General features: G+C 70.5%; 122 protein-coding genes, 1 tRNA gene and 1 riboswitch (1 of these 124 only partly in view). Of the genes, 61 read left to right on the top strand and 62 right to left on the bottom strand.

The window, feature by feature from the left end; all coding sequences use genetic code 11:
* Positions 1-17 carry the end of an ArsR/SmtB family transcription factor gene (locus FK268_RS15420; RefSeq protein ID WP_146435562.1) on the top strand. Its footprint begins 982 nt before the window's first position, so only the last 17 of its 999 coding nucleotides appear in the window; its start codon lies off the left edge, out of view; it ends in the stop codon at positions 15-17.
* Positions 18-34: 17 nt separating this feature from the next.
* Here FK268_RS15420 and FK268_RS15415 read toward each other — a convergent pair whose 3' ends face one another.
* Positions 35-241 carry a hypothetical protein gene (locus FK268_RS15415; protein ID WP_146435560.1) on the bottom strand — a complete coding sequence of 69 codons (207 nt, stop codon included), beginning with the start codon at positions 239-241 and terminating at the stop codon, positions 35-37.
* Positions 242-417: 176 nt separating this feature from the next.
* On the opposite strand from FK268_RS15415, the gene FK268_RS15410 reads away from it, so the two are divergent.
* The 3 genes from FK268_RS15410 to FK268_RS15400 all read left to right on the top strand — a co-directional run bounded on the left by FK268_RS15410 (position 418) and on the right by FK268_RS15400 (position 2686).
* A complete protein-coding gene (locus FK268_RS15410) occupies positions 418-1056 on the top strand; it encodes an HAD-IA family hydrolase (RefSeq protein WP_146435558.1) in 639 nt (212 codons plus the stop codon).
* 65 nt (positions 1057-1121) lie between these two features.
* A complete protein-coding gene (locus tag FK268_RS15405; protein ID WP_231707099.1) occupies positions 1122-1700 on the top strand; it encodes an RNA polymerase sigma factor in 579 nt (192 codons plus the stop codon).
* A complete protein-coding gene (locus FK268_RS15400) occupies positions 1697-2686 on the top strand; it encodes a DUF4349 domain-containing protein (protein ID WP_146435556.1) in 990 nt (329 codons plus the stop codon). Before FK268_RS15405 ends, FK268_RS15400 begins: the two co-directional genes overlap by 4 nt.
* Before the next feature lie 10 nt (positions 2687-2696).
* On the opposite strand, the gene FK268_RS15395 is transcribed toward FK268_RS15400, so the two are convergent.
* From FK268_RS15395 to FK268_RS15385, 3 genes are read right to left on the bottom strand one after another with little or no spacing between them, the layout of a single operon-like run.
* Positions 2697-3098 (bottom strand): PaaI family thioesterase, encoded by a 402-nt coding sequence (locus FK268_RS15395; protein WP_146435554.1) that lies wholly within the window; start codon positions 3096-3098, stop codon positions 2697-2699.
* A gap of 24 nt (positions 3099-3122) precedes the next feature.
* A complete protein-coding gene (locus tag FK268_RS15390) occupies positions 3123-4094 on the bottom strand; it encodes a DUF5995 family protein (protein WP_146435552.1) in 972 nt (323 codons plus the stop codon).
* Positions 4095-4099: 5 nt separating this feature from the next.
* Entirely contained in the window at positions 4100-5293 is a 1194-nt protein-coding gene (locus FK268_RS15385; RefSeq protein WP_146435550.1) for an NAD(P)/FAD-dependent oxidoreductase, read from the bottom strand.
* Between the two features lie 105 nt (positions 5294-5398).
* Here FK268_RS15385 and FK268_RS15380 point away from each other — a divergent pair, with 105 nt between their 5' ends.
* Positions 5399-5752 carry a Fe-S protein gene (locus FK268_RS15380; RefSeq protein ID WP_146435549.1) on the top strand — a complete coding sequence of 118 codons (354 nt, stop codon included), beginning with the start codon at positions 5399-5401 and terminating at the stop codon, positions 5750-5752.
* Here the strand turns inward: FK268_RS15380 and FK268_RS15375 are convergent.
* Positions 5742-6149 (bottom strand): MerR family transcriptional regulator, encoded by a 408-nt coding sequence (locus FK268_RS15375; RefSeq protein WP_158636127.1) that lies wholly within the window; start codon positions 6147-6149, stop codon positions 5742-5744. The genes FK268_RS15380 and FK268_RS15375 overlap by 11 nt on opposite strands.
* Before the next feature lie 9 nt (positions 6150-6158).
* Between FK268_RS15375 and FK268_RS15370 the strand changes: the two genes are divergently transcribed.
* The gene (locus FK268_RS15370; protein ID WP_146435545.1) at positions 6159-6788 is read left to right on the top strand and encodes an NAD(P)H-dependent oxidoreductase; all 630 of its coding nucleotides are present in this window, start codon (positions 6159-6161) and stop codon (positions 6786-6788) included.
* A 77-nt stretch (positions 6789-6865) separates the two neighbouring features.
* Positions 6866-7330, top strand: coding sequence for a DUF8021 domain-containing protein (locus FK268_RS15365; RefSeq protein WP_146435543.1), 465 nt, complete (start codon positions 6866-6868; stop codon positions 7328-7330).
* 3 nt (positions 7331-7333) lie between these two features.
* On the opposite strand, the gene FK268_RS15360 is transcribed toward FK268_RS15365, so the two are convergent.
* The 5 genes from FK268_RS15360 to FK268_RS15340 all read right to left on the bottom strand — a co-directional run bounded on the left by FK268_RS15360 (position 7334) and on the right by FK268_RS15340 (position 10969).
* Positions 7334-7957: a maleylpyruvate isomerase family mycothiol-dependent enzyme gene (locus FK268_RS15360; RefSeq protein WP_146435541.1), complete on the bottom strand. Its 624-nt coding sequence runs from the start codon at positions 7955-7957 to the stop codon at positions 7334-7336.
* A 43-nt stretch (positions 7958-8000) separates the two neighbouring features.
* Positions 8001-8567 (bottom strand): DUF1707 SHOCT-like domain-containing protein, encoded by a 567-nt coding sequence (locus tag FK268_RS15355; protein ID WP_146435539.1) that lies wholly within the window; start codon positions 8565-8567, stop codon positions 8001-8003.
* Positions 8568-8603: 36 nt separating this feature from the next.
* The gene (locus FK268_RS15350; RefSeq protein ID WP_146435894.1) at positions 8604-9791 is read right to left on the bottom strand and encodes an RNA polymerase sigma factor; all 1188 of its coding nucleotides are present in this window, start codon (positions 9789-9791) and stop codon (positions 8604-8606) included.
* Positions 9791-10186, bottom strand: a complete 396-nt coding sequence (locus tag FK268_RS15345) for a YciI family protein (protein ID WP_146435537.1) — start codon at positions 10184-10186, stop codon at positions 9791-9793. The genes FK268_RS15350 and FK268_RS15345 overlap by 1 nt, the downstream gene beginning before the upstream one ends.
* Positions 10187-10276: 90 nt before the next feature.
* Positions 10277-10969 carry a type 1 glutamine amidotransferase domain-containing protein gene (locus FK268_RS15340; RefSeq protein WP_146435535.1) on the bottom strand — a complete coding sequence of 231 codons (693 nt, stop codon included), beginning with the start codon at positions 10967-10969 and terminating at the stop codon, positions 10277-10279.
* A gap of 94 nt (positions 10970-11063) precedes the next feature.
* Between FK268_RS15340 and FK268_RS15335 the strand changes: the two genes are divergently transcribed.
* Positions 11064-11507: a MarR family winged helix-turn-helix transcriptional regulator gene (locus tag FK268_RS15335; RefSeq protein WP_146435533.1), complete on the top strand. Its 444-nt coding sequence runs from the start codon at positions 11064-11066 to the stop codon at positions 11505-11507.
* Here FK268_RS15335 and FK268_RS15330 read toward each other — a convergent pair.
* Both FK268_RS15330 and FK268_RS15325 read right to left on the bottom strand, forming a co-directional pair.
* Positions 11504-11953 (bottom strand): acetyltransferase, encoded by a 450-nt coding sequence (locus tag FK268_RS15330; protein WP_146435531.1) that lies wholly within the window; start codon positions 11951-11953, stop codon positions 11504-11506. The two genes, FK268_RS15335 and FK268_RS15330, sit on opposite strands and share 4 nt — an antisense overlap.
* A 43-nt stretch (positions 11954-11996) precedes the next feature.
* Positions 11997-13145, bottom strand: coding sequence for a helix-turn-helix transcriptional regulator (locus FK268_RS15325; protein ID WP_146435529.1), 1149 nt, complete (start codon positions 13143-13145; stop codon positions 11997-11999).
* Between the two features lie 156 nt (positions 13146-13301).
* On the opposite strand from FK268_RS15325, the gene FK268_RS15320 reads away from it, so the two are divergent.
* Entirely contained in the window at positions 13302-14657 is a 1356-nt protein-coding gene (locus FK268_RS15320; RefSeq protein ID WP_146435527.1) for an FAD-binding oxidoreductase, read from the top strand.
* 37 nt (positions 14658-14694) lie between these two features.
* Here the strand turns inward: FK268_RS15320 and FK268_RS15315 are convergent, their stop codons facing one another.
* Positions 14695-15153, bottom strand: a complete 459-nt coding sequence (locus FK268_RS15315; RefSeq protein WP_146435525.1) for a peroxiredoxin — start codon at positions 15151-15153, stop codon at positions 14695-14697.
* A 22-nt stretch (positions 15154-15175) separates the two neighbouring features.
* Between FK268_RS15315 and FK268_RS15310 the strand changes: the two genes are divergently transcribed.
* Both FK268_RS15310 and FK268_RS15305 read left to right on the top strand, forming a co-directional pair.
* Complete coding sequence (locus FK268_RS15310; protein ID WP_146435523.1) at positions 15176-15808, top strand: DUF2461 domain-containing protein; 633 nt, start codon at positions 15176-15178, stop codon at positions 15806-15808.
* A gap of 16 nt (positions 15809-15824) precedes the next feature.
* Entirely contained in the window at positions 15825-16253 is a 429-nt protein-coding gene (locus FK268_RS15305) for a YbaN family protein (protein ID WP_146435521.1), read from the top strand.
* A gap of 3 nt (positions 16254-16256) precedes the next feature.
* On the opposite strand, the gene FK268_RS15300 is transcribed toward FK268_RS15305, so the two are convergent.
* The 4 genes from FK268_RS15300 to FK268_RS15285 all read right to left on the bottom strand — a co-directional run bounded on the left by FK268_RS15300 (position 16257) and on the right by FK268_RS15285 (position 18856).
* Positions 16257-16601, bottom strand: coding sequence for an Rv0313 family protein (locus FK268_RS15300; RefSeq protein ID WP_146435518.1), 345 nt, complete (start codon positions 16599-16601; stop codon positions 16257-16259).
* A 90-nt stretch (positions 16602-16691) separates the two neighbouring features.
* Positions 16692-17123, bottom strand: a complete 432-nt coding sequence (locus FK268_RS15295) for a VOC family protein (protein ID WP_146435516.1) — start codon at positions 17121-17123, stop codon at positions 16692-16694.
* Positions 17124-17180: 57 nt separating this feature from the next.
* Entirely contained in the window at positions 17181-18179 is a 999-nt protein-coding gene (locus FK268_RS15290) for an acrylyl-CoA reductase family protein (protein WP_146435514.1), read from the bottom strand.
* Between the two features lie 38 nt (positions 18180-18217).
* Positions 18218-18856, bottom strand: a complete 639-nt coding sequence (locus FK268_RS15285; RefSeq protein WP_146435513.1) for a TetR/AcrR family transcriptional regulator — start codon at positions 18854-18856, stop codon at positions 18218-18220.
* Between the two features lie 71 nt (positions 18857-18927).
* On the opposite strand from FK268_RS15285, the gene FK268_RS15280 reads away from it, so the two are divergent.
* A complete protein-coding gene (locus FK268_RS15280; protein ID WP_146435511.1) occupies positions 18928-19476 on the top strand; it encodes a DUF1453 domain-containing protein in 549 nt (182 codons plus the stop codon).
* A 12-nt stretch (positions 19477-19488) separates the two neighbouring features.
* On the opposite strand, the gene FK268_RS15275 is transcribed toward FK268_RS15280, so the two are convergent.
* From FK268_RS15275 to FK268_RS15265, 3 genes are all read right to left on the bottom strand, one after another.
* Positions 19489-19932 carry a YdeI/OmpD-associated family protein gene (locus FK268_RS15275; RefSeq protein WP_146435509.1) on the bottom strand — a complete coding sequence of 148 codons (444 nt, stop codon included), beginning with the start codon at positions 19930-19932 and terminating at the stop codon, positions 19489-19491.
* A gap of 49 nt (positions 19933-19981) precedes the next feature.
* Positions 19982-20317, bottom strand: a complete 336-nt coding sequence (locus tag FK268_RS15270; RefSeq protein WP_205124485.1) for a VOC family protein — start codon at positions 20315-20317, stop codon at positions 19982-19984.
* 203 nt (positions 20318-20520) lie between these two features.
* Positions 20521-22005, bottom strand: a complete 1485-nt coding sequence (locus tag FK268_RS15265; protein ID WP_146435505.1) for an MDR family MFS transporter — start codon at positions 22003-22005, stop codon at positions 20521-20523.
* Between the two features lie 221 nt (positions 22006-22226).
* Here FK268_RS15265 and FK268_RS15260 point away from each other — a divergent pair, with 221 nt between their 5' ends.
* Together FK268_RS15260 and FK268_RS15255 are read left to right on the top strand one after the other, a co-directional pair.
* Positions 22227-22691: a nitroreductase/quinone reductase family protein gene (locus FK268_RS15260; RefSeq protein WP_231707098.1), complete on the top strand. Its 465-nt coding sequence runs from the start codon at positions 22227-22229 to the stop codon at positions 22689-22691.
* 39 nt (positions 22692-22730) lie between these two features.
* Positions 22731-23339, top strand: a complete 609-nt coding sequence (locus FK268_RS15255) for a SanA/YdcF family protein (RefSeq protein ID WP_231707097.1) — start codon at positions 22731-22733, stop codon at positions 23337-23339.
* Positions 23340-23354: 15 nt separating this feature from the next.
* Here FK268_RS15255 and FK268_RS15250 read toward each other — a convergent pair whose 3' ends face one another.
* Positions 23355-23729, bottom strand: a complete 375-nt coding sequence (locus tag FK268_RS15250) for a hypothetical protein (RefSeq protein WP_146435503.1) — start codon at positions 23727-23729, stop codon at positions 23355-23357.
* Positions 23730-23773: 44 nt separating this feature from the next.
* Positions 23774-24847, bottom strand: coding sequence for a redox-regulated ATPase YchF (gene ychF, locus FK268_RS15245; protein ID WP_146435501.1), 1074 nt, complete (start codon positions 24845-24847; stop codon positions 23774-23776).
* Between the two features lie 115 nt (positions 24848-24962).
* Here ychF and FK268_RS15240 point away from each other — a divergent pair, with 115 nt between their 5' ends.
* The 7 genes from FK268_RS15240 to FK268_RS15210 all read left to right on the top strand — a co-directional run bounded on the left by FK268_RS15240 (position 24963) and on the right by FK268_RS15210 (position 33374).
* Positions 24963-27233, top strand: coding sequence for a carbon starvation CstA family protein (locus FK268_RS15240; RefSeq protein WP_146435499.1), 2271 nt, complete (start codon positions 24963-24965; stop codon positions 27231-27233).
* Positions 27194-27394, top strand: a complete 201-nt coding sequence (locus FK268_RS15235) for a YbdD/YjiX family protein (RefSeq protein ID WP_146435497.1) — start codon at positions 27194-27196, stop codon at positions 27392-27394. The genes FK268_RS15240 and FK268_RS15235 overlap by 40 nt, the downstream gene beginning before the upstream one ends.
* A 68-nt stretch (positions 27395-27462) precedes the next feature.
* Positions 27463-28932, top strand: a complete 1470-nt coding sequence (locus tag FK268_RS15230) for an Ada metal-binding domain-containing protein (RefSeq protein ID WP_146435495.1) — start codon at positions 27463-27465, stop codon at positions 28930-28932.
* On the top strand, positions 28929-29438 hold the full coding sequence (locus FK268_RS15225) for a methylated-DNA--[protein]-cysteine S-methyltransferase (RefSeq protein ID WP_146435493.1): 510 nt from the start codon (positions 28929-28931) through the stop codon (positions 29436-29438). Before FK268_RS15230 ends, FK268_RS15225 begins: the two co-directional genes overlap by 4 nt.
* An 8-nt stretch (positions 29439-29446) precedes the next feature.
* Positions 29447-30643: an AI-2E family transporter gene (locus tag FK268_RS15220; RefSeq protein WP_146435888.1), complete on the top strand. Its 1197-nt coding sequence runs from the start codon at positions 29447-29449 to the stop codon at positions 30641-30643.
* Positions 30644-30676: 33 nt separating this feature from the next.
* Positions 30677-31756, top strand: coding sequence for a DNA recombination protein RmuC (locus FK268_RS15215; protein ID WP_146435491.1), 1080 nt, complete (start codon positions 30677-30679; stop codon positions 31754-31756).
* Between the two features lie 16 nt (positions 31757-31772).
* Complete coding sequence (locus FK268_RS15210) at positions 31773-33374, top strand: DUF6542 domain-containing protein (protein ID WP_146435489.1); 1602 nt, start codon at positions 31773-31775, stop codon at positions 33372-33374.
* Positions 33375-33446: 72 nt separating this feature from the next.
* Here the strand turns inward: FK268_RS15210 and FK268_RS15205 are convergent, their stop codons facing one another.
* Positions 33447-34397 carry a 4-hydroxy-3-methylbut-2-enyl diphosphate reductase gene (locus FK268_RS15205; RefSeq protein WP_146435487.1) on the bottom strand — a complete coding sequence of 317 codons (951 nt, stop codon included), beginning with the start codon at positions 34395-34397 and terminating at the stop codon, positions 33447-33449.
* Between the two features lie 59 nt (positions 34398-34456).
* Between FK268_RS15205 and FK268_RS15200 the strand changes: the two genes are divergently transcribed.
* The 3 genes from FK268_RS15200 to FK268_RS15190 are packed head-to-tail and all read left to right on the top strand — an operon-like array spanning position 34457 to position 36602.
* Positions 34457-35122, top strand: a complete 666-nt coding sequence (locus FK268_RS15200) for a lipid droplet-associated protein (RefSeq protein WP_158636126.1) — start codon at positions 34457-34459, stop codon at positions 35120-35122.
* Positions 35119-36396 carry an exodeoxyribonuclease VII large subunit gene (gene xseA, locus FK268_RS15195; protein ID WP_146435483.1) on the top strand — a complete coding sequence of 426 codons (1278 nt, stop codon included), beginning with the start codon at positions 35119-35121 and terminating at the stop codon, positions 36394-36396. The genes FK268_RS15200 and xseA overlap by 4 nt, the downstream gene beginning before the upstream one ends.
* Positions 36393-36602: an exodeoxyribonuclease VII small subunit gene (locus FK268_RS15190; RefSeq protein ID WP_068532691.1), complete on the top strand. Its 210-nt coding sequence runs from the start codon at positions 36393-36395 to the stop codon at positions 36600-36602. The genes xseA and FK268_RS15190 overlap by 4 nt, the downstream gene beginning before the upstream one ends.
* A 27-nt stretch (positions 36603-36629) precedes the next feature.
* Here the strand turns inward: FK268_RS15190 and FK268_RS15185 are convergent, their stop codons facing one another.
* On the bottom strand, positions 36630-37238 hold the full coding sequence (locus FK268_RS15185; protein WP_158636125.1) for a DUF4245 domain-containing protein: 609 nt from the start codon (positions 37236-37238) through the stop codon (positions 36630-36632).
* Positions 37239-37393: 155 nt separating this feature from the next.
* Between FK268_RS15185 and glpX the strand changes: the two genes are divergently transcribed.
* Positions 37394-38401 (top strand): class II fructose-bisphosphatase, encoded by a 1008-nt coding sequence (glpX, locus tag FK268_RS15180; protein ID WP_146435479.1) that lies wholly within the window; start codon positions 37394-37396, stop codon positions 38399-38401.
* Positions 38402-38479: 78 nt separating this feature from the next.
* Positions 38480-39898: a class II fumarate hydratase gene (locus FK268_RS15175; RefSeq protein WP_146435478.1), complete on the top strand. Its 1419-nt coding sequence runs from the start codon at positions 38480-38482 to the stop codon at positions 39896-39898.
* A 25-nt stretch (positions 39899-39923) separates the two neighbouring features.
* Here the strand turns inward: FK268_RS15175 and FK268_RS15170 are convergent, their stop codons facing one another.
* The gene (locus FK268_RS15170; protein ID WP_146435476.1) at positions 39924-40505 is read right to left on the bottom strand and encodes an NPCBM/NEW2 domain-containing protein; all 582 of its coding nucleotides are present in this window, start codon (positions 40503-40505) and stop codon (positions 39924-39926) included.
* Positions 40506-40544: 39 nt separating this feature from the next.
* Positions 40545-40856, bottom strand: coding sequence for a hypothetical protein (locus FK268_RS15165; RefSeq protein WP_146435474.1), 312 nt, complete (start codon positions 40854-40856; stop codon positions 40545-40547).
* 75 nt (positions 40857-40931) lie between these two features.
* Here FK268_RS15165 and FK268_RS15160 point away from each other — a divergent pair, with 75 nt between their 5' ends.
* Positions 40932-41513: a class I SAM-dependent methyltransferase gene (locus FK268_RS15160; RefSeq protein WP_146435472.1), complete on the top strand. Its 582-nt coding sequence runs from the start codon at positions 40932-40934 to the stop codon at positions 41511-41513.
* A 136-nt stretch (positions 41514-41649) separates the two neighbouring features.
* Here the strand turns inward: FK268_RS15160 and FK268_RS15155 are convergent, their stop codons facing one another.
* Positions 41650-43344, bottom strand: coding sequence for a fumarate hydratase (locus FK268_RS15155; protein ID WP_146435470.1), 1695 nt, complete (start codon positions 43342-43344; stop codon positions 41650-41652).
* 159 nt (positions 43345-43503) lie between these two features.
* On the opposite strand from FK268_RS15155, the gene FK268_RS15150 reads away from it, so the two are divergent.
* Entirely contained in the window at positions 43504-44682 is a 1179-nt protein-coding gene (locus tag FK268_RS15150) for a GNAT family N-acetyltransferase (protein WP_231707095.1), read from the top strand.
* 20 nt (positions 44683-44702) lie between these two features.
* Here the strand turns inward: FK268_RS15150 and phoH2 are convergent, their stop codons facing one another.
* From phoH2 to FK268_RS15130, 4 genes are all read right to left on the bottom strand, one after another.
* A complete protein-coding gene (gene phoH2 / locus FK268_RS15145) occupies positions 44703-45980 on the bottom strand; it encodes an RNA 5'-3' helicase PhoH2 (protein ID WP_146435884.1) in 1278 nt (425 codons plus the stop codon).
* 302 nt (positions 45981-46282) lie between these two features.
* Positions 46283-47110, bottom strand: coding sequence for an acyl-ACP desaturase (locus FK268_RS15140; protein ID WP_146435468.1), 828 nt, complete (start codon positions 47108-47110; stop codon positions 46283-46285).
* Between the two features lie 73 nt (positions 47111-47183).
* On the bottom strand, positions 47184-48482 hold the full coding sequence (glyA, locus tag FK268_RS15135; RefSeq protein ID WP_146435466.1) for a serine hydroxymethyltransferase: 1299 nt from the start codon (positions 48480-48482) through the stop codon (positions 47184-47186).
* 9 nt (positions 48483-48491) lie between these two features.
* Positions 48492-49703: a DUF885 domain-containing protein gene (locus FK268_RS15130; protein ID WP_146435464.1), complete on the bottom strand. Its 1212-nt coding sequence runs from the start codon at positions 49701-49703 to the stop codon at positions 48492-48494.
* Between the two features lie 33 nt (positions 49704-49736).
* Between FK268_RS15130 and coaA the strand changes: the two genes are divergently transcribed.
* On the top strand, positions 49737-50672 hold the full coding sequence (gene coaA, locus FK268_RS15125) for a type I pantothenate kinase (RefSeq protein WP_146435463.1): 936 nt from the start codon (positions 49737-49739) through the stop codon (positions 50670-50672).
* Between the two features lie 21 nt (positions 50673-50693).
* Entirely contained in the window at positions 50694-51305 is a 612-nt protein-coding gene (locus tag FK268_RS15120; protein WP_146435461.1) for a TetR/AcrR family transcriptional regulator, read from the top strand.
* 49 nt (positions 51306-51354) lie between these two features.
* Here the strand turns inward: FK268_RS15120 and FK268_RS15115 are convergent, their stop codons facing one another.
* Positions 51355-51663 (bottom strand): MerR family transcriptional regulator, encoded by a 309-nt coding sequence (locus FK268_RS15115; protein ID WP_306461493.1) that lies wholly within the window; start codon positions 51661-51663, stop codon positions 51355-51357.
* Positions 51664-51744: 81 nt separating this feature from the next.
* On the opposite strand from FK268_RS15115, the gene FK268_RS15110 reads away from it, so the two are divergent.
* Entirely contained in the window at positions 51745-52530 is a 786-nt protein-coding gene (locus FK268_RS15110) for an alpha/beta fold hydrolase (RefSeq protein ID WP_146435459.1), read from the top strand.
* Positions 52531-52536: 6 nt separating this feature from the next.
* Here the strand turns inward: FK268_RS15110 and FK268_RS15105 are convergent, their stop codons facing one another.
* The 6 genes from FK268_RS15105 to FK268_RS15080 form a co-directional block, all read right to left on the bottom strand.
* The gene (locus tag FK268_RS15105) at positions 52537-53532 is read right to left on the bottom strand and encodes an oxygenase MpaB family protein (RefSeq protein ID WP_146435457.1); all 996 of its coding nucleotides are present in this window, start codon (positions 53530-53532) and stop codon (positions 52537-52539) included.
* Positions 53533-53655: 123 nt separating this feature from the next.
* Positions 53656-54456 carry an isoprenyl transferase gene (locus FK268_RS15100; RefSeq protein ID WP_146435881.1) on the bottom strand — a complete coding sequence of 267 codons (801 nt, stop codon included), beginning with the start codon at positions 54454-54456 and terminating at the stop codon, positions 53656-53658.
* A gap of 72 nt (positions 54457-54528) precedes the next feature.
* Positions 54529-55314 carry an ABC transporter ATP-binding protein gene (locus FK268_RS15095; RefSeq protein WP_146435455.1) on the bottom strand — a complete coding sequence of 262 codons (786 nt, stop codon included), beginning with the start codon at positions 55312-55314 and terminating at the stop codon, positions 54529-54531.
* Positions 55311-56348, bottom strand: a complete 1038-nt coding sequence (locus tag FK268_RS15090) for a taurine ABC transporter substrate-binding protein (protein ID WP_146435453.1) — start codon at positions 56346-56348, stop codon at positions 55311-55313. The genes FK268_RS15095 and FK268_RS15090 overlap by 4 nt, the downstream gene beginning before the upstream one ends.
* A complete protein-coding gene (locus tag FK268_RS15085) occupies positions 56345-57205 on the bottom strand; it encodes an ABC transporter permease (RefSeq protein ID WP_146435451.1) in 861 nt (286 codons plus the stop codon). Before FK268_RS15085 ends, FK268_RS15090 begins: the two co-directional genes overlap by 4 nt.
* 90 nt (positions 57206-57295) lie before the next feature.
* Positions 57296-58048, bottom strand: coding sequence for an SDR family NAD(P)-dependent oxidoreductase (locus FK268_RS15080; RefSeq protein WP_146435449.1), 753 nt, complete (start codon positions 58046-58048; stop codon positions 57296-57298).
* A gap of 101 nt (positions 58049-58149) precedes the next feature.
* Between FK268_RS15080 and FK268_RS15075 the strand changes: the two genes are divergently transcribed.
* The gene (locus tag FK268_RS15075; RefSeq protein WP_146435447.1) at positions 58150-59115 is read left to right on the top strand and encodes a DMT family transporter; all 966 of its coding nucleotides are present in this window, start codon (positions 58150-58152) and stop codon (positions 59113-59115) included.
* Here the strand turns inward: FK268_RS15075 and FK268_RS15070 are convergent.
* The 7 genes from FK268_RS15070 to mca all read right to left on the bottom strand — a co-directional run bounded on the left by FK268_RS15070 (position 59027) and on the right by mca (position 66629).
* Positions 59027-59563, bottom strand: a complete 537-nt coding sequence (locus FK268_RS15070) for a DinB family protein (protein WP_146435445.1) — start codon at positions 59561-59563, stop codon at positions 59027-59029. The two genes, FK268_RS15075 and FK268_RS15070, sit on opposite strands and share 89 nt — an antisense overlap.
* A gap of 99 nt (positions 59564-59662) precedes the next feature.
* Positions 59663-60721, bottom strand: coding sequence for a 3-deoxy-7-phosphoheptulonate synthase (locus FK268_RS15065; protein WP_146435443.1), 1059 nt, complete (start codon positions 60719-60721; stop codon positions 59663-59665).
* Positions 60722-60914: 193 nt separating this feature from the next.
* Positions 60915-62885 carry a thioredoxin domain-containing protein gene (locus FK268_RS15060; protein WP_438695993.1) on the bottom strand — a complete coding sequence of 657 codons (1971 nt, stop codon included), beginning with the start codon at positions 62883-62885 and terminating at the stop codon, positions 60915-60917.
* 222 nt (positions 62886-63107) lie between these two features.
* Positions 63108-65033 carry an ArnT family glycosyltransferase gene (locus FK268_RS15055; RefSeq protein ID WP_231707110.1) on the bottom strand — a complete coding sequence of 642 codons (1926 nt, stop codon included), beginning with the start codon at positions 65031-65033 and terminating at the stop codon, positions 63108-63110.
* A gap of 93 nt (positions 65034-65126) precedes the next feature.
* Complete coding sequence (locus tag FK268_RS15050) at positions 65127-65417, bottom strand: hypothetical protein (protein ID WP_146435440.1); 291 nt, start codon at positions 65415-65417, stop codon at positions 65127-65129.
* Between the two features lie 19 nt (positions 65418-65436).
* Positions 65437-65763, bottom strand: coding sequence for a hypothetical protein (locus FK268_RS15045; protein ID WP_193560291.1), 327 nt, complete (start codon positions 65761-65763; stop codon positions 65437-65439).
* The gene (mca, locus tag FK268_RS15040) at positions 65763-66629 is read right to left on the bottom strand and encodes a mycothiol conjugate amidase Mca (protein ID WP_146435438.1); all 867 of its coding nucleotides are present in this window, start codon (positions 66627-66629) and stop codon (positions 65763-65765) included. The genes FK268_RS15045 and mca overlap by 1 nt, the downstream gene beginning before the upstream one ends.
* Positions 66630-66689: 60 nt before the next feature.
* On the opposite strand from mca, the gene FK268_RS15035 reads away from it, so the two are divergent.
* The 3 genes from FK268_RS15035 (at position 66690) to greA (ending at position 68540) form a co-directional block, all read left to right on the top strand.
* Complete coding sequence (locus FK268_RS15035) at positions 66690-67118, top strand: DUF4307 domain-containing protein (RefSeq protein ID WP_146435436.1); 429 nt, start codon at positions 66690-66692, stop codon at positions 67116-67118.
* Positions 67115-67879 carry a queuosine precursor transporter gene (locus FK268_RS15030; protein ID WP_231707093.1) on the top strand — a complete coding sequence of 255 codons (765 nt, stop codon included), beginning with the start codon at positions 67115-67117 and terminating at the stop codon, positions 67877-67879. Before FK268_RS15035 ends, FK268_RS15030 begins: the two co-directional genes overlap by 4 nt.
* A 166-nt stretch (positions 67880-68045) precedes the next feature.
* On the top strand, positions 68046-68540 hold the full coding sequence (greA, locus tag FK268_RS15025) for a transcription elongation factor GreA (protein WP_146435434.1): 495 nt from the start codon (positions 68046-68048) through the stop codon (positions 68538-68540).
* Positions 68541-68604: 64 nt separating this feature from the next.
* Here greA and FK268_RS15020 read toward each other — a convergent pair whose 3' ends face one another.
* The 3 genes from FK268_RS15020 to FK268_RS15010 all read right to left on the bottom strand — a co-directional run bounded on the left by FK268_RS15020 (position 68605) and on the right by FK268_RS15010 (position 72463).
* Positions 68605-69657, bottom strand: coding sequence for a polysaccharide deacetylase family protein (locus tag FK268_RS15020; protein WP_146435432.1), 1053 nt, complete (start codon positions 69655-69657; stop codon positions 68605-68607).
* Between the two features lie 236 nt (positions 69658-69893).
* The gene (locus FK268_RS15015; protein ID WP_146435430.1) at positions 69894-71066 is read right to left on the bottom strand and encodes a cystathionine gamma-synthase; all 1173 of its coding nucleotides are present in this window, start codon (positions 71064-71066) and stop codon (positions 69894-69896) included.
* Positions 71067-71080: 14 nt separating this feature from the next.
* Complete coding sequence (locus tag FK268_RS15010; RefSeq protein ID WP_146435428.1) at positions 71081-72463, bottom strand: cystathionine beta-synthase; 1383 nt, start codon at positions 72461-72463, stop codon at positions 71081-71083.
* A gap of 70 nt (positions 72464-72533) precedes the next feature.
* Between FK268_RS15010 and FK268_RS15005 the strand changes: the two genes are divergently transcribed.
* A complete protein-coding gene (locus tag FK268_RS15005) occupies positions 72534-73451 on the top strand; it encodes an SGNH/GDSL hydrolase family protein (protein ID WP_146435426.1) in 918 nt (305 codons plus the stop codon).
* 57 nt (positions 73452-73508) lie between these two features.
* Here the strand turns inward: FK268_RS15005 and FK268_RS15000 are convergent, their stop codons facing one another.
* From FK268_RS15000 to FK268_RS14990, 3 genes are all read right to left on the bottom strand, one after another.
* The gene (locus FK268_RS15000) at positions 73509-74432 is read right to left on the bottom strand and encodes a Bax inhibitor-1/YccA family protein (RefSeq protein ID WP_146435876.1); all 924 of its coding nucleotides are present in this window, start codon (positions 74430-74432) and stop codon (positions 73509-73511) included.
* A gap of 127 nt (positions 74433-74559) precedes the next feature.
* Positions 74560-75096, bottom strand: coding sequence for a Clp protease N-terminal domain-containing protein (locus tag FK268_RS14995; protein ID WP_146435424.1), 537 nt, complete (start codon positions 75094-75096; stop codon positions 74560-74562).
* A gap of 19 nt (positions 75097-75115) precedes the next feature.
* The gene (locus FK268_RS14990) at positions 75116-75319 is read right to left on the bottom strand and encodes an RNA polymerase subunit sigma-70 (protein ID WP_193560290.1); all 204 of its coding nucleotides are present in this window, start codon (positions 75317-75319) and stop codon (positions 75116-75118) included.
* Between the two features lie 85 nt (positions 75320-75404).
* Here FK268_RS14990 and FK268_RS14985 point away from each other — a divergent pair.
* Positions 75405-75478 (top strand) — tRNA-Leu (locus FK268_RS14985).
* A gap of 158 nt (positions 75479-75636) precedes the next feature.
* Positions 75637-76149, top strand: coding sequence for a DUF3995 domain-containing protein (locus FK268_RS14980; RefSeq protein WP_146435420.1), 513 nt, complete (start codon positions 75637-75639; stop codon positions 76147-76149).
* Here the strand turns inward: FK268_RS14980 and FK268_RS14975 are convergent.
* From FK268_RS14975 to FK268_RS14965, 3 genes are read right to left on the bottom strand one after another with little or no spacing between them, the layout of a single operon-like run.
* On the bottom strand, positions 76131-76697 hold the full coding sequence (locus FK268_RS14975) for a dihydrofolate reductase family protein (RefSeq protein WP_146435418.1): 567 nt from the start codon (positions 76695-76697) through the stop codon (positions 76131-76133). The genes FK268_RS14980 and FK268_RS14975 overlap by 19 nt on opposite strands.
* Positions 76698-76753: 56 nt before the next feature.
* Positions 76754-77728 carry a mechanosensitive ion channel family protein gene (locus FK268_RS14970; RefSeq protein ID WP_146435416.1) on the bottom strand — a complete coding sequence of 325 codons (975 nt, stop codon included), beginning with the start codon at positions 77726-77728 and terminating at the stop codon, positions 76754-76756.
* Between the two features lie 60 nt (positions 77729-77788).
* The gene (locus FK268_RS14965) at positions 77789-78370 is read right to left on the bottom strand and encodes a dihydrofolate reductase family protein (RefSeq protein WP_146435414.1); all 582 of its coding nucleotides are present in this window, start codon (positions 78368-78370) and stop codon (positions 77789-77791) included.
* Positions 78371-78441: 71 nt separating this feature from the next.
* Positions 78442-78505: riboswitch (guanidine-III (ykkC-III) riboswitch) on the top strand.
* 18 nt (positions 78506-78523) lie between these two features.
* Here FK268_RS14965 and FK268_RS14960 point away from each other — a divergent pair.
* A complete protein-coding gene (locus FK268_RS14960; protein WP_146435412.1) occupies positions 78524-78838 on the top strand; it encodes a DMT family transporter in 315 nt (104 codons plus the stop codon).
* Here FK268_RS14960 and FK268_RS14955 read toward each other — a convergent pair.
* The 6 genes from FK268_RS14955 to eno form a co-directional block, all read right to left on the bottom strand.
* Positions 78822-79970, bottom strand: a complete 1149-nt coding sequence (locus tag FK268_RS14955) for a DUF418 domain-containing protein (protein WP_146435410.1) — start codon at positions 79968-79970, stop codon at positions 78822-78824. The genes FK268_RS14960 and FK268_RS14955 overlap by 17 nt on opposite strands.
* Before the next feature lie 68 nt (positions 79971-80038).
* Positions 80039-80320 (bottom strand): hypothetical protein, encoded by a 282-nt coding sequence (locus FK268_RS14950; RefSeq protein ID WP_146435409.1) that lies wholly within the window; start codon positions 80318-80320, stop codon positions 80039-80041.
* A gap of 89 nt (positions 80321-80409) precedes the next feature.
* Entirely contained in the window at positions 80410-81315 is a 906-nt protein-coding gene (locus FK268_RS14945) for a Ppx/GppA phosphatase family protein (protein ID WP_269434232.1), read from the bottom strand.
* A gap of 53 nt (positions 81316-81368) precedes the next feature.
* A complete protein-coding gene (locus tag FK268_RS14940) occupies positions 81369-81893 on the bottom strand; it encodes a DUF501 domain-containing protein (protein WP_146435405.1) in 525 nt (174 codons plus the stop codon).
* Positions 81893-82312 (bottom strand): FtsB family cell division protein, encoded by a 420-nt coding sequence (locus tag FK268_RS14935; RefSeq protein ID WP_146435403.1) that lies wholly within the window; start codon positions 82310-82312, stop codon positions 81893-81895. Before FK268_RS14935 ends, FK268_RS14940 begins: the two co-directional genes overlap by 1 nt.
* 38 nt (positions 82313-82350) lie before the next feature.
* Positions 82351-83634 carry a phosphopyruvate hydratase gene (gene eno / locus FK268_RS14930; RefSeq protein ID WP_146435401.1) on the bottom strand — a complete coding sequence of 428 codons (1284 nt, stop codon included), beginning with the start codon at positions 83632-83634 and terminating at the stop codon, positions 82351-82353.
* A 151-nt stretch (positions 83635-83785) separates the two neighbouring features.
* On the opposite strand from eno, the gene FK268_RS14925 reads away from it, so the two are divergent.
* The 18 genes from FK268_RS14925 (at position 83786) to FK268_RS14840 (ending at position 101389) form a co-directional block, all read left to right on the top strand.
* Positions 83786-84769 (top strand): isopenicillin N synthase family dioxygenase, encoded by a 984-nt coding sequence (locus FK268_RS14925; RefSeq protein WP_146435399.1) that lies wholly within the window; start codon positions 83786-83788, stop codon positions 84767-84769.
* A gap of 27 nt (positions 84770-84796) precedes the next feature.
* Positions 84797-85192: a response regulator transcription factor gene (locus FK268_RS14920; RefSeq protein ID WP_146435397.1), complete on the top strand. Its 396-nt coding sequence runs from the start codon at positions 84797-84799 to the stop codon at positions 85190-85192.
* A 141-nt stretch (positions 85193-85333) separates the two neighbouring features.
* Positions 85334-85696, top strand: a complete 363-nt coding sequence (locus FK268_RS14915) for an NADH-quinone oxidoreductase subunit A (RefSeq protein WP_146435395.1) — start codon at positions 85334-85336, stop codon at positions 85694-85696.
* On the top strand, positions 85687-86241 hold the full coding sequence (locus tag FK268_RS14910; protein WP_146435393.1) for a NuoB/complex I 20 kDa subunit family protein: 555 nt from the start codon (positions 85687-85689) through the stop codon (positions 86239-86241). The genes FK268_RS14915 and FK268_RS14910 overlap by 10 nt, the downstream gene beginning before the upstream one ends.
* A complete protein-coding gene (locus tag FK268_RS14905; protein ID WP_146435391.1) occupies positions 86238-86960 on the top strand; it encodes an NADH-quinone oxidoreductase subunit C in 723 nt (240 codons plus the stop codon). The genes FK268_RS14910 and FK268_RS14905 overlap by 4 nt, the downstream gene beginning before the upstream one ends.
* Positions 86961-86986: 26 nt before the next feature.
* On the top strand, positions 86987-88246 hold the full coding sequence (locus tag FK268_RS14900; RefSeq protein ID WP_146435874.1) for an NADH-quinone oxidoreductase subunit D: 1260 nt from the start codon (positions 86987-86989) through the stop codon (positions 88244-88246).
* Complete coding sequence (gene nuoE / locus FK268_RS14895) at positions 88243-88965, top strand: NADH-quinone oxidoreductase subunit NuoE (protein WP_146435389.1); 723 nt, start codon at positions 88243-88245, stop codon at positions 88963-88965. The genes FK268_RS14900 and nuoE overlap by 4 nt, the downstream gene beginning before the upstream one ends.
* Positions 88962-90302 (top strand): NADH-quinone oxidoreductase subunit NuoF, encoded by a 1341-nt coding sequence (nuoF, locus tag FK268_RS14890; protein ID WP_146435388.1) that lies wholly within the window; start codon positions 88962-88964, stop codon positions 90300-90302. Before nuoE ends, nuoF begins: the two co-directional genes overlap by 4 nt.
* Entirely contained in the window at positions 90299-92629 is a 2331-nt protein-coding gene (locus FK268_RS14885) for an NADH-quinone oxidoreductase subunit G (protein ID WP_146435386.1), read from the top strand. Before nuoF ends, FK268_RS14885 begins: the two co-directional genes overlap by 4 nt.
* Positions 92626-93942: an NADH-quinone oxidoreductase subunit NuoH gene (gene nuoH, locus FK268_RS14880; RefSeq protein WP_146435384.1), complete on the top strand. Its 1317-nt coding sequence runs from the start codon at positions 92626-92628 to the stop codon at positions 93940-93942. The genes FK268_RS14885 and nuoH overlap by 4 nt, the downstream gene beginning before the upstream one ends.
* Positions 93935-94438, top strand: a complete 504-nt coding sequence (gene nuoI / locus FK268_RS14875; protein WP_146435382.1) for an NADH-quinone oxidoreductase subunit NuoI — start codon at positions 93935-93937, stop codon at positions 94436-94438. Before nuoH ends, nuoI begins: the two co-directional genes overlap by 8 nt.
* The gene (locus tag FK268_RS14870; RefSeq protein WP_146435380.1) at positions 94435-95208 is read left to right on the top strand and encodes an NADH-quinone oxidoreductase subunit J; all 774 of its coding nucleotides are present in this window, start codon (positions 94435-94437) and stop codon (positions 95206-95208) included. Before nuoI ends, FK268_RS14870 begins: the two co-directional genes overlap by 4 nt.
* Complete coding sequence (gene nuoK, locus FK268_RS14865) at positions 95205-95504, top strand: NADH-quinone oxidoreductase subunit NuoK (RefSeq protein WP_146435378.1); 300 nt, start codon at positions 95205-95207, stop codon at positions 95502-95504. The genes FK268_RS14870 and nuoK overlap by 4 nt, the downstream gene beginning before the upstream one ends.
* 5 nt (positions 95505-95509) lie before the next feature.
* Positions 95510-97387, top strand: coding sequence for an NADH-quinone oxidoreductase subunit L (nuoL, locus tag FK268_RS14860; protein ID WP_146435376.1), 1878 nt, complete (start codon positions 95510-95512; stop codon positions 97385-97387).
* Complete coding sequence (locus FK268_RS14855; RefSeq protein ID WP_146435374.1) at positions 97384-98904, top strand: NADH-quinone oxidoreductase subunit M; 1521 nt, start codon at positions 97384-97386, stop codon at positions 98902-98904. The genes nuoL and FK268_RS14855 overlap by 4 nt, the downstream gene beginning before the upstream one ends.
* Complete coding sequence (gene nuoN, locus FK268_RS14850) at positions 98901-100382, top strand: NADH-quinone oxidoreductase subunit NuoN (RefSeq protein ID WP_146435372.1); 1482 nt, start codon at positions 98901-98903, stop codon at positions 100380-100382. The genes FK268_RS14855 and nuoN overlap by 4 nt, the downstream gene beginning before the upstream one ends.
* Before the next feature lie 15 nt (positions 100383-100397).
* Positions 100398-100724: a hypothetical protein gene (locus tag FK268_RS14845; protein WP_146435370.1), complete on the top strand. Its 327-nt coding sequence runs from the start codon at positions 100398-100400 to the stop codon at positions 100722-100724.
* A gap of 47 nt (positions 100725-100771) precedes the next feature.
* A complete protein-coding gene (locus tag FK268_RS14840; RefSeq protein ID WP_146435872.1) occupies positions 100772-101389 on the top strand; it encodes a TetR/AcrR family transcriptional regulator in 618 nt (205 codons plus the stop codon).
* Between the two features lie 32 nt (positions 101390-101421).
* On the opposite strand, the gene FK268_RS14835 is transcribed toward FK268_RS14840, so the two are convergent.
* Complete coding sequence (locus FK268_RS14835) at positions 101422-101955, bottom strand: helix-turn-helix domain-containing protein (protein WP_231707092.1); 534 nt, start codon at positions 101953-101955, stop codon at positions 101422-101424.
* Positions 101956-102037: 82 nt separating this feature from the next.
* On the opposite strand from FK268_RS14835, the gene FK268_RS14830 reads away from it, so the two are divergent.
* A complete protein-coding gene (locus FK268_RS14830) occupies positions 102038-102712 on the top strand; it encodes an AzlC family ABC transporter permease (RefSeq protein WP_231707091.1) in 675 nt (224 codons plus the stop codon).
* Positions 102709-103023 (top strand): AzlD domain-containing protein, encoded by a 315-nt coding sequence (locus FK268_RS14825; RefSeq protein ID WP_146435364.1) that lies wholly within the window; start codon positions 102709-102711, stop codon positions 103021-103023. Before FK268_RS14830 ends, FK268_RS14825 begins: the two co-directional genes overlap by 4 nt.
* On the opposite strand, the gene FK268_RS14820 is transcribed toward FK268_RS14825, so the two are convergent.
* Positions 103024-104424 carry a lipase family protein gene (locus FK268_RS14820; RefSeq protein ID WP_193560289.1) on the bottom strand — a complete coding sequence of 467 codons (1401 nt, stop codon included), beginning with the start codon at positions 104422-104424 and terminating at the stop codon, positions 103024-103026.
* 178 nt (positions 104425-104602) lie between these two features.
* On the opposite strand from FK268_RS14820, the gene mfd reads away from it, so the two are divergent.
* The gene (gene mfd / locus FK268_RS14815) at positions 104603-108190 is read left to right on the top strand and encodes a transcription-repair coupling factor (protein WP_231707109.1); all 3588 of its coding nucleotides are present in this window, start codon (positions 104603-104605) and stop codon (positions 108188-108190) included.
* On the top strand, positions 108187-109161 hold the full coding sequence (locus FK268_RS14810; protein WP_146435358.1) for a nucleoside triphosphate pyrophosphohydrolase: 975 nt from the start codon (positions 108187-108189) through the stop codon (positions 109159-109161). The genes mfd and FK268_RS14810 overlap by 4 nt, the downstream gene beginning before the upstream one ends.
* Positions 109162-109197 lie beyond the last annotated feature (36 nt).

The following is a 109197-nucleotide window of genomic DNA, read 5'->3' as shown; positions in this document are numbered from 1 at the left end:
ACGGCCACCGCTCCTGAGGGTGTTCGGGAAGGGACTAGAAGCGCAGCGCGGCGGGGCCGGTGTACTCGGGGTGCGCCGAGACGAAGCGCTGGAGGGCGGCACGGATGCCCGCGGCGGCGAATCCGCTACGGGGCGCGGCGGTCGGCTTCGCGGCGTCCTCGTGGATGTCGGCGAGGCGGGCGTAGACGGTGCCGGCGGTCGGGTCGGCGGTGAGGCTCTTGAAATCACGGTAGCTGGTCATGACCACTAGTGAACCGGCCGTCGCGGCCCGGCGCCAATGTTTAAGCGATGACCTAAATTGTGACCGGGAACACGCTGTGCCGTAACGCTTCTCCGAGCAGCCCTTCGTCGACCGCCGCGCGCCCGTATGGTGGGGCGCACAAGCCCACTCGCACAGGCCCACTCGAAGGAGGCTCCATGCTGACCGGTCGCGCTCTGCTGCTGGACATGGACGGCACGCTGGTCGACTCGCACGCCGTCGTCGAGCGCTGCTGGACGAGGTGGGCCCGCGAGAAGGGCCTCGATCCGGCGGAGGTGCTCGCGGTCGCGCACGGGCGCCAGGGGCACGCCACGATGGCGGCACTGCTCCCCGACCGGCCCGCGGAGGTCAACCTCGCCGAGAACCGTCTCCTCCTCGCGCAGGAGACGGCCGATACCGACGGCATCGTGCCCGTCGCCGGGGCGCCCGCCTTCCTCGCCTCGCTCGACGGTGCGCCGCACGCCCTCGTGACCTCCGCCGACGTCGCGCTCGCCACCGCGCGCATGGGCGCCGCGGGACTGCCGTTGCCGCAGGTCCGGGTGACCGCCGAGGACGTGCGCGCGAGCAAGCCCGATCCCGAGGGCTTCCTCCGCGGTGCATCTCTGCTGGGCGTCGAGCCCACCGAATGCATCGTCTTCGAGGACTCCGAGGCCGGGATCGCCGCCGGGAAGGCCGCGGGAATGCGCGTCGTCGGCGTGGGGTCCGCCTCCGCGCGCTTCTCCCCCGACGCCCAGGTCGACGACCTCGCGCAGGTGACGGTCACCGTCGACGACGCCGGTATCCACCTGAGCTTCTAGAGCCCCGACGTTCCGAGATTCCGAATCCGTGAGACGGTGGCGCACCCCGCCGACATAGAAGGGGTGTGACGTCCACGATGACCGCCCAGGAGCCCCCGGACCGGACCCTCCTCGCCCGCGCCGCGGGCGGCGACGGCTCCGCGTTCGCGGCGATCCACGACCGCCACGTGCGCCCCGTCTACTGGCAGGCGTACTCCGTACTGCGCGACGCCGACGCCGCGCAGGAGGTCGCCCAGGACACCTTCCTCACACTGTGGCGCCGGATCGACTCGGTCCGGATAGTCGATGAATCGGTTCTGCCGTGGCTGCTCACCACCGCGCGGTACACCGCGCTGAATGCGGGCAGGCGCCTGTCGGCGGTCCAGGACAGATCGGCGCCGCTCGACGACGCCGAGCCACCGGGCGCCGCCCCCTCCCCGGAGGACGAGGTGCTCTCCGGCGAGATCCGCGCCGCCATCGCCGCTGCGGTGGCGGCACTGTCCCCCACCGATCGCCGCCTCTACCGGCTCTGCGTGGAGGACGAACAGACCTACGAGCGGGCCGCGGCCGAGGTGGGCGTGACCCACTCCGCCGTGCGCAACCGCGTCTCCCGGCTGCGCGGCCGCCTGCGCGCCGACCTGAGCACCCTGAGGGAGCAGTCATGACCACCCCGAACACGCTCGACGACGTCCTCACCGAGGACCGGCTCGCGGCGATGCGCTCCGCAGTGATGACCGAGGTCGGCGACGATCTGCAGGCGCGACGACGCAGGCGCACGCGCCGGACCGCCGGCATGGCCGCGGCCGCCGCGATCGCCGTCGTGGCCGTGGGCGGCGGTGTCCTGGCCGGCGTGCTGGGCGGCTCCGCCAGTGAGTCCGCCGCGCCGGCCCGGACCGAGACCGCCGTGGCTCCCGCGCCCGCAGCACCCGCCCGCACGGCGGGAGTCGCCGCACCGAACGCGGCGCCGAACGCGACGCCGACGGCACCGTCGACCCCGACCCCGATCACCAACAACCGGCAGGTGATCACCACGGGCACGATCGGGGTCACGAGCGCGGACCCGGCGGCGACGGCGAAGGACCTCGCGACCACTGTCGAGCGGTTCGATGGGCGGGTCGACGAACGCCGGGAGACCCGCGGCGACAACGCCTCCGCGACCCTGCGCCTGCGCCTGCCCAGCGAGCGGATCAGCGAATTGATCGACCGGGCCGGCGGGCTCGGGACCGTCGGAACGGTGCAGCTGCAGCACGACGACGTGACCGGCACCGTCGTGGACCTCGAGGCGCGTATCCGCGCGACCCAGGTCTCCGTGGACCGGTTGACCGCGATCCTCGCGAAGGCCGAGAGCACCGACCAGGTGATCGCCGCCGAGTCAGCGCTCACCTCGCGGCAACAGGAGCTCGAGAGCCTGCAGTCCCGCTGCGCCTCGATCGGCGATCAGGTGTCGCTCTCGACGGTGACGGTGACGATCACGAAGCCCCAGGTCACCGTGGATCGCTCCGGTTTCTCGGGCGGACTCCGCAACGGCTGGGACGCGCTCGTCGGCGCCGGGCGGTGGCTGCTCGTGATCGGCGGCGCCGTGCTGCCCTGGATGGCGCTCCTCGTGGTGCTGTACGGGATCTACCGGGGCGTCCGGCGGCTCCGGTCCTGAGCCGTTGTAACTAGGAGGGGACGATGAGCGCGCGGGCCGTGGCGAACCGGGGCCCGCGCGCACCGTCGACCTCGACGAAGAAGTCTGCCTCCGAGAAGCTCTGCTTACTACCGGGTTTGACCACTCGGCCGACGGCGAGGAAGGCCTCGCCCTGGGCGGGGCGCAGGAACTGCGTGTCCATCTGGGTGACGAGGCCGCCCGCGCCGGGGTGCATCGCGAGGGCGTAGCCGCAGGCGTTCTCCAGGACGCCCGCGATCAGCGCGGCGTGGAGGCCGCCGACGTTCTGGCACAGGTCGTCGCGGCGTTCGAGGCGGAGAACGACCTCCTCACGGTCGGCGCTGAGCACCTCGATCCCGGCCCAGCGGTTGAACGGCAGGGAGGCGTTGTAGCTGACGAGTTCCTCGAAGGTCACCCCTGCACTATCGCACCCCGCTGATCAGCGCCCGCTCGCGGCGAGCACGGGGGCGGGTGCGGGGCGTTGCGTCGGCGCGGGATTCGGCGCGGGGGCGCCCGGCGTGCCGAGGCCGCCGAGCCCCGACAGGACGTCGAAGGCGATCTCGCCGGTCTGCCACAGGGCGAGGATCTCGCCCTCTGTCGCGGGGCGGACACCGGGGTTCTGCAGCGCGAGCCCGTTCGCGAAGGTGAGGGTGTTGTAGCCGTCGTCGGCGGCCCGCAACATCAGGTTGGAGGCGACGCCCGCACCGACGACCCAGTCGAGCCCCTGGCCGAAGAAGTAGAAGGTCCACAGCCCCCACAGATCGGCGCCGTAGATCCGCTTGCTGCGCTCCGGGATCACATTGCCGTTCTTCGCGATCGAATCCACGACGCGGTAGAAGTCGCGCGCGTTCGCAGGGGTGCTCCGGGTCTGCGCGACCGTGTACGCGAGGTCGACGGTGATGTGCGCGTTGTAGCCCGCCATCGCCACCCGGCCGGCCGGCAGCTCGCAGCGCGCCGCCAGCCGGAAGTAGTTGCCCCACCACTGCGGCACGGCGCCGCCGGTCCACTGCGCGTGGACGGCGCGCAGGTAACGGCTGACCAGGTCGATCGACAAGGATTTCGTGTAGCGGGGATCGTCGAGGCCCGCCTCGTTCCGCTGCGTCGGGGTCACCGCGTCGCGGATAACGCCGTCCATGCCGACACCGAACAGGCCGCGGCGGTCGCGGTGCGCGGCCAGGATGTCGGCGATCCCGCGCTGCCGCACCGTGAGATCGTCCAAGCTCGCGAAGGTCGGCACGGTCGGGAGCGCGCGCGGGTCGGACAGCGCGATGATGCGCGCGTTCTCCGCGGGCGTCAGCGCGGTGCCGCAGTACGGCGACGGCGCCGCGCTCACCGGGGCGGCGAACAGCGAGACGCTGACGAGGGCGGCGGCGATCGTGCCGGCGACCCGCGCCGACCGTCGGGGCGTCATGGGTGTTAGACCTCCGCGAGCGGTACGCCGGGATCCGCGAGACGAGCCGCGTCGACCACCCGGCGGGACGTGATCAGCGCACGCACATCATCGCCCACGTCCCACACGTTCACGTTCATTCCGGCGAGGACGCGCCCCTCCGCCAGCCAGAAGGCCACGAATTCCAGCGCGTCCAGGTCGCCGCGGATCACCACGTCGTCGTAGCCGGTGGACAGGCCGAGGTACTCCATGCCGAGTTGGTACTGGTCGGTGAAGAAGTACGGGAGGCGGTCGTAGACCTCGGATCCGCCGAGAATGTTCGCCGCGGCGACGCGCGGCTGGTTGAGCGCGTTGGCCCAGTGCTCCACGCGGACCCGTCGGCCGACCGTCGGGTTCTCGGCGGCCGCGATGTCGCCGACGGCGAAGACGTGCGGGTCGGAGGTGCGCAGTCCGGCGTCGACGGCGACACCGCCCTCCGCTGTCTCCAGGCCGGCCTCGTCGGCGAACTCGATGTTGGGCATGGCGCCGATCCCGACGAGCACGGCGTCGGCCTCGATCGTGGTCCCGTCGTCGAGGACCAGGCCCCGACCGCCGGGTTCGACGGCGCGCACCCCGGTCCCGGTACGCAGGTCGACGCCGTGTGCGCGATGCAGGTCGGCGAAGACCTTGCCGAGCTCGGGGCCGAGCGCGCCGAGGAGCGGTTGCTCGGCGGGCTCGACGACGGTGACCTCCAGGCCTGCGCCGCGCGCGGCCGCGGCGGCCTCGAGCCCGATCCAGCCGGCACCGACGACGCCGAGGCGGCCGCCCTTCTCGAAGACCGTCCGCAGCGCGTCGCTGTCGTCGAGCGTCCGCAGATAGTGGACCCCGTCGGCCCCGGGCAGCGGCCGCGCACGGGAGCCGGTGGCGAGGATCAGATCGTCGTAGGGCACGGACTCGCCGGTGTCCAGGCCGACGGTGCGCGCCTCGCGGTCGAGCGAGACGGCGCGGACGCCTGTCCGCACAGTGACATCGTGATCGGCGTACCAGGCTGCGTCGAAGGTGAAGACGCTCTCACGGTCGGCCTTCCCCTGCAGATAGTCCTTGGACAGCGGAGGTCGCTCGTACGGCAGATGAGATTCGGCGCCGATGAGAACGACGGGACCGTCGTGGCCCAGATCCCTCAGCGCCTCGGCCGCTTTCGCGGCTGCAAGGCCTGCTCCGACGATAACGAGTGCACCCATGTCCTCGACCGTAGACCCGTCGGCGGGGACAGGGAACCCCTCGGCGCGCTCCGCGTGAATCCCGGTACCGCCTGCACGATTCGTCCGGTTCGTTACGCTGACCCCATGGAAGTACTACGCAACGTAATAGTTCTCGTGCACATCGTGGGCTTCGCGATCACCTTCGGCGGCTGGGTCGCTTCGGCGGCGTCGGGCCGGTTCCGTTTCGACCGGGTCATGGACTACGGCCTCCTCGTCTCCCTGATCACCGGCCTCGCTCTGGCGGCGCCGTGGCCGGCGGGGATCGAGCTGAACTACCCCAAGATCGGGATCAAGCTGGTGATCCTGCTGATCCTCGGCGGTCTCCTCGGCATGGGCAGCGCGCGCCAGAAGCGCACGGGCGAGGCCGTGCCGCGCGGGATGTTCTACGCCGCCGGCGTGCTGTCGCTGACCGCCGCAGGGCTCGCCGTCATCTGGTGATGCCGCGAACACCGACGACGTAGTCGCGGAGCTCGTCGAGCTTGGTCGCGGCGGCGACGAGCTGGGCGATCCGCTCGTCGAGCACGGTCCGACGCTCGGCGATGCGGAGGAGGGCGACGTCGAGCTCCCCGGACGCCTGGGGGCCGTCGCCGCAGACGATGCCGATCAGCTCGGCGGTCTCGGCCGCCGACAGTCCGGCCTCGATGAGGCATCGGGCGTCGGCGACGGTGCGCACGTCCTCTTCGGTGAAGATCCGGTAGCCATTGGACTCCCGGCCGGGCGCGAGGATCCCCGTCGCCTCGTAGTGCCGGATCATCCGCGGCGTCGCGCCCGTCCGCGCGCAGAGGTCGCGCATCCGGAGGCCGGGCTTGACTATGACATTGATGTCAGAGTTCATGCTCTCAGTATGACGAATCAGCAGCAGCTCCGCGCGGTCGTGGTCACCTCCCATCCCGACGCCGACTCCGCCACCGCACGGACCGCCCGCGCCGTCGCGCGCGGCCTGCTCCGCGGCGGATTCACCGAGGTCGAGCACCACGACCTCCTCGCCGAGGGCTTCGATCCGACGTTCGGCTCCGGCGACCACACCGCCTACCGCGACCGCTCGGCCGTCCCCGAGGACGTCCGGGCCGAGCAGCGACGCCTGGAGGCGTTCGACGCGATCGCGGTCGTCTTCCCCGTCTACTGGTGGGGACTCCCCGGCCCACTCAAGGGCTGGGTCGACCGCGTCTTCACGCGCGACTGGGCGTACGACGACACGGGCTCCGGCGCCGAGCTCGCCGCCCCGAAGCGGCTCTACTTCTTCCCGATCGGCGCCGTCGGCGAATCGACGTACCGCAAGCACGGTTACCTCGACGGCATGCGCGCCCAGCTGGTCGACGGCCTGGCGGGATACATGGGCGCCGTGGATTCCGATCTGTTCCTGCTGGTCGACGGCGAATCCGACGTCCCGGAACAGCACCTCGCCCGCGAACGCGCCGCCGAGGACGCCGGGGCGGCCGTCGCCGAGCGGGCACACGGTCGCGAGGCCGCCTGAGAGTCGATGCCGCGCTGCGTGAGGTGTCGTCGGCGTACTCGCAGGGGCGATGCCGTTACCGCGGTTACTGTGAGCGCATGGCCGCCCTTCACCGCCTCACGCCCGCCGTGATCCCCGTCCTCGCGGCAGCGGCGCTCGCCGCGCCCGCCTCGGCCGCAGATTGCACTCCCGCGCGCCAACTCGCCGCCGCGGACGCGTACATCGCCGCCCTCGGTGACCGCACCCTGGCCGGAGCGGTCCCCTTCGCTCCGAACGCGGTCCGGTTCGAGAACGGCCTGCAGACCGGATTCTCGGGTGAACAGCTGCGCGGGGATCTCGACCGGCACCTGCAGTACTCGATCATGGACGCACCGCGCGTCACGGCGCGCACCGTCGCCCCGGGCGGCGACCGCGACCTGCTCAACTACCGGTTCGTCGTGCCCGTCCGGATCGCGGGGCAGCGCATCGTCGACGCCCCGACCGATGAGGACTTCCGCATCCCCCGCAGCACGTGCCGCATCACCCGCATCGACGCGCGGATCACGATCGCTCCCGCGCGCTGAGCCTCAGGCCACGCGCTCGGCGAGCGTGGGCAGGCCCTCGCCGCTCAGTTCCTCAAGGGCGACGGTGCGCCCGCTCACGGCGAGCAGCAGGGACAGGAGCGGACCGGTCACCTCGGGCCCGTCGCCGAGCGTGACGTCGGCGTCGGTGGCGCGCAGCCGCAGTCCCGCGACGTGCTCCTTAGCCCCGCCCATGCCTTTACCCGTACGCGCCTGCAGCCGGAGCGCACGCTCGACTGCCTCCGTCGGGTAGTCACCGACGGCACCGAGCGGGCGGCGGATGTCCTCGCCGTGCACGACCACTTCGACGAGCCGCGTATCGAGCGGGGCGGGTGGGCCCGACGTGCGATCGGCGAGCGCACGGAACCGCTCGAGCATCTGCGGCGCCGGACCGAGTTCGCGATCGACCCCGTTCTGGTTGTCGCGGTCGAAGTCGAAGCGGGCGCGGAGCATTCCTGTGATGAAGCTCAGCCGGGTGGTGTCGGCGGTCGAGATCTGATGCGCCACGACATCGCGCACGCGCCACCCGGGACAGAGTGAGGGCGTGTCCCAGCGGGCATCGTCGACACCCTCCAGGAAGGTGATCAGGGCGCGGCGTTCCGCGTGGACCAGCTGCCAGACATCCGCCATGAGACTCCTTCGTCCGACTCACCGTAACGCGAGAACGGCCGGATCACCGGCGAAGTTGGATCGTGCTTCCGGCGGACGCGGAACCACGGAGTACGAGCAGTGGACCCGCGGCTCCATCGGGCGGACCGGCCTTGTCCTTGAGCGAGCTCCAGCCCGAATACCCCATCCCCGTCGCGTCCACACGCATGGTCGGGCTCAGGTGCAGCTTGAGCGTGCTCCAGGAGACCTGCACGTCGATCTCCACCCCGCCGTACGGGAAGTCGGCGCTGCGGAAGTCGATCTTCGCGGTGCCCGTGGAGCCGACGATGCGCATCCGCGCGGGCACCGTCCACACGCCCTTGCGGTGGACGGTCGACCACTCGATGTCCAATTCTTCGGGCGGACGGTCCGCTGCCTGCTCCGCGAGCGTGCGCGGGAAGAGGCGGTCCCGGATCGGGAGGTCGTTCACCAGCTCCTGCAGTTCCCCGCGATTCGACGCCCGATAGGCCTCGTGCGTGCGCTGGTCGAACTCCTCCACCGTGAGGTACCCGGTCGCCATCGCCTCACCGAGGAGCTCGACGGCCCGCTGTCGTTCGGGGTCGCCCACCCGGATCCCATCGCTGTCCGCCATGCGCCCGACCCTAGCGATTCCGTCCGGAATCCGCCGTTATGGACCGACTCCACGGGCGCGGCGCCGCAGATGATCGCGCTCCGCGGGGTCCGTCGTGAGGGACACCGCTTTGTCGTACGCAGCCTCTGCCGATGGATCGCCGGCGCGCTGCAGCAGGTGCGCGCGCAGCGCCCACGCGGCCTGCAGCCGCTCCGTACCGTCCACCGCGTCGAGCTCCGCCAGACCGGCACGCGCACCGTCGATCTCGGCGACGACGGCGGCCCGAGCGACGGCGGCCCCGCGGGTCGGGGCGAGGGCGACGAGGGAGTCGTAGAGGGAGCGCAGATTCGCCCAGTCAGGAGGCTCCCCTGGCCGCCGCGCGCAATGCACGGCACCGATCGCCGCCTCCAGCTGGAACCGGCCGACGGTGCCGAGCGCATGCGCGGCCCGCAGGTGCCGGTGGCCCGCGGCGATCAAGTCACGGTCCCACCGTCCCGGATCCTGCTGCGGCAGTGGGACGTATTTCCCGTCCTCGTCGACGCGGGCCGGCAGGCGGGCACTGGAGAGGTACATAAGCGCGGTGAGACCGTGCGCCTCGGCGACCGACGGAGCGGCGGCGGCGATGGTTCCGCCGAGGCCGAGCAGCAGCGCGTGCCGCTCCCGCGGGGGCGTCGGCCATTCGATGGCGTAAGAGCCGTAGACGGCCTCCAGGACCGGGCTGAGCCGTTCGGCGAGCCGCCCGTTCTCCGGCACCGCGAAGGGGATGCGATCGCGCGCGATCCGCTTCTTCGCACGCGTGAGGCGTGCGGCCATCGTCGCGGTGGGGATCAGGAACGCCGCCCCGATCCGTTCGGCGGTGAAACCCAGGACGGTGTTGAGCATGAGCGGCACACTCGCGTCCGCGAGGTCGGGGTGCGCGCAGACGAGGAGCAGCTGCAGCCGTCGGTCGGGAACGGCGCCGGGGGCGGGAGAGTCGTGTACGGCCTCGTCGAAGAGGACGGACGTGCGCTCCGCGGCGGAGCGCCACCTGTCGCGCTGACGGTTCCGCGCCACGGTGAGCAGCCAGGCGTCCGGGTCGGCGGGCACACCGTCGAGCGGCCACCGCGTGAGGGCCCGCTCGAAGGCGTCCGCGAGAGCGTCCTCCGCGGCGGCGACGTCGTGCGTACGCGCGGCGAGGAGCGCCAGCAGCCGGCCGTACGAGGTGCGGGCGGCGGTCTCCGCCCGCACCTGCGCGTGGGCGTCCATCAGTCCGTGCAGGCGTTGGCGTTCCAGATGCCCTCGTCGCACGCCGCGGCGACCTTGCGGACCTCGATCACCGCGTACTGGGTGGCGGGGTGCTTCTCCGCCCAGGCGATCGCGGCGTCCTGGTCCGGCACGTCGAGCAGGAAGACGCCGGCGAGCGCCTCCCGGGTGTCGGCGAATGGGCCGTCCTGGATGCGCAGGTCACCGTCACGGCGGGTGACGGTGACCGTCCGCGCCTGCGGTTCCAGGATCTCAGCGCTGACGAGCACGCCCGCGGCCTGCAGCGCGGCGGTGTAATCCGCCATCGCTCGCTGCATCTGCAGCATGGCCTCCACCGGCACGTCGGGGTTGTCGCCCTCGCCGGGCTCGGCGTTGTTGAGCAGTAGTGCGTAATGCATGATTCCTCCTGATGTCCACTGTGCCCCAGGGGCGGGGCACAGTGATGACGATCGGGGCGACGCGGAATCGACAGCCGCCAGGATTTCTTTTCAGCGGGTCGCGAGCAGGGCCAGCACACCCTCGGCGACGGGGTGCGCGCTGGCCGGGTTCTGACCGGTCACGACGGTGCCGTCGGTGACGGCGAACGGGGCCCAGGCCTCATCGGCCTCGACGTAGGTGGCGCCGCGCTCGGCGATCCGCTCCTCGAGGTTGAACGGAACGATGGCCTCGAGACCCGCCAGCACCTCCTCATTCCAGGAGAATCCGGCGATCCGGCGGCCGGCGATGAGCGGCGCACCGTCGGCCTTGGTGGCACCGAGCAGGCCCGCGGTGCCGTGGCAGACGGCGGAGACGATCTTGCCCGCCTCGTCGAACTCGCGCAGCAGGGCCGCCAGGCGCTCGTCGGTCGGGAAGTCGAACATCACGCCGTGCCCGCCGGTGAGGTAGATCGCGTCGAAGTCCGTGGCGTCGACATCGCTGAGCGACGGCGTGTTCCGCAGCCGGTCCATGAAGGCGGGGTCGTCGTAGCGGGCGCGCGTGCCGCCCTGCGCCAGGACCTCGTGACTGAGCGACTCGGGGTCGATCGGCACGAAGCCACCGTCGATGCTCGCGATGACGGTGGTGTGGCCCGCCGCTTCGACGGCGTCCACGAAGTGAGTGAGTTCGCCCAGCCAGAGGCCGGTGCGGCGTCCGCTCACCGCGTAGGAGGGGACGCTGGTGGTGACGACCAGGATGCGGCTCATGATGTTCTCCTCGACATTGATTTGCTTGACAACTGAACCGTACCACAACTGATATGTATTTCAATCGATATGTCGCGCCTGCTAGCCTCACGGGATGGCGACGCACGAGGAGACCTGCGATTTCGGCTGGTCCGTGGGGGTGTTGAACAAGGCCTACGCGGAAGCGGTGGCCCCGATCCTCGACCGGATCCCCCGCGGGGTACGCGGCTATCAGACGCTCTACGCCGCCGCGACCTACGACCTGCCCACGCAGCTGGCGCTCGCCGAGTACCTCCTCATCGACAAGTCCGTGATGCCGTACGTCGTCGACGACCTCGTCGAGGCGGGGCTGGTGCGCCGCGATCCCTCGCCGACCGACCGCCGGGCACGCCGCGTCGTCCCCACCGATGCGGGACTCGCGACGCTGCGCGAAGTCGGGGTCGCGGTGGCTGCCGCCGAGGCGGATCTGCTCGGGCCGCTGTCGCCCGATGATGCCGAGGCGCTGCGACGCGCGGTCGCGATCGTCGCGCGGGCCTCGCGCGACAGCTGCGCCGGTTAGGCCGAACCGAGAGCCAGGTGCAGGAGGGGGTACGGCAGTCCGTCGCCGTCGGTCTCGCTCCGGCCGGTCACGGTGAAGCCGCTGTGCGCGTAGAAGCCGACGGCCTGATCGTTCTGCTCGTTCACGTCGACGGTGCGCACGCCCTGCTCAAGGATCGCGTGGCCGAGGAGCGTTCGCCCGACGCCGCCGCCACGGGCGTCGGCGTGAACGAACAACATCGCGAGGTCCTCCCCCGCGGTCCCCGAGAAGCCGGCCACGGCACCGTCGACCTCCGCGACCGTGAGCCGGACCTGCGGGAAGTAGTCACTCGCGAGGCGTGCCTCGATGGCGTCGCGGTCGGCATCGGCGAGGAAGTGGTGCGTCGCGTCGACGGAGCTCCGCCAGACCTGCACGAGCGCGGGATAGTCGGCGTCGGATCCGTCGCGGAGGGTGATCACCCCGGTCATTCTTCCAGGTCCGCCCGGTCGCTCTCGTCCGCCGGGCGTCCGCTCAGGGTGCGGCCTCGACGGCCGGCGCGAAGAATCCGTTCGGCATGGTCTCCGCGCCCATGCGGGGAACGTATTGATCGAAGTAGATCCGCGCGATGAGCTCACGCCGGCTGCGGACCCCGGCCTTGGCGAACACGGATTTGAGATGGTCCTGCACGGTGTATCCCGACAGGTGGAGAGCGGCGGCGATCTCCTTGGTATCGCAGCCCTGCAACACCATCCGCGTGACGTCTCGTTCGCGTTGCGTGAGCCCGAAGGCCGCCACCACCAGTGCGACGATCTCGGGCGGGCGGGCCTCCTCGATCGTGACCACGACATCGCCCGTCGCGCCGTCGCGGCAGTCCATCGGCGAGGCGTGCAACACCAGCCAGTGCCCCGACGGGGTGCGCACCCGCGCCCGCGGGAGCGGCGCGCCCGACGTATCGCCAGCACGGCGCGCAGCGGCGGCGAGTCCGATGACCAGACCGCGCGGGTCACCGTCGTGAACCGTGGTGGCGAGGGTGCGCAGCAGGGCCTCCGCGCCACGGCTGATCTGGGAGATCTCGCCGGCCGAGTCCACCATCACGACCGCGGGACCGTTGTTCGACAGGTCCTCCCCCGTGCCCGCGCCGAGGCGCGTGAGGATGCCGCCGCGCACACCGCGGGCGAAGGATTCCGACAGGCTGCCGAGGAAGTCCACGTCGTCATCGGAGAAGCGAGCGGCGCCGCCCCGGAAAACCGCGAGGCAGCCCCACACGCCGGCGGAGTCGCGGAAGACGAGCCGCGCCTCGTCCGCGAAGCCGTACACGGGGCGCATCAGCCGGTTCATCCGCGGCGAGGAGGCGATGACCTCACGCGGCAACTGCAGCATGGACACCGCGCGCACGTTCTCGAACGCCAGAGAGCGGAACGAGGTCGATTCCGCCGCACCGTATTCCAGAGTTCCCCACAGCATGTCGTGGTCGTGATTGGCCACGAGCGATCCGTACTTGCGGGCGCTGGTGAGCATCAGCGACGCAGGATCATGGGTGCCGACGCACGCACCCACCCACGGCACGGCCCGCCGGACCGCGGTGACGGCCTCGGACAGGAAGTCGTCGATTCCGAGGCCCGCACGGGAGAGCACCTCCACGTCGCCGCGGACCCGCTCGGCGGTGAGGCTGGCGATCATCGCCCCAGTATCCTCCGCCGTTGGCACCAGGGGAATCCCATCTTTCTGGGGTACCGGTTTCCCCGCCGTCGCGGGATGGTCCGCGCGCCGCGCGGGCGCCACGCTTGCACGTGCGACCGCCACCCGGCGGTACGCGGAAGATGAAGGAATCACACCATGATCCACCCCGTCGATCTCTCCCCCGTCGTCCAGTCCGGCCCCGTCCACCTCCCCGGGCAGCTGGAGTACTCGATCGCCACCACCCCGTGGAACGTGGCCGTAGCGCAGCAGCCGGCGCTCGTCGGCGTGCCCCGCAGCGAGGGGGAACTGGTCACCATGGTCAGAGAGGCCGTCGCACACGGTCTGCGCATCGCCCCGCAGAGCACCGGGCACGCCGCCTCGGCCCTGACCCCCGATGCACTCGACGGCGCACTTCTGTTGCGAGTGCACGAATACACCGGCGTCACCGTCGATCCCGTTCGGCGCACCGCGCGGATCGTCGGCGGGACGCTCTGGCGGGACGTGCTGGCGACCTGCGCTCCGCACGGGCTCACCGCGCTCCACGGGAGCGCGGGCGACGTCTCCGCGATCGGCTTCCTGCTCGGCGGCGGCCTCTCTTTCTACAGCCGCGCCCACGGCCTCGGCACGTCCGCCGTCCGCGCCTTTGACGTGGTGACCTCCGACGGCGACGTGCGCCGGGCATCGTCGGAGGAGAACCCGGACCTGTTCTGGGCACTGAAGGGCGGCGGAGGCAGCTTCGGCACGGTGATCGCCGTCGAGATCGATCTCCTGCCGTTTACCGACGTGGTCGCGGGGATGATGCTGTGGGACATCGGCGCTGCCGCGCAGATCGTCCCCGCGTGGATCGCGTGGTCCGCGAACGCGCCGGAGACCGCGACCACCTCGCTCCGCCTGATGAACTTCCCGCCCCTGCCCGAACTGCCGGACTTCCTGCGCGGCCGCAGGCTCGTGGTGATCGACGGTGCGGTGCTCGCGGACGACGACGCGGCGGCCGAGATCCTGGCGCCCCTGCGCGATCTCGCACCCGAGATGGACACCGTCGGGCGGATCCCCGCCGCGGCGCTCCTCGCCGTGCACATGGACCCGCCCGGCCCCACGCCGACGGTGACCGATCACGCCCTGCTCGGGCCGCTCACCGCCGAAGCCGCCGGAGCATTCGTCGACGCGGGGACCGCCGCGGACAGTTCACTGATGTTCGCCGAATTGCGCCATCTCGGCGGGGCGCTGGCTCGCCCGATCGACGCGGCGCTCGACCGGGTGGACGGCGACTACGCGCTGTTCACGGCCTCCATCGCCGCGACGCCCGAGCTCGCGGCCCGCGGGCTCGCCGACACCTCGGCAGTGGTGTCGGCCATGGGGCCGTGGTCCACGGGGCGTGCGCTGAGCAACTTCGACGAACGCCCGCGCAGTGGCGCCGGCGCCTTCCCTGCCGACACCTACGCGCGGCTGCTGCGGATCCGGAAGGCGTACGACCCGCTCGGCGCGTGGGTCGCGGCACGGCCCGTCGAATAGCCCGGGGCTCGCTCTGCGGCGATCAGTCGGGGGCGGTTCAGCCGCGCAGGGCGGCGAGGGCCCGGTCGGCGTGGACCTGCATGTTCACCTCGGAGGCGATCACATCGGCGACGGTGCCGTCGGTACGGATCGCGAAGGTGGTGCGCTTGGTCGGCATGCCGGCCAGCTTGAGCAAGCCGTCGCGCTTGACCCCGAAGGCCGCCGCGACGGCGCCGTCCTCGTCCGAGAGGAGCGGGTAGTCGAGGCCGTGCTTGGCGGTCCAGTCGGACTGTTTGGCGACGGCGTCGCGGCTGATACCGACCCGCTGCACCCCCGCCTCGGCGAACTCGGCGGCGAGATCGCGGAAGTGGCACGCCTCCTTGGTGCAGCCCGGCGTGAAGGCAGCCGGGTAGAAGAACAGTGCGACGGGGCCGGCGGCGAGCAGGTCGCTCAGCTTCCGCGGCGTGCCGTCCTGATCGGGCAGTTCGAAGTCGGGCGCGGTGTCACCGGGTTTCATGCTCCAAGGCTAGCCTGACGGCATGAGCTTCACCGGATTCCCCGAGGCGGCGCTGGACTTCTACGACGACCTCGAGGCCGACAACTCGAAGGTCTTCTGGGAGGCGCACAAGGACGTCTACAAGACCGCCGTCGCCGCTCCGATGGCCGCGCTGACCGAGGAGCTTGCGGACGAGTTCGGCACCGCCAAGATCTTCCGTCCGTACCGGGACGTGCGCTTCTCCAAGGACAAGACGCCGTACAAGACCCACCAGGGCGCGTTCGTCGCGGTCGGTCCGGCGACGGGCTACTACATCCAGATCGGCGCACCCGGCGTCCGCGTCGGCGCCGGCTTCTACGAAGCGAGCCCCACCCGGCTCGCGGCCTTCCGGAAGGCGATCGACAACGACCTGTACGGGCCCGCACTGGAGCAGATCATCGGCAAGCTGCGACGCAAGGGCTGGGAGATCGGCGGCGAGACGCTCAAGACCTCCCCGCGCGGGTGGGACGCCGATCATCCGAGAATCGAACTGCTGCGACACAAGTCGCTCAGCGCCATGCGGGACTACGGCTTCGAGGAGATCATCCACACACCGAAGCTGGTCCCACAGATCCGCAAGCACTGGCGCGAGACCTCGGCCCTGCTCGACTGGCTCGTGGAGCACGGCGACGCCTGATCCCTACACTGGAGGAATGGCGCAAAAGTCCCGACTGAGATGGATGTGGTGGGTCTGCGCCTACGTCGCGTTGGGGCTCGGCATCGTCGGCGTCGTGGTTCCCCTCATGCCGACCACGGTGTTCATCCTCATCGCGGCGTACTGCGCCGCCCGCGGTTCGGACACACTGCACCGCAAGCTCCTGGAACACCGCGTCTTCGGCCCGATGATCCGGGACTGGCAGGCGACGGGTTCCGTCAGCCGCAAGGCCAAGTACATGGCGATCGGCAGCATGGCCGTGTGTGCGGTGATCCTCTTCCTGGTGACTCCGAAGTGGTGGATAGCGACGATCGGCACCGCGATCATGGCGATCATCGGAACCTGGCTGTGGCTCCGCCCGGAGACCGCGGCCGGTGCGGCCGTCCCGACCACGACGCCGGAGGCGACCGCGGGTCGCGAGGAGTGACGCTCAGTCGTCGAGCGCGCTGACCGCGATCCCGTAGGGCAGGAACCGGACCTTCCTGGTCGCATCGGTGTTGTGCTGGTTGGCACGCAGCGCGTCGATCTCGGTGGCGTAGACCTGCTCGACGCGGGCGCTGCCGTCCTCGGCGTTGGCGATGACCGCCCACACTCCGTCGCCGGTCTCGCCCGCTGTCTCCGGCTCGCGTTTCGCGCGACGGGCTTCGTCGAACAGCCCGGAGAAGGCCTCGCGCCCCGGGCCGCCGACGATGCGCCCGATCATGTCACGGGCCTCGCGGGCCAGGTCGTCGAACTCTCCCGGCCCGAACCCGAAGGGATTCTCGTTGCCTGCCATCACTGACTCCTCGAGCCGTAGGGACCCACTCGTCTCCAGTGTCCACGCCGACTGAGACTTCGGCCACCCCGTTCGTCCAGGGCGAAGCGATCAGTCGAGGCAGAATTCGTTGCCCTCGACGTCGGCCATGGTGAGGCAGGATTCGTTCTCGCCGTCCGCCTCCTGCAGGTAGAGACGCTTCGCTCCGAGCTTCTCCAGCCGGGCACCCTCCGCCTCGAGCGCGGCGAGCCGCTCGGCACCCACCATCCCGGTGCCGACACGCACGTCGAGGTGCACACGGTTCTTGACCGTCTTGCCCTCGGGAACACGTTGGAAGTAGAGACGCGGGCCGACGCCGTTCGGGTCGACGCAGGCGAAGGCGGAGCCGTGCGCCTCGGGCGGCAGGGTCGCCTCGAAGGCGTCCCAGTCGGCGAATCCCGGTGGGGGCGGCGGCACGACGTAGCCCAGCGCCTCGCACCAGAACAGCGCCACGCGCTTCGGGTTCGCGCAATCGAAGGTGACTTGGATCTGCCTGACGGTCATGGGTCGACCGTAGTCAGTCCACAGGTCTGTTCTCGACCTGATTTCGCGATCCGGAGATCACCAGCCGCGGCTGAGGTCGACGACGGCACGGCCCGTGTACTCGCCGGCGCGGAGTGCGTCGACGACGACACGGACCCCGTCGATCCCGATGTCGTTGGCGACGAGGTCGAGGTGGCGCGGGCGCAGGTCCGACTCGATCCGCGCCCACAGAGCCCGGCGCGGCGCGATCGGCATCTGCACCGAATCGATACCCGCGAGCGTGACACCGCGGAGGATGAACGGCATGACCGTGGTCTTCAGGCCCGCGCCGCCGGTCAGGCCGCTGGCCGCGACGACGCCGCCGTAATTGAGAGTGCTGATGACATCGGCGAGGGCTGCGCCGCCCACGCAGTCGACGGCGGCCGCCCAGCGGCTCCGACCGAGAGGCCGGGGCTTGGCGTCGGGGTCGAGCGGCAGGCGGCCGATGACCTCGTGGGCGCCGAGAGCATGCAGGTGGTCGGTGGCGCCGGGCTTGCCCGACGAGGCCACGACCTCGTAGCCGAGGCTCGCGAGCAGGTCGATGGCCGTCGAACCGACGCCGCCGGTGGCGCCGGTGACGACGACGGGACCGTCCGCGGGCACGACGCCGGCATCGACGATGGCCGCGACGCTCATCGCCGCAGTGAATCCGGCGGTGCCGATCGCGGCGGCCTCGCGGGTGCTCAGCGCGGTCAGCTTCACCGCCCACTCGGCCGGGACGACGGCCTGCTCGGCGTATCCGCCGTCGCGGGCCGTACCGATCTCGTAGCCGTGCGCGACGACGCGGTCACCCGCAGCGAACTCGTCGGAGGCGGATTCCAGGACCGTGCCGGCGATGTCGATGCCGGGGACGATCGGGTACTGACGCACCACTCCGCCGCCGGGCGTGAGAGCCAACGCGTCCTTGAAGTTCACGCCGGAGAACTCGACGGCGATCCGCAGGTGACCGGGCTCCAGCGCTGCGGGTTCACGGAGCTCGATGCGGGTGGCGACTGCGTCGTCCGCGAGTTCGGCGAGAAGGGCGCGGTACTGGGTCATCGTGGGTCTCCTGAGGTCTCGGGGGCGACACCGCGATGCTACGTGCGGTCCGCACCGGGCGACCCGAGACGGTCCAGCTGACGCTCGACCACGGAGCGCATCCGCTGCGGCGAATAACGGTCCGGGCGCAGTATCGCGTCGACGGCCAGGCCGTCGATGAGCGCGGCGAGACGCTCCACGTCGGCGTCGAGATCGGCATCATCCCCGTCGGACAGACCGGCAGCACGGGACCGCTCAACGATGACCCGGGTCAGCCCACGTACCGACTCGTGCATGTCGTCGACGATCGGACGCAGGCCGGGTCGGTAGACCGCGGCTGCGCTCAGCGCGAGCCAGGCCGTCACCTCGCGGCGCCGGGTCTCGTCGAGCGGCAGCAACTCGCACAGCAGGTCGACGGTGGCGCGGCGCCGCTCGGCCATGGTGCCCACCTCACCGGCGAGGACCGGTCCGGCGATGGCGAGCACTCGTGCTCCGATCCGATCGGCCAGCCACCGCATCGCGAACTCGATCATCGACGCCTGGCCTTCGAAGTAGTGCCGGACCGAACCGACCGCGAGTCCGGCCTGCGCCGCGACGTTCGCGAGCGTCGCTTTGTCGAGCCCACCCCGTGCGATGGTCTCGATCGCCGCGGCCGCGATCGCGTTCCTGCGCTCGGCGGGGTCGACGACTTTGGGCATGTCTTTTTATAGCACGTCTCTGCTACATTGATTTAGCAGCACCGTGCTAACTCGGCGATGAGAGGACAATCATGACGGACGCCCTGATCGTGGCGGCGATCTTCCTGACCCTGGTGTTGACGACGCAGCTCGGTACGCGCCGGCACACGGTGTTCCTCGCGGTGATGCCCTTCGTCACCAGCGCAGTGATGGGATACCTGGTGCTCGGCAGCGGGCACCACCAGTACGCGTCGGGCGACGGCACGCTGGTCGCGGCTGGTATCGCCTTCGGCGCCGCCTGCGGGCTCGCCCTCAACGCCGTGATGGCTGTGGAACGCGACCCGCGCCGGGGTAGACACCTCGTCACCCGGGCCGGCGTGCCGTACCTCGGGATCTGGCTGGTCGTCCTCCTGGGCCGCTGCGCCTTCATCGCCGCCCTGGAGCATTCGCAGTCCTTCGCCATTCGATTCGGCGGCTTCCTCGAGCGCATCCACGGCAGCGCGGACGGGGTGGCCGCGTTCTTCCTCCTGGCCGCTCTCGCGATGAGCCTCACCAGGGAGATCACGATCCTGGTGCGCGGCAGGCGGATCCCGTTGCCGCAGGGCCGCGGCACGGACCCACTCGTCACAGCGGGACGGTAGACCGCGAACCGCTCAGGCGGTCCCGCGGAGGCCGTCGACCACAGCGGCGACTCGGCGCTCACGCGTCTCGGCCCGCTTCGCGTCCGCGATGCCCCGCGCCGCTTCCTTGCGCCGGGTGTAGCTGAGCGCGTCGAACGCGGGTCGCAGGCCGTGCTCGTCCAGGGCGGCCGCCAGGTCGTCCGGCAGGTCGACGGTGCGCTCGGCACCGTCGAGCTCGATCACGGCCTCGACGGTATCCCCGATCTCGACGCCCAGCTCCTTGCGGGCTGCCTTCGACAGGCCGATCAGGTTGCAGCCACCCATGCCCGCGAGGCGCAGGCGTGCCGACTTGTCGCCGATGACGACCCGCACGGCGGCGCGCTTCCCTCCCCCGAGCTCCTCGACCTGCGCATCGGTCAGCTCAATGGCGGTCGCCGGCCCTACGGGCTCCAACGTGGTTCGTACATGCAGTGCCATGCGTGCCATGATCCTCGCGTTTGTCGTCAGCGACTGCCACGTAGGCGGGTTACGCGGGCGCACCGCCGATCCCGACCTCGTTACCGTCGGGGTCGAGGAAGATCGCCTTGCGGACGCCGTTCTCGTAGACCTCCTCCGAATCCGGCAGCAGGCCACGGTCCGCTGCTGCGGCGAGGAACGACTCGACGTCGTCGAGGAAGAGGGTGACCGCGCAATGCCCGGCATGCCGCGGGAGCAATTCCGCGTAGACGTGGAGGTGCTCGCCCAACGTCCAGACGTGTTCGGTGTCGTTCGGCGCGAACGACTCCACCTCGCCGAAGAGCTTGTCTCCCCATGCGATCGCGCGCCGCAGGTCGGTCACAGCGAGGCGTGCGAACAGATCCATGATCATTCCTTCGGTCGGCGGGTCGACGGTGTCCGGCGCAGCAGGTCCGGGAGCTGCGCAACCGCCTCGGCTTCCGCGAGGCTCACGTCGATGTTCACGAGCGCAAGCAGCCGCAGATGCGCGGCGTCGCCTCGTCGTGCGTGCCGCCGAGGCGGCGCTGTGGGGCGGTGGAGATCAACATGGGCGGATCGTAGGCCGAACCGTCAGTGATGCACCGTGCCGGACGACTGCGCACCGTCGCACTTGGACGGCAGGAGCAGGGCACACGCGACGACTACGACACCCATGAGCGCGGCGGCGCCGAAGGCCCACTGCAGCCCGCCGACGAACGCCTCGGGCTGGGACGAACCGCCCTGGGCCAGGTGCGCCGAACGGTTGGACATCACGACGATCAGCGCGGCGGTGCCGATCGCGCCGGCGACCTGTTGCAGAGTGCCCAGCAGCGACGAGCCGTGCGAGTAGAGGTGCTCGGGCAGGTCACCCAGGCCGACGGTGAAGATCGGCGTGAAGACGGCGGCGAGCGAAACCATGAGCGCGACGTGAATCGCGACGATCAGCGGGTAGGGCGTCGTCGCACCGATGCGGCTGAGCGCGGCGAGCGCCGCCACGATGCCGATCGCGCCGGGGATGACGAGAGGACGTGCACCGACGCGGTCGTAGAGCTTGCCGACCTGCGGGCCGAGTAGGCCCATCGCCAGGCCACCCGGCATCACGAGCAGGCCGGTCTGCAGTTCGGACAGGCCGCGCAGGTCCTGCAGGTACAGCGGCAGCAGGATCATCGAGCCGAGGAAGGCCATGAATCCCGCGGTCATCAGCAGCAGCGAGATCGCGAAGGTGCGGTGGCGGAGGGTACGCAGGTCCAGCAGCGGCATCTCCCGCTGCTGCAGGCGCACCTGGTAGGCGGCGAACGCGGCGATCAGTAGGCCTCCGGCGATCACGGTGAGGACGGGACCGGTCCAGTCACCGGTGCCGATCTCACTCAGGCCGTACACCAGGCTGCCGAAACCGCCCGCCGCGAGCGCCACACTGAGCCAGCTGACCGGCGTGCTCTCGGTCTCGCCGACGTTCTCCAACTGCCGCATCCCGGCGACACCGACGAGCACCGCGATCGGCAGCACGAAGACGAAGATCAGCCGCCACGAGCCGAGGTGCAGGATCATGCCGGACACCGCCGGACCGAGCGCGGGCGCGCACGACATGGCCAGGGTGACCTGCCCCATCACGCGACCGCGGTCGTTTTCGGGGACGACGGTCATCAGCGTGGTCATGAGCAGCGGCATCATCACCGCCGTGCCGCCCGCCTGCACGACGCGCGCTGCCAGGAGCACCTCGAACGTCGGGGCCGCGGCCGCGATCGCCGTGCCGAGACTGAAGGTGGTCATAGCGACGGCGTAGGCCGTGCGGGTACTGACCCGCTGCAGGAACCAGCCGGTGACCGGGATGACCGCGGCCATCGTGAGCATGAAGACGGTGGAGAGCCACTGCGCCGCGCGGGCGTCGACGTGGAAGTCGACCATCAGGCGCGGGATCGCGTTGATCATGATGGTCTCGTTGAGGATCACGACGAACGTGGCCGCGACCAGCAGTTTGATCACCAGCGGCGTGCGCCCGGCCTGCGCTGACCGCTCGTCGGCGGGCGTCGTCAGATCGGTCGGGGGATGGTCCATCTGTTCAGTGTGCGTGGTCATGGTCGATTCCTCGAAGTCGTTTTTCGACGACCGGCGTTCGTCGCCGTCATCTATACGACGAACCTCCGACAGGTTTTTCGACATCCAGGGCCGGCTCCTTCGTGAATCCGGCGTTCTCAGGCCATACGAAGCCAAATTTGGCCTTGTATGCCTGGATTCCGCGGTTTTCACGAGCGCCGCGGCCCTGGCCGGAGCCGGGTGGCCGGGTCTACCGTCGAGGTATGAGCCGGAGCGCGGGAACCGCCAGCACCATGCCGCTGCAGGGCGTCATGAACGCCATGATGCGAACCCTGCTGAAGGCTCCCGGTGTATCGAAGTTCCTCGGTGAGCGCCTACTCACGCTGTACGTGGTGGGGCGGAAGTCCGGCAAGGTCTTCGAGGTGCCGGTCGCGTACACCAAGCACGACGGGAATCTGCTGGTCGGCTCGCCGTTCGCCTGGGGGAAGAACCTGCGCAGCGGTGAACCGATCGATATCCAGCTCGCCGGTCGGCGCAGGACCGCCGACGTGCGGGTGGTCTCCGATGAGGCCGGGGTGATCGAGCTGTACGGCGTGATCGCGGCCGACAACAAGAACTTCGCCTCGTTCAACCACATCGACTTCACCGCAGACGGCTCCCCCGACCCCGACGACCTGCGGCGGGCGTTCGACGGTGGCGCCAGGGTCTTCGTACTCACTCCGCGCTGAAGGCGGTCGGGCGGCCGCGTCGTCGGTACGCTCGGTCCGGTGTTTGCAGTGGTGCGCCGGCTGATCCGGTACGTCGTGATCGTGGTCGTGATCATCGTCGCGGCCTCGACCGTCTGGGTGCAGTGGGCGAGCAGTTCGCGGATCACGTCGGACGGATCACGTCAGTGGGTGATCGTGCTGGGCGATCGGGTGAACGACGGAGAGCCGTCGGTGTACCTGCGCGAGCGCCTCGAGACCGCGCTGACCATTCTGCGGGAGAACCGTGCCCAGCGCGTGCTCGTCTCCGGACATGCGGCGTCGACGAAGGGCGACGAAGTCACCGCGATGCGGAAGTACCTGGTGGACCGCGGTGTCGACGGAAGGGCGATCACCGACGATCGCTTCGGCGTGACGACCTACAACACCTGCGCCCGCGCAGCTTCCGTCTTCGACATCAAGGAGGCCGTCCTCGTGACGCAGGACTTCCACCTGCGCCGTGCCGTCGCGCTGTGCCGCGCGCAGGGCATCGACGCGGTGGGCGCCGAAGCCGGATCCGACGCCGGCGTCTATCTGACGGTGCGCAACTGGGTCCGCGAGGTCGGGCTGTCGCGCCCGAAGGCCGCGCTGGACGCAGTCCGCGATCCGGGACCCGTGTCACGAGAACGATGACGGTAGCCCGATCCGCTAGGCGACCGCTGCGACGAAGCCGTCGGGATCGTCGAGGCTCAAGTAGAGGGAGCGGACCTCGCCCCATCGAGTGCTCATGCGTTGCACGGACTTCGAAGTGACGGGACGGCGGAATTCGAGAATCACGATGCCGTCGCGCGAGGCGTTGACGACCCACAGATCGCCCGCGGAATGGACGCCCCAGGCCAGCGGGCGACGCGCACTCGCCCGCGCCGACATGATGTTCGCCAGTGGCACCTCGAGCCGGAAGGCCCAACCGCACTTGATGCGCAAGAACTCGCCGTCCACGAGGACGCTCGTCCGTCGGGGACCGAGACCCATCGCGGTGGCGATCGGTCGGTACCAGCGGTCGTAACGCATCGCGAACTGCACATTGCGATCATTGCATGCTGCGTCGCTCTGGAGCGCCGGACCGACTACACGTTGAAGCGGAACTCGACCACGTCACCGTCGGACATGACGTAGTCCTTGCCCTCCATGCGGACCTTGCCGGCGGCCTTCGCGGCGGCCATGGTGCCATGGGCGTCGAGGTCGGCGAAGGAGACGATCTCGGCCTTGATGAAGCCCTTCTCGAAGTCGGTGTGGATCACGCCGGCGGCCTTGGGGGCGGTGTCGCCCTTGCGGATCGTCCAGGCGCGCGACTCCTTGGGGCCGGCGGTGAGGTAGGTCTGCAGGCCCAGGGTGTGGAAGCCGGCGCGGGCCAGCGAGTCGAGGCCCGGCTCGTCCTGACCGATGGACTCGAGCATCTCGGCCTGGTCCTCGGGATCGAGCTCCAGCAGCTCGGACTCGATCTTCGCGTCGAGGAAGACGGAATCGGCGGGCGCGACGGCCGCAGCGAGCTCCGCGCGACGCGCAGCATCGGTGAGCACGCCCTCGTCGGCGTTGAAGACGTAAAGGAAGGGCTTCGCCGTCATGAGGTGCAGCTCGCGGATCGGCGCGGTGTCGAAGCCGGCGCTGAACAGGGTCTTGCCGTCGGTCAGCACAGCCTCTGCGGCCTTGACCGCCTCGAGGGTCTCGACCAGCTCCTTGTTCTTGCGGGCCTCCTTCTCGAGCCGGGGCAGCGCCTTCTCGATGGTCTGCAGGTCCGCCAGGATCAGCTCGGTCGCGACGGTCTCGATGTCGGCGAGCGGATCGACCTTGCCGGCCACGTGCACGACGTCCTCGTCGGAGAAGACGCGCACCACCTGGCAGATCGCGTCGGCCTCGCGGATGTTGGAGAGGAACTGGTTGCCCATGCCCTCGCCCTCGGAGGCGCCCTTGACGATGCCGGCGATGTCGACGAAGGACACGGTGGCGGGCAAAATCCGCTCCGAACCGAAGATCTCTGCCAGGCGGTTCAGCCGCGGGTCCGGCAGGTTCACCACGCCGACGTTCGGCTCGATGGTGGCGAACGGGTAGTTCGCCGCCTCCACCTCACTGTTGGTGAGGGCGTTGAACAGGGTGGACTTGCCGACGTTGGGCAGTCCGACGATTCCGAGGGTAAGGCTCACGGGGCCTCATTCTACGTGCCGCGATCCAGCGCGAATCGCCCGCGCCCGCGGCCCGCGGATGGAACGATGACGCTTGCGAACCACCACCGTGGCGCACACATTCCCAGGAGGCCTCGTGTCAGCTCCCACCGCTCCGTCGACCACGGAGACCGACGGCGACATCACTTACGTCCGCACGGACCCGGCACTGCCGCCCGTCGCGGTCATCGACCGCAGCCCGATCACCACCAAGCACAAGGTGATCTTCGGCGTCATCGCGCTCGTCGGCGCCGTCGCCTGGGCGATGATCGCCCTCGCCCGTGGCGAATCGGTGAACGCCGTGTGGTTCGTGCTCGCCGCGATCTGCACCTACGTGGTCGGCTACCGCTTCTACGCCCGCCTCATCGAGCTCAAAGTGGTGCGGCCGCGCGACGATCATGCGACGCCGGCCGAGGTTCTGGAGAACGGCACGGACTACCTGCCGACGGACCGGCGCGTGCTGTTCGGCCACCACTTCGCCGCGATCGCCGGCGCCGGCCCGCTGGTCGGGCCGGTTCTCGCGACGCAGATGGGCTACCTGCCCGGAACGATCTGGATCGTCGTCGGCGCCCTTGTCGCGGGCTGCGTCCAGGACTACCTGGTGCTGTGGGTCGCCACTCGTCGCCGCGGCCGCTCACTCGGCCAGATGATCCGCGACGAGCTGGGACCGGTCGGTGGCGCCGCCGCGATCATCGGCATCGCCGCGATCATGACGATCCTCATCGCCGTGCTCGCCCTGGTCGTGGTGCAGGCCCTGGGGCACAGCCCGTGGGGCGTCTTCTCCATCGCCGCAACCATCCCGATCGCCCTGTTCATGGGCGTGTACCTCCGCTACCTCCGCCCCGGGCGGGTCTCCGAGGTCTCGCTGATCGGCTGCGTGCTGCTGCTCGCCGCGGTGATCGGCGGCCGCTACGTGGGCGAGAGCAGCTGGGGCAAGGACCTGTTCACCCTCACCCCGGTCCAGCTGAGCTGGGCGATCATCATCTACGGCTTCGCCGCGTCGGTACTCCCGGTGTGGCTGCTGCTCGCCCCGCGCGACTATCTCTCGACCTTCATGAAGGTCGGCACTATCGTGCTGCTGGCCGTGGGCATCCTCATCGCACGGCCGCTCATGGAGGCACCGGCGGTCTCGGACTTCGCCACCCGCGGCGACGGCCCCGTCTTCGCCGGATCGCTCTTCCCCTTCCTGTTCATCACCATCGCGTGCGGCGCCCTCTCCGGCTTCCACTCCCTGGTCAGCTCCGGCACCACGCCGAAGCTGCTGGAGAAGGAGGGCCAGATGCGGCTGATCGGCTACGGCGGCATGCTCACCGAGTCCTTCGTCGCGATCATGGCGCTGATCACCGCGTCGATCATCAACCAGCACTTCTACTTCGCCATGAACGCGCCGCTCGCGAAGACGGGCGGCACCGCGGAGACCGCGGCCACCTACGTCAATTCGCTGGGCCTGGGCGGCGACCCCATCACCGGCCAGGAGATCAGCCAGACGGCGAAGGACGTCGGCGAGGAGTCGATCGTCTCCCGCACGGGCGGCGCCCCGACACTCGCCTTCGGCATGTCGGAGGTGCTGCACCAGGTCTTCGGCGGCTCGTCGATGAAGTCCTTCTGGTACCACTTCGCGATCATGTTCGAGGCGCTGTTCATCCTCACCACCGTGGACGCGGGCACCCGCGTGGCCCGCTTCCTGGTCTCGGACGCGCTGAGCAACCTCGGCGGCCCGTTCCAGCGGCTCAAGGACCCCAGCTGGCGCGTCGGCGCCTGGGCGGCCTCGCTCCTCGTCGTCGCGGCGTGGGGCAGCATCCTGCTCATGGGCGTCACCGATCCGCTCGGCGGCATCAACACCCTCTTCCCCCTGTTCGGCATCGCCAACCAGCTGCTCGCCGCGATGGCGCTCACCGTGGTCGTCGTGGTGGTGGTCAAGAAGGGCTACTACAAGTGGGTGTGGATCCCCGCGATACCTCTCGTCTGGGACCTCATCGTCACCATGACCGCGTCGTGGCAGAAGATCTTCAGCTCCGATCCCGCCGTGGGCTACTGGAAGCAGCACAGCAACTTCAAGGCGGCCGCCGAGGCCGGGAAGTCGTCCTTCGGCTCCGCGAAGACGCCCGAGGCGATCGACGCCGTGGTCCGCAACACCTTCATCCAGGGCACGCTGTCGATCGTCTTCGCGATCATGGTGCTCATCGTGGTGGTCATGGGCGCGTGGACCATCTACCGCACGGTGACCGGCAACGGCCGCCCGCTGACCGAGGAGGAGCCGGTGCCCAGCACGCTGTTCGCGCCGAGCGGCCTCATCCCCACCGCAGCCGAGAAGAAGGTGCAGGAGCAATGGGACGCACTGGGCACGGCCCGATCATCCGGGCACTGAAGGCGATCCGCTGGTACGTGGGCTCGGTCATGGGCGACAACCACTACCAGCGGTACGTCGAGCACCGTCGCGCCACGCATCCGGGCGAGCCGGTGATGACCGAGCGGGAGTACTGGAGGGCCAGGCACGACGGGGCGACGGTGAACGTCCGCTGCTGCTGACCAGCTGCGGCACGGTGGTGTCCGAAAGCCGCTAGCGCCGGGCTGCTGGTGGTGTCAGAGTCGAAGGCGTGACCAGCAGCTCGCCCCACCTCGACTTCGACCGGTGCTACCGGGCCATCGCCGGCCGGGATCCCCGGTTCGACGGCCAGTTCTACACCGCCGTCGCCACCACCGGGATCTACTGTCGCCCGTCCTGCCCGGCGACCACGCCCAAGGCGGAGAACGTGAGCTTCCACCTCACCGCCGCCGCGGCGCAGGCCGCCGGGTACCGGGCGTGCCGGCGCTGCCTCCCGGACGCCGTCCCCGGCTCGCCCCGGTGGAACCTGGAATCCGATCTCGCCGCTCGGGCCATGCGCCTCATCGCCGACGGGGTGGTGGACCGGGCCGGCGTGACCGGTCTCGCCGAGCGGCTGGGCTACAGTTCCCGCCAGCTCACCCGCGTCCTCACCGCCGAACTCGGCGCCGGTCCCCTCGCCCTGGCGCGGGCGCACCGGGCCACGACCGCGCGGATCCTCATCACCGGCACACCGATGCCCTTCTCCGACATCGCCTTCGCGGCCGGATTCACGTCGATCCGGCAGTTCAACGACACGATCCGGGAGGTCTTCGCGCGCACCCCGTCGGAGCTGCGCGCCCAGCGCGGCCCGGATCCGGCCGCGTCGACCGGGGAGCTGAGCCTGCGGCTCGCGCTGCGCGGCCCGTACGCCACCGGCTGGGTTCGCTGGTTCCTCGGGGCGCACGCCGTCGACCGTCTCGAGCACACCGACGGTGACCGCTACACCCGCGTCCTGACCCTGCCGGGCGGCAACGGGATCGCGACCGTCGACCTGGGCTCCGCGCCCGAGGGGTACGTGCGGGCCTCGCTCTCGCTCGCCGCGATGAGCGATCTGTCGACCGCGGTGACCCGGCTGCGACACCTGCTCGACCTCGACGCCGACCCCACCGCCGTGGACGACGGGCTCGCGGCGGACCCGCAGCTCGCGCCGCTCGTCGCGAACACGCCCGGCATCCGGCTGTTCGGCTGCGTCGACCCCGCGGAGCTGCTCCTGCGCACCATGATCGGGCAGCAGATCTCCATCGCCGCGGCCGCCACGCACCAGAGCAGGCTCGTCGCCGCGCTCGGCGCGGAGGTCGACGATCCGGCGGGCCGCGTGGACCGCGCGTTCCCCACCCCGGCGGTCGTCGCAGAACGCGGCGGCGAGGTGCTCACCGGACCGAGGAGCAGGATCGCCGCGATCCTCGGCGCCGCCGCCGAGCTCGCCGACGGGCGCCTCGTCCTGCACGCCGGGATGACCCGCGCGGAGGCCCGTGCGGAGCTCCTGCGGCTCAAGGGCGTCGGGCCGTGGACGGCCGACTACGTCGCGATGCGGCTGCTTGCCGACCCCGATACGCTCCTCGCCTCCGACCTCGTGGTGGCGAAGGGGGCGGAGCTGCTCGGGCTCGACATCACCACCAACCGCTGGAGCCCGTGGGGCAGCTACGTCTGCCTGCACCTGTGGAACCACTCGCTCACCACCGACCGGAGGATCGCCTCGTGACCGCCCATTACTCCACCCTCGACACCCCCGTCGGGCCGTTCACCGCCGTCGTCGACGCCGACGGTGCCGTGCTCGCCTCCGGCTGGACCGCGGATCTCGGCACCCTGCTGCCGGTGATCCACTCCGCGCTGCGGCCCGTGGCGGTCGAGGAGCGCACGGACCTCGGCGCCGTCAGCCGGGCGATCACCGACTTCCACGCCGGCGACGTCGCCGCGATCGACCACATCGCGGTCCGGCAGCGGTCCGGCGCCTTCATCGAGCACGCCTGGGACGTGCTGCGCACCGTCGAACCCGGTAAGCCCGTCACGTACACGGAGTACGCCGACCTGTCCGGGCGCCCGGCGGCCGTGCGGGCCGCCGCCATGGCGTGCGCCCGGAACGCGGCGGCACTGTTCGTCCCCTGCCACCGCGTGCTGCGGCTGGACGGCTCGCTCGGCGGGTTCCGGTGGGGACTCGCCGTCAAGGAGTGGCTGTTGACGCACGAGGCACATACGATCGCGTCGTGAGCGATGAGATGACGAACCCGCCGGCGGGCAAGAAGACCCGCAGCGAGGTCTACGGCGAGGCCGGTAGGTGGCTCGCCACCTGGAGCTGGCGGACCGTCGCGGTCGCGGCGATGCTGTTCGTGGTCACCTGGCTGATCGGCGAGTTCTGGTCGATCCTGCTGCCCGTGCTGCTGGCCATCCTGCTGTGCACCGTGCTGTGGCCGCCCGTGCGCTGGCTGCGCTCCAAGGGCCTGCCGCCCGCGATCGCGACCGCCCTCGTGCTGCTGCTGTCATTGGGAGTCCTCGGCGGGATCATCGGCGCCATCGCACCGTCGATCGGCGGGCAGTCGAAGGAGATCGCCGACCGTGCCGTCGAAGGCGTCGGCAAGGTGCAGAAGTGGGCGCAGGGCCCGCCGCTGAACCTGCAGGACGAGCAGATCAGCAAGTTCGTCACGTCGATCACCAAGAAGCTGCAGGAGAGCGCCGAGACGATCGCGTCGGGCGTCTTCACCGGTGTCAGCGCGGCGGGGTCCTTCGTCGTGGCGATCGTGATGGTCGCGATGCTGACCTTCTTCTTCCTCAAAGACGGCGACAAATTCATGCCGTGGCTCAAGCGGCACTCCGGCACGCCCGTCTCGGAGCACTTCGCCGAGCTGCTGAGCCGCATCTGGGCCACCCTCGGCGGCTTCATCCGCACCCAGGCCGTGGTGAGTTTCATCGACGCGCTGTTCATCGGCCTCGGCCTGGTGATCCTGCAGGTGCCGCTCGCCGGCGCGCTGGCCGTGATCACCTTCCTCGGCGGCTTCATCCCCATCGTCGGTGCCTTCGTGGCGGGCGCGCTCGCGGTCATCGTCGCGCTGGTGACGAACGGCTTCGGCACGGCGCTCGCAGTGCTCGCCGTGGTCATCGCCGTGCAGCAGCTCGAGGGCAACGTGCTCTCCCCGATCCTGCAGTCGCGCTCGATGCAGCTGCACCCCGCGATCGTGCTGCTCGCCATCGCCTTCGGCGGCACCCAGTTCGGGATCATCGGCGCTTTCCTCGCGGTGCCGGTCGCCGCCGCGCTCGCGGTGCTCTTCCGCTACCTCGGCGAGCTCATCGACGAGGAGACCGGCGAAACGCCGCCGCCGGACGACGAACCGAAGCCGAGCTTCTGGGACAGGTTCCGCCGCACGTCGGCACCTGCGACGACGCCGGAGCCCGCGAAGGACGCCCCGGCCGACGCCTGAAAACTTGTCGGTGCGGGCCGCCATGCTGGCGGCATGGATCTCTCGCATCTGATCATCGCGCTGCTGGCGCTCCTGGTCGGCGTCGCCGTGGGGATCATCCTGGCCCGGGTGCTGCCCGCGCAGTCCGGCCGGGCCGATGGCTCCTCCCCGGACGCCGTAGCAGCCCCGGTGAACGCGCTCCTCGCGCCGCTGCGGCAGACGCTGGACGCGCTGGGACACGAGTTCGCAGTCGCCGAACGCAGCCGGGTCGCCGCGTTCGCGGGACTCCGGGAACAGATCGGCACCGTCGCGCGGACGAGCGAGGCGTTGCGCGCCGAGACCGCCACCCTGCGCTCGGCCATGAAGTCGTCCAGCGTCCGTGGCCGCTGGGGCGAGCTGCAGTTGGAGCGAGTGGTCGAGCTGGCGGGGCTGAGCCGGCACTGCGATTTCTCCACCCAGCGGGGCGGCGTCGTCGGCGAGGCGAGGGTGCGGCCGGACCTGGTGGTCCACCTCGCAGGGGGCCGCGACCTGGCGGTCGATGCGAAGGTCCCGCTCGACGCCTACCTGCAGCTGTTGGAGGCACCACCCGCGGAACACGCCGCCCTGCTCTCCGATCACGCCCGCAGGTTCCGCTCGCACGTCGTGCAGCTCGCGGGCAAGCGGTACTGGGAGGCAGTCGGCTCACCCGAGCTGGTCGTGATGTTCGTGCCCGCGGAGGCCTTCCTCGACGCGGCGCTACAGGCCGATCCCGAGCTGCTCGAGTTCGCACTCGACCGGAATGTGGTGCTCGCCACACCCACCACCCTCGTCGCGATGCTGCGCGCCGTCGCACTCACCTGGCGCCAGCACGCCCTCGGGGAGGACGCGGAACGCATCCACGCGCTCGGCCGCGAACTGAACGAGCGGTTCGACGTCCTGAACAGTCACTTCTCGTCGCTGGGTACGGCGCTGGGCAAGACGGTCGAGGCGTTCAACGCCACCGTCGGCTCCTACAACTCGCGCGTGGGCGTGACGGCGCGCCGCCTGTCCGATCTCGATTCCATGCCCGACGGCTCCCGCAACGCCCCGCTCGAGCTCGATCGGACGCCGCGACCTGTTCCCACGACGGCAGATTCTCGGTTCTCACAGTGTTAACCGGTACGGTTCACCTGTGTCGAAGTTCCAACCGTCCCGCTCCCAGGTACCGGTCGACGAGCGTTCCGTGCTCGCGACCGTCCCTGGCTTGCCGTGGTGGGGCGCGGTCCTGACCATGCTGGCGTTCACCGCGGTGGGCGCTTTCGCATCGGGCGAGTTCGCCGGCGCGAACGCCGGAGTGATCGCGATGGCCGTCGGCGCCGTCGTAGCGGTGCTGGCCGTGCGCAACCGCGCACTGTTCACCGCCATGGTGCAGCCGCCCCTGGTCATCGCGACCGCGATCCCGCTGTACCGGTGGTTCAACCTGCCCAGCCCGCGCAAGACCAGCCAGATCCTCACCGACGTGCTGTTCCCGATGATCTCCCTGTTCCCATGGATGTTCTGGACCACGGTCGCCGTCCTGGTGATCGGCGGCGTGAGGCTGCTGCAGTACCGCGCGCTCACCGCCAACGCCCGGAGCGCTCAGCGCGGCGCCTCGTCGAGCAGTACGAAGAGCGCCGCGGCCAAGCCGGGCACGGCGAAGACCGGTGCGAAAGCCGGAAACGCGAAGACCGCGGTCCCGACCCCCGCCGCCGCGGCCGCCACTGCGACCGCGGAGAAGAAGCCCCTCGAATCCGCCGGGCTCCCGATCGGCGAACGGATCCGCGCCGCGTTCGCACGCCTGCGCCCCGCTCCCGCCGCGGCGGGTGCAGGCGCTGCCGCGCTGGTCGCCGACGGTGCCGTCCGCTCCGAGCGCCATCAGAACCGGTCCTCGCAGCACCGTTCGAGCCGAGCCGTCCGCGATCGCGCGGACCGCCGCGAGACCACGCGATCCGAATCCGACGCCCCCGTGCGGGGTCGCAGCTCGGCCGCACGCCGGGATACTCCCCGCCGTGACGAAGCGCGTCGCGACCCCCGCCGGCGGGGCGACGAGCTGCGCCGCGATTCCGCACCCCGCCCCGCGCGGACCCGCGAGGAGATCGCCGCGCGCGATGCGAGCGCTCCGGCCACCCAGATCAACCGCGTGGTCCGGCCCGACTCGGGGCAGCACCCCCGGCCCCCGATGCCCCGACGCCCCGTCGACGACGATCCCCGGGGCGTGCCGCGCGGCGCCCGGCCCCGTCCGGCGGTCGCCCAGGGCGATCGCCCGCGGCCCGGCCCGCACGACTCGCGCGAGCTCCGGCACGACGACGAGCGGCGCCGGATCTCGGAGCCGCAACCGCGCTGGCGCACCACGCGCGACCCCGAGGGCCGGCCCGCGGGCCGAGGGCCGGCTCCCGCCGATGCGCGCGACTACCGGCGCGAGGCGCGCGACATCGACCGCGCCCGTAGTGCCGAGGCCGTGCCGCCGCGCGTGGCGCGCGATCGCCCGCGGATCCCCCGCGACGACTTCGCCTCGCTCCCCCGCATCTCCGGCAGCCGCGCGGCACAGCCCGACCTGCCGAGCCTCACCGGCGACACCGAGCGACCCGCGCGGCGGGGCGAGACCCCGTCGAGCCCGGGACGCTACGAGCACTACCGTCCGCCGCGCTACCGGCCGCAGAGCGAGGACACGGCCGTGGAGACCAACTTCCGCGACGACTTCGTCGAGCCCGCGGAGGAGCCCCGGCAGATCCGTCGGCACCGCTACAAGGACTGACGCACGCACCGACGAACGATGCCCCCGGGAAATCCGATCCCGGGGGCATCCGTTCGTTCGCGTGGCGGGGCGTCAGGCCTTGGCGCGGGGACGCAGCTCGCGCGGCAGAGCGAAGACGAGGGTCTCGTTCGCGGTGGTGACCGTCTGCACGTCGTGGAAGCCCTCGCCGTCGAGGTACTCCACGACGCCCTTGACGAGGATCTCCGGGACCGAGGCACCGGACGTGATGCCCACCGTCTGCACGCCCTCGAGCCAGGCGGGGTCGATCTCGCGGGCGAAGTCGATCAGGTGCGCGGCGCGGGCACCGGCCTGCAGCGCCACCTCGACGAGCCGCACCGAGTTCGACGAGTTCCGCGACCCCACGACGATCACCAGATCGCACTCGGGTGCCATGGCCTTCACCGCGACCTGACGGTTCTGGGTGGCGTAGCAGATGTCGTCGCTGGGCGGATCCTGCAGTTTGGGGAACTTCTCCCGCAGCCGGCGGACCGTCTCCATCGTCTCGTCCACCGACAGCGTGGTCTGCGAGAGCCAGACCAGCTTGTCCTCGTCGCGCACGGTGACGTTGTCAACGGCCTCGGGACCGTCGACCAGCTGCACGTGCTGCGGCGCCTCGCCGGCCGTGCCCTCGACCTCCTCGTGCCCCTCGTGGCCGATGAGCAGGATGTCGAAATCGTCGCGCGCGAAGCGCTTGGCCTCCTGGTGCACCTTGGTGACCAGCGGGCAGGTCGCGTCGATGGTGCGCAGGCTGCGCTGCGCCGCGCCCTCGTGCACCGCCGGCGAGACGCCGTGGGCCGAGAACACCAGCAGCGAGCCCTCGGGCACCTCGTCGGTCTCATCGACGAAGATCACGCCCTTGTCCTGCAGCGTCTCGACGACGTGGCGGTTGTGCACGATCTCCTTGCGCACGTACACCGGCGCACCGTGCTTCTCGAGCGCCTTCTCGACGGTCTCCACCGCTCGATCGACGCCGGCACAGTAGCCGCGCGGCTCGGCCAACAGGACGCGCTTGCCAGAAGTCATGCCTCCAGGCTACGGCACCTGACGGTGTGCCGGTGGGCGCGATGAGGCACCCTGGACACATGAGCCGTTTACCGTTCGTGGTCCGCGTCGCCGTCGGGGCCGTCGCCCTCGCCGCCGAGAAGGGCCAGGAGATCGTGACGGGCGCCGTGAGCGCCCCGCTCACGTTGGGCAGCAAGTCCGCGCAGGCGTTCATCCACGTCCAGCAGGACCTCGCCGACCTCGCCGTCCGCGGCGACCGCGCGATCGAGACCGTCTTCCCCGCCAAGGAGGAGGAGCAGGCCGCGTGGGCCACCTTCGACGACGACGAGGACGTCGACGTGGACCTTCCCACCCCGCCCGCCCGCACGGCCTTCGGGGAGGTGCGGCCCGCCACCCCGCCCGCGGCCGCGCAGGAACCGGAGCCCGAGCACGTGTCCGGCCGGGTCGAGGCCGGGACGGTCGCCACGGCCGCGGAGCCGGAGCAGGCACCCGCGGGGGCCGGACGGTACGCGCTCTACAGCTCCCCCGCCGCGGCACCGTCGAACGGGCCCACGCCCGCCGAGACGCCCGACGACCTGCCCGCCGCAGCACAGCGCATCGATTACCCGGAGCTCACGCTCGCGCAGCTCCGGGGCCGGCTGCCGGGCCTGACCACCCCCGAGGTGGAGTCGCTCGTCGAGTACGAGCGCGGCCACAAGGCGCGGCCGCCGTTCCTCACGATGCTCGAGAACCGCATCACCAAGTGACCGCACCCGCTTCCGGATCCGGCGGGCCGTCCAGCGCCGAACACCCGTGGCCCGTGCGCGTGGTCTCGATGAAGATCGCGCAGTGGATCGACCGGCTCGGCGAGGTCTGGGTCGAGGGCCAGATCACGCAGCTCAACCGTCGCGGTGGGGGCACGGCCTTCCTCACCCTGCGCGACCCGTCGGCGAACGTCTCCCTGCAGGTCACCTGCCTGCCGGCGGTGCTCGACCGCTCCGAGGTGCCGCTGAACGAGGGCACCCAGGTGATCGTCCGCGGCAAGTTCACCTACTGGGCCGGGCGCGGCAGCCTGTCCCTGCGGATCACCGAGATCCGCGCGGTCGGCGTGGGCGAGCTGCTCGCCCGCATCGAGCGACTGCGGCAGCTGCTGCACGCCGAGGGCCTGTTCGACGAGCGGCTCAAGCGACCCCTGCCCTTCCTGCCGCGCACCGTCGGCCTGGTGACGGCCCGCGCCAGCGCCGCCGAGCGCGACGTGCGCTCCATCGCCGAGGGCCGCTGGCCCGACGTGCGTATCCGCGCCGAGTACGCCACCGTGCAGGGTCCGACGGCCGTCCCGCAGCTGGTCGCGGCCCTGCGCGCACTCGACGCCGACCCCGAGGTCGACGTGATCATCATGGCCCGCGGCGGCGGCAGCGTGGAGGATCTGCTGCCCTTCTCCGACGAGACCCTGTGCCGGGCCGTGCACGCGGCCCGCACGCCGATCGTCTCCGCGATCGGGCACGAGCCCGACAACCCCCTGTGCGACTTCGCCGCCGACGTGCGCGCCGCGACGCCCACCGACGCCGCGAAGCGCGTGGTGCCCGACGTGGTGGCCGAGCTCGAACGCATCGCGGAGCTGCGCCAGCGGGCGGCGAGCGCCCTGCGCGGCTGGGTCGCCCGGGAGGCTCACACCCTGGAGGCGCTCCGCTCGCGTCCCGTCTTCGCGCATCCGCTGCGCCTCGTCGACGACCGCGCCGAGCAGGTCGAACGGCTGCTGCGCGATGTCCGGCGGGACGTGCGGCGCACCGTCGAACGCGAGTCCGACGGGGTGCGGCACCTGGCCGCGCGCCTGACCTCGCTGGGCCCCGCGGCGACGATGGCCCGCGGCTACGCCGTGGTGCAGAAGGTCACGCCCGACGGCGAGAACCCGGTGGTCCGCAGCATCGACGACCTGGCACCCGGCTCCCAGCTGCGGGTCCGCGTGCCGGACGGTGCGGCGAATGCCGCGGTGATGGGCGTGAAGAAGATCTCCGTACGAACCGAGGAAGTGCAACGATGAGCGACGAGACACCGGTGGCCGAACTCGGTTACGAGCAGGCCCGCGACGAGCTCGCCGTGGTGGTGAAGCTGCTCGAGCAGGGCGGCATCGACCTGGACGAGTCGCTGAATCTGTGGGAGCGGGGCGAGGCCCTCGCCAAGCGCTGTGAGGAACATCTCGCCGGGGCACGCGAGCGGATCGAGAAGGCGATCGCCGCCGAGGAGTGACGCACTCCCCGGCCGGTGGACGGCCCGCTACTTGCCGGGGACCGGCGCGCCGCTCTTCGGCAGCGGCTCCTGCGACTGCACAGCGGCGGCCAGCTCCGTGAACCGCGGCACGGTACCCCCGCCGAAGACGACGAGGACGGCACCGTCGAGCTGGAGCACCCAGGCGCTGCGGTTCTTGTCGTTCGGCCCGTAGACCTGCCACGTCCGGCCCTCCACGGGCACCTCGCCCGAGGGCTTCGTCCGCGCGCCGTAGACCGCTTCGACCACCACGTCCAGGGGGGCGCCCGACTGCGAGAGCTGCAGCGAGTTCTTCTCGGGCGTCACGTAATTCACCGAGAAGACTTTGCCGCCGGAGACGTCGTCGTCGCGCGTGGCGGTCGCCTTCCAGCCCTCGGGCACCCCGTCGACCACACCTGCGCCGGCCGGGATCCGCACCGGGAAGCCGAGCGTGTCCGCCGACACCTGGAAGACGCCCTTGGGGTTGATCGGCGGAACCGTCTCGTCCTTCGGGTCGGCGCCGAAGCCGAACTTGAAGTTGCCCGAGGCGAACAGCACGATCAGGCACAGCACCAGCAGGGGCACCATCGTGAGCACCAGGTCGCGACGGCTCTGCAGGATCCGGGGTTTCTCAGCCACGACGTCCAGTATCCCGGGAGTGCCGCCCGCCGGTGGAGGCGGGCATGCCCGACGGTGCCGTCGCCCGACCGGCCCCGTCGCCGGCCGGTACGGCATGGAAGAATCGGTCGAGGCCCACCGCGCCCACCCGCGCGCATCGAGATCCGGAGGAATCCATGTCCGATACCCACGCTGAGAAGAACCCCATCGCACCGGACCGGAATCTCGCCATGGAGCTGGTCCGCGTGACCGAGGCGGGTGCGCTCGCCGCCGGCCGCTGGGTGGGTCGCGGACAGAAGGAGTCGGGCGACGGTGCCGCGGTCGACGCGATGCGCCAGTTGGTCTCGACGGTGTCGATGAGCGGCGTGGTCGTGATCGGCGAGGGCGAGAAGGACGAGGCGCCCATGCTCTACAACGGCGAAGAGGTGGGCAACGGCTTCGGCCCCTCGACCGACGTCGCCGTGGACCCCGTCGACGGCACGACGCTGATGGCCAAGGGCATGCCCGGCTCGATCGCGGTGCTCGCGGTCGCCGAGCGCGGCGCCATGTACGACCCGTCGGCCGTCTTCTACATGAACAAGATCGCCGTGGGCCCCGAGGCCGCCGGCGTCATCGACATCCAGGCGCCGATCGCGGACAACATCGCCAAGGTGGCTAAGGCCAAGGGCATCAAGGTCACCGACGTCACGCTGACCGTGCTCGACCGGCCCCGGCACGAGCAGCTCATCGCCGACATCCGTGCGACCGGCGCCATCGTGCGCCTCATCTCCGACGGTGACGTGGCCGGCGCCATCGCCGCCGCGCGTCCCGAGGCCAAGACCGACATCCTCGTCGGCATCGGCGGTACCCCGGAGGGCATCATCGCCGCCGCCGCGCTGCGCTGCATGGGCGGCGAGATCCAGGGCACGCTGGCACCGTCGAACGACGTGGAGAAGCAGCGGCTCGCCGACCTGGGCATCGATCCGAACGAGGTGCTCGGCACCACCGATCTGGTGCGCGGAGACCACGTCTACTTCGCCGCGACCGGCGTGACCGACGGTGACCTGCTGCGCGGCGTGAAGTACCGCGCCGACGGCGCCACCACGCAGTCGATCGTCATGCGCAGCAAGTCGGGCACCGTCCGCACGATCGACGCGACGCACCGTCTGACCAAGCTCAAGACGTACGCGCAGATCTTCGACTGAGCGCTCGTGCGCACGGCGCACGTGATCTCCTACTCGGGCCCTGGGAACATTCCCGGGGCCCGAGTAGGTTACTAAGGTATGGCTAACAGCGCTGGCACACCGGAGACCGAGTACCGCATCGAGCACGACACCATGGGCGAGGTCCGGGTGCCCGTGGACGCGCTCTGGCGCGCGCAGACGCAGCGCGCCGTGGAGAACTTCCCCATCAGCTTCCGCCCGCTCGAACGGGCGCAGATCCGCGCGATGGGGCTCCTGAAGGCCGCAGCGGCGCAGGTGAATCAAGACCTGGGGCTGCTGGCGCCGGAGAAGGCGGCGGCGATCATCGCCGCGGCGCAGGAGATCGCCGACGGGCTGCACGACGACCAGTTCCCGATCGACGTCTTCCAGACCGGGTCGGGCACCAGCTCCAACATGAACGCCAACGAGGTGATCGCCTCGCTCGCCGCCCGTGCCGGCGTGCAAGTGCATCCCAACGACGATGTGAACATGTCCCAGTCGTCGAACGACACCTTCCCGACGGCGACGCACGTCGCGGCCACCGAGGCCGCGGTGACCACCCTGATCCCCGCGTTGGAGCACCTGCAGGCCGCACTGGCCGCGAAGGCGCTCGCGTGGCGGGACGTCGTGAAGTCCGGCCGCACGCACCTCATGGACGCGGTTCCGGTCACCCTGGGACAGGAGTTCGGCGGCTACGCCCGGCAGGTCGAGGCCGGCGTCGAGCGCGTGCGGGCGACACTCCCCCGCGTCGGCGAGGTCCCCATCGGCGGCACCGCCGTGGGCACCGGGCTCAACGCGCCGGAGCGGTTCGGCTCGCTCGTGGTCGCGGAGCTGGTCCGCCTGACCGGGGTCGAGGAGATCCGTCTGGCGAAGGACAATTTCGAGGCGCAGGCCGCGCGTGACGGTCTCGTCGAGCTGTCGGGCGCGCTGCGCACGGTCGCCGTCTCGCTCACCAAGATCGCCAACGACGTGCGATGGATGGGCTCCGGCCCGCTCACCGGCCTCGGCGAGATCGCCCTGCCCGACCTTCAGCCCGGCAGCTCGATCATGCCCGGCAAGGTGAACCCGGTGTTGCCCGAGGCGGTGACGCAGGTCGCCGCCCAGGTGATCGGCAACGACGCCGCGGTCACCTGGGGCGGCGGCAACGGCGCCTTCGAGCTCAACGTCTACATCCCCATGATGGCGCGCAACGTGCTGGAGTCGATCGCGCTGCTGTCGAACGTCTCCCGCCTCTTCGCCGACCGCTGCATCGACGGCCTCGTCGCGCACGAGGACCGGCTGCGGACGCTGGCCGAGTCGTCACCGTCGATCGTGACGCCGCTGAACTCGCTCATCGGCTACGAGGAGGCCGCCGCCGTCGCGAAGCAGGCGCTGAAGGAGGGCAAGACCATCCGGCAGACCGTCATCGACCGTGGTCTGATCGGCGAGAAGCTCACGCTGGAGGAGCTCGACCGCCGGCTGGACGTGCTCGCGATGGCGAACGTCGACCGGCTGCGGTGACGGCGGTCCGCCCGGGGCGGGTAGGTCAGGTGAGCGACGCCGCGCCGATCGCACCGTAGGGCGAGGCGGCGGGCGCGCACTCCCCCGCCGTGGCCACCGCGGTCACGGTGATCGACCGGGCGCCCGGGAGCGCGATCGCGACGTTCTGCGGCCGGTCGTCCCGGCTCAGCGTCGCGGTCAGTTTCGTCTCACCGTCGACCACGAAGGCGACGCGGACGCGCACGCCGACGGGGGTGTGGGGCTGCAGGCCGAGGACCCCGGTGAGCTTGGAGAACTCCCCGGCGAGGCGGTACACGGCCGTGGACGCGGTGCCCTCGCAACCGATCCAGACGCCCGTCGCGCTGCGGTACGTGGTGCCGGCGATCGTCGCGGTGAGCGCCTGGCCGGTGTTGCCGACGGCGCTGGACGAGGAGAGACGGGCGTACAGCGGGGTCCCCGTCGGGGTCCCGCTGGCCGGCTCCTCCATCGGGGCCGACGGTGCCGTCGTCGTCTCCACACTGTGCGCGCCGGGATGGGCATCGTTCGACGATGCCGCCGGACCGCCGCACCCGGCGGCCACCACCGTGACCGCACAGATGGCCAGCGTGAAACTTGTTCTCCATCTCACCGAAGGAGCGTAACCCCTCGCGCGCCGCTGCGGTCGCAGTCAGCGTCGGTCGGCCAGAAGGTGCGAGGCGCCGGCGACCACCGCCGCCACGCCCACCACGGAGGGCCACGCGCCGATCTTCTTCGCCAGCGGGTGGGATGCGCCGAATCCGCCCAGGTACACCGCGGTGAGCGCGGCCGCAGTACCCGCGCCGCCCTTCGCGTACCAGCCCCGCGCCGCGGCAGCGCCCGCCGCGGCGAGCACCACGCCGCCGAGCGGGCGGATGCCCGTTTCCCGCGCCACGTAGTAGCCACCCACGAGTCCCGCCGCCGCGATCGGCGCCGTGCCGATCCGTTCGATGATGTCCGCCATGCTTCGACTGTACCCACTACTGCGTGTAGTAGACCTCGGCCTCCCGCGCCCGGGGTCGGTCAGTAGCGTGGAGACATGAGCACGCCGCGCTGGTTCACGGACACCAAGGAAGGCCACAGCGAGTGGTACGTCGAGCGGTTCCGCACCATGGCCCGAGAGGGCGCGGATCTGGTCGGTGAGGCCAGGCTCGTGGACGCGATGGTGGGCCGGAACGCGCGAATCCTCGACGCGGGCTGCGGGCCGGGGAGAATCGGCGGCTACCTGCATTCGGTGGGCCACGACGTGACCGGCGTGGACGTCGATCCGGTGCTCATCGCGGCCGCGGAAGCGGACCACCCCGGCCCGAGGTGGCTCGTGCAGGACCTCGCCGAGCTGGACCTGGACGGCGCCTTCGATGCCATCGTCTGCGCGGGCAATGTGCTGGTCTTCGTCGCCGAGGGCACGGAGACGACGGTGCTCGCCAACTTCCGGAAGCACTTGACGCCGGAGGGATTCGCGATCGTCGGCTTCCACACGAACCGCGGTCTCACGCCGGAACAGCTGGACGTCCACGCCGCCGAGGCCGGGCTGCGGACCGATCTGCGCCTGGCGACCTGGGATGTCAAGCCCTGGCACGACGGTGCCGACTTCGCCGTCACCGTCCTCCGCCCGGCCTGACGCCCGGACCCGGCGCGACTCATCGTCGCGATCTCGTGTCGCTCGACGAGTGGCGTGCTGCAGCAGCCATGTCGCGACTGTAGGCCGCACGGGGCGCTCACCCGAGCGCTTCATCCACAGGCAGCAGCGGGAAGGGCTACCGCTCCTTCGATCGCACCCGGATGCCGCTGAGCGGCAGGGAGACCTCACCCGACGGGTCGGTGAAGAAGTCGTTGCCCTTGTCGTCGACCACGATGAAGGCGGGGAAGTTCTCGACCTCGATCTTCCACACGGCCTCCATGCCGAGCTCGGGGTACTCGATGACTTCCTGCGACTTGATGCAGTCGAGCGCCAGGCGCGCCGCGGGGCCGCCGATGGAGCCGAGGTAGAAGCCGCCGTGCTCATTGCAGGCCTGCGTGACCTGCTTGGAGCGGTTCCCCTTGGCCAGCATGATCATCGAGCCGCCGGCGGCCTGGAACTGGTCGACGTAGCTGTCCATGCGGCCCGCCGTGGTGGGGCCGAAGGAGCCGGACGCCATGCCCTCCGGCGTCTTCGCGGGACCGGCGTAGTACACCGGGTGGTCCTTGAGGTACTGCGGCATCGGCTGACCCGAGTCCAGCAGGTCCTTGATCTTGGCGTGCGCGATGTCGCGGGCGACCACCAGCGGGCCGGTCAGCGACAGCCGCGTCTTCACCGGGTACTTCGAGAGCTCGGCGAGGATCTCGGGCATCGGCCGGTTCAGGTCGATCTCGACGACCGCGCCGCCCTCGATGTCCTCCGCCACGCCGGCGTCCGGCATGTACTGCGCGGGATCGGTCTCGAGCTGCTCGAGGAAGACACCGTCGGCCGTGATCTTGCCCAGCGCCTGGCGGTCCGCCGAGCAGGACACCGCGATCGCGACGGGCAGCGAGGCGCCGTGCCGGGGCAGGCGCACCACACGCACGTCGTGGCAGAAGTACTTGCCGCCGAACTGCGCGCCGATCCCGAACGACTGGGTCAGCTCGAAGACCTTCTCCTCCAGCTCCTTGTCGCGGAAGCCGTGCGCGGCGATGGAGCCCGTCTCGGGGAGCTCGTCCAGGTAGTGCGCCGAGGCGTACTTCGCGGTCTTGAGCGCGAACTCGGCGGAGGTGCCGCCGATGACGATCGCGAGGTGGTACGGCGGGCAGGCCGCGGTGCCCAGCGAGCGGATCTTCTCGTCGAGGAACTTCAGGATCCGATCCGGGTTGAGGATCGCCTTCGTCTCCTGGAACAGGAAGGACTTGTTGGCCGAGCCGCCGCCCTTCGCCATGAAGAGGAACTTGTACTCCGGCCCCTTCGGCCCCTGCTCGGTGGCGTAGATCTCCACCTGGGCCGGCAGGTTGGTGCCGGTGTTCTTCTCCTCGTACATGGTGATCGGCGCGTTCTGCGAGTAGCGCAGATTGAGCTTGGTGTACGCGTCGAAGACGCCGCGGGAGACCCACTCCCCGTCGTCCACGCCCGTCAGCACGCCCTCGGACTTCTTGCCCATGACGATCGCGGTGCCGGTGTCCTGGCACATCGGCAGCACGCCACCGGCGGAGATGTTGACGTTCTTGAGCAGATCGAGCGCCACGAAGCGGTCGTTGCCCGACGCCTCGGGGTCGTCGATGATCTTGCGCAGCTGCTGCAGGTGCGCGGGCCGCAGGTAGTGGCTGATGTCGTGCATCGCCTCCGCGGTCAGCTTCTGCAGCGCCTCCGGCGCGACCTTGAGGAACTTCTGCCCGTCGACCTCGAAGGTCTCGACGCCCTCGGTCGTGATGAGCCGGTACGGCGTCGAATCAGGACCGATGGGCAGCAGGTCGGAATAGATGAATTCGGGGCTGTTCGAAGTCACCCTTCGAGGGTATTCCCCGACGTATCGCCGGTCCGGGTTAGGCTGCCCTACCTGCGGCGACCCGAGTCCGACGGTGCGCGATCGCTGGGGCGGCGCGCCGGACCGCGCACCGCGAGACACCACGACGACGTCCCTCGAGGTCCAGTACCCTGGACAAACGTGACCGAAGTCCCTCAGGTGGCCGCACGGCAGGCGCCGCCGACACTGCCGACATCCCGTCGGCGCGCGACCGAGTCCTCCGTCGGCGAGGGCGTGCCGCTCCCCGAGCGCGAGTTCTTCGTCGAGGAGTTCCGCGGGATCACGATCGTGGTCGCACTCCCGCAGGTCGACCCCGCGACGCTGTCGGCCGCCGGCCGCACCGTCGACGCCTTCAACGGAGGCGATACGCGCTTCGTCTTCGTCGTGCCGGCCGATCAGGCCGACCTGACCGCCACCGCGATCGGTGGACGAGCGGTGAGCGGGGCTCCCACCTGGAACGACGACTTCGTCGCCGAACTCTGGCTCGCGGTGACCGACGAGAAGCGGGTCGTCGTGGGCGTGGACCCCGCCGCCCTCGCCCACACCGCCGGCGCCGTTTCGACGAGTGTCCGCGCGTCGAAGATGGTGCTCACCGACCCCGGCGGCGGATGGGGCACCCCACCGCGCAGTTACGCCGACATCGACCTGCACGGTGAGGGCCTCGCGGCCCACTTGGCCGCGCGCGGACTCGACGATTACGCGCCCGCCGCGCAGGCCGCCCTCGTGGGCGGGGCGTACAGCGTGAACCTCTGCCGCGCCGAGGACCTCGACTACGAGCTCCTCACTTTCGACGGGCGCGGCACGGTGCTCACGCACGGCCGGTACCTGCACGTGACACCGCTCCAGGTCGACGATTTCGCGCGCATCGAGTCCCTGGTGACCCAGGGCGTCCGCGACGGGATCCTCAAGCCGCGCAGCCGCGCCGAGATCGCCAGGATGGCGGCCGGCGGCCTCGGCGCCCGGGTGTTCCGCACCGGACACCTCGCGGGCGTGGTGGGACTCGAGACGGACCGGTACGCCGGCACCGGGTACGCGGAGGTCTCGGGCCTGATCACCGTCGCCGAGTTCTCCGGGCTCGGCGCCGGAAGCCTGCTGATCGACGGACTGTTCGAGCTCGCCAGGTCCCGCGGGCTCGCGCACGTCTTCGCCGTGACCGTCAGCGACAGTGCCGCGGACTTCTTCGTCCGACGGGGATTCCGGGAGGTCGGGCACCAGGACGTACCGGCGCAGAAATGGGCGGGCTACGACGCCGAGCGCCTCGACCTGGCGCGCTGCTTCCTGCGTCCCGTCGAGAACCCCTCGGGATCCCCGGCGTCGTAGCCGACCGATCTTCGACCGGGTCACGCGCCGGGGGCGAACTCCTCCAGCATCTCGGTGACCAGCGCCGCGATGGGCGAGCGCTCGGATCGCGTGAGCGTGACGTGCGCGAACAGCGGGTGGCCCTTGAGCTTCTCGATCACCGCTGCAACGCCGTCGTGCCGCCCTACCCGCAGGTTGTCGCGCTGAGCGACGTCGTGCGTGAGCACCACCCGCGAACCGGAGCCGAGGCGCGAGAGCACCGTCAGCAGCACGTTGCGCTCGAGGGACTGCGCCTCGTCGACGATGACGAAGGAGTCGTGCAGCGACCGTCCACGGATGTGCGTGAGCGGCAGCACCTCCAGCATGCCGCGCGACATCACCTCGTCCATCACCTCGGGCGAGGCGAGCCCGTCCAGGGTGTCGTAGACGGCCTGCGCCCACGGCCCCATCTTCTCGTTCTCGGAGCCCGGGAGGTAGCCGAGGTCCTGGCCGCCGACGGCGTACAGCGGGCGGAAGACGACGACCTTGCGCTGCGTGCGCTTCTCCAGCACCGCCTCCAGCCCGGCGCACAGGGCCAGGGCCGACTTGCCGGTGCCGGCCTTGCCGCCGAGGGAGACGATGCCCACCGACTCGTCGAGCAGCAGATCGAGTGCGACGCGCTGCTCGGCACTGCGGCCGTGCAGTCCGAAGGCCTCACGATCGCCGCGCACGAGCTGGAGCTGCTTCTCCGCGGTCACCCGGCCCAACGCGCTGGACGTGCCGCCCAGGAGCCGGACGCCGGTGTTGCACGGCAGGTCGCGTGCCGCGTCGTGATCCACGACGCCGCCCGCGAAGAGCGCGTCGATGACCTCGCGGGAGACCTCGAGCTCCTCCATGCCCGTCCACCCGGAGGTCACCACGTCCTGCGCCCGGTACTCGTCGGCGGGCAGACCCACCGCGCCGGCCTTGACCCGCAGCGGGATGTCCTTCGACACCAGCACCACGTCGCGACCCTCGGCACGCAGGTTCAACGCGCAGGCGAGGATGCGGGAGTCGTTGGTCTCGGTGCGGAAGCCGACCGGCAGCACGGACGGATCGATGTGATTGAGCTCCACCTGCACCGTGCCTCCGCCCGGCGTGGGGATCGGCTGGTCGAGGCGGCCGTGCTCGAGTCGCATGTCGTCGAGCATGCGCAGCGATTCGCGGGCGAACCAGCCGAGTTCGGCGTGGTGACGTTTGCCCTCGAGTTCGCTGATCACCACGAGCGGGAGCACGACGTCGTGCTCGGCGAAGCGGGTGATGGCCCAGGGATCGGACAGCAGGACGGAGGTGTCGAGCACGTACGTGCGGGGGGTCTCACGGAAAGACACGGTGACGCTCCTAGCCTGCGCGGCGCCCACGCAAGCGTGTAGCTGCGGCCGGCCGGTTCCAAGCGCCGACGGTGCGTTGTTCTTACGCCCGTACGGCGAGGACCGGGGCCGGCCCTCTCGTGGAAACTGGATATCCAGTCACGGTTGGAACCTCCCGGGACGAACTGCTTCCCCGCAATCCGTCACCGCCAAACTAACGCCGAACGCGCCGCGCGGCCCGGAGGCTGCGCGGCGCGTTCGTGAACAGTTCGTTACGGGTCGGTACCCCGTTGTTACAGCTCCAGGCCCCAGGTGGCGAGCAGGCCGTTCAGGATCTCGCGATCCCGCTCGGGCGTGCTGATGCCGGCCTCGGTGACGATGCGGCGAGCCTCGTCGAGGCCGTCCGCGGTCTCGGCGCCGATGGGCGACGCGAGGCGCGCCTGGCCCAGCAGGGCGTCCTTGACGTGGCCCTCGTTGACGTCGAGCGCGACGGTGAGCAGCTCGGTCCAGAAGCGCTGCTGGGTGCGGTCGTCGTTCGCGACCTTGCGCAGCGTGGTGACGAGGCCCGCCGGGGTGCCGTCGGCCTTCTCGGCGTAGTCGGCGAGGCGATCGAAGTAGTCGGCCGAGAGCGCCTCGTGCACGATCACCATGGCGATCTGCTCCGCGACCTGGATCTCCTCGCGGGTGCCCTCGTACTGGCGGTAGCCGCGGGTCACGGCCTCCAGACGCCACATCTCCAGCTGCTCGACGTCGCACGTGCGGCTGACCACGACGTGGTCGCGCAGGGCGATGCCGTGGCGGTTCTCCTCCGCGGTCCAGTGGCCGACGAACTTGCCCCAGTCCGAGTCGATGAGGTGGTGCTGCGCCAGCAGGCGGTGGAAGGACGGGAGGTGATCCTTCGTCAGCAGGCCCAGGATCAGGCCGTTGCTGACCACTGCGTCGACCTTCACGTCGGAGGGCACGAAGTCCTCGCCGCCGAGGAAGGCGTAGTTGCGGCCGTCGTCCCACGGGACGTAGTCGTGCGGCTGCCACGCATCGCCGGCCTCGACGTAGGCCGCGCGGATGTCCGGCAACGCCTTGTCGATGGCGAGCGTCAGGTCGTCCGAGATGCTGGAAGTCACCCGGTCACTCTAAAGCAGCCGCCGCCCGGCCTCAAATCCCTGGTCGGAGACGTGACGAACCCGGAACCGGGGTTCACCTCGACAGCAGGCCCCAGTCCTCCAGGCCCTCGTACAGCGGCACCTCGAGCGCGAGCGACGAGACGCGGGCGCGCAGCGCGGCGGTATCGGCCGCCTTGCCCTGGGCGAGCGCGGTGCCGATGATGTCGGCCACCTCGGTGAACTCCTTCTCACCGAAACCGCGGCTGGCGAGCGCTGCGGTGCCGATGCGCAGGCCGGAGGTGACCATCGGCGGGCGCGGGTCGAAGGGCACGGCGTTGCGGTTGACGGTGATGCCGACCTCGTGGAGGAGGTCCTCGGCCTGCTGGCCGTCGAGGTCGCTGTTGCGCAGGTCGACGAGGACCAGATGCACGTCGGTGCCGCCGGTGAGCACGGTGACGCCGGCGTCGGCCACGTCCTTGCCGTTCAGGCGCTCCGCCAGGATGCGCGCACCGTCGAGCGTGCGCTGCTGCTTCTCGCGGAACTCCTCCGTGCCCGCGACCTTGAGCGCGACGGCCTTGGCGGCGATCACGTGCATGAGGGGGCCGCCCTGCTGGCCGGGGAAGACGGCGGAGTTGAGCTTCTTGGCCCACTCCTGCTTGGCCAGGATGATGCCGGAGCGGGGGCCGCCCAGGGTCTTGTGCACGGTGGAGCTGACGACGTCGGCGTGCGGGACGGGGCTCGGATGCAGGCCCGCGGCGACGAGGCCGGCGAAGTGCGCCATGTCGACCCACAGGTGGGCGCCCACCTCGTCGGCGATGGAGCGGAAGGCGGCGAAGTCGAGGTGGCGCGGGTAGGCGGACCAGCCGGCGACGATCACCTTCGGCTTGGAGTCGAGGGCGATCTTGCGCACCTCGTCCATGTCCACCCGGTGGTCCTCCTTGGAGACGCCGTAGAAGACGTTCTCGTAGAGCTTGCCGGAGAAGTTCAGGCGCATGCCGTGCGTGAGATGGCCGCCGTGCGCGAGGTCGAGGCCCATGAGGGTCTCGCCCGGCTCCATCAGCGCCTGCAGCACCGCGGCGTTGGCCTGCGCGCCGGAGTGCGGCTGGACATTGGCGAACTCGGCGCCGAACAGCTCCTTGGCGCGATTGCGCGCCAGGTCCTCGACCACGTCGACGTACTCGCAGCCGCCGTAGTAGCGGCGCCCGGGGTAGCCCTCGGCGTACTTGTTGGTGAGCACGGAACCCTGTGCCTGCAGCACGGCACGCGGGACGAAGTTCTCCGAGGCGATCATCTCCAGCGTGTCGCGCTGCCGCGCGAGCTCGCCGTTCATGGCGGCCGCGACCTCGGGATCGAGTTCGGCCAGGGACGCGGAGTTCACGCTGGAATCGCTCATGCGCTCATCCTAAGCTGCGAGCTCCCGCCGCAGCGCAGACGGGGTGAGGGGCTCGTCGAGGAGCCTGCCGAACCGGTCCAGCCGGGCGGCCCCGGACTTCGCCCGATCGAGCCACTGCCCGAGCAGCGCGTAGCCCTCGACGTAGGTGGAGATGTACGCGCGCCACAGCGGCGAGCCGACGAAGCGCAGTGACTGCCGCGCGCTGCGCTCGGCCATCAGGCCCCAGCGCTGCAGGTACGCGGCCACGTCGTCCTCGCTCGCGTGCCGGTCGTGCAGCAGCAGCGCCGCGTCCTGCCGCACGTGCAGCAGGCCCGACGAGGCCGTCGCGATCCGCTCCGCGAGCTCGCCGTCGAAGGACAGTCCCAGGTCGGCGTAGATCTCCTGCGCCCAACGGCCCCACCCGGGCCCGATCGCGGCGCCCAGCGCGTGGTCGGCCAGGCCCTCCGCCATGAGGCACTGCGGCGTGTTCACCAGGAAGATCGTTTGCTCCGCCTGCTGCTCCCCCGCGACGAGGAGTTGCTCCTTGCGGCAGTGCTCGGTGTGGTGCCCCGGGTAGGCCTCGTGCGCGATGAGGTGCGGCAGCGACGAGAGGTACTGCGGCAGGTCACCGTTCACCGCCACCCGCGAGCGGTAGTCGCCGAGGTAGTAGTTGAAGCCCGACCAGGGCTTGTCGTGCTCGATCTCGAAGGCCACCGTCTCGGCCTCGGGCAGCGGGTAGCGCTCGCGCACGACGTCGCGCAGCGCACCCGCCAGCGCGTCGACCACCTCCGGCACCCGTTCGGCGGGCACCTGGAAGCGCTCGCGCTGCGCCTGCATCCGGGGCTGCAGCGGGCCCGTGCCCGGCAGCAGGCCGTCGAGTGCCGCGTGCGCCTCCTCGTAGTCGGTGGTCTCGCCCATGGCGATGTCCACGTCGAAGTAGGCCTTCACCTCGTCGACGAAGCCGATCGGCGCGCCGTCGAACTTGCGGGCCGAGCACTCGAGCGCGGCGACGTGTCCGGCCAAGAACTCGCGCCGCGCGGGCGTGAGCCCGGTGTCCGCCGCGACGTCCCGCAGCAGCGCCCGGGCCTCCGCGGCGAGCCGGGCCGGTTCGGGCGCGTCCTCGGCCTCCACGGCCCGACGGTGCGCCGGGTCCCCGAAGTACGCGTCGACGAATCCGGATTCGATGCGGTCGAACCGCAGGCCGAGCCGCAGGTAACGGTCGGTGACGCTCGTCTCCTCCATGCGTGCCAGACTAGAGGGCATGTCTGACGCGGGGTGCCTCGTCCGGTGAGCGAACCGAGCCCGTACATCGAGCTCGACCGCGCTCAGTGGCGCGAGCTCCGGCAGTCCACTCCCCTGTCGCTGACCGAGGAGGACCTGTCCGATCTCCGCGGCCTGGGTGAGCAGATCGACCTGGCCGAGGTGGCCGAGGTGTACCTGCCCGTCTCCCGTCTGATCCACCTCCAGGTGGCGGCCCGGCAGCGGCTGTACGCGGCCACCGCGACCTTCCTGGGTGAGCAGCGGCACAACGCGCAGGTGCCCTTCGTGATCGGCGTGGCCGGCTCGGTCGCGGTCGGCAAGTCGACGACGGCCCGCGTGCTGCAGGCCCTGCTCGCGCGGTGGGATTCGCACCCCCGCGTGGACCTGGTGACCACCGACGGTTTCCTGCACCCGACAGCGGAGCTGGAACGCCGGGGCATCATGCACCGCAAGGGCTTCCCCGAGTCCTACGACCGGCGCGCGCTGCTGCGCTTCGTGACGGCGGTGAAGTCGGGCGCCGAGGACGCTACCGCGCCGATGTACTCGCACCAGCTCTACGACATCGTGCCCGGGGAGTTCATCCACGTGCGGCGGCCGGACATCCTCATCGTCGAGGGCCTCAACGTGCTGCAGACCGGGCCGCGACTCATGGTCTCCGACCTGTTCGACTTCTCGGTGTACGTGGACGCGCGGATCGAGGACATCGAGCGCTGGTACGTCGACCGGTTCCTGTCCATGCGGACCACCTCGTTCGCGGATCCGTCCTCGCACTTCCATCACTACGCCGGGCTCTCCGACGTCGAGGCGCGCGATCGCGCCGAGGGCATCTGGGCGGGCATCAACCGCCCCAACCTGGTGCAGAACATCCTGCCCACCCGCCCGCGCGCGACACTGGTGCTGCGCAAGGACTCCGATCACTCCATCAACCGAGTGCGCCTGCGCAAGCTCTGAGCCCGCGCCTACGATCCCCTCATGACCCGGCCCGGCGCCTCATTGCCCGACCTGCTGCTGCAGGCCGGTGCACAGATGAACGTCAGCGCGGCGGATGCGGGCGTCTACCGCGCGGCGCTCGCGGTGCTGTCCCGTGCGGGCACGCGGCACGCCACCGTCGACGCGATCGCTGCCGAGGCGGGCATGAGCCGGATGACGCTGTTCCGGCGGTTCGGGTCGAAGGACGAGATCCTCGCGGCGGCGCTGGCATGGTCACTGTCTCACCTGTTCGAGCAGACGGCGGAGGTCGTAGCGACCACACCGGACGTCGCGGAGCGGGTCGAGGAGATCTTCGTGCTGTGCTGCCGCGCCGGCCGGACGATGCTGCCCTCGTCGTCCCCCGACGAACGCGCGGCGCTGTTCGCCGACGAGCGGCTGGACCCCGTCGGGCACGGCGTGCGGTTCGTCTCCGCGATCCTCGAGCACGACCAGGCCGCCGGGAACGCATCGCCCGGCGACACCGCCTATCGCGCCGATGCGATCGTCCGGCTGACCACCGCGTGCTTCACGGTCGCTCCACCGCCGTTCGACCCGGCCGACGAGGATGCTGCCCGCGCCTACGCCCGCGCCGCCCTCGTCCCGATCGTGTCCTGATCCGACTCGACGGCAGCGCCGATGATCTCGTCGAGGAGTTCACGAGACCTCATGAGGTCGGTGATCGCGATGTCGATTCGATCACGCTCTGCCGTGAGCTGATCCGCGAGCTTAGCGGTCGCCCGCTCATTGGGTCCCCCTCCGGTGCGTGCATGCAGGGCAGCAACTGCACGATCCTCGGGCTGTGCAGCCCTGCAGCGAACAGCTGCTGCACGAGGATCACACGGTCGACCGCCGAGTCGGGATAGTCGCGATGTCCGCCCGGTGTCCGCGACGGCGACAGGAGCCCCTGCTCCTCGTAGTACCGCAGCGATCGAACGCTGACGGCCGTTCGTCGAGAGAGTTCGCCGATCTTCACCCTGCGCTCCCTTGAACCTCACATCAGTGTCACGCCCTACGGTACGTCGGCCAGAGCATCAGCCCACGAAAGGGACCACCCATGACTTCAATCGCCGCTGTCGGCGACGGCACCCGCCTGGAATACCGCCTCGAAGGTCCGATCGACGCTCCGGTCCTGGTGCTGTCGAACTCGATCGCCACCACATCTGCGATGTGGGACTCGATCGTCCCGGTGCTGACAGCCGAATTCCGCGTACTGCGCTACGACACCCGGGGGCACGGGGGATCGGACGCTCCTCCGGGCGCGTACTCGATGGCACGCCTCGGTAGGGACGTCATCGAGCTGTTGGACGATCTGCACATCGACCGCGCTCACGTCTGCGGTCTGTCCCTCGGCGGGATGATCGGCCAGTGGCTCGCGGTGCACGCCCCTGACCGCGTCGATCGCCTGATCCTTGCGAATACCTCCGCATACCTGGGACCCGCGGACCAATGGAACACCCGGATCACTGACCTCCTCGGGGGCGAAGACCTCGCGGATACGGCGGACCGGTTTCTCCGGAACTGGTTCCCGCCGAAGTTTCTCGCCGACGAGACGATCGTCGGGCCGTTCCGCGACACGATCACGCACATGAGCCGGACTGGGCTCGCCGGCTGCCTCGCCGCGGTCCGCGACTTCGACATGCGGCGTACGGTCAGACTCATCGAATCCCCGACCCTCGTTGTCGTCGGCGAACACGACACCGTCTGTCTGCCAGAGCATGGAGAACTCATCGCTCACACCGCGCCGGACGCGCACGTGGTCGCTCTCCCCGTCACCCACCTGTCCAATGTCGAGGCGCCAGTGGCGTTCGCCGGCACTGTGCGACAGTTCCTTTCCCCGTAGACGTGCTCAGCCGAACGGACACCGCGCGGCGGGCGCCTGCGCGAGCTGTTCGGGAGTGCGCTCGCGCTGGTAGGCGGTGAAGTCCGGCAGGTCGCGCTGCTTCATGGCGCGCAGCGCCCGGGCCTTGCCGCGGGCGTAGTAGGCGAGCGGCGTGTAGCCCACACGCTCGGGAATCACCTTGTAGGCGTGCCGGATAGCTGCGGTCGCGGCGCGGTAGCTCATCTCCTCACGACGGTTCCAGCTCACGCCCAGGATCTCACGGACCTCGGGCCGCAGTACCCCGACGGTGAGCAGGTAGACCGCCCGGTTGACCGTCATCCCGGCGGGCTTGAGCAGCGGCTCGATGGCCCGCAGGAAGGGACCCGCCTCAGGTGGCAGCGGCGGGGTTCCGTGCGCGAAGTCGTCCAGGAAGCGCACCGCGCCCGGATGCGCGATCAGCTTCGGGAGCATCTCGTCGACGTACCGTTCGAAGGCGACGGGCTCCCACGGGATCCGACCCTCCGGCACCTGGACGATGTCGGCGATCTTCTTCGAGTCGGCGAAGAGCTCGTCGATCTCCGCGGCGGTGAGGCGCCGCCCCAGGGAGCGCGGCAGCGAGTCGAGCCCGGTCATGACGCCGGTGCCGATCACCCACGCGTACGCCTCCGGGTCCAGGGCGCTGATGTGCTTCCCCTCGGCGTTGCGCATCTGCAGGGGCCGGTGTTGGGCGCGCAGCCGGTAGCCCTCCTCGATCGCCGCATCCTCCCCGAAGTACCAGCGCTGCACCGAGTCCATCGAGCGGACGGCGCGGCCCACCGGATCGGTGTAGGCGACGCTGAACTCCCCGACGATGTCGCCGATCACCGGATGCATCAGCTGCATCACGAAGGCCGCGCCGTTGATCGGGAGGAACGCCCACTGCCCGGCGACGGTACCGCTGATCCCGAGCGGATCGATGAACGGCGATGCGGGCCCGTACCGCTCCGGTGCGGCCGGTGGCCTGTGTTCCACGAGTTCCGTCATCCCGACCTCCCTGATACGACTGATAGCCGAATCGTAACAGCGTGTGGCGCGCGTCACCAGAGTTCGGTGATAGGGAATCTGCGATCGACGCTCATGCGGTCGATACGCGCAGGTGACGCGGAGTCAGGCCCCGAAACGACGGTGCCGTGCGGCGTAGTCGCGTAGCGCCCGCAGGAAGTCGACGCGGCGGAACTCGGGCCAGTAGGCCTCCGTGAACCAGATCTCGCTGTACGCGCTCTGCCACAGCAGGAATCCGGAGAGCCGCTGCTCGCCCGACGTGCGGATCACCAGGTCGGGGTCGGGTTGGCCCTTGGTGTAGAGGTGTTGGTCGATGCCCTCGACGGTCACCGCGTCGACGAGTTCCTGACCCGACATCCCCTCGTCGAGCTCGCTGCGCAGCAGCGACTGCACGGCGTCGACGATCTCCTTGCGGCCGCCGTAGCCGACCGCGACGTTCACGTGCGTGCCGGTGCGGCCCTTCGTCCCCTCGGCGGCGGCGGTGAGCCGGCGCGCGGCGTCGGGCGGGAGCAGGTCCATCGCGCCCACGATCTTCACGGACCAGTTCTTGTCCGGCCCGGAGATCTCCTCGACGACGTCGGTGATGATCTCGAGCAGCGCCGCGAGCTCGTCGGGGTCGCGCTGCAGGTTCTCGGTGGAGAGCAGGTAGATCGTGGCGAGCTCGATGCCCGCCTCGTCGCACCACTCGAGCATCTCGGCGATCTTCTTCGCGCCCATGCGGTAGCCGTGGCTCACGTCGCTGAAACCGGCGGCCCGCGCCCAGCGCCGGTTGCCGTCGCAGAGCACGGCCACGTGCCGCGGGCGCTGGGCGCCGTCGCGGTAGGCGGAGGTGAGCTCACCCACCAGCCTTCGCTCGTAGAGCGCATAGGCCGGCGAGAAGAGCTTGCGGGCCGGCCCGGTCGGCAGCGACACGGGCAGTTTGGGGGCACTCACCACGGCAGCAAGACTACGCCGCACGACCTGTGCTCCCGCTGAGGTTCAGCCGTGGGCTGCGTAGATCGCCTCCGCCAGCTCGGTGCGCAGCGCCTGGAACTCGGGAGTCGCCGTGACCGACGGTGCGCGCACCGTGTCCGGCCCGTCGCCCGGCAGCTCGACCTTGCGGTCGATCACCACACGCCCCGGACGGGCGCTCATCACCAGCACACGGGTGCTCAGGAACACCGCCTCCTCCACCGAGTGGGTGATGAAGACGATCGTCTTCCCGGCCTCGCGCCAGATCTTGAGAAGGTCCACCTGCAACCGCTCACGGGTCAGGGCGTCGAGCGCGCCGTAGGGCTCGTCCATGAGCACGATCGCGGGGTCGTTGACCAGGACACGGGCGATCTGCGCGCGCTGCTGCATACCGCCCGAGAGCTCGTACGGCCGCTTGTCACCGAAGTCGCCGAGGCCCACGAGGTCGAGCAGCTTCTGCGCCTGCTCACGCCGCTCGGCCTTACCCACGCCACTCACCTTGGGCCCGAATTCGACGTTGCCGCGCACCGTCAGCCAGGGGTAGAGCGTGGGTGCCTGGAAGACCACGCCCCGATCGGCCGACGGTGCGCTCACGCGCGCGCCGCCCACCTCGACGACGCCCTCGGTGGGATCCTCGAAGCCGGCGATCAGCCGGAGCAGGGTCGTCTTGCCGCAGCCGGACGGCCCGACGATGGAGACGAACTCCCCCGGCTCGATCGTCAGGTCCGTGGGTTGCAGGGCGATCGTCTGCCCGCTGGCCGTGTCGTAGGTCTTGCCGACGCCCGTCAGCTCGACCCGTTCGGTGCCGCTCATTTCGCTGCCTCTCCGTACACACCGTCGGTGTAGTGCTGAGCCGGACCCACGCCCTGGACCTGTCCCTGCTGGAGCAGGAATTCCGCGGTCTTGCGGAGGTCGGCGCCGAGTTGCCCGCCGAGGTGGTCGGGGCCGGCCTGGGTCTTCGCGTCGAAGTACGCGTAGCCCTTGATCTGCGTGAGCACCTGGTCCAGCGGCACACCGAGTTGGCCGGCGATGTGCTCGGCGGCCTTGTTCGGATCGGTGTTGAGCAGGTTCGCCGCCCAGCCCTGCGCCGCGGTCCAGGCCTTGAGGAAGGCCGGGTTCTCGCGCACGAAGTCACTGCGAGCGCCCTCGAGGTCGTAGGTGGAGGCACCCTGCTCCGCGACCTGGGCGCTGGTGGTGAGCACCGTGCCCTTGAGCTGGCTCAGGGTGGGCTCCCAGATGTAGGTGGCGTCGATCTGCCCGCCGCCCCAGGCACCACGGATGGCGTCGGGGGCCAGGTTGATCACCTGCGCGTCGGTGACGCCCGCCTTGGCGAGGGCCGTCAGGAGGCTGTAGTGCGCCGTCGACGCGAAGGGCACCGCGATGCGCTTGCCCTTGAGGTCGGCGACGGACTTGGTCCCGTCGCCGCGCGCGACCAGCGATTCGGCGGCGCCGATCCGGTCCTGGATCCAGATCACCTTCATGTCGATGTTCAGCGGCGCGCTGAGCGCCTTCGCCGCGGGCGCGCTGCCGAGTAGGCCCACGTCGAGGCTGTTCGCCCCGAAGGCCTGGATCACGTCGCCGCCGGAGGCGAACTTGCTCCACACGACGTTCACGTTGGGCAGGCAGGTCTTGAGCAGGCCGGTGTCCTTGACGACGAGGTCGCCGTTCGGAATCTCCTGCCAGCCGATCCGGACGGTGCCGCGCACCGTCGGGTCCGGGTCGACGGGGCACGCCGTCGTGCCTCCGATGGAGCGGGACTGCTCGGCCCGGCCGGATTCGACGATGCAGCCGGAGGCCAGGAGGCCGACGGTGACCAGGGCGGTCAGGCGTGCCAGCGCGCGGTTCATGCCTTCCCCTTCCACGGAACGGCCAGCAGGCCGATCCACTTGATGAGCGAGTCCAGCAGCAGCGCGGTGACACCGATGACGATGATGCAGGCGATGGTCAGCGGGGTGTTGAGCTGCTGGCCGGCGAGGTAGGCGAGGCCGCCGATGCCGGGGATGCCGTTGTTGAGCTCGGCCGCGACCACCGTGGTCCACGCGAAGCCGACGGCGATGCGAATGCCGTTGATCACCTCGGGCAGCGTGGCCGGGACGATGACGCCGCGGATGGTCTGCAGCCGGTTCGCGCCGAGTGCGCGGGCGGCGTTGATCTGGTCCACGCTCACGCCCTGCACGCCGTTGACGGTGGAGATCGCGATCGCCGGGAAGGCGGCCAGGAAGAGCAGCCAGATCTTCGACGTATCGCCGATGCCGAACCACACGATGAGCAGGCCGATGTAGCCCAAGGGCGGCAGTGCGCGCAGGAAGTTCAGGTAGGGCTCGATGATCGTGTTGATCGTCTTCGACGTGCCCATGGCGAAGCCGAGGAGAGGGCCCACGATGATCGCGGCGCCGACGCCGGCGAAGATCCGCTGCAGGCTCGCGACCAGGTGCTCCCAGAGGAAGTAGTTCTGCTCGCCGAGAACCTCGCGCGGTACACCGGGCGCCACCTGGTGCCAGGTGCTGGCGCGCACCGCGGCGTCCCACACGGCCTTCGGCGTGGGCAGGAAGGTCTCGTCGATCAGCCGCAGTCCGCTCACGAGCCACCAGGCGGCGACGAAGACGAGCAGCGCGATGATGCGGACGAGCCACGACCTGACCGCTAGCGGCAGCGGTTCGATGACGGCGTTCTTCACCCGCAGCAGCGGGGGCTCTCCGGCCATGAATTCCTCTCCGGCGCCCCTTCGGGCACACGAACAGCCAACCCTGTCAGGCTCTCCTCCGCATCGGAACCGTTCGAATCGCGCTGATCGTTAGGTACGCCGGTGCACGTTGCGGGCCGCGACTTGATCGCGCGGCATGATCTGGATGTAGTCGATGTTCACGTGCGGCGGGCGGGTGACGGTCCAGGTCACGGCATCGGCGATGTCGTCGGCGACGAGGTGGTCCACTCCCTGGTAGATCTTGCCCGCGGCCTCGGCGTCTCCGCCCAGGCGGACCACGGAGAACTCGGTCTCGACCATGCCGGGGTCGATCTCGATGACGCGGATCGGCTCGCCCTTGAGCTCGAGGCGGAGCACGCGGGTCACGGCGCGCGCGCCGAACTTCGCGGCGTTGTAGCCGGCGCCGGTCTCGTAGGCCTCGGTCGACGCGACCGAACCGATGGTCACGACGCTCGCCGCCGGCGAGGCACGCAACTTCGGCAGCAGCGCCTGCACCATGCGCAGGATCGACAGCACGTTGATGTCGTACATGCGGGACCAGTCGGCCTCGTCGGCGGTCTCGATACGGTCCACGCCGAGGGCGCCGCCCGCGTTGTTGACCAGCACGTCGACCTTCTCGATGGCGTCGGTGAAGGCCTTCACCGACGCGGGATCCGAGACGTCGAGCGGCAGCGCCGTCACGATCCGCTCGGGGTGCTGCGCCTCCAAGTCGGTCTTGAGCGCCTCCAGCCGCTCCACGCGGCGGGCTCCGATGACCACGTCGAACCCGGCGCGCACCAGGTGCCGGGCGGTGGCGGCCCCGATCCCGCTGCTCGCTCCGGTGACGACGGCGATTTCGGCCATGGTTGCTCCTGGTTCCTCGATCGAATGGGCTCTCACCGTATCGCCGCGCACCACGTGCCGTCGGGCCGAGGCCCGAGCGACGTGGCCGTTTACCGCCAGCGGTGCGCCGTCATCGGCGGTGGAATCGTCGGGTGCGCACCGTCCCTCTGCAATTCACGGCCCTCGCCCTGGCGTGGGGCTCCAGCTTCCTGTTCATCAAGGAGGGCCTCACCGGCCTCTCCCCCGTGCAGGTCACCGCCGCGCGGATGACGATCGGCGCGGTCGTCCTCGCCGGGATCGCGATCGCAGTGCGCGCGCCGCGGATCCGCGATCCGCGGGCGGTCGCGCACATCACCGTGGTCTCGCTCACGCTGTGCGTCATTCCGTTCACTCTGTTCGGCTGGGCGGAGCAGCGGATCGACTCGGGACTGGCGAGCATCATCAACGCGACGACGCCGCTGATGACGGTGCTGGTGACCTGCGTGGCGCTCCGGTCCGAGCGACCGACGCGGAATCAACTACTGGGGCTGGCGGTCGGGTTCGCGGGCGTGGTGCTCGTGCTCGCGCCCGCCGCCTCGGGCACCGCGGGATCGGTCGCCGGGCAGCTCGCGTGCCTGGCGGCGACAGCGAGCTACGGCGTCGCCTTCGTCCACCTGCGGCGGTTCGTCACACCCCTCGCCCTACCCGCGTCGTCGGTGGCCTTGTACCAGGTGGGCATCGGCGCAGTCGCGATCGCCGCGTACGCGCTCGCGGTCGACCGGCACACCGTCACCGCGACGCCCCGAGTGGCGCTCGCGATGCTGGGACTCGGCGCCGTGGGGACGGGGCTGGCGTACCTGTGGAACACGAACATCGTGGCGGCGTGGGGTGCCGCCGCCGCGGCGTCGGTGACCTACCTGACGCCAGTGGTGGGCGTGCTCCTCGGCACCGCCGTGCTCGGCGAACGACCGGCGTGGAACCAGCCCGTGGGCGGCCTCGTCGTTCTGGCGGGGATCGTGCTCAGTCGCCGGGGCGGGGCGCGAGCCCCACGTCCACGCGGTGGTGTTCCAAATCGTGCAGCGCGTACACGGCGAACGACTCCACGGTGAACGCGGATCCGTTGGAACGCAGGCCCGTCCGCACCCAGTCCCCGTCGCTGACGGTGCGGTACGCGTCCGCGAACGACGTCGCCTCCGTCGCCAGCTCGCCCGCGACAACACCGGGGTCCTGCTCGCCGTAGGCGTCCTCGACCGCCGTCGCGTCCTGGTCCCAGTTCGCGAAGGCCGCGCCGTCCTGCGCCAGCATCAGTAGCAGGCGCTCACGCATGATCCGGTGCACGTCGCGCAGGTGGCAGCCGTATTCAAGCACCGACCACGTGTGCTCGTCCGGGCGGACCGTCGCATCCGGCCTCGCCAGCGCGACCTCCCAGCCGATCGCCGACCGCGCGATGCGATCGGCGACATCGGCCCGACGCACGGTCGCGGGATCGAATCCGCAGTCCACGCAGGGCCGCTCGATGACCCACGTCCAGTCCTTGGAATCCGGTGTGATCGCCACGACGATCAACCTACCTCCGTCCCGAAACTCCGGGATTCCGGCGGTCCGCACCCGGATTCCGCCTCGGACCGCCGTAGAACCCGAATCTCGGAACGCGCTTCAGCGCAGCGCGGCCGCCAGGTCGTGCAGGACGGCGTCAGTGGTGCCGAAATCCATGCACTTGTCGGTCACCGACTGGCCGTAGACCAGCGGGCCGGGGCCGGGCTGCTGCGCACCCGCGACGAGGAAGGACTCCAGCATGACACCGGAGACGCCCTTCTCACCTGCGGCGATGCGGCCGGCGATCTCCCGGGCGACCTCGGCCTGCCGCACATAGTCCTTCCCGGAGTTCGCGTGCGAGCAGTCCACCATCAGCGACGGTGCCAGGCCCGCCTTCTCGAGCGCCCCGACGGCGGCGGTGACGGAGGCCGCGTCGAAGTTCGGACCGCCGCGGCCGCCGCGCAGGATGACGTGGCAGTTCTCGTTACCCACGGTTTCGACCACAGCGGCGGCGCCGTCGTCGTCGGTGCCGAAGAAGACGTGTCGCGCCGCGGCGGCCTGCACCCCGTCGATCGCGACGGAGACGTTGCCGTCGGTCGCGTTCTTGAAACCGATCGGCATGGACAGTCCGGAGGCGAGCTGGCGGTGCACCTGCGATTCGGTCGTGCGGGCGCCGATCGCGCCCCAGGCGACCGTGTCGGCGATGTACTGCGGGCTGGTCGGCTCGAGGAACTCACAGCCCACGGGCAGGCCGATCTCCAGGATGTCCAGCAGCAGCCGCCGTGCGGTGCGCAGGCCACGGGGCACGTCGTAGGACTCGTCCATCCCGGGGTCGTTGATCAGGCCCTTCCACCCGACAGTGGTGCGCGGCTTCTCGAAGTACACGCGCATCACGATCAGCAGCTGGTCGGCCAGCTCGTCCGCGATCGGCTTGAGCCGCCGGGCGTAGTCGAGCGCGGCCTCCGGATCGTGCACGGAGCAAGGGCCCACCACGACGAGGAGTCGCTGGTCACGGCCCGCGATCACATCGGCCACCGCGGCGCGGTCGGCCTCGACCTGGGCCGCCAGACGGGGTGCGAGCGGCAGCTCGTCGCGCAGTTGCGCGGGCGAGGGGATCGCGTGGAAGGCCCGCACGCGCCGGTTCGAAGTGGACGCCGGGTCGTCGAGTTCGATGGTCATCTGACTTCTCTTCCTGGTAGTCGACACCAGGCGAGAGTCCCGGTGCCATAGAAAAAGGCAGCGAGTTGATCGCTGCCTTCGGGCTCCGGGTTGCTGTTCGGTACTAGCGCACACGCGCCTCACCGACGGCTCCACCCGGAGCCTCGGTAAAGCGCCAATACGCGTTCATACCCACGAGCCGAACATAGCACAGCTACGGCGCGAGCTCTGTGGCGAGCGTCTCCCCGTCGATGATCGGCAGCGAGCACACGGATCCCCGGCACACGTACGCCGCCGCCCGCCCGTCGACGGGGCCGCGGCCTGCGAGCAGCGGATGCGCATCCTTCGCTCCGGCCAGGATCACCGCGCCGCCGGGCGCCAGTCGCCGCGCCTCCGCCACGAGCGCGGCGGCGCCCGCCCCGTCGGCGACGGCGATCTGCAGGCCGGCCGCCGCCTGCTCCGCGACCGCGAGGTGATGCCCCGCGCCGCGCGGCACGCGCCGGATCAGCTCGCCCGAGCGCGCGCGGGTCGCGGCGGCGAGCGTCGCGTAGCGCTCCCCGAGCAGCGCCTCCGCATAGGTGAGCGCCTCGGCGATCAGGCTCGCGCCGGCCGGGGTGGCGCCGTCCGCCGGGTCGCGCGGGCGGGTCAGCAGCCGCTCCCCGTCCGACGGTGCGTCGTACCAGCTCCCGGCCTCGTCCGGGTCGGAGAAGCGGGTGATCGCCGCGTCCAGGATCGCGGCCGCGGCTGCGTCCCACTCGGTTCCACCCGTTCGCTGCAGGAGCGCCAGGAGGCCTGTGACCAGCGCGGCGTAGTCCTCCAGCATCCCGTCGACCTCCCCCACCGCGCCGCCGAGCGAGCTACGGCGCAATCGATCACCGTCCCAATGGGTTCCGAGGACGTACCGCGCGACGGCCTCAGCATCGTCGACCCGGCCCGCCTCCGCCAAGGCCGTGATCGCGAGGCCGTTCCACACGGTCACGACCTTGTCGTCGCGGCCCGGTTGCAGACGGCGTGAACGCATTTCGAAGAGCCGCCGCCGGACATCGGCGAGCCGCACGGGATCGGGCTCGCCGCGCAGCTGCAGGGTCGACGTACCGTGCTCGAACGTACCGCCCGGCGTGACCGCGAAAACCTCCGCGGCCCAAGTACCGTCGGCCTCGCCGAGCGCCTCGACGAGCTGGTCCGAGGTCCATACGTACGTGGCGCCCTCCACACCGTGCCCGTCGACCACGGTGTCCGCGTCGAGCGAGGACGCCAGGCCCCCGCCCTCGACCCCGAGATCGCGGACCAGGAAGTCGGCGGTCTCGTCCGCGACGCGCAGCGCCAACGGCGAGCCGGTGCGCCGGCTGAGGTGCGCGTAGAACCGCAGCAGAAGCGCGTTGTCGTACAACATCTTCTCGAAGTGCGGCACCACCCAGTCGGCGTCCACGGCGTACCGGGCGAAGCCCCCGCCCAGCTGGTCGTAGATGCCGCCGCGCGCCATCGCCTCGGCGCACCGCAGCGCCACGCCGTAGGAGGCCGGGTCGCCGGTGCGCTCGTGGTGCCGCAGCAGCGCCTCGAGCGTGGCCGACGGCGGGAACTTCGGGGCGCGGCCGAAGCCGCCCGACGGGTCCTCGTCGGCGCAGATCGCGCGCACTGCCGCGGCCAGGTCCGCGGCGGAGGGGGCGGCACCGTCGGGCAGGCCGGAGGAGGCCTGCCGCAGGTGTGCGGCCACCTGTCCGGAAACGCGGCCCACCTCGTCGCGCCGGTCGCGCCAGGTGTCGGTGATGGCCTCGAGGAGCTGCGGGAAGCTCGCCTGACCGTTCCGCGGCTCGGGCGGGTAGTAGGTGCCGCAGTAGAAGGGCTCGCCGGACGGGGTCAGGAAGCAGGTCATCGGCCAGCCGCCCTGACCCGTCATGGCGACGGTGGCGTTCATGTAGATCGCGTCGAGGTCGGGGCGCTCCTCGCGGTCGACCTTGATGCAGACGAAGCCGGCGTTCATCTGCTCCGCGATGGCCTCGTTCTCGAAGGACTCGTGCGCCATCACGTGGCACCAGTGGCACGCCGCGTAGCCGATCGAGAGCAGGATCGGCACGTCGCGCTCGGCCGCCTCCGCCAGCGCGGCCTCGGACCACTCCTGCCAGTGCACAGGATTGTCGGCGTGCTGGCGCAGGTACGGACTGGTGGACGCGCCGAGACGGTTCATGATTTCCATCATGCCCCCACACCCCCGGGAGCCGAACCCGTGCGGCTCCGAGACCAGGGCTCGACGTCTCACCCGCGCTCGGCCGGCCGGTGAAGAGCGTCCACGCATAGGACTTCCGGACACTCGACCTGTTCACCGTCGACCACCGTCACTTCCGCGCGATCAAGCCACTCGACGGCGGCGCGACATTCCGACTACTGCCGTTCGATGCGTGAGCCATGACTACGTCACCAGCGTGTAGACCGTCGCACTCCCGATCTTCGTGGCGGTGAAGTTCTTCTCCACCCAGCTCTGGATCTCGGACTTCCCGCCGCCGGGGCGGAACCCGCCGGAGGCGATGTAGTACGAGATCTTCCCGTCCTTCACCCACTGCTGGAACTGCGCCAGTGTCGGCGCGGGGTCCGAGCCGGTGAATCCTCCGAGGGCGATCACCGGCCGGCCGGAATTCAGCTGCAGTGCCCCCTGGCTCTGTGCGCCGCTCACGGCTGCCGCCCACTGCGTGCTCGTCCCCTTCAGCAGCGCGACGAGCTCGGTGGTGGACCTGCTCCCGCCACCCGGACCATCCGCGCCGCTCTCCGCTCCGGCCCCCTCGCTCGACGGTGCCCCGTCCGGCGCCGCCGCGCCCCGCTGCGCGAAGGGCTCCACCCGGCCACCGCGGTCGCTACCCGGACCACCGCCGAAACCGCCGAAACCGCTCCCCGACTTCGCCGTCCGCACCGCCGTCGGGATACCGCCGCTGTGCGCGGTGCCCGCCGTCGAGACGGAGTAGGCCGCGGTCGCCACGCCGCCGCCGAGGAGCGCCAGCACCAACGCGGCTGCGACCGCGCGTCGACCCCCGCGGCGGGTGAGGACCAGCGCGACGACGCCGAGAACCGTCAGCGCTCCCACGACGAACCCGATCGCGGGCCACGCGTACCCGGTCCGCCACGCGCGGATCACGCCCCAGCCGCCCGCGGCGACGAGCAGCCCGGCGAGCGCGAGGGTGCCCGGCACCGTCGACCTGCGGTTCCACGCGACGGCAGCCCCGCCGCCCACCAGCACGGCGATCGCCGGTGCGAGCGCGACGGTGTAGTACGGGTGCACCGTGCCGCTCATGTACGAGAAGACCACTCCGGTCACCACGAGCCAGGTGCCGAAGACCGTCAGGCCGAGTGCGAGGTCACGCCCCAGGCGCCGGCGCGCCACGAGCACCAGCCCGATCACCAGCACGAGCAGCGCAGCGGGCAGTAGCCAGGAGATCTCGTTGCCGAACTCGTTGCTGAACAGGCGCGCGAGACTCGGAGTGCCGCCGAAGGACGTTCCCGTGGCCCCGTTCCCGCCGGGGCTCCCGCCGCCCGGCCCTCCCGAGGCGTCCGAGCCGACGATCCGCGCCAGGCCGTTGTAGCCGAGCACGAGGTCCATGAAGGTCCCGTCCTTCGACCCGCCGATGTACGGGCGCGAGGACGCGGGCCACAGCACAGTGAGCAGCACGTACCAGCCGGACGAGACCACCACCGCCACCAGGCCCAGGGCGAGGTCGCGGGCGCGCCGGAGCCATGGGGTCCGGGCGAACAGCAGGTAGGCGAGGCCGAACCCGGGCAGCACCAGCAACCCCTGGAGCATCTTGGTGAGGAAGGCGAATCCCAGCAGCGCGCCGCAGGCGACGAGCCACCGCCACGACGACGCCTGGCACGCCCGGACCGTGCAGTACGCGGCCGCGGTCATCAGCAGCACCAGCAGGGCGTCGGGGTTGTTGAACCGGAAGATCAGGACCGCGGCCGGGGTCAGCGCGCACACGGCGCCCGCGAGCAGCGCCCCACCCGTGGCGATCCGTTCCGGGAGCGCGGCGAGCAGCCGCCGGGTCGTCAGGTAGACCAGCCCGACGGTGCCGACGCCCATCAGCGCCTGCGGCAGCAGGATCGACCAGGACGAGAGACCGAACACGCGGACGAACAGGCCGGTCACCCAGAGCGCGGCGGGCGGCTTGTCGACGGTGATGACGTTGCCCGGGTCGAGCGAGCCGAACAGCCAGGCCTTCCAGTTCAGCCCGCCCGCCTGCGCCGCCGCGGCGTAGAACTCGTTGCCGTAACCGTTGATCGACAGGTTCCAGCAGTACAGCAGTGCCGTGGCGGCGAGGAGTGCGGTCACGGCCCAGCGCCGCGGAGTCATGTACTTCACGGCACCACCCTCGCGGCCGGAACTGGATGGATCCGGCCCCCGTCCTGGGAGGTCGCTGTGAGCAGGTTACCGGCGAGTAGCAGTCTAGAAGTCGCCCATCGAGGCACCCGAACCGTCGACGCCGCTGACCTCCCGGCCCGTGAGCCGCTCGATCCGGCCCGGAACCACGATGAAGACGACCAGGGCGACGATGCACAGGGCGACCCCTCCAGCGAACTCCGCGGTCGCGGCGGTACTCCAGAGCCGGGGCCACGCGAGCCGGAAGAGCACGTAGGCGCCCATGCCGAGCGCGGCGGTGACGCCGTAGTACGCGCAACACAGCAGGAAGTGGACGAGGATCCAGATGCCGCCGCGCTTCTTCCGCTTCGCCGTCATGGGATCCTCCGCACTCCGCCTACTTCGGCGGGTCGGCCTCCGGGCCGGACGACGGCGCACCATCGGACCGCGGGACGGAGGCCCCGTCGCTCGCCGCACCGTCGATCGCACGGTGTTCGGTGCCGCCGGCCTCGTCGCCCTCGCCGGGCGCCTCGTCGTCGAAGGACTCGGGAAGGTTCTTGACGTGCTTGTTCATGGACCGGATGAGCAGGAAGGTCACCGCCAGGAGCGCGACGATCACGGCGAGGCCGAGGGGGCCGGACTTACCGAACTCGGGCCCCTTGGGCTTCTGCGGGTCCTGCGCGAGGATCGCCACGTCGCCGGCCAGCTGGAGGAGGGGGCTCATCACTTCTCGATCCCGCTGAACAGGTCCTTCTCGGGCATCCTGCTGCTCACCGTGGTCTTCGCCAACTCGTACTCCTCCGTCGGCCACAGGCGCTGCTGCCACTCCATCGGCACCGCGAAGAAGGGGCCGTTGGGGTCGATCTGGGTGGCGTGCGCGCGCAACGCGTCGTCGCGGACGGGGAAGAACTCACCGCACTCGACCTGCGTGGTCACGCGGGCCATCATGTCGTTCTTCTCGTCCTTCCACCGGGCGAGCCACTCGGTGTAGGGGTTCTCGAGACCGTTCTTCTCGAACTCGTCCGCGAAGGCCTGGAACTTGCCGCGCAGGAAGCCGTGGCTGTAGTAGACCTTCGAGATCTGCCAGGGCTCACCGGCATCGGGGAACTGCTCCGGATCCGCCGCCGCCTCGTACGCCGCCATCGAGACGGTGTGGGTCATGATGTGGTCGGGGTGCGGGTAGCCGCCGTTCTCGTCGTACGTGATCATCACGTGCGGGCGGAACTCGCGGATCAGGCGCACCAGCGTCTCCGTCGGGACCTCGACGGGCTCCAGCGCGAAACATCCGTCCGGCAGTGGCGGCAGCGGATCCCCCTCCGGCAGGCCGGAGTCGACGAAGCCGAGCCAGCGGTGCTCCACGCCCAGGATCGCGGCGGCCTTCGCCATCTCCTCGCGGCGCACCTCGGGCAGCCGGTCCTTGACGCCCGCGACGTCCATCGCCGGGTTGAGGATGTCGCCCCGTTCGCCGCCCGTGAACGTCGCGACCAGCACGTCGTTCCCCTCGGCCGCGTACCGCGCCATCGTGGCGGCGCCCTTGCTCGACTCGTCGTCCGGGTGCGCGTGAACGGCGAGGAGGCGGTATCCGGTCATGCCCCCAGTGTTCCACGATCGGCCGACGGCGCGCCGCGCCGGGTGTGCTTCGATGGAAGCATGTCGACCGCCCCCGTCCGCCCCTCCGATCGCTACCCCGACGAGCGCGATCCCGCCCGCGCCCGTCGCATCGGCATCATCGGCTTGGTCGTGGTCGTGATCCTGGGCGTCGGACTCGCGTGGATGGGCTACCAGAAGTTCTCGCGGCAGCCGGTCACCGGCGAGACGGCCGGATACAAGATCCTGTCCGATTCGGCGGTGGATGTGCAGGTCACCGTCACCCGCACGGATCCGGCGCAGGCCGTCAGCTGCATCGTCTACGCCAAGAACAAGGCGGGCGACGAGATCGGCCGGCGCGAGTTCTACGTGGCCCCGTCGACGGAACCGGTCATCGTGGTCACCAGCGAGGTGCGCACCACCGAACCGCCCGCCGTGGGCGACGTCTTCGGTTGCGGGACGGACGTGCCCGCGTATCTTGACCGTGCGTGAGCACTGACAACTCCCCCGCCCCGAAGTCTGGGCAGCCGGTCCGCGTCCGCGCGCGGCCGGCGTTCGCCACGGTTTCCAGCTACTACTTCCCGATGCTCGTCGGACTGTTCGTCGGCGTCATGATCATCAGCAACATCACGGGCACGAAGGCCGTGTTGTTCGCTCCGTCGCTGCACGTCGAGATCCTCGGCCTCCGGGTCGACGGCATCGCCACCGACGGCGCCTTCTACCTCTTCCCCCTCGCCTACGTCCTCGGCGACGTGATCTCCGAGGTCTACGGCTTCCGCGCCATGCGCAGGGTGATCCTCACCGGCTTCGCGATCCTGGCGCTCGCAGCCCTGTGCTTCTGGATCACCACGCTGCTGCCGCCCGCCCCGGACTGGCCCAACGACGCGGCCTTCAAGACCGTCGCCGGCGTCGTGCCCCGCTTCCTGATCGCGGGCCTGGCCGGCTACCTCGTGGGCGAGTTCATGAACTCGTGGGTCCTGGTGCGGATGAAGGCCTGGACCGGCGAAAAACACCTCTGGTCGCGCCTCCTCGGCTCCACGGTGGTCGGCGAGTTCTTCGACACCCTCGTCTTCTGCTCGATCGCGGCGCCCGCGCTCGGATTCACCAGCCCGGGACAGTTCCTGAACTACCTGATCCTCGGCTTCGTCTGGAAGACGCTGGTCGAGATCGTGATCATGCCGCTGAGCTACGCCCTGTGCGCCTTCCTCAAGCGGCGCGAGCCCACCTACCAGCAGGCACTGTCGGCGGCCTGAACGGAACACCCCATTCCGTTTCCCATGCTAGAATCAGCGGATACACGGTTCCGCATGGAGCCGTGTATTGCTGCATTTACGGGCCCCGGGTACCGTTCCGGGGCCGGCCGGCTGTGGAGGGACACCCCGCAGCGGGCCGTGCCGACTACGACGAAGGACGAACGATATGACGGACACTCAGGTGACGTGGTTGACCCCCGAGTCCCACGAGCGCCTCAAGAACGAGTTGGACGCGCTGATCGCCAACCGCCCCGTCATCGCCGCCGAGATCAACGAGCGTCGCGAAGAGGGCGATCTCAAGGAGAACGGCGGCTACCACGCTGCGCGTGAGGAGCAGGGCCAGCAGGAGGCGCGCATCCGCCAGCTGCAGGAGCTGCTCAACAACGCCAAGGTCGGCGAGGCCCCCACCCAGTCGGGTGTCGCGCTCCCCGGCTCGGTCGTGAAGGTGTACTACGACGGCGACGAGAAGGACACCGAGACCTTCCTCATCGCCACCCGCGAGGACTCCGGCCAGGACGGCGGCCTCGAGGTCTACTCCCCCAGCTCGCCGCTCGGCGCCGCGCTCATCGACGCCAAGGTCGGCGAGACGCGCGAGTACACGATCCCCAGTGGCGCCACCGTCAAGGTCACGCTGGTCAGCGCGGAGCCCTACCACTCCTAGTCTCCAGCGCAGCGACAAGCGGGCCCATCCGATCGGACGGGCCCGCTTTCGCGTACCGGGGCGGCTATCCGGCCCGGCTGCGCAACAGCTGGCTGACGGTGACGAAGGCGTAGCCCTGGTCCGCGAGCTGCGTCATCGTGCGGTCGAGCGCCGTCGCCGACGAGATGAAGGTGTCGTGCAGCATCACGATCTGCCCGGGCTTGACCTTCAACAGCACCTGCGTCAGACCGTCGGGATTGCCCTGGTAGTTGTAGTCCATCGAGTCCAGGTCCCACAGGATCTGGGTCAGGCCCAGCCGCTTGCCCGCGTCGACGACGGTCGGCGAGCTGTGCCCGCCCATCGGGCGGAACAGCGTCGGCGCGCTGCCCACCGAGGTGCGGATCGCGTCATTGGTCTGCTGCAGCTGGGCTGCTGCGTCGGCATCCGAGAGCGTCGTCATGTCCGGCTGCGTCCACGTGCCGTTCGCGACCTCGTTCCCCGTGCCCGCGATCGCGGTCATGATGTCGGGATTCAGGCTCACCTGCGCGCCGGTGACGAAGAACGTGCCCTTCGCGGCGTGACTGTCGAGAACCTGGAGGAACTGCCTGGTCACCGGTCCGGGACCGCCGGAGAAGGTGAGCGCGACGCACTTGCTCTTCGCGCAGTCGACGCTACCGTCGGGCAGGTACACGGGCTTGGTCACCGACGTCGCTGCGGCCTGCGGCACGGAGGTGGCGCCACCGCCCTGGCCCGACGGTGCGCCGTCCCGGTTCGCGGCACCGGCGCCGGCCGGAGTGGTGGGCGCGGGTGGAACCGCGGGGCCCGTCGGTCCCGTCGCGGGCTGCGGCTTGGCCGGCGCGTTCGGGGGCGGCACGACGACGGTCATCGTCGCCGGCGCCTGGGGCGAGGGTGCGACGGTGGTCTGCCCCGCGGGCAGCGCGCCGGGGTTGACGCCGGCGCTCGGTGCGGCGGAGGCGCCCGACGGTGCCGACGGCAGCGGGTCGAACGTGAGACTCGACCCGAGACGGTTCGTATCGCCGCCGGTCACGCCGCATCCGACCGCCACGGCAGCGGCGATCACGAGGGCACTCCCCGCCACCGCGTAGTTGCGGACCTTCCGGCTCTGCTTCGGCCTCAAGAACTCACTCCAGCCACTTGTGTCACTTTCTACAACAAGCGCCACTTTAGTCCCACGAACCCTGAAGGGGAAGTCGAAGGTTCAGATGGTGACCGAGTCGTTACGCGGCGTGACCGCCGCTCCCCACCGGGAGTGAGGCTCCCGCGGTCGAGCGGGCACCCCCTCTGCTGCAACACGCGGGACGCCCGCTCCCAGTGGGGAGCGGGCGTCCGGAACGAAGCGTCGTGACTGCGGCGTCAGCTGAACGCGTTCTCCAGGTCGGCGATGAGATCGCCGATGTCCTCGATGCCGACGGACAGCCGCACCAGATCCTCGGGGACCTCCAGCTGCGAGCCGGCGGTCGAGGCGTGCGTCATGGCGGCGGGGTGCTCGATGAGCGACTCGATGCCGCCGAGCGATTCCGCCAGGGTGAAGATCTCGGTCCGCGCGCAGAACCGCTGCGCCGCCTCGCGCCCGCCGGCCAGGCGCACCGAGATCATGCCGCCGAAGCGCTTCATCTGCTTGGCCGCGACGGCGTGGTTCGGGTGGCTCTCCAAACCCGGGTACAGCACCGTCGACACCTCGGGGCGCGAGGCGAGGAACTCGACGACCCGCTCCGCGTTGTCGCAGTGCCGGTCCATGCGCACGCCGAGCGTCTTGATGCCCCGCAGGGCGAGGTAGACGTCGAACGGGCCGGGCACCGCGCCCGCCCCGTTCTGCAGGAAGGCGAAGTCGGTGTCGAGCTGCTCGTCGTTTGTCACCAGCGCACCGCCGACGGTGTCGCTGTGCCCGCCGAGGTACTTGGTCACCGAGTGCAGCACCACGTCGGCGCCGAGGCTGAGCGGGGTCTGCAGGTAGGGGCTGGCGAAGGTGTTGTCCACCACCAGCTTGGCGCCGCCCTCGTGCGCCACCTCGGCGAGCGCGGCGATGTCGCCGATGTTGAGCAGCGGATTCGTCGGCGTCTCGATCCACACCAGCTTGGTGTTGGGCCGGATCGCGGCGCGCACGGCGTCGACGTCGGTGATCGGTGCAGGGGTGTGCTCGATCCCCCACTGCGAGAAGACCTTGTCGATGAGCCGGAAGGTGCCGCCGTAGGCGTCGTCGGGGATCACGAGGTGATCGCCCGGGCGCAGGGCGGCGCGGAGCAGGCAGTCGGTGGCGGCCATGCCGGAGGCGAAGCCGCGGCCGAAAGTGCCCTCCTCGATCGCGGCGAGGTTGGCCTCGTAGGCGCGACGGGTCGGGTTGCCGGTGCGGGCGTACTCGAAGCCGCCGCGCATGCCGCCGACGCCGTCCTGGGCGAAGGTGGAGCTGGCGTAGATCGGCACGTTCACGGCGCCGGTCAGCGGATCGGGCTCATAGCCGGCGTGGATCGCGCGGGTCGAGAAACCCTGCGCCGCATGCTTGTCGACGGCGCTCTTCTGCTCACTCATGGTGCAGGCCCTTTCTACTTGCCGTGGGAGAGGAAGTTCAGCACGTCGTGCCGGGTGATCACGCCGACGGGCTTGCCGTCGTCGATCACCATGAGCGCGTCGGACTCGCGGAGCGCGGCGTTGGCCGCCGAGAGCGGCTCGCCCGCACCGATCAGCGGGAACGCGGGCCCCATGTGCTTGCTGACCGGATCGGCGAGCTCGGCGCGGCCCTCGAAGACGGCGGAGAGCAGCTCTCGCTCGGTGACGGCTCCCGCGACCTCGCCCGCCATGATCGGCGGCTCGGCGCCCACGACGGGCATCTGCGAGACGTTGTACTCGGCGAGGATCTCGATCGCGTCGCGGATCGTCTCCGACGGGTGGGTGTGCACCAGATCGGGCAGCTCGCCCTTCTTGCCGCGCAGGATGTCGCCGACGAGGGACTCCTGCTCGTTGGGGTCGAGCGGCGCGCGCAGGAAGCCGTAGCTCGACATCCACTTGTCGTTGAAGATCTTCGACAGGTAGCCGCGGCCACCGTCGGGCAGGAGCACGACGACGACGGCGTCCGGATCGCGCTCGGCGACGCGCAGTGCGGCGACGACGGCCATGCCGCAGGAGCCGCCGACGAGCAGGCCCTCCTCGCGTGCCAGGCGGCGGGTCATCTCGAAGGAGTCGGCGTCGGAGACGGCGATGATCTCGTCGGGGATGTCGGGGTCGTAGGCGGTGGGCCAGAAGTCCTCACCCACGCCCTCGACGAGGTACGGCCGGCCGGTGCCGCCCGAGTACACGGAGCCCTCGGGGTCCGCGCCGACCACCTTGACCTTGCCGCCCGAAACCTCCTTGAGGTAGCGGCCGGTGCCGGTGATGGTGCCGCCGGTGCCCACACCCGCGACGAAGTGGGTGATCTTGCCCTCGGTGTCGCGCCAGATCTCCGGGCCGGTGGTCTCGTAGTGCGAGGCCGGTCCGTTGGGGTTGGAGTACTGGTTCGGCTTCCACGCGCCGGGGATCTCGCGGGTGAGGCGGTCGGAGACGTTGTAGTACGAGTCCGGGTGCTCGGGCGCGACGGCGGTCGGGCACACGACGACCTCGGCGCCGTAGGCCTTGAGCACGTTGCGCTTGTCCTCGCTGACCTTGTCCGGGCAGACGAAGACGCACTTGTAGCCGCGCTGCTGCGCGACGATCGCGAGACCCACGCCGGTGTTGCCGGAGGTCGGCTCGACGATGGTGCCGCCGGGCTTCAGCTCCCCCGACTTCTCCGCGGCGTCGATCATCTTCACCGCGATCCGGTCCTTGCTGGACCCGCCGGGGTTGAGGTACTCGATCTTGGCCGCGACCAGCCCTGATCCGGGCGTCACCACCGAATTCAATCGCACCAGTGGGGTGTCGCCGATCAGTTCGCTGACGTGTCCTGCGATACGCATGACTCCATCGTCCCAGAACCGCCCGCGCCGCCTCACGGCCGGTCCGCACGTGCGCGTCTAGATTGGTGGCATGGGGTACTCCCGAAACCGGTTCGCCCGTGACGCGCTGTACACCTCGGCCGCCGCCGTCGGCGGCGCCGGAGCCACGTGGGGCGCGTACGCGCTGCTCACCAAGCAGGCGAAGACGGCGCGTACCGTCATCCCCCATCGCACCGACAAGGCACCGTCGAAGGACGGCGTCTACTCCCCCGGCACCGACGAGGTGGAGCGCCCCGGGCCCGGCCATCCCGCGGACGTGAGCCTGATGGTCTTCGGGGATTCGACGGCCGCGGGCCTCGGGGTCGACGATGCCGAGCACACCCCCGGCGTACTGCTCGCGCGCGGCGTGGTCGCGGAGACGGGCCGGACGGTGCGGCTGGCGGTGAAGGCGATCGTGGGTGCGACGTCGAAGGGGCTGGCAGCGCAGATCGAGGCCGCGTTCATCGCGAAGCAGATCCCGGATGTCGCGGTGATCATCGTCGGCGCGAACGACGTGACCGCGCTCAACTCGATCGAGCCCTCGGCGCGCCGCCTGGGCGCGGCGGTGGCGCAGTTGCGCGGCGCCGGCGCGGAGGTCGTGGTGGGCACGTGCCCCGACATCGGCGTGGTGCAGGCCATCCCGCAGCCGCTGCGGTCGGTGATCCGCACGTACGGACTTCAACTCGCGGCGAGGCAGCGCGCGCACGTGCTGGCCGCGGGCGGCCATCCGGTGCCCTTCGCCGACACCCTGACGCCCGAGTTCCTGGAGGCACCCGAGCGCATGTTCTCCCCGGACAACTTCCACCCGTCGGCCGCGGGCTACGAGCTCGCGGCGCGTCTGCTGCTCCCCGAGGTGCTGTCGGCCCTGGGCGAGTGGCACGGCCCGCTCCCCTCGCCGCCGGAGGTCTCCGAGGCCGCGGATGCGAACCGCCTGACGGTCCGCCTCTCCCGCGCCCTGCGCCGCGACTGATCCCTCGAACGCCGAACGCCCCGCAACCGGGGCTGCGGGGCGTTCGGAACGTTGCGACTAGTCGCTGCTGTAGAAGTAGCTCAGCAGGCGCAGGATCTCGACGTACAGCCAGACCAGCGTGACGGTCAGGCCGAGGGCCACGCCCCACGCCGCCTTCGACGGTGCGCCCGCCCGGATCAGCTGATCAGCCTGGTCGAAGTCCAGCAGGAAGCTGAACGCCGCGATCGCGATGCAGACCAGCGAGAAGATGATCGCGATGGTGCCGCCGCCGCGCAGCGGGTTCGACTCACCACCGGTCACCAGCGCGAGCACCATGTTGCCGAGGGCAAGCACGACCACGCCGATCATCGCCGCGAAGAGCATGCGGGTGAAACGCGGGGTGACGCGGATGGCGCCGGTCTTGTAGACCACCAGCATGCCGATGAAGACGCCGATCGAAGCGAGCACCGCCTGGCCGATCAGAGCCCCTGCACTGACACCGCTGACCATGAAGTTCGCGAAGACGAACGAGATGGAGCCGACGAACAGCCCCTCGAGCGCAGCGTACGACAGCACGATGGCCGGGTTGTCCTGCTTGCGCCCGAAGCTGGCGATCATCACAAGCACGAAGCCGCCGATGCCACCGACCAGCAGCAGCGGCATCGGGCCGACGATGCCGCCGGCGACAAGCGCGTACGCCGCGACGGCGAAGGCGATGAGCACGCCGAGCGTGGCCGCAGTCTTGGTGACCACGTCGTCGATGGTCATGACGCCGGAGCCGGTGCCCTGCTGGTACGGGGCCTGCGGCGGCTGCTGGTACTGCTGGAACTGCATGCCCTGGGCGGCGCCGGCGGCACCCATACCCAGGTTCATGCCCTGCGGGTATCCCTGCTGCTGACCGTAGCCCTGCTGGGGATATCCCTGCTGCGGGTAGCCCGCGGGCGCCTGCTGGCGGGTGTCCTTGGTCAGCCCGCGGAAGATCGGGTTGCTGCTCTCGCGCACCGTGGGGTCCTTTCCCTGGTCGTGCACCTGTACGTACTGTTCAACGATCGAGTCCGCGGTTGCGTTCCCGGTTTCAGCGATGTCTTTACGAACAGCTTACCCATGTCCTGATGGTTGTGCAGGAAGCTTATGCCGCGGAACGATCCAGCAGGTCGTAGAGCCGCCGACGCAGTTCGCCACGAGGTACGACGGACTCCACCGCCGCCACCGACTCGGGATCGTCGCTGCGCAGCACTCCGAGGAGGACGTGCGCCCCGTCGATGGTGCGGTCCTTGCGGCTGACCGCCTCCCGCAGAGCGAGTTGCAGCGACTTCTTCGCGCCGGGGTCGAAGGGGATGTTGCCCGCGCGGAAGCGCTTGCGGACGGGCCGCAGGATGTCGAAGCCGAACCGCTCGGAGACGACGTCGGCGATCGCCGCGACATCGACCCCGATCCCCTTGAGATCCTCGACGTCCTGGTCGGTGATGATGCGTTCGGCGCGTAGCCGCACGACATCATCGGTGAGCCCGAGTCCGCCGAGCTCATCCGCGAAGGCCCCGTCGGCCGTCTCGAGGACGCCGAGGAGGAGATGGACCGCTGTGATGCGGTCGGCGCCGTTGTCGCGGGCCTCCTCCTGCGCAGCGACCACCGCCATCCGCGCGCGCTTGCTGAATCTCTCGAACATGACTGTCCAATCCCGGCTGTCAGCCGTACTTCTTGTGCACCGCTTGACGACTGACCGCAAGGTGTTCTGCGATGTCCTGCCAGGACCAGCCGAGACTCCTGGCGTTGGCCACCTGAACGGCCTCGAGTTGATCGGCCAGCTTCCGCAGTGCGACGACGGCGCGGAGCCCCTGTGCAGGGTCCTCCGACGCCGCCGATCCGACGAGGGTGGGTGGTGAGCTCACGCCTGTCAATCTACGTTGACGCCGTCGGGCTGTCAACGCATGTTGACAAGTTCGACGGTGCGCCGCGCGCTACGCTTCCTCTCGCGCCCCCATAGCCCAATTGGCAGAGGCAGCGGACTTAAAATCCGCGCAGTGTCGGTTCGAGTCCGACTGGGGGCACCGTCCTCACTGTCCACACAGCCGAAGCCGTCAGCACCGGCGCGACGCCATCAGCACATCGCTCAGCCGCCGCCAGTCGGTGCCCCCCGATCCGTCCCCGTTGACCGCACCGACCTCGGCAGGTTCACTGAATCCGTAGCGGCGCGAAAGGGCGGGCGATGAGGGCAACGCAACGCACGAACGTCGACCTCGTTCCGAGCGGGCCCGGGCGACATCGCCTCTGCGCTCATCTCGCCACCGCGTGGTGTCTGGTGTTCGCGTGCGCGCACCTGTACTGGGCCGTCGGCGGACGCGCCGGATTCGTCGCGGCGACGGGCAGCCTGAAACTGCTCGACCAGCCGTTCTTCGTGGTGATCGGACTGTGGGGTGTCGCGATCGTGTGCATCGTCGGGGCTCTCGCATGCCTGGCGACGGTGCTCTCGTTCGGTCGACGAGTTCCGCCGCGTCTCTTGCTCACCGTGCTGTGGGTCGGGGCGGCGGCGTTGACCCTCAGAGCAGTGACTGCGGGACTGCAGGACGCGCTTCTGGAAGCCGGCGTGCTGCACACCACAGCCGACTTCGACTGGTCCGTCGTGCACTGGCGCCTTGCGGTGTGGACGCCGTGGTTCGCGATCGGCGCCGTCCTGTTCGCGCTGACGGCCGCCGGACGGCCTCAGCGCAACACGCGGTAGTGGACGAAATCCACTCCACAGGCGAAGGACCGACCTCCCACGCGCTCCAGCGCGGTGGCCCTGCCCTGCTGCGGGAAGTACGGAATGCCGCCGCCCACCAGCACGGGGTAGACGCGGACGCGGTACTCGTCGATGAGCCCGAGCCGCGCGGCCTCGGCCGCGAGTCCCGCGCCGCCGACGCCGATGTTGCCCTCTCCCGGTTCGGCACGCAGTCGCGCGATCTCCTCCGCCAGGTCGCCGTCGGCGAGGCGGGTGTTAGCGCCGTGCACCTCGGTCAGAGTGGTGGAGAAGACGACCTTCGGCAGTGCCTTCCACAACGCGGCGAAGACGCGCTCGTCGGCGTCCAGCGGCTGCGTCTGCTCGGCCGTGTCCCAGTACAGCATCGTCTCGTACAGCCGGCGCCCCATCAGGTGCACATCCAGGCCGCGCACCTCGTCGGTGGCGAAGCGGAAGACCTCCTCGTCGGGCTGCGACCAGTCGAAGGCCCCGTCCGGCCCCACGATGTATCCGTCCGCCGATGTGCTCAGTGAATAGGTCACGCTGCGCATCGGTCCATGATGACCGAATCGTCCCTTCCCCGCGGCGGTCCCGGGAGACACCCAGGTCAATCCACCGCCGCGGCAGCGACCGGGAGCCCACTGCGGTAGGGCGGAGCGATGTCGTTCTCGTCGAAGGCCCGCAGGATCCGACGGCGCAGTTCGCGCTCGACCGCCCACTGCCGGTTCGCGCGGACGCGCACGGTCAGTCGGATGCTCACCCGGTCGGCGGTGGCACCGTCGACGCCCAACATGTCGGGCGCGCCCAGCACGTCCTCCGACAGCGGCTCCTCGCCGACCGCCTCCAGGGCCGCATCGAGTGCGACGCGGCACGCGAGGTCGACATCGGCGGAGTACGAGATGGGCAACTGGAGGAAGGCGACGGCGTAGTCCTGACTGAAATTGGCGACCCGCATGATCTCGCCGTTGCGCACGTACCAGAGCGTGCCCTGGACATCGCGCACCGTGGTGATCCGCATGCCCACGGTCTCGACGGTGCCCGTGACCTCCCCGAGGTCCACGACGTCGCCGACGCCGTACTGATCCTCGATCAACATGAAGATGCCGGAGATGAAGTCCCGCACCAGGTTCTGCGCACCGAACCCCAGCGCCACGCCCACGACACCGGCGGAGGCGATGAGCGGCGCGACGTTCACCCCGAGGATCGCGAGGGACTGGATGACCACCCAGATCAGCACGAGGAAGGAGACAGCGGATTTGAGCACCGAGCCGATGGTCTCGGCGCGCTGCGCCCGCCGGGCCCGGGCCTCGCGATCGCGTTGCGCCTTCCCCGGATCGTCGACGGTGCGCCGCCGCACGGCCGGAAGCCGACCTCCGCCGAGCTTGCCCCTGAGCTTGCCGAGGCCGAATCGCCGTGGGGCCGAGTCCCCGTCGCGGCGGTTCCCCCGCACGAGCCGGTCGATGCCGCGGTGCAGCAGGTACCGCACCACGATGGCCAGGACGACGTAGAGGCCGATCTCGAGAGGCGTGTGGATCAGCCACTGTCGTCCGTTCTCACTGAGCTGGAGAGCTAGATCGGACATGCCCCCGACGGTACGGACGCGTCCACGAGACGCAAGTTCCGCCAACGGGGGCTGCCCGCATCAGCGTTGGCGAATCACGTCGTAGACCACCTTGAGTACACCATTGGGGTACGCCTGCGATTCCCGCAGGCGCAGTGCGGTCGCGTCGCGGTCCTCACTGCCGAAGATGCTCTTGCCCGCGCCGAGGAGGTACGGGAAGACGAGGAGGTTGTAGCGATCGATGAGGCCTGCGTCCGCAAGGTTCCGGGCGAGCTCGGGGCTGCCGTGGATGAAGATGGCCCCTCCGTCGGTCTCCTTGAGGGCCGCAACGTCCTCCGCCGACCGCAGGATGGTGGTACCGCCCCACCCGTCGACGAGATCACCTTCCCCGATCGTCGTGGAGGCCACGTACTTCGGCAGATCGCGGTAGGCAGCGTGGTCCTCGGACTGCGGCCACACGGCACCGAAGGCCTCATAGCTGCGTCGCCCGAACAGCAGGGCCGTGGTCTCCCCCAGTTCCTCGCCCTTCAGGGAGAAGGCCTCCGGCACGAACTCGTGCCGTGCCACCCAGCCGCCGCTCCGATGCCCCTCCGCCGCTCCGCCGGGCGAATCGGCCACCCCGTCGAGCGTGATGAATCCCGTGTACACCAGTTCGCGAGTCATGCCGCTCACAGTAGTGCTCGGGTCAGGTTCGTCACCGGCACTTGCCTATTGCACACGGTCGAGTAACCTGGACGGCGTCGCGAAAGACATCCGGACGAGGCGCACCGTACCCGGCCAGCGAAAAGACGGTGCGGACCTGAGGAGGTTCGCATCATGGCATGGATCGTTCTGATCGTCTCCGGCGTTCTCGAGGCCGTCTGGGCCACCGCGCTCGGCAAGTCCGACGGGTTTTCGAAGCTCACCCCGTCGATCGTCTTCGGTGTCGCACTGATCGCGAGTATGGCCGGACTCGCCTACGCGATGCGCGACCTCCCCACCGGCACCGCATATGCGGTGTGGGTCGGCATCGGCGCGGCCCTGACCGTGATCTACGCGATGGCCACCGGCACCGAATCCGCGTCACTGGTCAAGATCGTCTGCATCCTGGCGATCGTGGGCGGCGTCGTGGGACTCAAACTGGCCCACTGATCGCGGCGCGGGCGTGTTCCCGTACTCGGGTCGTTCCCCCGTAGGTCGCCACCCGCAGGACCCATTCGACGGGCCCGTACCGGAACCGCCGCGTGTACCAGTGCGCGACCGCCAGTTGGAGGGCGAAGACGATCGCCGCGAAGGCGAGTACGGCCCCGTCGGACCACCGTCCCGCCTGCGCGAAACCGTAACCGGTGAAGGCGATCGCCGCGATCAACGATTGCGACAGGTACACGCTGGCGCTGATGCGCCCAGCCGGAGCGAAGATCTCCGACACCGCGGGACGGGAATGCAGGATCCGCAGGAAGGTGGCGGCGTACGCGGCGGCGAGCAACGGCCCGGAGACGTAGCCGAGTGCCTCCGTGTGCGGGATGTGGAGGAGGACCGGGAGCACCGAGAGCGGCAGGCCCAGACCGAAACCGATCGCCTGCACCCGCAGCAGGTGCGGAAGATAGCGGGCCGGGTCCTCCAGCAGGCGGACCTTTCCTGCCGCCAGCCCGACGAGGAACAACGGCAGCACGTTGAGCAGCCCGAACACCACGGTGGGCGCCAGCCGACCGACCCCGTCCGCCCACCGGTACGCGGCGGCCTCGCCCCAGCCGGCGCGCACCGCGTCGAGTGCGGCGGCGTTCTCGGTCGCCGTCTGTGCGGCGTCGAGCGGCGACTGGATCATCCGCCCGACGGTGAGCGCCACGAACAGCACCAGGCAGGCCGCGTACAGGGCACCGGCGAGCCGTAGGGCGGGCCTGGGGCGCAGGCCGCGAAGAGCGAGCAGGGCGAACCCGATCACGCCGTAGCCGAAAAGGACGTCGCCCGTGAAGAGGAACACCGTATGCAATGCGCCGATCACGACCAGCGCCACCAGCCGACGGACGGTGCGAGCCGTGGGGCTCGCACCGTCACGCTCAGCGGACCGGAACTGCAGGGTCAGCGCGTACCCGAACAGGAAGGAGAACAGCACGTAGAAGCGGTTGTGCAGGAACATCTCCTCGAAGGCCCGCACCGGCCCCGCCGCGAATCCCGCCGGGTTCGCCATGATTGCGATGTTCACCGCGAAGATCCCGCCGAGCGCGAATCCGCGCAGGGCATCGAGCGCCGCGATCCGCGGCACCGACGGGTCGGTCGTGGTCATGCGCCCAAGCTAGAACCGCTCGGCCGCAGGCGCCTCCGGGAAAGCCCGGAGATCGCCCCCGAACCGGGTCAGGCGGCGCGGGCGGCGAGCTTGCCGGCCGGGTCCAGCACCCGGTCGACGGTACCGTGGCGCGCCTCGGCACGGCGGATCGCCATCGCCCACTGCTCGGGATCCGCCACGTCCGCCACCAGCGCGTAGACGTCGCCGGACAGGACCGACACCACGTCGCGGAAGTTCGCTCCCACCGCGGTCACGCGGGTTCCGGAACAGGACAGGTCGCCGACCATCCGAGCGGTCGCATCGGTACCGTCCAGCACCACGATGACACCCTCTGCAGCAACGTTCTTCATCTCCGACTCCCTTCGCCGTACGCGCATAACGTTAGGCGACGAAACCTCCCCGCGCGCTGCCGCGAAGCTGTGAACTCGTCAACAGTGCGTTAATTCCCGGAGACGGCGCCGTCCGCGAGGCCCATTGCGACGCCGTCCAGGATGTCGTGCTCGGAGACGACCAGTTCCGTCACGCCGACGGCGGCCAACCTCTCCGCCAGCCGCAGCGCCACCAGTGCGCCGCCGCCGATCACGTCGGCGCGGCCGGGGTGCATCGGGCCGAGCGCCAGTCGCTCCGCGGAGGTCATCCGCAGCAGCCGACGGCACAGCGCGACGAGGTCGCCGAGCGGCACGCGGGAGCCGTGGATCAGGGCCGGATCGTATTCGGTGAGGCCGTGCGCGAGCGCGGCGAGAGTGGTGAAGGTCCCTGCCACGCCGATCCAGGTACGGACCCCGTCGAGCGGGACGACGGAGCCCGCCTCGTCCAGCGCGGCGTCGATGTGGAAGGTCGCCTCCGCCACCTCGGCGGCGGTGGGCGGGTCGGAGTGCAACGCGCGCTCGGTGATCCGTACGCAACCGATGTCGGCGGAGAAGGCGTGAGCGACGCTGCCCGACGAGCCGACGACGAGTTCCGTCGAGCCGCCCCCGAGGTCCACGACCAGCGTCGGATCGGCAGCGGCCAGCCCGACGGTGGCCCCGCGGAAGGAGAGCTCCGCCTCCTCGGTACCGGCGATCACCTCGGCACGGGCGCCGGGCGTGATCCGCCCGAGCGCAGCGGCGGTGATCGCGAGGAAGGCGTCCCGGTTGGAGACATCGCGGGCCGCGGAGGTGGCGACCATGCGCACCCGCGTCGCCCCGAGTTCCAGGGCGGTGGAGACGTATTCGTCGAGCGCGACCCGCACCCGCTCGAGCGCGTCGGCGGCGAACTCGCCGGTCGCGTCGACGCCCTGGCCCAGCCGGACGATCCTCATGTCGCGGTGCAGCTCCTCCAGGCCCGCACCCGTGGAGCGCGCCACGTAGAGGCGAATGCTATTGGTACCGCAATCGATCGCCGCGACGACCGGGGCGTTCACTCACCACCCCAGGGGAACTGCGGCTCCGGCCAGTCGGCCGGGATCGCACTGCCGCGCAGGCCCGCGGCTGCGGCGAGCGCGACGGCCTCGTCGCCCAGGCGGACGACGCCGGGCCCCTCGGCCAGGGCGTAGGCGATGAGCACGTGCAGGCACTTCACCCGGTCCGGCATACCGCCACCGGTGAAGTCCGTCCCGAGATCGTCCAGGGCGTTCCGGGATTCGAGGTAGTGCCGGTGCGCCGCACGGTAATTCTCGGCGATCGATTCGTCGGAGGCGAGCAACGCCTCCATCTCACGCATCACGCCCGCGCTCTCCTGGCGGCTCGCCTCGGCGGTGAGCCTGGGATCCGTCAGGTAGTACAAGGTGGGGAACGGCGTGCCGTCGGGCAACCGCGGCGCCGTCTTCACGACGGCCGGCTCGCCGTCGGGGGTGCGGTAGGCGATGGCGAGGACGCCGCGCGGGGCGCGCCCCAACTGCTCGGCGACTCGGTCCAGGTCTGCCTGGGCGACTGCTTCACTCATCAGTGCGGCACCGCGATCGTGCGCCAGACATTCGTGTACCAGGGATTCTGCTTGGACTGCTCCGCCTCCACCTGCTCGGGAGTGGGCTTCGGTGCGTCCGGCGTCTGCACGCGGTACGGCGTCTCACCGGGCATCACGTACTGCAGCCGGATCCTGGCCTGCGCCTTGATGTACTCCGGATCGTCCTGCAGCCGCTTCTGTTCCTCGAGCCGCGCGATGTCGGCCAGCAACTGCGCGTGCTCCGCGGCCACCTTCTCCTCACGCGCCTGCTCGGACATGTACGTCCGCACCGGCACGGCGAGGGTGAGGGCGAGGACGCACAGCACGAGGAACAGCACGACGGTCCGCCCCGCGCTCCGTCCGTCCGCACGGCCTTCGCCGCCGGACGGGGTTCGCACGAGGCGGGACCTGCTGCTCACTGTGCTGTGCTCCTTCTGCTCTGTCTACGGTCGATCGATCAGCTGGTGAACTCGAAGCGCGGGAAGGCGGTGTCGCCGGCGTAGCGCGCGGCGTCGCCCAGCTCCTCCTCGATGCGCAGCAGCTGGTTGTACTTCGCGACCCGCTCCGAACGCGCGGGCGCGCCGGTCTTGATCTGGCCGCTGCCCACGGCGACGGCGAGGTCGGCGATGGTGGTGTCCTCGGTCTCGCCCGAACGGTGGCTCATCATCGACTTGTAGCCGTTGTTGTGGGCCAGTGCCACGGCGTCCAGCGTCTCGGTGAGCGTGCCGATCTGGTTGACCTTCACCAGCAGCGCGTTGGCGGCGCCGCGGGCGATGCCGTCCTCGAGGCGCTCCGGGTTGGTGACGAACAGGTCGTCGCCCACGAGCTGCACCTTGTCGCCGATGGCGTCGGTGAGGTCGACCCAGCCCTCCCAGTCGTCCTCCGACAGCGGGTCCTCGATGGACACGAGCGGGAACTCGCCGACGAGGCCGCGGTAGAACTCGCCCATCTCGGCGGCGCTGAGCACCTTGCCCTCGAACTTGTAGCCCTCGGGCGTGTAGAACTCGGTGGCGGCAACGTCGAGCGCGAGCGCGACGTCCGTGCCCAGCTTCAGGCCGGTCTTGCCGATGGCCTCGGAGATCAGGTCGAGCGCCTCCCGCGTCCCGGCGACCGACGGGGCGAAGCCGCCCTCGTCGCCCAGACCGGTGTTCAGGCCCTTGCTCTTGAGAACCGACTTGAGGGCGTGGTAGACCTCGGCGCCCCAGCGCAGCGACTCCTTGAAGGTCTCGGCGCCGATCGGCGCGACCATGAACTCCTGCACGTCGACGCCGCTGTCCGCGTGCGCGCCACCGTTGAGGATGTTCATCATCGGCACGGGCAGGATGTGCGCGTTCGGGCCGCCCAGGTAGCGGAACAGGGGCAGCGCAGCGGACTCGGCGGCGGCCTTCGCGGCGGCGAGCGAGACACCGAGCAGCGCGTTCGCGCCGAGCCGGCTCTTGTCCGGGGTGCCGTCCAGATCCAGCAGGGTCTGGTCGATGATGCGCTGCTCGTCGGCGGGGATGCCGATCACCTCGGGCGCGATGACCTCGAGCACGCCCTCGACCGCCTTGGTCACGCCCTTGCCCAGGTAGCGATCGCCACCGTCGCGCAGCTCCACGGCCTCGTGCTCACCGGTCGACGCACCCGACGGCACCGCCGCGCGGGCGAAGCTGCCATCGGCGAGCACGATCTCGACCTCGACCGTGGGGTTGCCACGGGAGTCGAGGATCTCGCGGGCGCCTACCTGGATGATTTCGGACACGGTCTCTCCTTATGCACTGGCCGAGCTCGGGGGCAACTCGACCGCCAGCCTAGTGCCCGGCGCACGTGAGGCGAAGCCCGGCGCGCACGAAGTCCCGATCACACCGATCGGATCTACTCATACCGGCGCCCCGCGGCGCTACCCTGCGGTCATGTCCATCCCGGTGCTCGACCTCGCCCTCCTCGACACCGACCCCGCGCGGTTCGACGGTGCCGTCCGGGCCGCCGCGCACGACGTCGGCTTCTTCTACCTGACCGGGCACGGCCTGCCGTCACAGCGCATCGACGAGGTGCTGTCCGTCGCGCGCGCCTTCTTCGCCCTGCCGCAGGCCGAGAAGGACGCCATCGCCATGATCGAATCCCCTCACTTCCGCGGCTACACCCGCCTCGGCGGCGAGCTCACGCGCGGCGCGGTCGACTGGCGGGAACAGATCGACCTCGGACGGGAGGATCCGGCACCGTCGGGCGAGGATCCGGCGGCCCCGGACTACCTGAACCTCCTCGGCCCGAACCAGTGGCCCGCCGCGCTCCCCGAATTGCGCACCGTCATGGAGCGGTGGGACGCGGACCTGTCGCGGATCTCGCTCGCGCTGCTGCGTTCCTGGGCACGATCGCTGGGCGCCGATCCGCACGTCTTCGACGAGGCCTTCGCGGATCGGCCGGCCACGCTGATCAAGGTGGTTCGCTATCCGGCGGGGACCGATTCGGACCAGGGCGTGGGCGCGCACAAGGACTCGGGCGTGCTGACCCTGCTGCTCGTCGATCCCGAATCGGAGGGGCTGCAGGTGCTGCCGCCCGGGGCCGAGACGTGGGTCGACGTGCCGCCGCTCCCGGGCGCCTTCATCGTCAACATCGGCGAGATGCTGGAGGTCGGAACGGACGGCTACCTGCACGCGACCGAGCACCGCGTCGTGAACCGCAGCACGGGCGCCGACCGGATCTCGGTGCCCTACTTCTTCAATCCCGCCGTGACCGCGCGGATGCCGCACCTGCCGCTCCCCGCGGACCTGCGAACGGGCGTCACCGTCGACCCGGAGAACCCGATCTTCGCGACCTACGGCGAGAACGCGTGGAAGAGCCGTCTGCGCGCGCATCCGGACGTGGCGGCGCGGCACTACCCGCAAACGGCCTCGTAGCCGCGAGCGGAAACCTATCGTGGGGCCATGACCGGCGCAGCCCCGCTCGTCCTCGTCTACAGCTCCAACGCGCGACACCGCGCGGAGATCACGGCGGCCCTGGGCACACGCCCTGCGCCGGACAGACCCCCGATCAGGATCCTCGAGGCCGCGACCGCGCCGGCCGTGATCGCCCGCCTCGACGAGGGCGGCGTGGCCCTCGTCGTGCTCGACGGCGAGGCGGCCCCCGCGGGTGGCATGGGCCTCGCGCGGCAGGTGCGCGACGAGATCGAGCCGTGCCCGCCGCTCCTGGTGATCACGGCCCGCCGCGCCGACGGCTGGCTGGCACGCTGGTCCCAGGCGGACTACTGGGTGAGCCACCCCCTCGATCCGTTCGAGCTGGCCGGCGCCGCGGGCCGACTCCTCGCGACCGCGACGCTCTGAAGAACAGACACGCTCGCCCCAAAACCCCACCCCGAATCACGCCGGGACATATAGTTGTGATGTAGCTCACAACTTCACTCAGGGGAGCCTAACCGGTTCTGCTGAATGGGAATTCGCACACACCGCGGAGGGAGCATCGCCGTGAACCTGTACGTGCCGATCCTGGTACTCGGAGCGATCGCGGCCGCCTTCGCGGTGTTCTCCGTCGGTGTCGCCCGGTTCGTGGGGCCGCGCCGGATCAACCGCGCGAAGCTCGAGGCCTACGAATGCGGTATCGACCCCTCGCCGACCCCGGCTTCGGGCGGTGGACGCTTCCCGGTGAAGTTCTACCTGACGGCGATGCTCTTCATCATCTTCGACATCGAGATCGTGTTCCTCTATCCGTGGGCCGTGCACTTCGACGTCCTGGGCACCTACGGCCTGCTCGCGATGGCCCTGTTCCTGGTGAACGTCACCGTCGCCTACGCCTACGAATGGCGACGAGGGGGACTCAGTTGGGACTAGAGGACAAGGTTCCGGGCGGCTTCCTGCTCTCGACCCTGGAGGTGGTGGCGGGGTACGCGCGGAAGGGATCGCTGTGGCCGGCCACGTTCGGCCTGGCCTGCTGCGCGATCGAGATGATGGCGACCACCGGCCCGCGCTTCGACATCGCCCGGTTCGGCATGGAGGCCTTCCGCGCCTCGCCCCGCCAGGCGGATCTGATGATCGTCGCGGGCCGCGTCAGCCAGAAGATGGCACCGGTGCTGCGGCAGGTCTACGACCAGATGGCCGAGCCGAAATGGGTCCTGGCCATGGGGGTCTGCGCCAGTTCGGGCGGCATGTTCAACAACTACGCCGTGGTGCAGGGCGTCGACCACGTGGTGCCGGTGGACATCTACCTCCCCGGATGTCCGCCCCGGCCGGAGATGCTGCTCAACGCACTACTGGCGCTGCACGAGAAGGTGGCCGAGACGCCGATGGGCGTCAACCGCGAGGCCGCTCGCCGCGCCGCGGAGGAGGCGGCGATGGCCGCGCGCCCCACCATCGAGTTCAAGGGCCTGCTGCGATGACCGACTCCCCCGAGCTGCCCGCGTCCGGCGGCGCCGCCGAACCCGCGGCGCCGCAGCCCGACGTGGTGCGCACGCGCACCGGGATGTTCGGCGGCGGCACGGGTGACACCTCGGGCTACGGCCGGATCCGCCGGCCCGTGGTCATGCCCGGGCCCGGCGAGGAAGCCCCGCCCGCGGGATACGACGCGGTGCTCGCGCGGCTGCGAAGCGCCCTGGCCGAGGCCGGCGGTGCGCCGGACTTCGCGGAGGCTGTCCGCACGGTCACGGTGCATCGCGGCGAAGTGACCCTGCGCGTTCCGCGCGAGCACCTGGTGGCGGTGGCACGACTGCTGCGCGACGACCCCGGTCTCCGTTTCGAGATGTGCCTGGGCACGTCGGGCGTGCACTTCCCCGAGGACACCGGCGCGGAGCTGCGCGCGGTGACCCACCTGCAGTCGATCACGCACGGGCGGCGACTTCGGCTCGAAACCTCCTGCCCCGAAGCGGATCCGCATGTTCCGTCACTCTTCCCCGTCTACCCCACGACGGACTGGCACGAGCGCGAGACCTACGACTTCTTCGGCATCGTCTTCGACGGGCACCCGTCGCTCACCCGGATCGAGATGCCGGACGATTGGGAGGGCCACCCGCAGCGCAAGGACTACCCCCTGGGCGGCATCGGAGTTCAGTTTCACGGCGCCGAGGTATCCGCCCCCGACTCCCGGAGGTCGTACTCGTGACCACCGACTACAGCGAGTTCACGGCGATGGGATCCGACTGGGACGCGATCGCGGCGGACGCGATCGGCCAGGAGCGGATCGTGGTGAACATGGGCCCGCAGCACCCGTCCACGCACGGCGTGCTGCGCCTGATCCTCGAACTCGACGGGGAGACGGTGACCGAGGCCCGGTGCGGGATCGGTTTCCTGCACACCGGCATCGAGAAGAACCTGGAGTTCCGCACCTGGACGCAGGGCACCACCTTCGTGACGCGGATGGACTACCTTGCGCCTCTGTTCAACGAGGCGGCCTACTGCCTGGCGGTGGAGAAGCTGCTCGGCATCACCGAGGAGATCCCCGCCCGCGCCACCGTGATCCGCGTGCTGCTGATGGAGCTGAACCGGATCACCAGCCACCTCGTCGCGCTGGCCACGGGCGGCATGGAACTCGGCGCGGTCTCGCCCATGCTCAAGGGATTCGAGATCCGGGAGCAGATCCTCGACGTCTTCGAGACGATCACCGGGTTGCGGATGAACCACGCCTACATCCGGCCCGGCGGCGTCGCGGCCGACCTGCCCGACGAGGCAATTCCCCAGATCCGGAACCTCCTGAGAACACTGCCGAAGCAACTCGCCGGCATGTCCTCGATGCTCACCGGCAATCCGATCTGGATCGCCCGCACCAAGGGAATCGGCTACCTCGACCTCACGGGCTGCATGGCACTCGGCGTCACCGGTCCCGTGCTGCGCTCCACCGGTCTCCCGCACGACCTCCGGCGCAGCGAGCCCTACTGCGGCTACGAGGACTACGAGTTCGACGTGGTCACCGACACCGGCTGCGACTGTTACGGCCGGTACCTGATCCGCGTGCTCGAGATGAGCCAGTCGCTGCGCATCGTCGAGCAGTGCCTCGACAAGCTCGCGCCGGGGCCGGTGATGATCGACGACGCCCGCCTCGGCTGGCCCGCCGACCTCACCGTCGGGTCCGACGGGCTCGGCAACTCACGCGCGCACATCGCCGAGATCATGGGCGAATCCATGGAATCGCTCATCCACCACTTCAAGCTGGTCACCGAGGGCTTCGCGGTCCCACCCGGGCAGGTCGCGGCCTCGGTCGAAGCGCCGCGCGGCGAACTGCTGGTGCACGCGGTCAGCGACGGCGGAACGCGCCCCTACCGGGTGCACTTCCGCGACCCGTCGTTCACGAATCTGCAGGCGGTGGCGGCGATGTGCGAGGGCGGCATGGTCTCGGACGTGATCGCGGCGGTGGCGAGCATCGACCCGGTGATGGGAGGCGTGGACCGATGACTGACCCCGTCTTCCTCGAATTCGGCGCGCGGCCGCAGGAGGCCGTGCAGCTGTACCGCCCCGGCGCGCCCACCGAGTACCCGGCCGCGGTCGCCGAGCGCCTGGCGGCGGACGCCGAGCAGCTCATCGCGCGGTACCCCGAGAAGCGATCGGCGCTGCTGCCGCTGCTGCACCTGGTGCAATCGGAGGACGGCTACATCACCCCCGCCGGCATCGAATTCTGCGCGGCGGCGCTGGACCTCACCGCGGCGGAGGTGGTGTCCGTGGCCACCTTCTACTCGATGTACCGGCGCGGCCCCACCGGCGAGTACCTGGTGGGCGTGTGCACCACCACGTTGTGCGCCGTCCTCGGCGGGGACGCGATCCTCTCCTCGCTGTGCGAGCATCTCGGTATCGCCCCGGGCGGAACCACGCCCGACGGGAAGGTCACCGTGGAGCGGATCGAGTGCAACGCGGCGTGCGACTACGCCCCCGTCATCATGGTCAACTGGGAGTTCTTCGACGACCAGACCGTCGCGAGCGCCCGCGACCTCGTGGATGCGCTCCGGTCCGGACGACCGCCGTCGCCGACGCGCGGCGCGCCGCTCGGCACCTTCCGCGAGACGGCCCGTCTCCTCGCCGGTTTCGACGACGAGCGCCCCGGTGCCGTGTCGGCCTCCGGTGCCGGCGGCGCCCCGACGATGGCCGGTCTGCAGGCGTTCCGGGAGGCGCAGTCATGACCGCGCAGCTGACCCCCGTCCTCTCCGCCCACTGGGGCGACCCCGAGCCGTGGACCTTGCACTCCTACCGCGCCGCGGGCGGCTACCAGGGGCTGGAGCGGGCTCTCACGATGACGCCGGACGACGTGATCGCGCTGGTCAAGGACGCCGGCCTGCGCGGCCGCGGCGGCGCGGGTTTCCCGACGGGGCTGAAGTGGAGCTTCATCCCCCAGATGCGCGAGGGCGAGGCACCGAAGCCCGGGGCCGACAAGCCGCACTACCTCGTGGTGAACGCCGACGAGTCCGAGCCGGGCACGTGCAAGGACATGCCGCTGATGTTCGCCACACCGCACACCCTCGTGGAGGGCGTGATCATCGCCTCCTACGCCATCCGCGCGAATCAGGCGTTCATCTACGTGCGCGGCGAGGTGCTCGGCGTGCAGCGACGGTTGCGCGCCGCCGTCGCCGAGGCGTACGCGGCGGGTTACCTGGGTAAGGCCATGGGCCCCAGCGGATTCAGCCTGGAGCTCGTGGTGCACGGCGGCGCCGGCGCGTACATCTGCGGCGAGGAGACGGCGCTGCTGGACTCCCTGGAGGGCCGCCGCGGCCAGCCCCGCCTGCGCCCGCCCTTCCCCGCGGTCGCGGGGCTCTACGCCTCGCCCACGTGCGTGAACAACGTCGAGTCGATCGCCAGCGTCCCCGCCATACTGGCCAACGGGGCGGAGTGGTTCACGACCATGGGCAGTGAGAAATCCCCCGGGTTCACGCTGTACTCGGTGTCCGGGCACGTCGTGCGGCCCGGCCAGTACGAAGCGGCGCTCGGCGTCACCCTCCGCGAGATGCTGGAGCTGGCGGGCGGGGTGCGCCCGGGACACGAGCTGAAGTTCTGGACCCCGGGCGGATCGTCCACGCCGCTGCTCACCGCCGAACACCTCGACGTCCCGCTCGACTACGAGGGTGTCGCGGGCGCGGGCTCGATGCTGGGCACCAAGGCGCTGCAGATCTTCGACGACACCGTCTGCGTGGTGCGGGCGGTGCTGCGCTGGCTCGAGTTCTACGCGCACGAGTCGTGCGGCAAGTGCACGCCGTGCCGCGAGGGCACGTATTGGCTGGTGCGGCTGCTGCGCCGGCTCGAGGAGGGCGAGGGCCGCGCGGAGGATCTGGACACACTCGCCGACGTGGCCGACGGCGTGCTCGGCAAGGCCTTCTGCGCGCTCGGCGACGGCGCCGCGAGCCCCATCCAGTCGTCACTGAAGTACTTCCGCGAGGAGTACGAGCGGCACGTCGCGGAGGGCGGCTGCCCCTTCGATCCCGCGGCTTCGATGCGCGAGGCGCCCGTGTCGGGAGGTGCGCTGTGACGGTCAAGGCGAGTATCGACGGCATCGAGATCGAGGTCCCCGACGGCACTCTGGTGATCCGCGCCGCCGAACAGCTCGGGATCGCCATCCCCCGCTTCTGCGATCATCCGCTGCTCGCCCCTGCGGGCGCCTGCCGGCAGTGCCTGGTGGATGTCGAGGGGCAGCGCAAGCCGCTCGCCTCCTGCACCACGACGGTGACCGAGGGCATGGTGGTGCGCACGCAGGCCACGTCCGTCGCTGCGGCCGGTGCGCAGCGCAGTGTGATGGAACTGCTGCTGGTGAACCATCCGCTGGACTGTCCGGTGTGCGACAAGGGCGGCGAATGCCCGCTGCAGAACCAGGCCATGTCCGCCGGCCGCGCCGTCTCGCGCTTCCCCGCCGCCGACAAGCGCACCTACCCCAAGCCGATCCCGCTGTCGGCCGAGATCGTGCTCGACCGCGAGCGGTGCGTGCTGTGCGCCCGGTGCACGCGCTTCTCGGACGAGATCGCGGGCGACGACTTCATCGAGCTGATGGATCGCGGTGCACTGCAGCAGGTGGGCGTCGCGGGCGATCAGCCCCTGGATTCCTATTTCTCCGGCAACACGGTGCAGATCTGTCCCGTGGGTGCGCTCACCAACACCACCTATCGGTTCCGCGCCCGCCCGTTCGACCTGACCTCCACCCCGTCGGCCTGCGAGCACTGCGCCAGCGGCTGCGGCCTGCGCGTGGATCACCGCCGCGGCGAGGTGCTGCGACGCCTGGCCGGCGACGATCCGGCGGTCAACGAGGAGTGGAACTGCGACAAGGGCCGGTGGGCCTTCGCCTATGCGACGCAGCCGGACCGGCTGACCACGCCGCTCGTGCGCGGCGCCGACGGTGTGCTCGCCCCCGCGTCGTGGCCCGAGGCCGTCGCGGCCGCCGCCCGCGGACTGACGGGCAGTGCGGCCGGCGTCCTCGCCGGGGGCCGCGGCACCGTCGAGGACCTGTACGCCTACTCCGCGTTCGCGCGCATCGCGCTGCGCACCAACGACATCGACTTCCGGATCCGGCCGCACAGCGCCGAGGAGACCGCCTTCCTCACCTCGGGTGCGGCGGGCGACGTGACGTACGCGGACCTCGAGAGCGCGCCCGTCGTGCTCCTCGCCGGCTTCGAGCCGGAGGAGGAATCGCCCATCGTCCACCTGCGGCTGCGGAAGTCGGTGCGCGCGGGCGGCACCCGGGTCCTGTCCATCGCTCCGTTCGCCTCGCGTGGTCTGTCGCGACTGAGCGGCGAGCTGATCGCCTGCACACCCGGCGGCGAAGCGGCCGCGCTGGCCGATCCCGCGCTCGTGGAGCTCCTCGCCGCCCCCGGAGCGGTCATCCTCGTCGGTGAACGGCTCGCCGAGCCCCCCGGTGCACTCGCGGCGGCCGTCGCACTCGCGGACGCGGCGGACGCCCGTCTCGCCTGGATCCCCCGCCGCGCAGGCGAACCCGGGGCGATCGCCGCGGGCGCGCTGTCCGGGGCTCTCCCGGGCGGCCGCCTCACCGTCGACCTCGCCCACCGGACCGAGATGGAGGCGTTCTGGCGTGCCCCCGTCCCCGAGGGACCGGGACGCGACACCGCGGGCATCCTCGCCGCCGCGGCCGCGGGAGACCTCGCCGCGCTGGTCTGCGGAGCCGTCGACGTCGCGGACCTCCCCGATCCCGATGCCGCCCGCCGCGCCCTCGACGCCGCCTTCGTGGTCAGCCTCGAACAGCGGGAATCCGAGGTCACCGCTCGCGCCGACGTGGTCCTGCCCGTCGCCACCGTCGCGCAGCGGGCGGGCACCTTCCGCAACTGGGAGGGACGGATGCGCTCCTTCTCCGCGGCACTCCCGTCGCCCGGCGCCCTGGCGGACGCACGGGTGCTCGCCGTCCTCGCGCAGGCCATGCGCGCCGACCTCGGCTTCACCGATTCCGACGGTGCCGCTGCCGCCCTGCGCACGCTCGGCACCGTGCGCACACCGCGGCGCCCCGTCAGCGCCCGGCCCGGCGTCATCGGCGTCCCCGGTGACGGCGAAGCCGTCCTCGCGACCTGGCGCCAGCTGCTCGACCTGGGCCGCGGGCAGGACGGCGAAGCCGACCTCGCGGCCACCGCTCGCCGCCCCGTCGCCCGGATGTCGGCGAGCACCGCAGCCCGGATCCTGGCCGCGGACGGCACTCCCGTCACCGTCTCCACCGCCCGCGGTGCGATCACTTTGCCGCTCGCGGTGACCGCCATGCCCGACGGCGTGGTGTGGATCCCCCGCAACTCGCCCGGCAGTACCGTCGGCGAGACGCTCGGCGTCGGGTGGGGCGCCGTGGTCGGGATCGGGGTGGCGCGATGACGCTCGCCCTCGGCCCGCACGAGCCCGTCGATCTCTCCGCCTTCGGCCGCGATCCGTGGTGGCTGATCCTGGTCAAGGCCATCGCCATCTTCGCCTTCCTGGTACTGACGGTGCTCGCAGCGATCCTGGTCGAACGCAAGGTGATGGCGCGGATGCAGCACCGGTACGGTCCGAACCGCGTGGGCCCCTTCGGCATCCTGCAGTCGCTCGCCGACGGGATCAAGCTGGCGCTCAAGGAGGGCATCACGCCGAACGGCGTCGACAAGCCCGTCTATCTGCTCGCCCCGATCATCGCGACCATTCCCGCGTTCATGGCCTTCGCCGTGATCCCCTTCGGACCGCAGGTCTCGGTGTTCGGCACGCGGACGCCGCTGCAGCTCACCGACCTTCCGGTGGCGGTGTTGTACATCCTCGCGATCACGAGTATCGGCGTGTACGGGATCGTGCTGGCGGGGTGGTCGTCCGGCTCCACCTACCCCCTGCTCGGCGGCCTGCGTTCCACCGCGCAGGTGATCAGCTACGAGGTCGCCATGGGCCTCTCCTTCGCTGCCGTCTTCCTGTACGCGGGCACCATGGCCACGTCGGGCATCGTCTCCCGGCAGGAGGGCACCTGGTACGTCTTCCTCCTGCTCCCCTCCTTCGTCGTCTACGTGGTCTCGATGGTCGGCGAGACCAACCGCGCGCCCTTCGACCTCCCCGAGGCCGAGGGCGAGCTGGTGGGCGGCTTCCACACCGAGTACAGCTCACTGAAATTCGCGATGTTCATGCTCGCCGAGTACGTGAACATGACCACCGTCTCCGCGCTCGCCACCACCCTGTTCCTGGGCGGCTGGCACGCGCCCTGGCCGCTGAACATGTGGGAGGGAGCGAATTCAGGCTGGTGGCCGGTGGTCTGGTTCGTGGGCAAGGTCTGGTGCTTCCTGTTCGCCTTCATCTGGCTGCGCACCACGCTGCCGCGCCTGCGGTACGACCAGTTCATGCGCTTCGGCTGGCAACTGCTCATCCCCACCGCGCTCGCCTGGATCCTCGTCGCCGGGGCCGTGCAGGCGTTCGCGCTCGCCGGGCACTCGACGACGGTGCTCGCCGCCGCCGTCTCGCTGCTCTTCACTCTGGCGGTGTTCGCCGTCCTGGTGGTGCGGCACCGTCGGCAGAAGGCGCCCGAGCCCGGGCCTGATCCGGCGACCTTCTCGCTGCCCTTCGACCCGATGGCCGGCGGATTCCCCGTGCCGCCCATGCCCGGTCAGTACCTGTCCGAGCCCGCCCGGCGCGCCCTGCCGAGCGACGCGCAAGCGAAGGAGGCGTCCCATGGCTGATCCCCTCGGACTCGCCGGATTCGGTGTGACCCTGCGGACCATGTTCAGCAAGCCCGTCACCGAGAACTATCCGGAGCAGCGGTCGCCCGTCGCGGGCCGGTACCACGGCCGGCACCAGCTGAACAGGTACGCCGACGGCCTCGAGAAGTGCATCGGCTGCGAGCTGTGCGCGTGGAGCTGCCCCGCGGACGCGATCTACGTGGAGGGCGCGGACAACACCGACGAGGAGCGGTACTCGCCCGGCGAACGGTACGGACGGACGTACCAGATCAACTACCTGCGGTGCATCGGCTGCGGACTCTGCGTGGAGGCCTGCCCCACACGAGCGCTCACGATGACCGACGACTACGAGATGGCGGACCGCGACCGCGGGGCGCTGATCTACGACAAGGACGATCTGCTCGCGCCGCTCCACGAGGGCGAGGTCCCGCCGCCCCACCCGATGCGCGAGGGACTCACCGCCGCCGACTACTACCGGGGCGAGGTGGATTCGTGACCGGCGAGGAGTGGGCGTTCTGGATCGTGGCGGTCCCGGCCGTGCTGTTCGCGCTCGGCGTCGTGCTCGCGTCGAAGGCCGTGTACTCGGCGCTGTGCCTGGCCGCCACGATGATCCTGCTGGCGATCGCCTACATCGCACAGGGCGCCACCTTCCTGGGCGTCGTGCAGATCGTGGTGTACACGGGCGCGGTGATGATGCTCTTCCTGTTCGTCGTCATGCTGGTGGGCGTCGATTCCTCCGACTCGCTGGTCGAAACGCTGCGCGGGCACCGGGTCGCCGCCGCCGTCGCGGGCCTGGCCCTCGGAATGCTGCTCGTCGCGCTGGTGGCGCGCGCGTCCCTACCGGAGCCGCGCGGGCCGTCGGGCGAGTATCCGCCCAACTCCGTGGAGGCCCTGGCGGACACCGTCTTCGTGCGCTACCTCTGGGCCTTCGAGCTCACCGCGGCGCTCCTCATCACGGCGACGCTGGGCGCGATGATCCTGGCACACCGGGAGAAGCTCGCGACCGCGCTCTCGCAGCGGGAGCAGTCGATCCGGCGGTTCCGCGAAGGCCACCGCGCCACCCCACTCCCCAACCCCGGCGTCTACGCCCTCGGCAACGCCGTCGACCTGCCCGGCCTGCTGCCCGACGGGACGCCGGCCCCCGACTCCGTCAATCACACGCTCACGCCGCGCTCCCCCGAGCATCGTCGGGCGATCCCCGGCCGCGCGAACTCCCTCGACGACGAGGTCCCGTCGATCCTTCGCGACGAGGAGGTCTCGCCGTGAACCCGCACCTGTACCTGTACCTGGCCACGCTGCTGTTCGCGATCGGCTCGGCCGGTGTCCTACTGCGGCGCAACGCCATCGTCGTGTTCATGTGCGTGGAGCTGATGCTCAACGCCGCCAACCTGGCGCTGGTCACGGCGGGCCGGATGCACGCCGTACCGCAGGGTCAGGTGGTGGCCTTCTTCACGATGGTCGTGGCCGCCGCCGAGGTCGTGGTGGGCCTGGCGATCATCATCGCGATCTTCCGGGTCCGGCGGTCCGTCTCCGTCGACGAGCCGCACCTGCTGAGGCGGTGAGCGACGTGACCGGAATTCTCGCGGCACTGCCGCTGATCCCCCTCGCCGGTGCGGTGGTGCTGCTGCTCGGCGGCCGTCGCACGAACGCGTGGGGGCACCTGTTCGGGACCGCGGTCGCGGCGGTCTCGTTCGTCGTCGCGGCCACCGCCTTCGGGATGCTGCTGGCCCGCGATCCGTCGGACCGATCGGTGGACACTGTGCTCTACCACTGGTTCTCGGGCGGCGACCTGTCGGTCGACCTGGCGTTCCGGCTCGACCAGCTCTCGATCTGCTTCGCCCTGCTGATCACCGGTGTGGGCACGCTGATCCACGTCTACTCGATCGGCTACATGGCGACGGATCCGGCACGGCGGCGGTTCTTCGGCTACCTCAACCTGTTCCTCGGCGCGATGCTGGTGCTGGTGCTGGCCGACGATCTGGTGGTGCTCTACCTCGGCTGGGAGGGAGTGGGACTCGCCTCGTACCTGCTCATCGGCTTCTGGCAGCACAAGCCCTCCGCCGCGACGGCGGCGCGGAAGGCGTTCATCGTCAACCGCGTCGGCGACATGGGTCTGGCCCTGGCGGTCGCGGTAACGCTCGCGACCTTCGGCACCACCGTCTTCGGTGACTTCCTGCCGCGTGCGGGTGAGGCCGGCGAGGGCGTGGTCACCTGGCTGGGGCTCCTGCTGCTCCTCGCCGCCTGCGCCAAGTCCGCCCAGGTCCCGCTGCAGAGCTGGCTGGGCGACGCCATGGAGGGTCCCACCCCGGTGTCGGCGCTCATCCACGCCGCGACGATGGTGACCGCGGGCGTCTACCTCATCGTGCGCACCGGACCGGTCTTCGAGGCGGCGCCGGTGGCGCAGGGCTTCGTGCTCGCCGTGGGCGCGGTGACGCTGCTCTTCGGCGCCGTGATCGGCTGCGCGAAGGACGACATCAAGAAGGCCCTCGCCGCGTCGACGATGAGCCAGATCGGTTACATGGTGCTCGCCGCCGGTCTGGGCCCCGCCGGATACGCGCTGGCCATCGCGCACCTGTTGGCGCACGGCTGCTTCAAGGCCGGGCTGTTCCTCGGTGCGGGCTCGGTGATGCACGGGATGGACGACGAGACCGACATGCGCCGGTACGGCGGCTTGGCGAAGGTCATGCCCGTCACCGCGGTGACCTTCGGCTTCGGCTACCTCGCGATCATCGGCGTCCCACCACTGTCCGGCTTCTTCACCAAGGACGGGATCATCGAAGCGGCGCTCGGCCGCGGCGGTTTCTGGGGCGTCGTGCTGGGCGGCGCCGCGATCCTCGGCGCGGGGATCACCGGCTTCTACATGACGAGGGTGATGGTGCTGACCTTCTTCGGTGCGCCCCGCTGGCGCGAGGGCACGCATCCGCACGAGTCGCCGCGGGTGATGACGGCGCCCATGATCGTGCTGGCGCTGGGCAGCGTCGGCGCGGGCGCCCTGCTCGTGATCGGCGGCCGGATCGCCGACTTCCTCGCCCCCGCTGTGGGATCCGCGCCCGAGACGCACCACGCGATTCCCGCATGGGTGGTCACGCTGCTGGTCCTGGCGTCGGTGGCGATCGGCGTGGCGGTGGCGGTCCGCACCACGCGGAAGGTGGCCGTGGAGGCACCGTCGGCAGTGAGCGCGCTGACCCGTGCGGCGAGGAAGGACCTGTACGGCGACGCCCTCAACGAGGCCGTCTTCATGCGCCCCGGCCAGGCCGCGACGGCCGCCTTACTGGTGGCCGAGCGCAAGGGCATCGACGGTGCCGTGGACGCGATTCCCGCGGGCGTTCACGTCGGCTCACTGCTGCTGCGGCGCTCACAGACCGGGTACGCGCGGAGCTACGCGCTGACCATGCTGGCCGGGACGGCGGTGCTCGTCGGCGCCGCGGCGGTGTGGCTCTCATGACCGGGCCCTGGCTGACGCTGCTGTGGGCGGCGCCCGCGGTCGGCGCCGTCGCGGCCGCGGCCATCCCACGCGCAGCGCGGTGGATCGGGCTCGCGGCGTCCCTCGTTGCGCTGGCGATCGGCATCGGTTTGGCGTTCGCCTTCGACACCGCGGGCGGCTATCAGTTCGTCGAATCGCACTCGTGGATCCCGTCGTTCGGGGCGGGGTACCGCCTGGGCCTCGACGGTGTCGGGCTGGTGCTGGTGCTGCTCACCACCGCGCTGCTACCGATCCTGCTCCTCGCGGCGTGGAACGACGCGGGTACCGGTCCGGAGTCGACGCGCGGAGGCCGCTACGTCGCCCTCACGCTGGCCGTCGAGGCGATGGTATTGGTCAGCTTCGTCACCACCGACGTACTGCTGTTCTACCTGGTCTTCGAGGCCATGCTGATCCCGCTGTACTTCCTACTGGCAGGCTTCGGCGGCACGGGCAGCGATGCCGGGGTCCGAGCGCACGCGGCGGTGAAGTTCCTGCTCTACAACCTCGCCGGTGGACTCGTGATGCTCGCCGCCGTCGTCGGCCTGTACGCGGCCTCCGGCACCTTCGACCTGCGTGCTCTGCTCGACGGTGCGCGGCCCAGCCCCGGCCTCGCGCAGGACCTGATGTTCCTGGGTTTCCTGTTCGCCTTCGCGGTGAAGGCGCCGCTGTGGCCCCTGCACACCTGGCTGCCCGGCGCCGCCGTGCAGACGAATCCGCCGACGGCGGTGCTCATGATGGCGATCGTCGACAAGGTCGGCACGTTCGCCATGCTCCGCTACTGCCTCACCCTCTTCCCGGACGCGGCCGCCCGGTTCGCGCCGTGGATCGCGGCGCTCGCCGTGATCGGCATCGTCTACGGCGCGATCCTCGCGATCGGGCAGTCCGACGTGATGTCGCTCATCGCGTACACGTCGATCAGCCACTTCGGCTTCATCATCCTGGGCGTTTTCGCCCGCACGGGCGACTCGCAGGCCGGATCGGTGCTGTACATGGTCAATCACGGCGTCGCGACCGCCGCACTGTTCCTCACGGCGGGGATCCTGGTGGCTCGGCGCGGCAGCCGGGAGATCGCCGACTTCGGCGGCGTCTTCTCGCGCGCCCCGAAGCTCAGCGCGGTCTTCCTGATCGCCGGCCTCGCGACCCTGTCACTCCCCGGGCTCGGCCCCTTCGTCTCCGAGCTTCTCGTGGTGGTGGGCACCTACCCGCGGTGGGCGGTCGCGGCGATCGTCTCCGTGGTCGCGCTCGTGCTGTCGGCGATGTACGTCCTGTGGACCTATCAGCGGATGTTCACCGGCCCGGCACCGGACGGTGTGGAGCGCACCTTCGGCGCCGGGAGCGGAGTGGGCGGACCGGGTGCTTCCGCCGATGCCCGGCCGAACGAGCTGCTCGTTCTGGTCCCGCTCGTCGTGGCCCTCTTCGCCCTGGGCCTCGTCCCCGCGCCGGCCCTGGACGCGATCAATCCCGCCGTCTCGCCCACGGTCGCGGAGGTCGCGCGATGAACCCGTCGACACTCGGCCCGCTCGCCGCGCTCCCGGCGCCGTCGATCGAGTACGCGCGCATCGCCCCCGCGATCATCGTCTTCGCCGCGGCGATCGTCGGAGTGCTCGTGGAGTCCTTCGCGCCCACCGCGATCCGGGCGAAGATCCATGCGGTGCTGAGCGGCGGCGCGGTGATCGCGGCGCTGGTCACGGTCGCGATGCTCGCGGACACCGGGTCCCGCCCGCGCGGGGTACTCGCGGGTTCGGTGGCCGACGACGGCCTCTCCCTCGCCCTACAAGGACTTCTGCTGATCTCGGCCCTGCCCGCGCTTGCGCTGATGGTCGCGCGGTACGACTCGCTGACGCACACCGAGGCGGTTCCCCTGACGCTGTTCGCGCTGGGCGGCATGCTGGCCTTCGTCTCGGCGCAGGACTGGCTGACGCTGTTCGTGGCGCTCGAGGTCTTCTCCCTGCCGCTGTACCTGCTGTGCGCGCTGGCGAAACGTCGTGGACTGCTGCCCCTCGAGGCGGCGCTGAAGTACTTCCTGCTGGGTGCTTTCAGCTCGGCGATCCTCCTGTTCGGTGTCGCCCTGCGTTTCGCGGCGACGGGGTCCACGTCGATCACGGCGGTCCCGCAGGACACGGTGTTCGGCACCGTCGGCGCCGCTCTGATCGGGGTCGGCCTGCTGTTCAAGGTGGGCGCGGTGCCCTTCCACTCGTGGGTGCCGGATGTCTATCAGGGCGCGCCGACCCCCGTCACGACGTTCATGGCGGCCGCCACCAAGATCGCGGCGTTCGGCGTGATCGTGCGGCTCACGCTGGTCGCCTTCCGCGACGTGCCGTGGCGCCCCGTCATCGCCGCGGTCGCCGTGGTCACGGTGATCGTCGGCTCCGTCATCGCGGTCACCCAGACGGACGTCAAGCGCCTCCTGGCGTACTCGGCGATCGCGCACACGGGTTTCCTGCTCATCGGCGTCTTCGCGGGCACCGTCCGCGGCACCGGCGCGGTCTGCTTCTACCTCGCCGTCTACGGGGTCAGCACCGTGGGCGCGTTCGCCGTCGCGGCGGCGGTGCGGGAGACGCGTCCGGACGGGAGCACCGTCGAGGTGACCGATGTGGAGCGCTGGGCCGGGCTGGGCCGCTCCCGCCCCCTCCTCGCCGGAGCGATGGCGCTGTTCCTGCTGTCCTTCGCCGGGATACCGCTGACCGGCGGCTTCGCCGGGAAGTTCGCGGTCTTCACTGCGGCGGCGCAGCGGGGCGGCGGATGGCTGGTCGTGGTGGGCGTCCTCGCCAGCGCGCTCGCCGCGGTCTTCTACATCCGGGTGCTGATGACGATGTACTTCGCGCCGGCGCACGAGTTCGCGCCCGATGTACCGCGGGTGGATCCGCTCACCGGTTTCGCCATCGCTGTGGGCGTCGTCGCGGTCATCGCCCTGGGCGTCTTCCCCCAGCCACTGTTCGACCTGTTCGCCGATCTCACGGTGTTCGCGGGCCGGTAAGTAGAATCTTCACCCATGAGTGACAAGCCGCTTCCGTTCAGCAACGGCCTGCAGTTGAAGTCGATGGGCGCAGTCCTGCTGCTGGTGCTCGGCGTGCTGATCTGGCGGCTCACCGATGCGACCACGACCACTGCGCGCGTGCTGTACGTGGCCGCGATCGTCTTCGAGTTGCTGTTCTTCGTGGGGCTGATCTTCGCGAGCCGGTTCATCAAGAACCAGCACGACAAGGCCGAAGCGGCGTACAAGGCGCAGGTGGCCGCGCAGGCCGAGGCCGCCCGCAAGCCGTCTCCGACCGGGGACGACGGTGCCGCGCCCGCCCCCGGCCCGACGGACGCGCCGTGACCACGTCGTCCAAGCCTAAGCGGGAGGGCGCTCCGGTCCGCAAGCGGATGACCGCCGCCGAGCGCCGCAATCAGCTGGTGAACACCGCCCGATCGGTCTTCGCCGACCGCGGCTACGAGGCTGCGACCATCGAGGAGGTCGCGGCGAAGGCCGGCGTCTCCAAGCCCGTGGTCTACGAGCACTTCGGCGGCAAGGAGGGCCTCTACGCGGTGGTCGTCGACCGCGAGATGGAGATGGTCCTCGAGGTCTTCTCGCGAGCCATGCTCGAGGACAGGTCCAAGACCCGGATTGAGCAGATCGCGCTGGCGCTGCTGACCTACGTCGAGGAGCGCGCGGACGGCTTCCGGATCCTCACACGGAACAGCTCCGTCGAGCACTCCGGCGGCTACTCGACGCTGCTCAACGACCTCGTCGGGCAGGTCGAGAACCACCTCGAGGGCGAGTTCTCCAGCAAGAACCTCGACCCCGAGCTCGCACCTCTGTACGCGCAGGCACTGGTCGGGATGGTGGCGATGACGGCGCAGTGGTGGCTGGAGGTGCGGACGCCGCCGAAGGAGGCCGTGGCCGCGCACATCGTGAACCTGTCCTGGTACGGCCTCATCGGTCTCAAGGAGAACCCCGTCGCCATCGAGCCCAGCCAGCTGGGCGAGCCCGACGACGAGTAGACCACCGCGCTCCCCCTCCCCGGGGCCGGGCGTCAGCGCTGCTCGCTGATCAGCACTGCACGCGTTCCGGCGACGAGCGCCTCGAAGACGTGGGGCGCGTCTCCCGGATAGGTGATGAAGTCCCCTGGCGCGAGCGTCACGGGGCGATCAGCAGGGCCCACCAGCGCCTCGCCGCTGCACAACAGCACATGCTCGACGGTGCCGGTGACGTGCGCCGCCGAGTCGCGGCGCGAACCCGGGGCGGCGTCGATGCGGTAGACGTCCCGCCGCACGGCCGGAGGTGATGCGGTGAGCAGCGTTGCGGCGTAGTCGGCGCAATCGGAGGGCACCGTGGCGCCCTCGTCGGACCGGACCACCGTGACTTCGACCTCCCCGCCGCCGAGTAGCCGGGCGAACGGGATGCCGAGGGCCGTGGCCAGCGCCCACAGCGTCTCCACACTGGGATTCCCGGTCCCGGCTTCGAGCTGGGACAGCGTTGATTTGGCGATCCCTGCTCGACGGGCGAGTTCCGCCATGCTCCAGCCCGCGGCCGTCCGCTCGCGCAGGATGCCTGATGCGATGGCCATGATCGGCACACTCGACATGTTCGCTACACACTCCCATCGTTCGTCTTGACGAACGTCGCCTTCTTCGTTCATCCTAATGAACATGCGTACGGAATGGCGAACGAATCGCGGGGACGCGCTGCTCCGGCCCGCGGCGCTCCTCTCCCTCGCAGTCGGCTGCATCGGGATCGCCTACGGAGCACAGACGGTGGCCGGCGGGCTGCCGTGGTGGTTCGCACCCCTGCTCGGCACCCTCGTCCTGGCCGGATCCGCTGAGATGCTCTTCGTGGGCCTGATCGCCGCTGGCGGTGCGCCGATCGTGGCCTTCGCCGCTGCAGCACTGGTCAACGCGCGCCACCTGGCGTACGGGCTGGCCGCGGCGCCGTACGTGGGTTCCGGCGCCGCACGCCTCCTGCGGATCCACCTCATCAACGACGAATCGATCGCCCTGGCGCTGGCCCAGCCCGACGTCGAATCCGGCAGGCGCGGACTGACGTACGCCGGCGCAGGAATCATGCTCACCTGGCCCGTGGGTGCCGCCGTGGGCGCGGCGGTCGGATCGGTCGTCTCCCCGGAGGCCCTGGGGCTCGACGCGGTGTTCCCCGCAGTCATCCTCGCGCTGCTCGTGCCCGCGCTGCGCGAGGAGTCGACCCGAACGACGCTCCTCCTCGCGACCCTGATCGCCCTGATCGCCGTGCCGTGGGCACCCGCGGGCCTGGCCCCGATCCTCGCCCTGGTCGCCGTGCCCGCCCTGCGCCTGGCCGGAGTCCGGCGGTGACGGGCGTCATGTGGGCCGGCATCGCCCTCGCGATCGCGACGTTCGCCATGCGGGCCACCGGTCCCGTACTGGCAGGTCGGTTCGACCTGTCCGACGGGACACGGCGGACCGTCGACCTGTGCGCCCTCGCCCTCCTGGCGGGCGTGATGGCGACGACGACCTTCGCCGACGGGCGGGAGTTCGGCGGGACGGCCCGCGTCGCCGGGGTCGCCGTTGCAGGCGTCCTGGCCTGGCGACGGTGCCCGCTACCGCTGGTGATCGTCGCCGCTGCCGCCGTCACCGCACTACTCCGCCTGGCTGGAGCCGACTGACTAGCGCGGGCCCGCGCCGAGCGGCGCACCCACGAGCGAGGCGAGGATCGCGCCGACGCCCTGCCCGAGAGTCTCGATCGCCGCGGGCTCGAGCGCGGTCGTCGGCACCGTCTTGACGTCGCAGCCCTTGGGCGCCGGCCCGGTCGAGTCCATCCGTCCCTTGAGCCAGGCGAGCGCATTGCCGACGCCCGTGACGATGACCGTGCCGTGCGTGGTCATGAGCTGCGGAACCGGGTTCGGGGGCAGCTCCTCGCGACGGTAGGTGACGGAGGCGCCGCCGTCGCAGTAGGATTTCACCAGTTTGTCGGTGCCCGTGATCGGCGCGACCTCCTCCGTGACGCCGTTGTACACGTACGCGGGCACCGTCGGAATGCGGCCACTGATCCCGCGCTCATCGATGGCCTGACGGATCGCGGGGATCTTCAGCACGTCCTCGATGGGCTTGGCCAGGTTGACCCGGTAGTCAAACCACAGGTTCGCGACCACGTTCTGGCCGACGCAGTGCCGTCGAGTCTCGTTGACCCGGTCGCGACCGCCCTGCGTGAGGCTCTTGTCCAGCGCGGCGCGGAACTCGGGCGAATCCTTCCCGAGCGCGGAGAGCGCGAGCGGGATCAGGCCCGCCATGAGCGAGCTGTTCACGGCCTTCAGCGATGCCTCGAGGTCGCGCTCGGGCGCGCCGAACGCGGCGCCGCGGATGTTCAGCTCCGGCGCGTAGGTCGGCTGCTCCTCGATGGTCCAGCTGCTGGCGATGGCGCCTCCGGAGTAGCCCATCAGACCGACGGGGGTCGACTTGTTCATGCCGAGGCGGGAGAAGTTCTCCACCGCCCGGATGCCGTCGAGCACCGCCCAGCCGGGCTGGCGCGGAGTCAGAAACCGATTGTCGCTGCCACCATGATCCGGCATCGCGACGGCCCAGCCCTGGTTGAGCCCCGCGGCGGCCATCAGCATCTCCGCACCGGGCAGCGCGAAGGTAAGCGGCCCTGCGGGCGAGAGGTCGATCGGGCCGCCCCTGGTGATCGCGTAGGAGGGCTGGCAGATCCGCAGCGTGGAGTCGGTGGCGGCCTGGTAGGACAGCAGTTTGGTGGACTTCTTGCCGCGCGGCACCATCACCGTGGTGACGGTCATGTCCGGTTCGCCGTTCATCCCCTTTGTCCGGTAGGCCAGCTGCCAGGCATCGACGTTCACGGGCAGGAGCTGCAACGACCGCACGGTCGTGGCTCGACTGCGGACGATCTCTCCGGGCTGGAGAGACGCCAGGTTCGAGGGCTTGTCGTAGAACGAGTCCGCGGGTGGGGCGGGCTCGACGATGGGCGGGAGCGCCTGCGCGCTCGGCGCCGTGACCATGCCCGCCGCGATCACCACGATCGCGCCGATCAGCGCCGCGAGGGTACGCGATCCCATCCGGAACGCTGATGTTTCATTATCCATAAGCAAGGAACTTAAAGTGACCCCCGTCACCTGTCAAGGCCCGGATCGCGCTTTCGGACCCCGCCCATAGACTGGACCGGTGTCGAACGCCGCCCCCGAAACCGTCCCAGCCCTCTCCGGACTGACCAGGGCGGTCGCCGCCGATCCCGACGTGACGGCCTTCGCGGAGGCGGCCGGCCGGCCCGACCTCACGGTCACCGCGGTCGACGGTGCGCGCCCCTTCCTCGTCTCCGCCCTCGCGGACCGCGCGCCCGTCCTCGTCGTGACGGCCACGGGCCGCGAGGCCGACGACCTGACCTCCGAGCTCCGGGAGATGCTGGGCCACGGTTCCGTGGCCCAGTTCCCCAGCTGGGAGACACTGCCGCACGAGCGCCTCTCCCCCGGTGCCGACACCGTCGGCCGGCGCCTGCAGGTGCTGCGCCGCCTGGCCCACCCGGACGACGCGCAGTACGGGGAGCCGCTGCGCGCCGTCGTGGCGACGGTCCGGTCCCTGGTGCAGCCGATGGCGCCCGGGCTCGGTGATGCTCCGTCGATCACGCTGCGCGAGGGCGTGGAGCACGACTTCGATCGGCTCATCGAGACGCTCGTCGAGCTCGCCTACACACGCGTCGACATGGTGGGCAAGCGCGGCGAGTTCGCCGTGCGCGGGGGCATCCTCGACGTCTTCCCCACCACCACCGATCTGCCCGTGCGCGTGGAGTTCTGGGGCGACGAGATCACCGATCTGCGCGCCTTCTCGGTGGCGGACCAGCGCTCGCAGCCCGAGGTCGAGGTGGGCACCGTGCACGTCTACCCGTGCCGCGAACTCCTCCTCACCGCGGAGGTCCGCGAGCGTGCCGCCGCGCTCAAGACCGAGCACGAATCCGACGCCGCCCTGGTCGAGATGCTGGAGAAACTCTCCCAGGGCATCCCGGTCGAAGGCATGGAGGCGCTGATCCCCGCGCTCATTCCGGGAGAATTGCAGCTGCTCACCGATGTGCTGCCCGCGGGCGCGCACACCCTGCTCCTCGACCCCGAGAAGATCCGCACCCGCGCAGCGGATCTCGGCCGCACCGGACAGGAGTTCCTCGAGGCCTCGTGGACCGCCGCGGCGCTGGGCTCCGCCGCGCCACTGGACCCGAGCGGGATGAACCTGGGTGCCAGCGCCTACCGCGCGCTCGAGGAGGTGCACGCCTCCGTCTCCGACCGCGGCCGGCCCTGGTGGACCGTCTCCCCGCTCGCGACGGGACCCGACGCGGGCCCGGACCACCTCACGGTCCGTGCCGAACACGCGCCGGCTCCACGGGGTTCCGAGGCCGAGGCGGAGAAGCTCTTCGCCACGCTCCGCGCACACGCCGCGTCCGGCGGCAGTGGCGTGATCGTCGTCGCCGGCCAGGGCACCCGCGCCCGCATCCTCGAGCGCCTGCGTGACGCCGAGGTCCCCGCCACCGAACTCGACGCGGGCGCCGCGCCCGAGCCCGGCATCGTCGGAGTGCTGCGCGGCAGCCTGCAGACCGGCCTGACGGTGCCCGCGGAGAAGCTCGTGCTGCTCGCCGAGCCGGATCTCACCGGCAACCGAGTCGCGGGCGTCGGCGACGGGCGACGCCTGCCGGCGAAGCGCCGCAATCAGGTCGACCCGCTCGCCCTGACGGCAGGCGATCTCGTGGTGCACGACGAGCACGGCATCGGCAAGTTCGTCGAGATGATCGAGCGCACGGTCGCCGGTGCGCGCCGCGAATACCTCGTGATCGAGTACGCGCCGGGCAAGCGCGGCCAGCCGGGCGACAAGCTCTTCGTGCCGATGGAATCGCTGGACCAGCTCTCCCGCTACGTGGGCGGCGAGATGCCCGCCCTGTCGAAGATGGGCGGCAGCGACTGGCAGAACACCAAGCGCAAGGCGCGCAAGGCCGTCCGCGAGATCGCGGGTGAGCTGGTGCAGCTGTACGCGGCCCGCAACGCCGCGCCCGGGCACGCCTTCGCCCCGGACACCCCGTGGCAGCGCGAGATGGAGGACGCCTTCCCGTTCACCGAGACCGTGGACCAGATGACGGTGATCGGGGATGTCAAGGCGGACATGGAGAAGGCCGTGCCGATGGACCGCGTCGTCATCGGCGACGTGGGCTACGGCAAGACCGAGATCGCCGTGCGCGCCGCGTTCAAGGCGGTGCAGGACGGCAAGCAGGTCGCCGTGCTCGTGCCCACCACTCTGCTCGCGCAACAGCATCTGAAGACCTTCGAGGAGCGGATGCAGGGGTTCCCCGTCACCGTGAAGGGCCTGTCCCGGTTCACCGACAAACTGGAGACCCGGCAGGTGCTCGAGGGCCTCGCCGACGGCAGCGTCGACGTGGTGGTGGGCACGCACCGCCTGCTGCAGACCGGCGTCCGCTGGAAGGACCTCGGGCTCGTCATCGTGGACGAGGAGCAGCGCTTCGGCGTCGAGCACAAGGAGCACATCAAGGCGCTGCGCACCAACGTGGACGTGCTCACCATGAGCGCCACCCCGATCCCCCGCACGCTCGAGATGAGTATGGCCGGCATCCGCGAGATGTCGACCATCCTCACCCCGCCCGAGGAGCGCCACCCCGTGCTCACCTACGTGGGCGCCTACGACGACAAGCAGGTGGCCGCCGCCATCCGGCGCGAGTTGCTGCGCGACGGGCAGGTCTTCTACGTGCACAACCGCGTCAGCTCGATCGACCGGGCCGCCAAGCACATCCGTGACATGGTGCCCGAGGCGCGCGTGGTGGTGGCGCACGGCCAGATGGGCGAAGAGGCCCTGGAGAGCACGGTGCAGGGATTCTGGAACCGCGAGTTCGACGTCCTCGTGTGTACCACGATCGTCGAGACGGGCCTGGACATCTCGAACGCGAACACGCTCATCGTGGAGCGGGCGGAGAACCTCGGCCTGTCCCAGCTGCACCAGCTCCGCGGGCGCGTGGGCCGCTCCCGCGAGCGCGGTTACGCCTACTTCCTCTACCCGTCGGAGAAGCCGCTCACCGAAACGGCGTATGACCGGCTGGCCACCATCGCCCAGAACAACGACCTCGGTGCGGGCATGGCCGTGGCGATGAAGGATCTCGAGATCCGCGGCGCCGGCAACGTTCTCGGCGCCGAGCAGTCCGGCCACGTCGCAGGCGTCGGCTTCGACCTGTACGTGCGGCTCGTCGGCGAGGCCGTGGAGGCCTACCGCGCCGCCGCCGACGGCAAGCCGATCACCGTGCCCGAGGAGCAGAAGGAGGTGCGCATCGATCTGCCGGTAGACGCGCACATCCCGCCCGACTACGTCACCAGCGATCGCCTGCGCCTGGAGGCCTACCGCAAGCTGGCAGCGGCGCATGACGATTCGGCCGTCGCCGAAGTCCTCACCGAGCTCACCGACCGCTACGGCCCGCCGCCGGTGGAGGTGGAGCGCCTCGCGGCGATCGCCCGGCTGCGCTCGCTGGCGCGCAATGCGGGCGTCACCGAGATCACCGTGACCGGCACCAACCTGCGCATCGCGCCGATGGAACTGCTCGACTCGCAGCAGATGCGACTCAAGCGTCTCTACCCCGGTGGCTCCTACCGCGCCGCGGCACGCACCGTCACCTTTCCGCTGCCGCGCGTCGGCGGGGGCGGCGTGGGTAGCGAGCGCGTCCGCGACATCGAGGTCCTGCAGGCCGTGGCCGACTTCCTCGCCGCGATGTCCGGCAAGGGCGCCGGGTACTGGCGCCTGGACCAGCCGCCCCGCGCGAGCGCACCGTCGGACGGGGCCACGGCATGACCGCCGACGGCCCTGCCTCCCGGGGCGCCGTCGTCCTGCTCAATCCGGCGCTCCCGACGATGCTCCCCGTCGCGGCGCTCGGGCGACTCACCGGGCCCGTGTACTACACGGAGGAGTTGCCGGTGCGGCTCGCGTGGCATCTTCCCGACGGGCGCCCGGCACTCGCCGGCGTTCCGGCGGGTTCGACGGTGCTGACCTCCGACCCGGCGCACCCCGCCGCGGCCGCGCTGCGGGCGGGCGGCGCCGACGTGATCGCCGCTCCGCGGCCCGCGGGGCTGGCCGTGCTCGACACCGTCGCCCTGATCGACCGGCTGCGCCGCGAGGGCCCGTGGGAATCGGAGCAGACTCACGCGAGCCTGTTGCGCTACCTGGTCGAGGAGACCTACGAGACCGCGGACGCCGTGGCCGCGCTCGAGGCTCCGGACGCCGGCGCGGACGCCGCCGTGGAGCTGCGCAGCGAGCTCGGCGACCTGCTGCTGCAGGTCGTCTTCCACGCCCGGATCGCCGAGGACGGGCCGCACCCCTTCGACATCGACGACGTGGCCCGCACCCTCTCCGCCAAGGTGCGCCGGCGCACGCCGCATCTCGCCGACGGTGCGGAGGTCGACGTGGCGACCCAGGCCGAGAACTGGGAGCGGCAGAAGCGCCTCGAACGCGGCGACCGCGCTTCCGTTCTCGACTCGATCTCCCTCGGCCAGCCGGCATTGGCACTGGTGGCGAAGGTCTTCGAGCGGTTGCGCAGCGTCGATTTCCCCGCCGAGCTGGTTCCCGACGACGTGCGCACCGTCACCGTCGACCCGACGCAGGCCGACGCCGCCTACGAACTCGACTACCGACGCCGAGTGCTGGCGTTCATGGACCGGGTGCGCGAGGCCGAGGCGGCGATGGCCTCCGGCGCGGTAGACTCATGGGTCACCGCCTGGGGCACCGGCGATCACGCCGGGAACCCCGAGGCACAGCCCGGACGTTGAGATCGCGTCCCGACCTTCCCGCGAGAGAGTTCACAG

Origin of the sequence: Tsukamurella sputi, from assembly GCF_007858445.1 — a bacterium.
Classification (GTDB): domain Bacteria; phylum Actinomycetota; class Actinomycetes; order Mycobacteriales; family Mycobacteriaceae; genus Tsukamurella; species Tsukamurella sputi.
This window is presented reverse-complemented; position numbering and strand designations above follow the sequence as displayed.

Excerpts from the sequence above, each read along its gene's own strand:
- FK268_RS15290 (WP_146435514.1), bottom strand. The coding sequence starts at position 18,179 with ATGACCCAGTACCGCGCCCTTCTCGCCGAACTCGCGGACGACGCAGTC.
- FK268_RS14925 (WP_146435399.1), top strand. The coding sequence starts at position 83,786 with ATGTCCATCCCGGTGCTCGACCTCGCCCTCCTCGACACCGACCCCGCG.
- FK268_RS14855 (WP_146435374.1), top strand. The coding sequence starts at position 97,384 with ATGACCGGGCCCTGGCTGACGCTGCTGTGGGCGGCGCCCGCGGTCGGC.
- FK268_RS15285 (WP_146435513.1), bottom strand. The coding sequence starts at position 18,856 with ATGCCCAAAGTCGTCGACCCCGCCGAGCGCAGGAACGCGATCGCGGCC.
- FK268_RS15165 (WP_146435474.1), bottom strand. The coding sequence starts at position 40,856 with ATGGCGGACATCATCGAACGGATCGGCACGGCGCCGATCGCGGCGGCG.
- FK268_RS15270 (WP_205124485.1), bottom strand. The coding sequence starts at position 20,317 with ATGGATCTGTTCGCACGCCTCGCTGTGACCGACCTGCGGCGCGCGATC.
- FK268_RS15385 (WP_146435550.1), bottom strand. The coding sequence starts at position 5,293 with ATGGGTGCACTCGTTATCGTCGGAGCAGGCCTTGCAGCCGCGAAAGCG.
- FK268_RS14830 (WP_231707091.1), top strand. The coding sequence starts at position 102,038 with ATGCGTACGGAATGGCGAACGAATCGCGGGGACGCGCTGCTCCGGCCC.
- FK268_RS15215 (WP_146435491.1), top strand. The coding sequence starts at position 30,677 with ATGGATCTCTCGCATCTGATCATCGCGCTGCTGGCGCTCCTGGTCGGC.
- FK268_RS15375 (WP_158636127.1), bottom strand. The coding sequence starts at position 6,149 with ATGAACTCTGACATCAATGTCATAGTCAAGCCCGGCCTCCGGATGCGC.
- FK268_RS14920 (WP_146435397.1), top strand. The coding sequence starts at position 84,797 with ATGACCGGCGCAGCCCCGCTCGTCCTCGTCTACAGCTCCAACGCGCGA.
- FK268_RS15305 (WP_146435521.1), top strand. The coding sequence starts at position 15,825 with ATGGCGCAAAAGTCCCGACTGAGATGGATGTGGTGGGTCTGCGCCTAC.
- FK268_RS14810 (WP_146435358.1), top strand. The coding sequence starts at position 108,187 with ATGACCGCCGACGGCCCTGCCTCCCGGGGCGCCGTCGTCCTGCTCAAT.
- FK268_RS15265 (WP_146435505.1), bottom strand. The coding sequence starts at position 22,005 with ATGACCACGCACACTGAACAGATGGACCATCCCCCGACCGATCTGACG.
- FK268_RS14960 (WP_146435412.1), top strand. The coding sequence starts at position 78,524 with ATGGCATGGATCGTTCTGATCGTCTCCGGCGTTCTCGAGGCCGTCTGG.
- FK268_RS15275 (WP_146435509.1), bottom strand. The coding sequence starts at position 19,932 with ATGGCACTGCATGTACGAACCACGTTGGAGCCCGTAGGGCCGGCGACC.
- FK268_RS15325 (WP_146435529.1), bottom strand. The coding sequence starts at position 13,145 with ATGATCGCCAGCCTCACCGCCGAGCGGGTCCGCGGCGACGTGGAGGTG.
- nuoH (WP_146435384.1), top strand. The coding sequence starts at position 92,626 with ATGACGCTCGCCCTCGGCCCGCACGAGCCCGTCGATCTCTCCGCCTTC.
- FK268_RS15300 (WP_146435518.1), bottom strand. The coding sequence starts at position 16,601 with ATGGCAGGCAACGAGAATCCCTTCGGGTTCGGGCCGGGAGAGTTCGAC.
- FK268_RS15055 (WP_231707110.1), bottom strand. The coding sequence starts at position 65,033 with ATGACTCCGCGGCGCTGGGCCGTGACCGCACTCCTCGCCGCCACGGCA.
- FK268_RS14955 (WP_146435410.1), bottom strand. The coding sequence starts at position 79,970 with ATGACCACGACCGACCCGTCGGTGCCGCGGATCGCGGCGCTCGATGCC.
- FK268_RS15280 (WP_146435511.1), top strand. The coding sequence starts at position 18,928 with ATGACGGACGCCCTGATCGTGGCGGCGATCTTCCTGACCCTGGTGTTG.
- FK268_RS14845 (WP_146435370.1), top strand. The coding sequence starts at position 100,398 with ATGAGTGACAAGCCGCTTCCGTTCAGCAACGGCCTGCAGTTGAAGTCG.
- nuoE (WP_146435389.1), top strand. The coding sequence starts at position 88,243 with ATGACTGACCCCGTCTTCCTCGAATTCGGCGCGCGGCCGCAGGAGGCC.
- FK268_RS15295 (WP_146435516.1), bottom strand. The coding sequence starts at position 17,123 with ATGACCGTCAGGCAGATCCAAGTCACCTTCGATTGCGCGAACCCGAAG.
- glyA (WP_146435466.1), bottom strand. The coding sequence starts at position 48,482 with ATGAGCGATTCCAGCGTGAACTCCGCGTCCCTGGCCGAACTCGATCCC.
- FK268_RS15315 (WP_146435525.1), bottom strand. The coding sequence starts at position 15,153 with ATGAAACCCGGTGACACCGCGCCCGACTTCGAACTGCCCGATCAGGAC.
- glpX (WP_146435479.1), top strand. The coding sequence starts at position 37,394 with ATGTCCGATACCCACGCTGAGAAGAACCCCATCGCACCGGACCGGAAT.
- FK268_RS15310 (WP_146435523.1), top strand. The coding sequence starts at position 15,176 with ATGAGCTTCACCGGATTCCCCGAGGCGGCGCTGGACTTCTACGACGAC.
- nuoI (WP_146435382.1), top strand. The coding sequence starts at position 93,935 with ATGGCTGATCCCCTCGGACTCGCCGGATTCGGTGTGACCCTGCGGACC.
- FK268_RS15120 (WP_146435461.1), top strand. The coding sequence starts at position 50,694 with ATGACCCGGCCCGGCGCCTCATTGCCCGACCTGCTGCTGCAGGCCGGT.
- FK268_RS14820 (WP_193560289.1), bottom strand. The coding sequence starts at position 104,424 with ATGGGATCGCGTACCCTCGCGGCGCTGATCGGCGCGATCGTGGTGATC.
- FK268_RS15065 (WP_146435443.1), bottom strand. The coding sequence starts at position 60,721 with ATGACCATCGAACTCGACGACCCGGCGTCCACTTCGAACCGGCGCGTG.
- FK268_RS14975 (WP_146435418.1), bottom strand. The coding sequence starts at position 76,697 with ATGCGCAGCGTGACCTATTCACTGAGCACATCGGCGGACGGATACATC.
- FK268_RS15110 (WP_146435459.1), top strand. The coding sequence starts at position 51,745 with ATGACTTCAATCGCCGCTGTCGGCGACGGCACCCGCCTGGAATACCGC.
- FK268_RS14995 (WP_146435424.1), bottom strand. The coding sequence starts at position 75,096 with ATGTTCGAGAGATTCAGCAAGCGCGCGCGGATGGCGGTGGTCGCTGCG.
- FK268_RS14940 (WP_146435405.1), bottom strand. The coding sequence starts at position 81,893 with ATGAGTGAAGCAGTCGCCCAGGCAGACCTGGACCGAGTCGCCGAGCAG.
- FK268_RS14840 (WP_146435872.1), top strand. The coding sequence starts at position 100,772 with ATGACCGCCGCCGAGCGCCGCAATCAGCTGGTGAACACCGCCCGATCG.
- FK268_RS15335 (WP_146435533.1), top strand. The coding sequence starts at position 11,064 with ATGGCGACGCACGAGGAGACCTGCGATTTCGGCTGGTCCGTGGGGGTG.
- FK268_RS14970 (WP_146435416.1), bottom strand. The coding sequence starts at position 77,728 with ATGTCCGATCTAGCTCTCCAGCTCAGTGAGAACGGACGACAGTGGCTG.
- mca (WP_146435438.1), bottom strand. The coding sequence starts at position 66,629 with ATGACCGGATACCGCCTCCTCGCCGTTCACGCGCACCCGGACGACGAG.
- FK268_RS15045 (WP_193560291.1), bottom strand. The coding sequence starts at position 65,763 with ATGAGCCCCCTCCTCCAGCTGGCCGGCGACGTGGCGATCCTCGCGCAG.
- greA (WP_146435434.1), top strand. The coding sequence starts at position 68,046 with ATGACGGACACTCAGGTGACGTGGTTGACCCCCGAGTCCCACGAGCGC.
- FK268_RS15235 (WP_146435497.1), top strand. The coding sequence starts at position 27,194 with ATGGGACGCACTGGGCACGGCCCGATCATCCGGGCACTGAAGGCGATC.
- FK268_RS15320 (WP_146435527.1), top strand. The coding sequence starts at position 13,302 with ATGATCCACCCCGTCGATCTCTCCCCCGTCGTCCAGTCCGGCCCCGTC.
- FK268_RS15200 (WP_158636126.1), top strand. The coding sequence starts at position 34,457 with ATGAGCCGTTTACCGTTCGTGGTCCGCGTCGCCGTCGGGGCCGTCGCC.
- FK268_RS15360 (WP_146435541.1), bottom strand. The coding sequence starts at position 7,957 with ATGGCGGATGTCTGGCAGCTGGTCCACGCGGAACGCCGCGCCCTGATC.
- FK268_RS15010 (WP_146435428.1), bottom strand. The coding sequence starts at position 72,463 with ATGCGTATCGCAGGACACGTCAGCGAACTGATCGGCGACACCCCACTG.
- FK268_RS15015 (WP_146435430.1), bottom strand. The coding sequence starts at position 71,066 with ATGAGTGAGCAGAAGAGCGCCGTCGACAAGCATGCGGCGCAGGGTTTC.
- FK268_RS15090 (WP_146435453.1), bottom strand. The coding sequence starts at position 56,348 with ATGAACCGCGCGCTGGCACGCCTGACCGCCCTGGTCACCGTCGGCCTC.
- FK268_RS15220 (WP_146435888.1), top strand. The coding sequence starts at position 29,447 with ATGACGAACCCGCCGGCGGGCAAGAAGACCCGCAGCGAGGTCTACGGC.
- FK268_RS15205 (WP_146435487.1), bottom strand. The coding sequence starts at position 34,397 with ATGACTTCTGGCAAGCGCGTCCTGTTGGCCGAGCCGCGCGGCTACTGT.
- FK268_RS14835 (WP_231707092.1), bottom strand. The coding sequence starts at position 101,955 with ATGGCCATCGCATCAGGCATCCTGCGCGAGCGGACGGCCGCGGGCTGG.
- FK268_RS15415 (WP_146435560.1), bottom strand. The coding sequence starts at position 241 with ATGACCAGCTACCGTGATTTCAAGAGCCTCACCGCCGACCCGACCGCC.
- FK268_RS15080 (WP_146435449.1), bottom strand. The coding sequence starts at position 58,048 with ATGGCCGAAATCGCCGTCGTCACCGGAGCGAGCAGCGGGATCGGGGCC.
- nuoN (WP_146435372.1), top strand. The coding sequence starts at position 98,901 with ATGAACCCGTCGACACTCGGCCCGCTCGCCGCGCTCCCGGCGCCGTCG.
- FK268_RS15355 (WP_146435539.1), bottom strand. The coding sequence starts at position 8,567 with ATGGCGGACAGCGATGGGATCCGGGTGGGCGACCCCGAACGACAGCGG.
- FK268_RS14900 (WP_146435874.1), top strand. The coding sequence starts at position 86,987 with ATGGGATCCGACTGGGACGCGATCGCGGCGGACGCGATCGGCCAGGAG.
- FK268_RS15350 (WP_146435894.1), bottom strand. The coding sequence starts at position 9,791 with ATGGACGCCCACGCGCAGGTGCGGGCGGAGACCGCCGCCCGCACCTCG.
- FK268_RS15345 (WP_146435537.1), bottom strand. The coding sequence starts at position 10,186 with ATGCATTACGCACTACTGCTCAACAACGCCGAGCCCGGCGAGGGCGAC.
- FK268_RS15365 (WP_146435543.1), top strand. The coding sequence starts at position 6,866 with ATGGCCGCCCTTCACCGCCTCACGCCCGCCGTGATCCCCGTCCTCGCG.
- FK268_RS15005 (WP_146435426.1), top strand. The coding sequence starts at position 72,534 with ATGGGGTACTCCCGAAACCGGTTCGCCCGTGACGCGCTGTACACCTCG.
- FK268_RS15330 (WP_146435531.1), bottom strand. The coding sequence starts at position 11,953 with ATGACCGGGGTGATCACCCTCCGCGACGGATCCGACGCCGACTATCCC.
- FK268_RS14965 (WP_146435414.1), bottom strand. The coding sequence starts at position 78,370 with ATGACTCGCGAACTGGTGTACACGGGATTCATCACGCTCGACGGGGTG.
- FK268_RS14980 (WP_146435420.1), top strand. The coding sequence starts at position 75,637 with ATGAGGGCAACGCAACGCACGAACGTCGACCTCGTTCCGAGCGGGCCC.
- nuoF (WP_146435388.1), top strand. The coding sequence starts at position 88,962 with ATGACCGCGCAGCTGACCCCCGTCCTCTCCGCCCACTGGGGCGACCCC.
- FK268_RS15370 (WP_146435545.1), top strand. The coding sequence starts at position 6,159 with ATGACGAATCAGCAGCAGCTCCGCGCGGTCGTGGTCACCTCCCATCCC.
- FK268_RS15105 (WP_146435457.1), bottom strand. The coding sequence starts at position 53,532 with ATGACGGAACTCGTGGAACACAGGCCACCGGCCGCACCGGAGCGGTAC.
- FK268_RS15340 (WP_146435535.1), bottom strand. The coding sequence starts at position 10,969 with ATGAGCCGCATCCTGGTCGTCACCACCAGCGTCCCCTCCTACGCGGTG.
- FK268_RS15175 (WP_146435478.1), top strand. The coding sequence starts at position 38,480 with ATGGCTAACAGCGCTGGCACACCGGAGACCGAGTACCGCATCGAGCAC.
- FK268_RS15380 (WP_146435549.1), top strand. The coding sequence starts at position 5,399 with ATGGAAGTACTACGCAACGTAATAGTTCTCGTGCACATCGTGGGCTTC.
- FK268_RS15060 (WP_438695993.1), bottom strand. The coding sequence starts at position 62,885 with ATGAACCGTCTCGGCGCGTCCACCAGTCCGTACCTGCGCCAGCACGCC.
- FK268_RS15400 (WP_146435556.1), top strand. The coding sequence starts at position 1,697 with ATGACCACCCCGAACACGCTCGACGACGTCCTCACCGAGGACCGGCTC.
- FK268_RS14905 (WP_146435391.1), top strand. The coding sequence starts at position 86,238 with ATGACCGACTCCCCCGAGCTGCCCGCGTCCGGCGGCGCCGCCGAACCC.
- FK268_RS15260 (WP_231707098.1), top strand. The coding sequence starts at position 22,227 with ATGAGCCGGAGCGCGGGAACCGCCAGCACCATGCCGCTGCAGGGCGTC.
- FK268_RS15160 (WP_146435472.1), top strand. The coding sequence starts at position 40,932 with ATGAGCACGCCGCGCTGGTTCACGGACACCAAGGAAGGCCACAGCGAG.
- FK268_RS15190 (WP_068532691.1), top strand. The coding sequence starts at position 36,393 with ATGAGCGACGAGACACCGGTGGCCGAACTCGGTTACGAGCAGGCCCGC.
- FK268_RS15085 (WP_146435451.1), bottom strand. The coding sequence starts at position 57,205 with ATGGCCGGAGAGCCCCCGCTGCTGCGGGTGAAGAACGCCGTCATCGAA.
- FK268_RS15130 (WP_146435464.1), bottom strand. The coding sequence starts at position 49,703 with ATGGAGGAGACGAGCGTCACCGACCGTTACCTGCGGCTCGGCCTGCGG.
- FK268_RS15050 (WP_146435440.1), bottom strand. The coding sequence starts at position 65,417 with ATGACGGCGAAGCGGAAGAAGCGCGGCGGCATCTGGATCCTCGTCCAC.
- FK268_RS15390 (WP_146435552.1), bottom strand. The coding sequence starts at position 4,094 with ATGACGCCCCGACGGTCGGCGCGGGTCGCCGGCACGATCGCCGCCGCC.
- FK268_RS15035 (WP_146435436.1), top strand. The coding sequence starts at position 66,690 with ATGTCGACCGCCCCCGTCCGCCCCTCCGATCGCTACCCCGACGAGCGC.
- FK268_RS15095 (WP_146435455.1), bottom strand. The coding sequence starts at position 55,314 with ATGAGCGGCACCGAACGGGTCGAGCTGACGGGCGTCGGCAAGACCTAC.
- FK268_RS14950 (WP_146435409.1), bottom strand. The coding sequence starts at position 80,320 with ATGAAGAACGTTGCTGCAGAGGGTGTCATCGTGGTGCTGGACGGTACC.
- FK268_RS15410 (WP_146435558.1), top strand. The coding sequence starts at position 418 with ATGCTGACCGGTCGCGCTCTGCTGCTGGACATGGACGGCACGCTGGTC.